This window comes from Pseudomonas sp. SYWMCR5 (genome assembly GCF_057197165.1).
Genome location: NZ_JBXUNH010000001.1, coordinates 390498 through 502992, shown reverse-complemented (window position 1 = coordinate 502992; position 112495 = coordinate 390498). Strand labels below are relative to the sequence as shown.

Genomic DNA, 112495 nt, shown 5'->3' with positions numbered 1-112495 from the left:
GGCGCACCGGCGCTTCAAGTCTCGGCCCGAAGGGGCGCCGCGGCTGTACGACAAGAAGAAGCGCTGATCCGGGGTAATGGCTGCAGGCCCTTTCGCGCCCCGCCTTGCCCGCGAAGGGGCCGATCCTGACAAAACCGACAAACCAGGAAGGAACCGATGGCCCCACCCCCGACTACTGGCCTGATCCTCTCCGGCGGCGGCGCCCGCGCTGCCTACCAGGTCGGCGTGCTCGCCGGCATCGCCGAGCTGCTGCCAGCTGGCGCGCCCAACCCCTTCCCGGTCATCGTCGGCACCTCCGCCGGGGCCATCAACGCCGTGACCCTGGCCAGCGGTGCCACCCGCTTTGGCGATTCGGTGCAGCGCCTGACCCGCTTCTGGCAGAACTTTCGCAGCCACCTTGTGCTGCGCAGCGACTGGCCCGGGGTTGTGCGTCAGGCCAGCCGTTTCGTCAGCCATAGCCTGCTGGGTCTGGGTCGGCAGATGCCGGTGGCGCTGCTCGACAGCAGCCCGTTGCGAGCGCTGCTCAAGGCGCATCTGGACCTGGACGGCATCCACCATGCCCTGGCCAGCGAGCAACTGCGCGCGGTGGCCGTAACCGCCTTTGGCTACGAGTCCGGCCAGGCGGTGACCTTCTATCAAGGCGGCGAAGCGATCGAGCCCTGGCTGCGGCACCGGCGTATCGGTGTGCCCACCGCGCTGAGCGTCGAGCACCTGCTGGCCAGCTCGGCCATCCCGTTGCTGTTCGCCCCGGTGCGCCTGGGTGACGAGTACTTCGGTGACGGCGCGGTGCGTCAGTCTGCGCCGATCAGCCCGGCGTTGCACCTGGGTGCCAGCCGCGTACTTGTGGTGGGGGTCAGCGGTAACCCGCAGCGCCCCGCGCCGCCGATGCACAGTGCGCGGGTGTTCAGCGGGCAGCAGCCGAGCCTGGCGCAGATTGGTGGGCACATGCTCAACAGTACCTTCATCGACAGCCTCGAGGACGATATCGAGTTGTTGCAGCGCCTGAATCACCTGAGCCACCTGATGCCTGCACATCTGGACGCCCGCCGTCTGGGCCTGGCGCCGATCGAAGTCCTGGTGGTGGCGCCCAGCCAGCCGCTGGACGAGATCGCGGCACGTCATCGGCGCGAGTTGCCAGCGGCGTTGCGCCTGTTCCTGCGCGGGCCCGGAGCGACCAGGACCAGCGGGGCCGGTGTACTCAGCTACCTGTTGTTCGAGGCGAGCTACTGCAGTGAGCTGATCGAACTGGGGCGCAGCGATGCCCTGGCCAAGCGCCGGGAGTTGCAGCAGTTTCTAGGATTGGTGGGCTGAGGCCGCAGGGCGGCCCCGCCGCACTCACTCTGAAATCTGCAACTTGCGCGCCTGGGTATAGACGTAGCGCACCTTCTCGTACTCGAACGGCGAGTTGGTCTGGCCATAGCGGAAATTGGTGGTGTAGCGCCGGTCGATCGCGCGCAGCAGGAAGATTTCCGGGTGGTCGGTACTGACCTCGGCGACGTTGAGGAAATTCGCCTCGCGCTCGCCCACGTAGTCCACCACCAGGCCCGTGGTGTCGCGCAGGTTCGAGGGACCGAGGATCGGCAGCATGATGTACGGGCCTTCCGGAACGCCATAGAAGCCCAGGGTCTGGCCGAAATCCTCGCTCTGGCGTGGCAGCCCCATCTTGGTCGCCGGATCCCACAACCCACCCACGCCGATCAGGGTGTTGAACATCAGGCGCGCAGTGATCTCCGCCGAGCGTTTGACCTTGAGCTGCAACACACTGTTGAACAGGTTGGGCACATCCCCCAGGTTGTTGAAGAAGTTGCTCACCCCGGTGCGCACGAAGTGCGGGGTGATGTAGCGGTAGCCATCGACCGCCGGCAGGAACACCCATTGGTCGAAGCGATAGTTGAAGTGGTAGATGCGCCGGTTCATCGATTCCAGCGGGTCGTAGACGTTCAACGCGGCCAGGGTGGAGCGTTCGAACTCGCGCTGGTCGAGGCCTGGGTTGAATTTCAGCTCGCGCAGCGGGTCGAGGAAACCGTCCGACTCCACGCTCGGCGTGTCGACCACATCGGCTTCGATCACGCTGGTACGCGGTGCGGTTTCTGCTGCCAGGGCACTGGTGCTGACGAGCAGGGCGAGGGCAAGTACGAGTCTTTCAGCCACGGAAGAACTCCAGCATGGCGTCGGCATTGACGCGGTAGTTGAGGTTGCCGCAATGGCCGCCGTGTGGATAAAGGGTCAGCCGGTCGCCAAACACCTTGCGCAGGAAACCGATGTCGCCGGGGCCGAGGATCACGTCGTCGGCGTTGTGCATCACGGCGATCTTCGGGCTGTCGCGCAGGTAGTCGGCCAAGGCGTACAGGCTGACCTGGTCGATCAGTTGCAGCAGGCTGTTGCCATCGGTGCGCGCACGCCACATGGGGATCACCTGCTCGGTCAGGTAGCAGTCGAAGTCGCATTGCAGGGCACGTTTGAAGAACGGCGTGAGGCTGCTGCCTTCGGTGATCGGAAACTTCGGCGGGATGATCAGGCCGCGGCGGTTGATCAGGTCGGAGGTGAAGGCGATGTCGGCTGCCGAGAAGCGGAACGAGGTGCCGATCAGCATGGCCATCTGTTCGTTGGACAGGTGCTGGCGTGATTTCTGGAAGTCGTAGAGCAGGGCGTCATTGAGGTCGATGTAGCCCTTGTCCTGGAAGTAGCGAGTGAGTTTTTCCAGCATCAGTTCGTAGAACGTGGTGCTGCGGTCGATGCCCTTGACCTGGGTCTGCACCAGTTTGTCGAGGTTGTTGATCGAGGTGTACAGGTTCACCGGCGGGTTGAGCAGCAGCACGCGCTTGAAGTTGAAGCTGCGCCGGGTTTCGTCCAGGTGGCTGACGAACGCGGCATCCAGGGCGCCGAGGCTGTAGCCGGTGAGGTAGAACTCGCTGACCGGCAGGCGCGGGTGCTGGGCGCGTACGGCTTGCATGACCCGATACAGGTCTTCGGCATCCTCGCGGCTTACGCCCGGTGTGGCGAAGCGTGAGGCGGCGCTCATGAAGTCCCAGCTGGTGGGAGAAGACAGCTGCACCACGTGGTAGCCCGCCTGGTAGAACAGTTTTTTCAGGTATTCGGCGATGGTGCTGCTGTAGGGCGCGCCGGTGCCTGCGATGATGAACACCAGGGGCGCTTCGTGGTCCTGGCGTGCCAGGCGGTAGCGGAGTTTTTTCACCGGCCAGAAGTTGTCCGGCAGGGTGAATTCGCGCTCCGGGCGCAGGTTCAGGCTGTAGTCGGACTGGTTGATATCGTCGTCGCTGGGCAGCGTCGGGCGCTGGTCGGGCGGCGTAGTGGCAATGGTCGCCTCGAACGGATTGGTCAAGGGATAGCCATAGGTGGCGGGGTCTATGTCCCGCGCGGAAGCGGCCGCAGCCAGAAACAGGCCGCACAGCAGGCCGACGAGGCGCAACGGTCGAAGCATGGAGAGTCCCCCGGGAGAACGGCAAGGCAATGTGGAGCTAGGACCATCGCGCCCAAGGCAAAGTTGCCTTGTGCGCTGTCCTTTATTGTTGCGGATGTTGCCGCGAAGTTGGCCGCTGCGGCAATGACCGCTTTCTCGACATTAGCCGAACCGAGCCATTTTGCCTTGCGCGGCAAGCCTGGGGGATTATCCTGAGCGCCGGTTACATTTTCTGGAGCTGTACATGATTCGTTCGTGGCCTGTCGTTGCCTTGCTGCTGTTTTTGCCGTTGTGGCTGGCGGCCAGTTATGGCGTGCGTTTCGGCCTGATGGAAGACGGGCAGTGGGTAGGCCTGTGCGCGGTGCCTGGCGAGCACTGGCAGTGCCACGCGCGGTCGCTGCTGGGGTTGTGGATTCACTTCCAGGTGATCGGCTGGGTGGCGTTGGGGCTGGCCTTGCTGTGCCAGGTGCTGCCGGGACGGCTTGGTTGGTGGGGGGCGGTGCTGGCGCTGGTGGCCGGGGTGCCGGCGCTGGTGTTGTACACGGCCAGTCTGGCGGTGTTTGCGGTGGTTCTGGCGGGGTTGAGGTTGGTCAGGGTTTCCAGCTAGCAGGTTTTTGCGGGTGTTCTTTTCGCAGGCAAGCCCGCGGAAAGAACACCGCCGTCTCAAGCCCTGCGCAAACTGCGCCAAAGGGCAGCGACCATCAGCACACTGACCGCCAACCAGGCCCAGGCCTGATGGTTGTGCAGCCCTTCCTGATACAACTGCGGCGCAATCCCCGCGCCGATGATGAACGCCAGCAGCGCCACCTCGGCCCTGCGCGCCGCAACCGGCCGCAGCAGGTACACCAGGGCCGGCAGCAGCAGCGCTGCACTGGGGAAGCTGCGATAGCGCGGGTCGAAGACCATTGCCAGCATGCTCACCGCCGCTGCGAACCCCGCTGCCAGCAGCCACCAGCCTGCTCGAGCCTCGAGCCAGACGAACAACCGCTCGCGCCAGCCTTCGCGTCGGGCCAGGGCCAGCGCGGCATGGGCCAGTACCAGCAGGTTCAGGCCTGCCAGCCCTGCCGCCCACAGCCACTCGGCGGCAAAGCGTGCATTGGTGCGCATCAGCTCGCCCCACAGCCCCAGGCTGCCCGCGCCGACTGCCGCCAGCAGCGGCAGCAGCAATGCCGCACGGGCATGCGCCGGGCGCCCGGCCAGCCCCAGGGTCGCCAACACCAGCAAGGTGCTGACCAGCCACCACTGTGGCCACAGTGGCAGGTTGCTGACGGGCCCTTCGAGCACGCCTTTGTCCTGCCGATCAGCGTCGTACAGCCCCCAGTAACCGCCCACGGCGCCTTCGCTGGCGCGTTTCCAGGGCTGGTCGAACGCTTCGATCAGGTTGTAGCGCCAGCCGTTGGCCTCGGCCATCGCGACGAAGCCACGAATGAAGCGCGCCTCGTTGACCCGGCTTGGTTCTGCGGTCTCGCGTTGCCGGCCTTCGCTGGGCCAGCCGGTCTCGCCGATCATGACGTCCTTGGGCGCAAAGCGATTGCCGAAGACCTGGCGCACCTCGGCGACATGCGCGAGGGCGTCCTCGATCGCGCGTGGATCGTCCTCCCAGTAGGGCAGCAGGTGGATGGTCAGGAAGTCCACCGCCGGCGCCACTTCCGGGTGCTGGAGCCAGAACTCCCAGACATCGGCGTAAGTGACCGGGACCGTCACCTGGCGTTTCACCCGGGTGATCAGTTCGGCCAGGCGTTGGCCTGTGACTTCCTTGCGCAGCAGCGCTTCGTTGCCGACGATCACTGCGCTGACCACGTCCGGGTTGGCGTTGGCCGCCTCGATCAGCAGCGCGACCTCCTTGTCGGTATCCACCGGGTTGGCGTTGACCCAGGCACCGAGCATCACCTTCAGGCCATGCTTGCGCGCCAGCGCCGGAATCGCCTCCAGCCCGGTCATCGAATAGGTGCGGATGCACTGGAAACGCTCGGCCAGCAATGCCAGGTCGGCGTCCATGCGCGCAGGGCGCAGGCGAAACGGCTGGTCGAAGGGTGATTGGTCCTTGTCGAAGGGGGTGTAGGAAGCGCACTGCAACTTGTGCGTCGGGCTGGCCGCATCGGGCAGGTGCACCGGCTTGCCCAGTCCATACCAGAGTGCACCGAGACCGAGCACGGCGAACAGGCAGGTGATCAGGTAGAGGAGGGTGGTGCGGGGCGTGCTGGGCATCGAGCGGTCCATCGTCTGGCGCGGGTCATCGGTTCAGAGTCGCTGATAGTAGCCCGGCGCCAACAGTTTGGCATGCAAGGATCGCGCAGAACCCTGCGCGTGGATGACGCTAATGGCCAAGTGCTGTCGCTTATCGTTGGGTAAAGGTCGCTGACGGAGCAGGTCGCACTGTGTTGCAGGTTGATGATGCAATCTCCAAGACCTGACGAGGGGATGCTTTGATGGCGACTACTACAAGAATGCGACGTTTCCTGGGCGTGACTGGCGCCCTGGTCTTGACCATGGGTGCTGCACAGGCCATGGCCAAGGAAGTAAGCATCGGTTACGTGGACGGGTGGGCCGACAGTGTCGCGACCACCAACGTGGCCGCCGAAGTGATCAAGCAGAAACTTGGCTACGACGTGAAGCTGCAGGCGGTGGCCACCGGTATCATGTGGCAGGGGGTGGCGACCGGCAAGCTCGACGCCATGCTCTCGGCCTGGCTGCCGGTGACCCACGGCGAGTACTGGAGCAAGAACAAGGATAACGTGGTCGACTTCGGCCCGAACTTCAAGGATGCCAAGATCGGCCTGATCGTGCCTGAGTACGTCAAGGCCAACAGCATTGCCGATCTCAAGACCGATAGCAGCTTCAAGCAGAAGATCGTGGGTATCGACGCAGGCTCCGGGGTGATGCTCAAGACCGAGCAGGCGATCAAGGACTATGACCTCACCGGCTACAAGCTGACGGCAAGTTCGGGCGCAGCGATGACGGCGGAACTTGGCCGCTCCTATGCCAAGCAGCAGTCGATCGCGGTGACCGGCTGGGTGCCGCACTGGATGTTCGCCAAATGGAAGCTCAAGTTCCTCGAAGATCCGAAAGGCGTCTATGGCGCGGCGGAAACCGTCAACAGTATTGGCAGCAAGGAGTTGGCGAGCAAGGCGCCGGAAGTGGCCGAGTTCCTCAAGAAGTTCCAGTGGCAGTCCAAGGACGAGATTGGCGAGGTGATGCTGGCCATTCAGGAGGGCGCCAAGCCTGAAGCGGCGGCCAAGGACTGGGTGGCCAAGCATCCGGAGCGGGTCAAGGAGTGGACGGGTAAATAACCGATAGGGTCTTTATGAAAAGCCTTGAGACGAAGGTCAGGCAAGGCGAAAACAGCCGAGGAAGCGGAGTTTACGGGTTGTAAATGAGCATTCCGAGGCTGTTTTCAACGCAGCATCACCGAGTATCAAGGTTTTTCATACAGAGCCTAGGGCCAGTGGGTACTTTTCGCGGGTAAACCCGCTCCCACAAAGTGCGCATTGGCCCTGACTTTGTTACCCAAACGGTAAAAGACTGTTGCATCTAAGACTAAGGTCGTCTGGTTGGCGTCCACCGGCAGCATAAAGTTAAGGCGGGTTCTCCCCTTACTGTGTTGCTGCTAGGACAAAAACAATGAACGACAGCATCTACCGATCGATACAAGAAAGTCCGCGCTTCAAGGAGCTGGTCACCAAACGTGAACGTTTCGCCTGGCTCCTTTCGGCGATCATGCTCGGCCTCTACTGCGGCTTCATCCTGCTCATCGCCTATGGCCCGCAGATTCTCGGCGCCAAGCTCAGCCCCGGCTCGTCCATCACCTGGGGCATTCCCCTGGGGGTAGGCCTGATCCTCTCGGCCTTCGTCCTCACCGCCATCTACGTGCGTCGTGCCAACGGTGAATTCGATGAGCTGAACAAGGCGATCCTGAAGGAGGCGCAGCAATGATTCGTCACGCCAAAACCCTGGCCGTACTGGCCTGCGGTGCCTTTGCACCCGCCGTGTGGGCTGCCGATGCAATCAGCGGCGCGGTGCAGAAACAGCCGTTGAACATGTCGGCGATCATCATGTTCCTGGCCTTTGTCTGCTTCACCCTGGGGATCACCTACTGGGCCTCCAAGCGCAACAAGTCGGCGTCGGATTACTACGCGGCGGGCGGGCGCATCACCGGTTTCCAGAACGGCCTGGCAATTGCCGGTGACTACATGTCGGCGGCCTCTTTCCTGGGGATTTCCGCCCTGGTGTTCACCTCCGGCTACGATGGCCTGATCTACTCGATCGGTTTCCTTGTCGGCTGGCCGATCATCCTGTTCCTGATCGCCGAGCGCCTGCGCAACCTGGGCAAGTACACCTTCGCCGACGTCGCCTCCTATCGCCTCGGTCAGAAAGAGATCCGCACCCTGTCGGCCTCGGGCTCGCTGGTGGTGGTGGCCTTCTACCTGATCGCGCAGATGGTCGGTGCCGGCAAGTTGATCGAGCTGCTGTTCGGCCTGGACTATCACGTCGCGGTGATCCTGGTCGGCATCCTGATGTGCCTGTACGTGCTGTTCGGTGGCATGCTGGCCACGACTTGGGTGCAGATCATCAAGGCCGTGCTGCTGCTCTCCGGTGCCAGCTTCATGGCGCTGATGGTGATGAAGCACGTGGGCTTCGACTTCAACACCCTGTTCTCCGAGGCCATCAAGGTACATGCCAAGGGCGAAGCGATCATGAGCCCGGGCGGCCTGGTCAAGGACCCGATCTCGGCCTTCTCGCTGGGCCTGGCGCTGATGTTCGGCACCGCGGGCCTGCCGCACATCCTGATGCGCTTCTTCACCGTCAGCGACGCCAAGGAAGCGCGCAAGAGCGTGCTGTATGCCACCGGTTTCATCGGTTACTTCTACATCCTGACCTTCATCATCGGCTTCGGCGCCATCCTGCTGGTCAGCACCAACCCCGACTTCAAGGACGCCGCTGGCGCCCTGCTGGGCGGTAACAACATGGCGGCGGTGCACCTGGCCGATGCCGTGGGTGGCAGTATCTTCCTCGGCTTCATCTCGGCGGTGGCCTTCGCCACCATCCTCGCCGTGGTGGCCGGCCTCACCCTGGCAGGCGCTTCGGCGGTTTCCCACGACCTGTACGCCAGCGTCTGGCGCAAGGGCAAGGCCAACGACAAGGACGAGATCCGCGTGTCGAAGATCACCACCGTCGCCCTGGGCGTCCTGGCGATCGGCCTGGGTATCTTGTTCGAGAAGCAGAACATCGCCTTCATGGTTGGCCTGGCCTTCTCCATCGCCGCAAGCTGCAACTTCCCGGTACTGCTGCTCTCGATGTACTGGAAGAAGCTGACCACCCGCGGCGCCATGATCGGCGGCTGGATGGGCCTGATCAGCGCGGTTGGCCTGATGATCCTCGGCCCGACCATCTGGGTGCAGATCCTCGGTCACGAAAAAGCCATCTATCCGTACGAGTACCCGGCGCTGTTCTCCATGATCATCGCCTTCGCGGGTATCTGGTTCTTCTCGGTCACCGACAAGTCCAAGGCTGCCGATGACGAACGTGCACTGTTCTACCCGCAGTTCGTTCGCTCGCAGACCGGCCTGGGTGCCAGTGGTGCGGTTTCCCACTGATCGTTGATGCCGAGTACGACGCCCCGCCTGCCGGGGCGTCGTCGTTTCTGGCTGATGGCATTTTCCTATCCCTGGGAAATTTCCCAAGCTCGCTGGGAAGGGTCTGAGTTAATGCGTCGATTACTCCGCGAATAATGGGCCAGGTGACGCAGTCAAGCGTTATTCCGCCTCATTACTTCAAGGAGATTTCCTCATGAAACGTCTGTTCATGACCCTGCCCCTCGCGCTGTTCACCGCCGCATCGGCATATGCCGTCGACCCTATCGAAAAGCAGGTCCAGGTCACCGCGCAGGTGCCTACCGATGCCTTCTTCGTCGAGCCGGTGGGCGGCAACTGGATGAACGACCCGCAGGAACTGGCCTGGAACTCGTTCCGCAGCGAACTGCAGCCGATCCGCAAGCAGTTGCAGGTCAAGAGCACCGTCGGCCCGATCACCGCCTACCTGGTGTCGCCGGCGGCGGTCAGCGACGGGGTGAACAGCATCGGCCTGGATGTGTCGGTGGCCGGCACCACGCTCAGCACCACCTCCACCGAAGTCATCAGCGCAGCCCAGGCGGCGCCGGGTGCGGTGGTCGGTTTCGAGATCGCGGCTCAAGCCGCGCCAGCCGGCGGCTATGTGCCCGGCAGCTACCAGGGGCTGGTGAGCATGATGTTCGAAACCGCCATCCCCTGATTCGCCCACTCCCTGCTTTCCATTGCCCGTTGCCGCCTCTGTCTGCTGCTTGTCAGGGCCGGGCGGGCATTGCCTGCCATGATGCCTATGTCAATCTTTCAGCCTATCCCTGTCGCGCTCCGCCATTGCCTGCTCGTGGGCGCCTGCATCGCCTTGATGCCCCGGGTCGGCCTTGCTGCCACTGCGACCCTGGGGCGGGTCGAGGGTTTGCCCCGCGAGTTCGAGGGGCATTTCTTCGATGTGCCGCTGGCGGTGCGGGTGGACCTGGACGGCCGCTACCTGGGTGACGCCCTGGTGGTACTGGGGCGTGACGAGCAGGTGCAACTGCTCGAGTTCACCGAGACCGACGAGAGCCGCGAGCCCGAAAGCCTGCGCCAGCGCTGGCAGGAGCGTCTGGCACGACCGCGACCGCTGGGCGATTGTCTGCAGGATTGTCCCGACGGGCTTCAGGCCGTGCACTACAGCCTGGTCAACTCGCAGTTGTCTTTGCTCACCCTGCAGGCCGAAAGCGCCGGGCAGGCACCTCGCTTTCATCGACCGCCAGAGCAGGGAAGTACAGGCCTGCTGCTGCGCAATCAGCTCAATCTGGTCGGTGATGGACGCGGCGGCACGGGGCGCTTTGCATTACAAGGCCAGGGCAGCATCGGCCACTGGACCGCCCTGGCCGACGGACAACTCGACCGTGGCAGCGAGGCCGACGCCTCGACCCGCTATCACGTCGAGCAGCTGTATGCCGAACGCCTGGTCGAAGATCACTTCTACCGGCTCGGCTACTTCACCCCCAGCGCCCAGGGCCTGACGCGCCAGCCAAGGCTGAACGGGGCCAGCGCCGACACCACGCTGGGGGTGATGTTCGGCAGCAGCGATGGGTTGATCCTGGACACCGGCATGCCCAGCGCCACCCCGATCTACGTCACCCCTGACCGGCCGGCGATCGTCGAGATCTACCGCAACGGTGTGCTGATCAACAGCCAGCCTGTGCAGCCTGGCTTGCAGACCCTGGACACTCGTGTGCTGCCCGGTGGCATCTACGAGGTCGAGGTGCGTCTGGTCGAGGATGGCCAGGTCACCTCGCGCGACCAGGCATTCATCTACAAACCCAGCAACTGGAGCAGCCGCGGCGGACGTTGGCGCTACAACGTCTACCTGGGACGACAGAGCAGCGTGCTGAGCAACTGGTCACGCGAGCATGACGACAGCCTCAGTGGCGGCGTCCTGGCCAACTACCTCTTGCATCCACGCGCAGTGGTGGGGGTTTCCGTGCAGCAGATCGATGAGCAGCAGCAGTTCGGCACCTCGCTGGACTGGGATGTGCACGAGCGCTTCAAGCTGTATGGCAACCTCTATCAGGCCCGGGGCTATGGCAACGGCTACGACCTGCAGGCCGTCGGCAACTTCGAGCGCACCTCCCTGGTGGCCAGCCACAGCCGCTCCTGGCTCGCCCCCGAGACGACCATCCAGCGCCCTCATGCGGCGCAGTCGACCCGGCAGACCTCGGTGTCGCTGAGCCAGCGCCTGGACCCGCGCCACACTGCCAACCTGCGGCTGTCGCACAGCCGCGGAGGCAGCGAGGGCGTGGGCTTGGACCTGGGGTGGTCGTACTACGGGCGGCTGTTCGGTTCCGATGCCAACTGGCGGCTGTCGGTGTTCGACCGTCCCGGTACGCTGGCCACCGGTGAGTCACGCAGCCGCGGGGTCAACCTGGCCTTGAGCATGAGCCTGGGAGGCGGCAAGGGGCGGCGTTTGTCGGCGACCGTCGGCACCCGCACGTCTCGCGACGGCGGGCGCGACGTCAACACCTCGCTGGCCTACCAGCAAGACCTCGAGCTCGGGCCGCTGCGCAGTGTCGGTGCAACGATGAGCGCCGACCGCTATGGCGTGGGGCTTGGCGGCGATACCCAGTTCGAAAGTGAGGTGATGCATGGCGATGCCTACGTGCAGCAATCCTCCTACAACGGCGAGTTCAGTGGTGGGGTGAACCTGGAGAGCCTGCTCGCGCTTGGGGGCGGCAAAGTCGCCCTGAGCGGCCAGTACCTGCCGCATCAGGCGGGCCTGATCGTCGACGTCGACAGTGACTTGCCCGACCTGAAACTGCACGCCGACGACCCCAATGGCACCACGTCACTCCTGCGCCCCGGGCGTAACGTCATACCGGTCGCGGCCTACAAGCCTGGCAGCGTGCAGTTCGATTTCGACGGTGTCGACGCGACGGCGGCGCTGATCCAGCCCGCCAGCCTGGATTACCACCTCAACCGAGGGGGTATCGCTTATCGCCAGTTGCGGGTGATGCGCACGGTCATGGTGCTGGGGCGGTTGTTCGACGGCAAGGGCCAGCCTCTGCGTGGCGCGCAGGTGATCAATGACGCCAGCCGCAGTGTCACCGAAGTCGATGGTTTCTTCGCTGTGGAAATGAGCGAGTCGACACCGACCCTCGAAGTGCGTCTCAAGGGGGCCGCGGTCTGTCTGCTGGCGCTGGACACCTCGCGGCTGGTACGTGAAGGCGACGTATTGCTGGCTGGCGACCAGCAGTGCCGGCGTGGCGAGCTGGCAGGCGAGAGCAGGGCGGGCATGGATACAGGCAGTTGAAGGGAAGAGCAGTTTTTCCTGCTTTTTGTAGGAGGTTTCTCATCACGTTTTGGGAAGTGTCGTTCGCATCGCTGCATGGCCACGTGATCGACGCCCCCCTAATATCCTATTGAATATATGGAGATTTATCGCATGGGTATCCGTAGCCTGATGGCCCTGCTGCTGGCGCTGCCGTTGTCACTTCACGCGGCCCCCGAACTGAATATCGGTGGCCTCTACGACTACCTCGAAGGTGATCGCAGCACCCTGCTGAAACGGGTGCGCAATGGTGGCGATACCACCGCCTTCGTCAAGATCAGCGTTGTGGAGCTGGTGTACGACGCCGACGGTCAAGCCCGTGAAGTCGCGACCGATGGATTGGCGCTCGACCAGCGAGGGCTGGTGGTCAGCCCCGCGCGGCTGATCGTGCCGGCTGGTGGAATGCAGGCTGTGCGCCTGCTCTATCGCGGCCCGCGAGACCAGGAGCGCTATTACCGCCTGCGCTTTTTACCGGTGCTGCCTGAGCGCGGCGATGACTTTGCCGTCGATGAACAACAGGCGCGCAGCTACCGTGAGCACTTGCAGGCCGGGGTCAACCTGCTGGCCGGTTACGGCTCGCTGCTGTTCGTACGTCCGCAGCAGCCACGCTTCGATACCCGGATCCGCCGCCAGGGTGGTCAACTGGAGGTGACCAACGCCGGCAACGCCAGTGTGGTCCTGGATCGTTTCCGTCAATGCCACGCGTCGGCGCAGACCTGTGACGCGGCCACGAAGCATCACTTGTTGCCGGGGCGTAGCCGACAATTCAATGGCCATGTGGAAAAGGAACATCGCTTCGACCTGCATGAAGGGGCCGAACGCCGCGATGTCGTGGTGGAAGGATGAGCCGCCTTGCAGGACGCGGTCGCCTTGCGCATGTCGGTGGCACCTGGCTATGGCTCATGCTGCTCGTCGCACCGGTGGTCCCTGCCCTGGAGGTGACCTTGACTGCAAAATACCAGGGCGGTGGGTCGGGACGGTTCGAGAATACTACGCCGCCTGGAGGGCTCTGCCAGAGCTGGGGTTCGACTTGCCGTAACCAGATGACCGTCACCCTGCCTATCACCTATACCAAGACCACGATCCGGACAGCTTCGGATGTGCGCGATACCTTTTTCGTCAAGGTTCCTGCTCGACGGGAGATCGAGGTGCGCTCGGACGACGGGCTCGAATCCCGGCGCATGGTGTTCGAATGGACCGCGCTCAGCCAGCGCGTGCTCGGCGCGAATCTCAATCGACATACGCTTTATCAGGCCACGCCGGAGGGCGGCTGCAGCAGTATCGGCAGCGTATCGCAGTTCCGTCCGGCCCTCGTCTCCTACCTCTGGCGCATCGGCGATCCGATCTCGCCGGGTGCCTGCACTGCAGATGGTGGTTACGCTGCTGCGGGCTTCAGCCAGAACCTCGACGTACAGGAAACCAGCGTCGCCTTCCAACTCGACCTGCCACCGCCTTACCGCCTGCGTTCTGGCACCTATCGAGGCTCCACCACCTACCGCATCGGCCCGGGCATGGACTTCGACTTCGGAAATGGGGTGTCGGCGCTCAGCGGCGATACCCTGACCGTCAATTTCGAACTGGATGTGCAGCATGCCTTCGTGTTCGAGTTTCCCCCAGGCTCCGACCGTGCCGTGCTCGAGCCCCGGGGCGGCTGGCAGGCATGGCTGGGCGGTGGTCGGGTTCCACAGCGGCTTTATCGCGACCTGCCTTTTCGGGTGTGGTCGACCGGCCCGTTCAAGGTCTACAAGCTGTGTCAGTACGACAGTGGTACGCAGTGCGCGATCCGAGATGCCGCCAGCCATCAGGCCGACCTGGGAGTGGCACTCAGCCTGCCTGGCGGGATCCAGCATGGGGGCGGCGCGGTGCAGCGACTGCCGCTACCCACGGGGCGCGCCATGGCAGTGCAGTTCGAATCGGTACAGCCGGTGGCGAACCGCCCCGGGCAGTTGCACTTCGCCATCGAATCCGATCAGGTACGCGGCATGCTGGCCAATGCCGGAAGCACCTACACTGGCCTGGTTACCGTCGTTTTCGATGCCGAGTTGTAGTCCATGGACATGACGAGCGAGGAACGAGCATGAGCAGGGTACTGGTGGTCGACGACCACCCTTTCATCCGCTCGACCGTGTGCATGCTGTTGCGCCAGGAACGGCTGGAGGTCGTCGGGCAGGCGGACAATGGTATCGATGCACTGCGGTTGATGCGTCAGGAACCGGTGGACCTGGTGATCCTGGACATCACCATGCCGGGCCTGGATGGCCTGGAGGTGATCGCCCGGATGCGCAGCCTGGAGCACCCGGCCAAGTCGCTGATCCTCACCTCGCAACTGGCCGAGGCCTATTCGCTGCGTTGCATGCAGGCCGGCGCTGCGGGCTACGTGTCCAAGACCGATGATCTTGGCGAACTGAACAAGGCGGTGCGCGCGGTGCTTTCCGGTTACACCTACTTTCCGCAGGTGACGCTCAGCTCGGTGCACCGGCAGGATCTCAAGGCCAGCGAGGCACAGTGCATCGCCAGCCTCACCGACCGTGAACTGATGGTTCTGCAGCAGTTGGCCAGGGGCTTGAGCAACAAGGCAATTGGCGATGCGATGTTGCTGAGCAACAAGACCATCAGCACCTACAAGAGCCGGCTGCTGGAAAAGCTGCGGGTCCGTTCGCTCATCGATCTCGCGGATTTCGCCCGCCGCAACCTGCTGATCTAGAGCTGTCCAGTGCTCGGGCGAGCCCTGTCGCTGGCGCTGCTGTTGTGCCTGATCGCCCCGCCGGTGGCGGCTGCCACCCAGTTGCATTCGTGGGTTGTCCTGGAGGGGCCGACCATCGAGCCGACGCAAGACGCCCTGCGCTGGTTGTGGGAGCGAGGTCGGTTGCGCCTGGGTATCGTCGAACGACACGATCCCCCTTTCGACCTGCTGGGCACTGGCCAGACCTATGAGGGCATCACTGCCGACTACGCCAGCCTGGTGGCGGCGCGTTTGCGCCTGCCGGTCGAGGTGCAGGTGTTTGCCTCGCAGGATGAAGCCTTTGCAGCGTTGCGTGATGCACGCGTCGACCTGGTCGGCTCGGTGACTGCGCGCCAGGCCCAGGATGCGGGGCTGCGCTTGTCGCACCCCTATGCCGAGGATCGGCCCATGCTGATGGCGGCTCGGCCGACCAGCGTACCTGGTCCAGGGCCTGAGCCCGGTATGCGCCTGGCCATGGTTGAAGGTTATCGCCCACTGGAGCAGGTTCTGGCGGTCTACCCGCTGGCGCAGGTCCAGTGGCATGCCTCGCCGTTCAGTGCCATGGCCGCGCTGGTACTGGGCCAGGCCGATGTGTACATCGGGGATGGCCTCAAAGGGCGCTACCTGCTGGGGCGCAGTCAGCTGTTCGGGGTCGAGGCGGTCGGTCACGCAGACCTGGATTCACAAGCGATCGGTTTTGCCATGCTCGACTCGACCGGACCGCTGGCGGCCCTGGTCGATGACGCCCTCGCCAGCCTTGGCGAGCCCCAGCATGAGCAGATCCGCCGACGCTGGAGCCCTTTGGTAATGGCGGCCTACGATCCTGCGGCCTTGCAGTTGAGCACTTCCGAGCAGCGCTGGATCGCTGACAATCCTGTGGTCAAGGTGGTGCTGGACGAACAGTTGCTACCCCTGAGCTATCGCGATGCCAAGACGGGGCTGCAGGGGCTTAGCCTGGACATCCTGCAATGGGTCAGCCAGCGCACCGGGTTGCGTTTCGAGGTGCAGGGCACAGGCACTATCGAGCAGATGATCGAGTGGGTACGTCAAGGGCGTGCGCAAGTGATTGCCGGTTTGGCCTACAGCCCGCAACGGGCCCGCGAGCTGAGTTTCAGTCGGGCTTACCTGAGTGCGTCAAGGGTGCTGGTGACACGTGAAGACGCCCCCGGCCCCGCGAGCCTGGCCGGGCTGGAGGGGCACCGACTTGGCGTGATCCTGGGCAGTGCCGTGCCGGACCTCCTGGCCCAGCGCTACCCGCGTATCCGCTTGCAAGCCTATGACGGGGCGCTGGAGGCCCTGCACGCGGTCGCACGCGGCCAGGTGAGCGCGGCGGTGCTGACCTACGACGATGCGCGGCCGATGATCGCTCGATGGTACCCGGGGCGGGTGAAGATCGCGGCCAGCGTATCCTTGCCACCGGCTCACTTTGCGTTGGCCACGGCGCGCGGCGAGCAGGAGTTGCAGAGCATCCTGAACAAGGCTCTGCTCAGCCTCTCCCCACAGGAAACCGATGCCCTGGTGCGCCGCTGGCGCAACCCGCTGATCGTGGGGGACGGGGTCTGGTCACGCTATCGTGGCAAGATCCTGGGAGGCTTCGCGGCGGCCTTGAGCCTGCTGTTGCTGGCGCTGGTATGGATCCGTTACCTGCGCCGTCTGCAGCGAGAGGCGGCACGGGCGCGCCGCGAGGCTGAGGCGGCGAACCAGGCCAAGACGGATTTTCTCACCACCATGAGCCATGAAATCCGCACCCCGCTGCACGCCGTGCTGGGCATGCTTGAACTGGCCCAGCGCAAGGCGGGCCAAGGTGTCCTAGACCGCATGGCCATCGAGGTGGCCACCGATGCCGCACGCGGCCTGCTTGAGCTGGTCGGTGACATTCTCGATGTCAGCCGGATCGAAGCCGGACGTTTGCAACTGGCGCCGCAGCGGGTCGTGCTGGGTGAGCAGGTGGCCAGCGTGGTTCAGTTGTTCGAAGAGCAGGCGCGGGCCAAGGGGCTGGTGTTGGAGCTGGACATGCGCGGTGCACAGGCGTGCGAGGTCATGCTCGACCCTCTGCGCTTCAAGCAGATCCTCGCCAACGTCCTGAGCAATGCGATCAAGTTCACTGGGGAGGGCCATGTCCGGGTTGATTTGCAGGCGCGTGCGCAGGGGGCCAGGCTGACGGTCGAGCTGGTCGTGGAGGATACCGGGATCGGCATTGCCGCCGATGAATTGGCAGTTCTTGGCCAGCTCTTTCGCCAGGCCAGCAACCAGCGGCAATCGCCACGGCAGAGCGCCGGGCTGGGTCTGGCCATCAGTCGCAGCCTGTGCCAGATGATGGGGGGGCACCTGAGGCTGGACAGTGTGCTGGGGCAGGGAACACGCGTGTGCATCCACCTTGAGTTGCCCTTGCTGACCGCGCAGGAAGCCCGTGAGGGGCCGACCGTGCCCACAGCCATGGCGCACTTCGCCAGATTGCGGGTGCTGGTGGTCGATGACTATCCGGCCAACCGTCTGCTGCTGGCGCAGCAGCTCGATTACCTCGGCCATCAGGCCCGCGTCGCCGAAGATGGCACGCAGGCCTTGCGCTTGTGGCTCAAGGAGCATTTCGATGTGGTGATCAGCGATTGCAGCATGCCACGCCTCGGTGGGCAGGCGCTGGCGCGGGCAATCCGCGAACATGAGCGGCGCAGCGAGCGTCCGCGCTGCCGGGTCATCGGGCTCACGGCCAGCGCCCTGGCCGATGAGCGAAACCGCTGCCGGGCGGCGGGCATGGACGCTTGCCTGTTCAAACCGCTGGGGCTGCAAGACCTGGAGCGGGTGCTGACGGCCTGTCGTCCACCCTCGCGAGCGACCGCATGCGGGCAACCGATCCTGGACATGGCCCATTTGACGCGTCTGGTGGGCAAGGACCAGGCTGCGCTCAATGCCTTGCTGGCCGATTTGCGCAGCAGCAATCGCAGCGACCTCGAGCGTCTGCAGGCGTTCAGGCACCAGCCGCGGGCGCTTGCGCAACTGGCCCACCGGGTCAAGGGCGCTGCGCGCATCGTGCGCGCCCGCACCTTGGTGACGTTGTGCGAACGTCTCGAACGGACCTGCGCCGAGCCGTCCCCTGCACCGGTGAAATTGGGCGCAGATGTGCGCGCCTTGCGCACAGCGATGCAGCAACTGGATCGCCAGCTCGAGCGCCACGCCGCCGCTGGCGGCATGGCGGTGGCGTCATATCATCCCGAGCAACAACAGCACCAGCAGCACCACCAGTACAGCGCCGACGATGCCGGACGGGCCATAGCCCCAACTGCGCGAATGGGGGAAGACCGGTAAGCCACCGATCAGCAGCAGGATCAGAATGATGATGAGGATCGTGGTCATGGGCGAAGTCCTTGCGTGATTGAGGGGCAAGGGCCTGGAACTGCTGGCCTCTTGTAGATTCGGACTGGTGCCGCTTGGGAAAGATTCCATTGGTGTGCGGCTTCTTCGCAGGATCGATACTGACCAATGGGTCATGCCCATCCATTCACTATCCTGATGGACCCTGCCTGGCTGGCCGACGTTGATTAGACTCGGTTGCAATTCAGTCGGCACAAGGCCCGTCACCATGCAAAACCGCATCATGATCACAGGCGCAGGTTCCGGCCTGGGACGCGAGATCGCCCTGCGCTGGGCTCGAGAGGGTTGGCGCCTGGCGCTGGCCGATGTCAGCGATGCAGGCCTGCGCGAAACCCTGGAGCTGGTACGTGCCGCAGGCGGCAGTGGTTTCGTGCAGCGTTGCGACGTGCGTGACTACAGCCAGCTCACCGCCCTGGCCCAAGCCTGCGAGGAGCAATTCGGCGGCATCGATGTGATCGTCAATAACGCAGGCGTCGCCTCGGGCGGGTTTTTCGCCGAGCTGTCGCTCGAGGATTGGGACTGGCAGATCGCAGTCAACCTGATGGGCGTGGTCAAGGGCTGCAAGGCGTTTCTGCCACTGCTCGAGCGCAGCAAGGGGCGCATCATCAACATCGCCTCGATGGCGGCGTTGATGCAAGGGCCGGGGATGAGCAACTACAACGTCGCCAAGGCCGGAGTGCTGGCGCTGTCGGAAAGCCTGCTGGTGGAGTTGCGCCAGCTAGAGGTGGGGGTGCATGTGGTGTGCCCGTCGTTCTTCCAGACCAATCTGCTCGACTCCTTCCGCGGGCCGAATCCTGCGATGAAGGCGCAGGTCGGCAAGCTGCTGGAGGGCTCGCCGATCACCGCTGCCGACATCGCCGACTACATCCATGCCCAGGTCGATGCCGGTGAGTTCCTGATCCTGCCGCACGAGGCCGGGCGCGACGCCTGGCGCCTGAAGTGCGAAGCCCCGCAGGTGTTGTATGACGAAATGGCCGCCATGGCGGTGAAGATGCGAGCCAAGGCGCGCTCGGGTCACTAGGTTTTTGTGGTGTCGGTCTGTAGGCGTTTTTACCTTGCTAGGTAGGTCCGGTCTTTTTCATGGGTGAATGATTGAATAGGCCGGAACCCCAGCGCAGGCTCGGGTTTTCCCTCGATCTGGAGGATCGGAGCATGCTGGTAATCGGACGCGAAATCGGCGAGGTCATCACCATCGGCGAGAACATCCGCATCAAGGTGATGGCCGTAGAAGGCGGGGTAGTGCGCTTCGGGATCAGTGCACCGCGTGAGGTGGTGGTGCACCGCTCGGAGATTCACAAGCGTATCAAGGAGCAGGAGCTGGAGCGCAGCACTTCGGCTTAGGGGCTGTCTGAAATGTGTCTGCGCGAAGGTCAGACAAGGCGAAACGGGGGGAGGAACGCCCGGGGTCGCGCACGACTGTACTGGAGTACATGAGCGTTCCGAGCCCCGTTTCAACGCAGTATGGGCGAGTGCAGATACATTTCAGGCAGACCCTAGTCCAGAAGCTCCCGTGGCACATCATGCTTGGCCAGTAACTGGCACTGCTGGCTTTCCAGATCGAAGAGAATGAACGCCTGGCCCTTGGCCAAGGCCTGGCGCACGCGCAGCACGCGGGTTTCCAGTGGGGTGTCGTCGCCGTTGTCGGTGCCGTCGCGGGTGACGAAGTCTTCGATCAGGCGGGTGAGGGTGTCGGCTTCGAGTTGGTCGTAGGGGATCAGCATGATGGCTATCGGGTTGGGCAGGTTGGGCTGCATGCTACTTGAAAGTGGGGCAGGGACGTTAATCGTCGGCGACGTCTGAGCGGGTTCACCCCGCGTAGACGCCGCCGCCAGGTTCAGCTCTTGTTGCCCACCAGGCTATCCACCGCTGGCACCCGGGTATCGCTCTCCATTTGCGCATCATGCTCCAGTTGATGACTGAAACGCTCCAGAGAAGTATTGGCCGGTTGCGAGTCGCTGGCGAACACGGGCGGGCTGAGCAGGTACGCCGACAACAGGCGACTCAGTGCAGCCAGGCTGTCGATGTGGGTGCGCTCGTAACCGTGAGTGGCGTCGCAACCGAACGCCACCAGCGCAGTGCGGATATCGTGCCCGGCCGTGACCGCCGAGTGGGCGTCGCTGAAGTAGTAGCGGAACAGGTCGCGGCGTACCGGCAACTCCTGGTCGCTCGCGAGCTTGAGCAGATGGCGGGACAGGTGGTAGTCGTACGGCCCTGAAGAGTCCTGCATCGCCACGCTTACCGCATGCTCGCTGGACGCCTGCCCCGGCGCCACCGGGGCGATGTCGATGCCGACGAACTCGCTGACATCCCAAGGCAGCGCGCCTGCGGCCCCGGACCCGGTTTCCTCGGTGATGGTGAACAGCGGATGGCAGTCGATCAGCGGTTGGCGACCACTTTCCACCACAGCCTTGAGGGCTGCGAGCAATGCCGCCACGCCGGCTTTGTCGTCCAGGTGACGGGCGCTGATATGGCCGCTGTCGGTGAATTCCGGTAGCGGGTCGAAGGCGACGAAGTCACCGATGCCGATGCCCAGCGCCTCGCAATCGGCGCGGGTAGCGCAGTAGGCGTCCAGGCGCACCTCAACGTGTTCCCAACTGATCGGCATCTGGTCGATGGCGGTGTTGAAAGCGTGCCCGCTGGCCATCAACGGCAGCACGCTGCCGCGAAACACGCCGGTGTCGGTGAACACGCTGACCCGGCTGCCTTCGGCGAAGCGGCTGGACCAGTGCCCCACCGCCGACAGGGCCAGGCGGCCGTTGTCCTGCAACTGCCGCACGCTGGCGCCGATGGTGTCCAGGTGTGCCGAGACGGCGCGATCGGGCGAACTCTGACGGCCCTTGAGCGTGGCGCGGATGGTGCCACGGCGGGTCAGCTCGAAGGGGATGCCCAGTTCGTCCAGGCGCTCGGCTACGTAGCGCACGATGGTATCGGTGAAGCCGGTGGGGCTGGGGATGGCAAGCATCTCCAGGAGGACGCGCTTGAGGTAGTCCAGGTCGGGTTCGGGGAGTCGTTCGGACATGGGTACTCCTTGGGGTCTTTGCTGGCTTTTTCGCGGGCAAGCCCATTCCACAAGGGCTTGCCCGCGAAAAGGCCTGCAGCGATTCAGGCCAGGGGCTGGCTATGCGGGAACAGCAGATCCACGAACCGCTCCGCAGTCGGCTGCGGTTCATGGTTGGCCAGCCCGGCCCGTTCGTTGGCTTCGATGATCACGTAGTCTGGCTGCTGCGCATCGCGCACCATCAGGTCCAGGCCCACCACCGGAATCTCCAGCGCCCGCGCAGCCCTCACCGCCGCATCGGCGAGCACCGGGTGCAACTGTTCGGTGACATCTTCCAGGGTGCCGCCCGTGTGCAGGTTTGCCGTGCGCCGCACCGCCAGGCGCTGGCCTGCCGGTAATACGTCTTCAAAGCCCAGCCCGCAGGCGCGCAGGGTGCGCTCGGTTTCCTCATCCATCGGGATGCGGCTTTCACCCCCGGTTGCGGCCTGGCGACGGCGGCTCTGGGCCTCGATCAGCGCCTTTATGGTGTGCTTGCCGTCGCCGATCACCTCGGCCGGATGGCGAATGGCGGCGGCCACCACCTCGAAGCCGATCACCAGGATGCGCAGGTCGAAACCGGCGTGGAAGCTCTCGAGCAGCACGCGGCTGTCGAAACGCCGGGCGTGCTCCACAGCCTGGCTGATCTCGTCGTATTCGGTGAGGTTGACCGCGACACCCTGGCCTTGCTCGCCATCCACCGGCTTGACCACCACGGCGCCATGCTCTTCGAGAAAGGCCAGGTTGTCGTCGGCGTTGCCCGCCAACTGCTGGGCAGGCACTTGCAGGCCGGCATCGTGCAGCACCTTGCGGGTCAGGCGCTTGTCCTGGCACAGGGTCATGGTCACGGCGCTGGTCAAGTCACTCAGTGATTCGCGACAGCGAATCCTGCGCCCGCCCAGGCTCAGGGTGAACAGCCCGGCGCTGGCGTCGTCCACCTGGACTTCGATACCACGGCGCAGGGCTTCGTTGACGATGATCCGCGCGTAGGGATTGAGCCCGGCTTCAGGGCCAGGGCCGAGGAACAGTTCCTGGTTGATGCCATTCCTGCGCTTGACGGCGAAGGTGGGCAGGTTGCGAAAGCCCAGCTTCTGGTAAAGCCGCTTGGCCTGGCGGTTGTCGTGCATCACCGACAGGTCGAGGTAAGCCAGGCCGCGGCTCATGAAGTGCTCCACCAGATGGCGCACCAGCACTTCGCCGACACCCGGACGGCTGCACTGCGGGGAGACGGCCAGGCACCACAGGCTGCTGCCGTGCTCGGGGTCGTCGAAAGCCTTGCTGTGGTTCAGCCCCATGACGCTGCCGATCACCGCGCCGGTGTCTTCGTCCTCGGCCATCCAGTACACCGGGCCACCCAGGTGGCGCGGGGTGAGCAGCTCGGGATTGACCGGCATCATGCCGCGCGCCTGGTACAGCGTGTTGATTGCTTGCCAGTCGCCTTCGGCCTGCGCGCGGCGGATGCGAAAGCCCCGGAACACGCGCTGCGCCGGGCGGTAGTCGGTGAACCACAGGCGCAGGGTGTCGGAGGGGTCGAGAAACAGCTGTTGCGGCGCCTGGGCCAGCAACTGCTGGGGGGCCGCCACGTACAGGGCGATGTCACGTTCGCCAGGCTGTTCGTCGAGCATGGCCTCGGCAAGTTGTGCAGGGTCAGGGTAGGTGTGGCCGATCAGCAACCGCCCCCAGCCGCAGTGCACCGCACGCGGTTGGTCGTGCGGGTCGCTGCCGTCGCCCGCCAGGCGGGCCTGCAGGCGTTCGTAGGAGGGCGCCTGGCCGCGCAGCAGGCGCTGGCCATAGGCACTATGGGCTTTCATCGGTCAGATTCCTTGTTCGCTGAGCCACAGGTTCAGGGCCGCCAATTGCCACAGCTTGGAGCCGCGCAGCGGGGTCAGTTGGCCATGCGGGTTGCTCAGCAGGCGGTCGAGCATCGCCGGGTTGAACAGGCCGCGGTCCTGGCTCGGGTCGGTCAGCAGTTCGCGTACCCAGCCAAGGGTCGCGCCCTCCAGGTGCTTGAGGCCGGGTACGGGGAAGTAGCCCTTCTTGCGGTCGATGACTTCATGGGGAATGACCCGTCGCGCCGCCTGCTTGAGCACCTGCTTGCCACCGTCGGGCAGCTTGAAGCGCGCCGGGATACGGGCAGAAAGTTCGACCAGGCGATAGTCGAGGAACGGCGTACGTGCCTCCAGCCCCCAGGCCATGGTCATGTTGTCGACACGCTTGACCGGGTCGTCGACCAGCATCACCGTGCTGTCCAGGCGCAGGGCCTTGTCCACCGCATGGGTTGCACCGGGGCGGGCGAAGTGCTCGCGGACGAAATCGCCAGCGGCATCGTTGTCCAGCAACCAGGGGGCCTGCACGGTGTCGCGGTATTCGTCGTGGCTACGGTCGAAGAACGCCTTGCGATAGGCGCTGAAGGCATCCTCGGCGCCATCGACCTGCGGATACCAGTGGTAACCGGCGAACAATTCGTCGGCGCCCTGGCCGCTCTGCACGCCCTTGCAGTGCTTGGCGACTTCACGCGAGAGCAGATAGAAGGCGATGCAGTCGTGGCTGACCATCGGCTCGCTCATGGCGCGGAAGGCGGCCGGCAATTGCTCGATGATCTCGTGTTCGGCGATGCGCAGCTGGTGGTGGCGGGTGCCGTAGTGCTTGGCGATCAGGTCCGAGTACTGGAACTCGTCGCCACGTTCGCCGCCGGCATCCTCGAAACCGATGGAGAACGTCGACAGGTCGTCCACACCGACCTCGCGCAGGAGGCCGACCAGCAGACTGGAGTCGACACCGCCTGACAGCAGCACGCCGACATCCACAGCCGCGCGCTGGCGGATCGCCACGGCATCGCGGGTGGCATCGAGCACGCGGGTGGTCCAGCCTTCGAGATCGAGGTCCTGCTCGTCCTGGTGCGGGCCGTAATGCAGCTGCCACCAGGTCTGGCGCTCGACTTCACCGTGGCGGTCGATGCGCATCCAGGTGCCGGGCTCGAGCTTCTGCACGTTGGCCAGCATCGTGCGCGGGGCGGGCACCACGGCGTGGAAGTTGAGGTAGTGGTTGAGCGCCACCGGATCGATCATCGGGTCGATGTCGCCGCCCTTGAGCAGCGCCGGCAGGGTCGAGGCGAAGCGCAGGCGCTCGCCGTTGCGCGACAGGTACAGCGGCTTGACGCCGAGGCGGTCGCGGGCCAGGAACAGGCGCTGGTTGTCGCGTTCCCAGATGGCTAGGGCAAACATGCCGTTGAGCTTGGGCAGCAGCGCGGCGCCCCAGGCGTGGTAGCCCTTGAGCAGCACTTCGGTGTCGCCGTCGGACCAGAACCTGTAACCCAGGTCCTGCAGTTCCTGGCGCAGCTCCGGGAAGTTGTAGATGGCGCCGTTGAACGCCAGGGACAGGCCGAGGGTGTTATCGACCATCGGCTGCGCCGAGCCGTCGGACAGGTCCATGATCTTCAGGCGCCGATGGCCGAGGGCGATCGGCCCCTGGCTATGGAAGCCCCAGGCATCAGGGCCGCGTGGCGCCAGATGGTGGGTGATGCGCTCCACCGCGGCGAGATCCGCCGGGCGGGGGGCTTGGTCGATGGGGGTGAAACGTAACTCTCCTGCTAATCCGCACATAAGTCCTTACCGGTTTTGCCGTTGGGGAAAGAGTGCCCCCACATGGGGCACCTTAAGGAACTGACCCAGGGGATTTGCGGGAGTTTTAGATCAATCTGTTATATGCGACGAGTGGTGCACCGTTTCATTTGCCGCGAATCAACTTGCGCAGCGTGAACCGGTTTGGATGACAGGCCTCGGCCACAGCCCGAGGCACCGGCAGTGGTTCGCCACTGGCCCAGGCAGCGATCAGCTCGCCGCTCAGAGGCGCAGTGATCAGGCCGCGTGAGCCATGGCCGCTGTTGACGTACAGGCCTTCCAGCCAGGGGCAGTCGATGGCCGGGACCTGTCGGGCATCCTTGGCCAGCATTGAATAGGTCGTGCTGAACGCAGCAGGGTCGGCCAGCGGCCCGACGATCGGCAGGTAATCCGGGCTGGTGCAACGGAACGCTGCACGCCCCTGCAGTTGCGCCGGATCCAGTGCGCTCGTATCGAGGCGCTGCGCCAGGTCGGCAGAAATCGCCTCCAGCAGGCCAAGATTGCTTGCGTGCTCGCCGGCAGTGGGGGCGAGGTCGAGGCTATGGAAGTCGAAACTGGCGCCGAGGGTATGCTCGCCGTCGCGCGCCGGTGCGACGTAGCCGTCGGCGCAGACCACGGTGCCCAGCGCCTGGCTGCGCTCGGTCAGTGGCAGGCGGGTGATCTGTCCGCGGATACGCTTGAGCGGCAGCTCGGCGCATGCCTCGAAGTTGCATATCTCAGCGGCGCCGGCCAGTACCACCAGCGGCGCACTGGCCAGTAATTGTTCGCCGTCCCAGGCCTGCCACAGACCGTCGATGCGGCGCAGTTCGATCACCTGGTGATGGTTGAGCAGGCGGATGCGTGGATGTTGCAGTTGCGCGTGGCACAGTGCGGGCGGGTGTACCCAGCCACCCTCGGGGTAGAACAGCCCACCGCTGGCCAGGGCGACCCCGGCGACCGCTTCGGCCTGCTCGCGATCCAGGCACTGCAGCAGGCTGCTGTCAAAGGCGCTGGCCAGCTTGGACTGGCGCTCGGCTTCCTTGGTGTCGAAGGCCATTTGCAGCACGCCGCAGTCGTCCCAGTCACGGCCACGCTGCAGGCGTTCGAGCCAACGGCGGGTGTAGCCGAACCCGGCGAGAATCATCTGCGACAAGGCAGTGCCATGCGCCGAGAGCTTGAGGTACAGCACGCCCTGGGGGTTGCCGGAAGCCTCTCGGGCCGGGGCGTCGTGGCGCTCCAGCACCTCGACCTGCCAACCGCGTGCGGCCAGGCTGGCGGCGCTGGCGCAACCGGCCAGCCCGGCGCCGATGACCAGTGCGCGACGGGGGCCGTTCACGGGGGCGGGGCGTGCATACCAGGGGGTGGGTTGCGGCGGTGTCGGCAGGTCTTCAGGCCAGCCGACGAATTCTCCCCCCATCACTTCCCACTTCTTGCCCAGCCCCGGCACTTTCTTGATCGCAAAACCGGCGGCCGCCAGGCCACGGCGTACCCAGCCGGTGGTGGTAAAAGTCCCCAGCGTGGTGCCGGGGCGTGACAGCCGCGCCAGTTGCGCGAACAGTTCCGGCGTCCACATGTCCGGGTTCTTCGCCGGAGCGAAACCGTCCAGAAACCAGGCGTCGATGGGCGCGTCGAGCTGAGGCAACTGTTCCAGCACGTCACCGACCAGCAGGGTGAGGGTGATCCGGCCCTGTTCGAAGCTGAATTGCTGGAAGCCCGGGTGCACTGCCACGTACTGCGCCAGCAAGGGTTCGCTGTAGGGCGCAAGCTCCGGCCACAGCGCTGCAGCGCGGGCCAGGTCGGCGCGGCTCAGCGGGTACTTCTCGACACTGACGAAGTGCAGCCGCGCCTCGGGGTGGGCTTTTTCTGCGAACAGTTGCCAGGCACAGAAGAAGTTCATGCCGGTACCAAAACCGGTCTCGCCGATCACCAGGCAGGCGTGTGGCGCAAGCTCGGCGAAGCGCCGGGCCAGGTGGTTGCGTTCGAGGAAGACGTATACCGTTTCGTGCACGCCCTCGTTCTTCGAGAAATAGACGTCGTCGTATTGCCGCGAGTGAGGGCGGCCCTGGTCGTCCCAGTCGATCTGGGCGTGCTGGGGGAGTGGGGTATCAGGCATGGTCTGTTCGGCTGGCAGTGAGGCGGAGATTTTATGCCATCTGCGTCGCCGACGCTGTATCCGCCGTGGTGAAGAGGGCGCAAGACTGGCGTGCAATCCGCTACTCTTGCTTATCCATCGAAGGAGTGAGTCATGTTCGAATCTGCGGAGATCGGTCACAGCATCGACAAGGATACCTACGAGGCCGAGGTGCCGGCCCTGCGCGAGGCGTTGCTGGAGGCCCAGTTCGAGCTCAAGCAGCAGGCGCGCTTTCCGGTCATCGTGCTGATCAACGGCATTGAGGGCGCCGGCAAGGGCGAGACGGTGAAGCTGCTCAACGAGTGGATGGACCCGCGGATGATCGAAGTGCTGACCTTCGACCAGCAGACCGATGAGGAGCTGGCTCGTCCGCCGGCGTGGCGCTACTGGCGCGCCCTGCCGCCCAAGGGGCGCATGGGCGTGTTCTTCGGTAATTGGTACAGCCAGATGATTCAGGGGCGGGTGCATGGCCGCTTCAAGGATGCGGTGCTGGACCAGGCCATTACTGGCGCCGAGCGCCTTGAGCAGATGCTTTGTGACGAAGGCGCGCTGATCATCAAGTTCTGGTTCCATCTCTCCAAGAAGCAGATGAAGACCCGGCTTAAGGCCCTGCGCGACGACCCGTTGCACAGCTGGCGGATCAGCCCGCTGGACTGGCAGCAGTCGCAGACCTACGACCGCTTCGTGCGCTTTGGCGAGCGGGTGCTGCGCCGCACCAGCCGCGACTACGCGCCTTGGCATGTGATCGAAGGTGTCGATCCGTACTACCGGGCGCTGGCGGTGGGGCGCATTCTGCTTGAAAGTCTGCAGTCGGCGCTGGCCAACGCGCCGAAGGGCAAGCACCAGGGCAATGTCGCGCCATTTGGGCGCAGTATCGATCAATTGAGCCTGCTCGGTGCCCTGGATCTCACCCAGCGCCTCGACAAGCACGACTACCAGAAGCAGCTGGTCGCCGAGCAGGCGCGCCTGGCCGGGCTGCTGCGGCACAAGCGCATGCGTGAGCATGCCCTCATCGCGGTGTTCGAAGGCAACGATGCAGCAGGTAAAGGAGGAGCGATCCGCCGGGTGGCTGCTGCGCTGGACCCACGCCAGTACCGCATCGTGCCGATCGCCGCACCCACCGAGGAGGAGCGCGCCCAGCCTTATTTGTGGCGCTTTTGGCGACATGTGCCGGCGCGCGGCAAGTTCACCATCTTCGACCGCTCCTGGTATGGCAGGGTACTGGTCGAGCGGGTCGAAGGGTTCTGCACCCCGGCCGACTGGATGCGCGCCTATGGCGAGATCAATGATTTCGAGGAGCAGTTGAGCAACGCGGGCATCGTAGTCGTGAAGTTCTGGCTGGCAATCGACCAAGAGACACAGTTGCAGCGTTTCGAGGAACGTGAAGAGATCCCGTTCAAGCGCTACAAGATCACCGAGGAAGACTGGCGCAACCGCGACAAGTGGGATGTGTACGCCGAGGCTGTGGGCGACATGGTCGATCGTACCAGCACCGAGATAGCCCCCTGGACACTGGTGGAGGCCAACGACAAGCGCTGGGCGCGGGTCAAGGTGCTGCGCACCATCAACGATGCACTGGAGGCGGCGTTCGCCAAGCACAAGAAGTAACGCCCCTCACGCCGCGGGGCAGCCATGCCCCGCAGGAATGACCCGATGAATTCTTTTCCCGCCACTTTCTGCCAGCCCCACCTTTGCAGCCCTTAGACTTCAGTCACCCCACTCAGGGCATTGATCGAGGACGCTATGCACATTTCTTCCGGACGCTGGGTCCATGGGCTGTTCCTGGCACTGCTGACCGCGCTGTTGTGGGGCATTCTGCCGATCAAGCTCAAGCAGGTACTGCAGGTGATGGACCCGATCACGGTCACCTGGTATCGGCTGCTGGTCTCCGGCGGCCTGTTGTTCGCCTGGCTGGCCGCGAACCGGCGCCTGCCGCCGTTCCAGCGCCTGGGGCGCAAGGGCTTTGGCCTGGTAGCGGTGGCCGTGTGTGGGCTGATGGGCAATTATGTGCTGTACCTGGTCGGTCTCAAACTGCTCAGCCCGGGCACCGCGCAACTGGTGGTGCAACTGGGGCCGGTGCTGTTGCTGGTGGCCAGTGTGTTCGTGTTCAAGGAGCGTTTCAGCTTGGGCCAGGGTATCGGGTTGCTGGTGCTGCTGGCCGGTTTCGGGCTGTTCTTCAACCAGCGCCTGGACGAACTGCTGACATCACTTGGGGCCTACACCACCGGTGTACTGACGATCATCCTGGCCACCAGCATCTGGGTGTTCTATGCCCTGAGCCAGAAGCAACTGCTGTCGGTCTGGCACTCGCAGCAGGTGATGATGGTGATCTACCTGTGCTGTGCGGCGCTGCTGACGCCCTGGGTGCATCCGCTGGAGGCGCTGCAACTGACGGCTGTACAAGGCTGGTTGCTACTGGCGTGCTGCCTGAACACCCTGGTCGCCTATGGCGCATTTGCCGAGGCCTTGGCGCATTGGGAAGCATCGCGGGTGAGTGCGACCTTGGCACTGACGCCACTGGTCACCTTTGTTGCGGTGGCACTGTCGGCCTGGGTGTGGCCTGAGTACGTGCATGCCGAACAGATCAATGCGCTGGGCTATGCCGGGGCGGTGACGGTGGTGGCAGGGTCGGCACTGGTGGCGCTGGGGCCTTCGCTGGTGGCGGGGTGGCGGGCGCGGCGGGCCAGGGTGGCAGAGGTTCGCTGATAATCGGCGGTGGCCTCTTCGCGGGCAAGCCCGCTCCCACAAGGCCTGTGTAGCCCTTGTGGAGCGGGCTTGCCCGCGAAGGACTATCGGCCCAGGATCAGCCTTTGGCCCCAGGTGCCAGCATGTTTTCCGGGCGCACCCACTGATCGAACTGCTCGTTGGTCAGGTACTTGAGCTCCAGCGCTGCCTCGCGCAGGGTCTTGCCCTCGCTGTAGGCCTTCTTGGCGATTTCCGCCGCCTTGTCGTAGCCGATGTGCGGGTTCAGCGCCGTCACCAGCATCAGCCCGCGCTCCAGGTGGGCGGCCATCTGCTCGGCGTCCGGCTCGATGCCGGCCACGCAGTGCTCCTGGAAGTTGCGACAGCCATCGGCCAGCAGTTCGATCGACTGCAGCAGGTTGTGGATGATCACCGGCTTGAACACGTTCAACTGCAAGTGCCCCTGGCTGGCCGCGAAGCCGATCGCCGCATCGTTGCCCAGTACCTGGCAGGCCAGCATCGACAGCGCTTCGCATTGAGTAGGGTTGACCTTGCCCGGCATGATCGAGCTGCCTGGCTCGTTGGCCGGCAGGCGCACTTCGGCAAGCCCTGCACGCGGGCCGGAACCCAGCAGACGCAGGTCGTTGGCGATCTTCATCAGAGCCACGGCCAGGGTCTTGAGCGCGCCCGCCAGGCTGGTCAGCGGCTCATGGCCGGCGAGGGCGGCGAATTTGTTCGGTGCGGTGACGAACGGCAGGCCGGACAGCGCTGCCAGCTCCGCGGCGATGGCTTCGGCAAAACCGTGCGGGGCGTTGAGGCCGGTGCCCACGGCAGTGCCGCCCTGGGCCAGCTCGCAGACTGCCGGAAGGGTGGCGCGGATTGCCCGCTGGGCGTAGTCGAGCTGTGCAACGAAGGCCGAGACTTCCTGGCCGAAGGTGATGGGCGTAGCGTCCATCATGTGCGTGCGGCCAGTCTTGACCAGGTTCGAGTGGCGCGCCGACAGTTCTGCCAAGCCCGACGAGAGCTCGGCGATGGCCGGCAGCAACTTGCCATGCACGGCCTGGGCGGCGGCGATGCTCATGGCCGTGGGGAAGCAGTCGTTGGAGCTCTGCGAGCGGTTGACGTGATCGTTCGGGTGTACAGGCAGTTTGCCGCCACGGCCCTTGCCGGCCAGTTCGTTGGCGCGGCCGGCGATCACCTCGTTGACGTTCATGTTGCTCTGGGTGCCGCTACCGGTCTGCCAGACCACCAGCGGGAACTGATCGTCGTGTTTGCCGTCGAGCACTTCGTCGGCGGCCTGTTCGATCAGTCGGGCAATGTCGGCTGGCAGGTCGCCGTTGCGGTCGTTGACCCGCGCCGCAGCTTTCTTGACCAGCGCCAGGGCGTGCAGGACAGCCAGGGGCATGCGCTCCTTGCCGATGGCGAAGTTGATCAGCGAACGCTGGGTCTGTGCGCCCCAGTAAGCGTCCTCTGGAACTTCGACCGGGCCCAGGCTGTCTGTCTCGATACGGCTCATGCTGCGCTCACTCCTTTGTTCAGTCAGAAATCGCAGTTTAGGCCCTGATCCACCCGGGCGGTCAATCGCTCGTCTTGTCACTTGAGCACAGTGCCCTCTGCGGCGCAGAATGCTCTACTCTGAGGTATCCGCCTCACCCTCTCATGAAGGAATTGCAATGACCCGCCTCCGTGTCCTTTTTGCCGCTGTCGCCCTGGCCTGTGCCAGCGGCCAGGTCCTCGCTGCCACCCCGAGCCACAACGCCGCCGCCGAGAAATTCCTGACCCTGGCCAATGCCGACAAGCTGGGCACCCCGGTGTACATGCAGGTCCAGCAGATGTTCGCCCAGCGCTTCGAGCAGACCAAGGCCCCGGCCGCGAAGAAATCCGTGCTCGACAGCTATCAGGCCAAGGCCAACGCGGCCCTGGACAATGCCATCGGCTGGAAGAAGCTCAAGCCGCAGATGGTCAACCTGTACACCGCGACCTTCACCGAGCAGGAGCTCAACGATCTGGTCAAGTTCTACGAGTCGCCGCTGGGCAAGAAAGTCCTGCGCGAAATGCCCAAGGTCACCCAGCAGTCGGCCCAGCTGACCCAGCAGAGCCTGGAGCCTGCAGTGCCGGTGGTGAACAAGCTGCTGGACGACATGACCAAAGAGCTGGACCCGAACGCTGGCAAGGCCGCGGCCCCGGCGAAGAAGTGAGCCTGAATCGATGAGCATGCAGCAACGCATCGAGCAGCAACTGGCACCGCTTGGCGATCAGCACCTGCAGGTGCTGAACGAAAGCCACATGCACAGTCGCGGGCAGGAGACGCATTACAAGGCGGTGCTGGTCAGCGAGCAGTTCGCCGGCCTGAACAGCGTCAAGCGTCACCAGAAGGTCTACGCCACCATGGGCGAGCTGATGGGCGAGATTCATGCCCTGGCCATTCATACCTACACGCCTGAAGAATGGGCGCAGGTAGGGGCGGCGCCTGCTTCGCCGGTGTGTGCCGGCGGCGGGCACTGAAACCTTTCCGTCGTTCTGGTAGAATCCGCGTCATCCGGGGGCCGCTTTTGCGGCCCCCTCGCTTTTCGTCAAACCCGGTCCGCCCCTTACGAGGGCAACCACCAGGAGATTCTGTTTCATGTCCCAACCGATCGTCGTGGCGGCGCTCTACAAGTTCGTCACCCTCGAAGACTACCTCGACCTGCGCGAGCCATTGCTCAAGACCCTGCTGGAAAACGACGTCAAAGGCACGTTGCTGCTGGCCCTCGAGGGCATCAACGGCACGGTCTCCGGTACCCGCGAAGGTATCGACGGCCTGCTGGCCTGGCTGCGCAACGACCCGCGCCTGGCGGATGTCGACCATAAAGAATCGTACTGCGACCAGCAGCCGTTCTACCGCACCAAGGTCAAGCTCAAGAAAGAGATCGTCACCCTCGGTGTGCCGGGCGTCGATCCCAACAAGCAGGTCGGCACCTACGTCGAGCCCAAGGACTGGAACGCGCTGATCAGCGACCCCGAAGTGCTGCTGATCGACACCCGCAATGACTATGAAGTGGCGATCGGCACCTTCAAGGGCGCCATCGATCCGAAGACCGAGACCTTCCGCGAGTTCCCCGACTACATCAAGGCCAACTTCGACCCGAGCAAGCACAAGAAGGTCGCGATGTTCTGCACCGGCGGCATTCGCTGTGAAAAAGCGTCCAGCTACATGCTCGGTGAAGGCTTCGAGGAGGTCTATCATCTTAAGGGCGGGGTCCTGAAATACTTCGAGGAAGTGGCTCAGGAAGAGAGCCTCTGGGACGGCGACTGCTTCGTCTTCGACAACCGGGTCACCGTGCGTCACGACCTGTCCGAGGGCGATTACGACCAGTGCCATGCCTGCCGCCATCCGATCAACGCGGATGACCGTGCGTCCGAGCACTATTCGCCCGGGGTGAGCTGCCCGCACTGCTGGGACACTCTTAGCGAAAAGACCCGGCGCAGCGCCATCGACCGGCAGAAGCAGATCGAGCTGGCCAAGGCGCGCAACTTGCCGCACCCGATCGGTTACAACTACAAAGCCGAGGCCTGATGCATGACTGCACGCCTGCTCTATGTGATGGACCCGATGTGTTCCTGGTGCTGGGGCTTCGCTCCCGTGGCCGAGGCGTTGATCGCCCAGGCGCGGGAAGCCGGTGTGCCGACGCGCCTGGTGGTGGGTGGCCTGCGCAGCGGTAGCAGCGCGCTGGATGCCTCGACGCGCAAGTACATCCTCGAGCATTGGCAGGCGGTCGCCGAAGCCACTGGTCAGACGTTTCGCTTCGAAGGCGCCATGCCTGACGGCTTCGTCTATGACACCGAGCCGGCCTGCCGCGCCTTGGTCACGGCGCGTGAACTCGATGCCGGGCGCGGTTGGGCGCTGCTCAAGCTGATCCAGGGCGCGTTCTACGAACAGGGCCTGGATGTCACCCGCGCCCCGCAGTTGGTGGATCTGGCCGAGCAGGCAGGCTTCGACCGCGAGCGGTTTTCTGCGACGTTCGCAAGCGTCGAGACCCGCACGACCACGACAGCCGACTTTGCCTGGGTTCAGGACCTGGGTATCGCCGGCTTCCCGACCCTGCTGGCTGAGCGCGATGGTCAACTGGCCTTGCTGACCAACGGCTATCAGTCGCTCGATCGCCTGCAGCCGTTGCTGGGCCGCTGGCTGCAGCAGGCCGCCTGTGCTTGATCTGCCAGGGTCTAGCGACCCTGTGCCGGGGAAGCCTGCCGTTGCGCACGATCGTCTGAGCTGGGCGGAAATTCGCCGCCTGGCCCTGCACCACAAGAAGGCCTTGTGGACCGCCAACCTGGTTGCCGTGCTCGCTGCCCTCTGCAGCGTGCCGATTCCCTTGCTGCTGCCCTTGCTGGTCGATGAAGTGCTGCTGGGTCATGGCGATGCCGCCTTGAAATGGATGAACCAGTTCCTGCCGACCGATTGGCAGGTGGCGGCCGGTTACATCGGCTTGATGCTGGTTGCGACCCTCAGCCTGCGCCTGGCCTCGCTGGCCTTCGGCGTGATCCAGGCCAGGCAGTTCGCCGGATTGGCCAAGGATATCGTGTACCGCCTGCGAATCCGCCTGATCGAGCGGCTCAAGCGGATCTCGCTCAAGGAGTATGAAAGCCTGGGTAGTGGCACGGTGACTACGCATCTGGTCACCGACCTGGATACCCTGGACAAGTTCGTCGGCGAAACCCTCAGCCGCTTCCTGGTGGCCATGCTGACGCTTACCGGCACTGCGGCGATCCTGATCTGGATGCACTGGAAGCTGGCGCTGCTGATCCTGCTGTTCAACCCGCTGGTGATCTATTTCACCGTGCAGCTGGGCAAGCGGGTCAAGCACCTGAAGAAGCTCGAGAACGACAGCACCGGGCGTTTCACCCAGGCGCTGAGCGAAACCCTCGACGCCATCCAGGAAATCCGCGCCGGTAACCGCCAGGGCTATTTTCTCGGGCGCCTGGGAGTACGTGCCCGGGAAGTGCGCGACTATGCAGTGGCCTCGCAGTGGAAGAGCGACGCCAGTGGTCGGGCCAGCGGCCTGCTGTTCCAGTTCGGCATCGACATTTTCCGTGCCGCGGCGATGCTCACCGTGCTGTTCTCCGACCTGTCGATCGGGCAGATGCTGGCCGTGTTCAGCTACCTGTGGTTCATGATCGGCCCGGTGGAGCAGCTGCTCAACCTGCAGTACGCCTACTACGCGGCCGGTGGTGCGCTGAGTCGGCTCAACGAATTGCTGTCGCGAGAGGACGAGCCGCAGTATCCGGCCGCCTGTGATCCGTTCGCTGGGCACGCGACAGTGGGTATCGAGGTGCGCGACCTGCGCTTCGCCTATGCCGATGAGCCGGTGCTCGAGCACCTGGACCTGTCCATCGCACCGGGCGAGAAGGTGGCCATCGTTGGAGCCAGCGGCGGTGGCAAGAGCACGCTGGTACAGCTGCTGCTGGGGTTGTACAGCGCCCAGGCCGGAACCATCCGTTTTGGCGGTGCCAGCCTCCAGGAGATCGGGCTGGAGACCCTGCGTGAGCATGTCGCGGTGGTGCTGCAGCATCCCTCGTTGTTCAACGACAGTGTGCGCGCCAACCTGACCATGGGCCGCGAGTGCAGTGACGACGCCTGCTGGCAGGCGCTGCGCATTGCCCAGCTCGATGCCACCATCGCCGCGCTGCCTCAGGGGCTGGACAGTGTGGTCGGGCGTTCGGGGGTGCGGCTGTCCGGCGGTCAGCGTCAACGTTTGGCGATTGCCCGCATGGTCCTGGCCGAGCCGAAGGTGGTGATCCTCGACGAGGCCACCTCGGCCCTCGATGCGGCCACCGAATACAACCTGCACCAGGCCTTGGCGCGTTTCCTCAGTGGCCGTACCACCTTGATCATTGCCCATCGCCTGTCGGCGGTGAAACAGGCCGATCGGGTGCTGGTGTTCGACGGTGGGCATGTGGCCGAAGACGGCGGCCACCAGCAGTTGATCGCCGAAGGCGGCTTGTACGCCAAGCTGTACGGGCATCTGCAGCAGTCCTGATCGCGCGGCGCGCCAACAGGCGCACTGGCTGCGACAAAAAGCTCCGCGCAATTATGGCAAATGGCCTACGCTGTGCTTGTCTGGGTCGATTCGTGCCATATCCGCTCTGAGACAGGGACTACATGAAGGGAAATCGGACTCTCGAGGCGCCAAGGTTGCTGGGAATCATCTGGCCCTTCGTCGCAGTGGTGGTTTTCCAGGTGCTGCTGGGCAGCCTCAGTCTTTATTCGCTTTCGGCCATGCGTGCGTACGTGGCCGGCGAAAGCCTGTGGTCAAAGGCACAGAAAGACGCCATCTATTACCTCAATCTGTATGCCGAAAGCCAGGACGAACGCATCTTCCAGCGCTATCGCCAGGCCATTGCCATACCCCAGGGCGACCGTGAGCTACGGGTGGCCCTCGACCAGCCTGTGCCGGACCTTGAGGCCGCACGGCGCGGGATCCTGCAGGGCGGTAACCATCCGGACGACGTCAATCGGATCATCTGGTTCTACCGCAACTTCCGTCAGATCAGTTACATGCAGAATGCCATCGGCTACTGGAACACGGGTGACGAATACCTGCGGCAACTGGATGTCCTGGCGCAGCAGATGCGTGAGGCCTTCGTCCGGGGGCTGGCCAGTGAGCGTGAGGTGGCGGACTGGAAAGCGCGTATCGTCTCGATCAACGAGGGCGTGACGCCGGCCGCCAAGGCATTCAGCGATGCACTGGGCGAAGGCTCGCGGGTGCTGCTGCGGGTGTTGATGGTCACCAACCTGCTCACGGCGTTGGTTCTCATCGCCCTGGCCTGGCGCCGTTCTGCAAGGTTGCTGTCCCAGCGCCAGGCGTTTGCCAGCGCTTTGCAGGTAGAGCGTGAGCGGGCACAGACCACCCTGGAGTCGATCGGCGATGCGGTGATCACCACCGATGTCGAGGGGTGCATCGTCTACATGAACCCTGCCGCGGAGCAGTTGACCCACTGGCAGGCTTCCCAGGCCCATGGCTTGCCGCTGGCGGCGCTGTTCAGCCTGCTCGATGAAAATGCCGAGCGGGACAGCTTGACTCTGGTCGAGCAGGTGCTCAGCGGCAGCCTCAAGGGCGGGGCCGAGCATGCCCGGCTGATCCAGCGCCTGGATGGCAGTACGGTGTCGGTCAACCTGGTGGGGTCGCCCATCCACACCGACGGTCAGATCAGCGGCATCGTCCTCGCCCTGCATGACATGACCCAGGAGCGGCAGTACATCGCCAACCTGTCATGGCAGGCGACCCACGATGCCCTGACGGGCCTTGCCAACCGCCGTGAGTTCGAGTATCGCCTGGAGCAGGCGCTCAACACCTTGGCCCGTCAGTCGGGACGCCACTCCCTGATGTTCCTGGACCTCGACCAGTTCAAGCTGGTCAACGATACCTGCGGGCATGCCGCGGGCGATGAGTTGCTGCGCCATATCTGCGCTGTGCTGCAGGCAGGCCTGCGTGAAGGTGACACCCTGGCCCGGCTGGGCGGTGACGAATTCGGCGTATTGCTGGAAAACTGTCCGCCCGACCAGGCTGAGCGGATTGCCGAGCACTTGCGCCAGACCGTGCAGAGCCTGCATTTCGTCTGGAAGGGACGGCCCTTCGTCACCACCGTGAGTATTGGCCTGGTACACATTGCCCATTCGCCCGGCACGCTTGAGACCTCGCTGCGCGCTGCCGACATGGCCTGCTACATGGCCAAGGAGAAGGGGCGCAACCGTGTGCAGGTCTACCATGCCGACGACAGCGAGTTGTCGATGCGCTTTGGCGAGATGGCCTGGATCCAGCGCCTGCACGTTGCGCTCGAGGAAAACCGCTTCTGCCTGTATGCCCAGGAAATCGCCCCCCTCAAACCAGACATGGGCGCCGGACACCTCGAGATTCTCCTGCGCCTGCATGACGAGAGCGGTCGGACCATCCTGCCTGACAGCTTCATCCCAGCCGCCGAGCGCTATGGCCTGATGACCGCGCTCGATCGCTGGGTGGTACGCAATGTGTTCCTGGTGATTCGCCAGGCGCTGGATGAAGGTCGCAGCCGACCGCTGGCGATGTGCGCGATCAATCTGTCGGGTACGAGTATTGGCGATGACAAGTTCCTGGAGTACCTGCAGAGGTTGTTTGCCGAGTTCCAGATCCCCCCGCACATGATTTGTTTCGAAATAACCGAGACCAGCGCAATCGCCAATTTGGGAAGTGCTATTCGCTTCATCAACGAATTGAAAAGCTTGGGTTGCAAGTTCTCCCTCGACGATTTCTGCGCCGGGATGTCGTCATTCGCCTATTTGAAGCATTTACCAGTAGACTTCCTGAAGATCGACGGAAGTTTCGTCAAGGATATGCTCGACGATCCCATTAACAGGGCTATGGTGGAGGTGATCAACCATATCGGCCATGTCATGGGTAAGCGCACCATCGCCGAGTTTGTCGAAACACCGTTGATCGAGCAGGCGCTGCAGGAGATCGGCGTGGACTTCGCCCAGGGTTATCTGATCGAGCGGCCGCAGGTGTTCACCTGTGACAGCCTCCAGCGACAACGGATTGCAGTAAGGCCCTTGTTGCACCGGGCGCCAGGGTCCTTCCGCTGACAGTAGTAGTCGTCCGGAAAATCACAAGGAATCAAGGAGCTGACAGTGATTGACGCATTCGTACGGATCGGTCCATTGATGGACCCCAAGAGCTACCCCGACTGGGCGCAGAAAATGATCTCGGATTGTGCCGAGAGCAAGCGAAGGGTGGTGGAGCATGAGATCTACCAGCGCTTGAGCGACGGCAAACTGAGCAAGAAAACCATCCGTCAGTACTTGGTCGGTGGTTGGCCGGTGGTCGAACAGTTTTCGTTGTACATGGCCCAAAACCTCACCAAGACCCGCTACGGCCGCAGCCAGGGCGAGGATATGGCGCGGCGCTGGTTGATACGCAATATCCGCGTTGAGCTCAACCATGCCGACCATTGGGTCAAATGGTGCAAGGCGCACGACATTAGCTTGAAGGACTTGCAGGCCCAGGATGTCCCCCCTGAGCTGAACGGCTTGAACGATTGGTGCTGGCGTGTCTGTGCGACCGAGTCGCTGGCCATTGCGATGGCCGCGACCAACTACGCGATCGAAGGGGCGACGGGCGAGTGGTCGGCAAAGGTCTATCCCGAGACGGGCTACGCGCGGTCTTTCATCCAGCAGGGTGACAAGGAATCCAAGGCGGCCATGAGGTGGCTGGACCTGCACGCCGAGTACGACGATGCGCACCCGTGGGAGGCGCTGGAGATCATTTGTACGCTGGTGGGCGAGAGCCCTTCCGAGGAATTGCAGGCGCAACTGCGCAAGGCCATCTGCAAGAGCTACGACTGCATGTACCTGTTCCTGGAGCGTTGCCTGAGATCCGAGAGTGAGCATGAGCAGCCTGTGCTCAAGCCGGTGGAGCAGGTGGAACTGAACAAGCCTGTAAAGCAGCGTGAGCAGCCTGTGAAAAAACGGGCTAATGCTCGTGCGCTAGCGGGATAAGATGGAGTCGTAGCGGGTAAGGGACACTTCCAGGCTGTTCAGCGCTGCGAAGTGTCCCTGTGATTTTACTGCGCGTTGAACGCCTGTCCATTCACGCCGCTGCTGTCTGGGCCCATCAGGTACAGGTACACCGGCATGATGTCTTCGGGCAGCGGATTGTCCTGCGGGTTCTCGCTGGGATAGGCCAGCGCCCGCATCGCCGTGCGCGTGGCGCCCGGGTTGATGCTGTTGGCACGCACCGGCGCCACGCCTTCCAGCTCGTCAGCCAGGGTCTGCATCAGGCCTTCGGTGGCGAATTTCGACACGCCATAGGCGCCCCAGTAGGCCCGGCCCTTGCGCCCGACGCTCGACGAGGTGAACACCACCGAGGCGTCCTCGGACAACTTCAGCAGCGGCAGCAGTGTGCTGGTCAGCATGAATGTCGCGTTGACGTTGATGTGCATCACGCGCATGAAGTTGTCGCCCGACAACTGCTCCAGCGGCGTACGTGGGCCGATGATCGACGCGTTGTTGAGCAGGCCGTCGAGGCGCCCGAACTGCTCTTCGATCATCACCGCCAGTTCGTCGTACTGATGGGGCAGGGCGGTTTCCAGGTTGAATGGAATCACCACCGGTTGTGGGTGGCCGGCAGCTTCGATCTGGTCGTAGACCTCGTTGAGGTGGGCCTCGGTCTTGCCAAGCAGCAGCACGGTGGCCCCAAGTGCTGCGTAAGCCTTGGCGGCAGCCGCGCCGATGCCGCGCCCGGCGCCGGTGACAAGAATGACCCGACCCTTGAGCAGGTCGGGGCGGGCGGTGTAGTCGAACATTGAAATTTCCCTGTTTTTTATCCCTGTGTGTGCCGCCAGCTCTTACAACTCAGCAGCCGCACAACGCACTGTCGATCACCTTGCGCAGGTCCAGCGGGTGGTCCACCACCACGTCGGCACCCCAGTTGTTGGGGTTGTCCTCTGGATGAATATAACCGTAGCGCACGGCGGCGGTGCGGGTGCCGGCATCGCGACCGGATTCGATGTCACGCAGATCGTCGCCGACGAACAGTACGCTGGCCGGATCCAGGTCAAGCGTCTTGCAGGCGAGGATCAGCGGCTCGGGGTCGGGTTTGCTGTTCTTCACGTGATCGGGGCAGATCAGCAGCGCCGAACGCTCGGCCAGGCCAAGCTGCTGCATGATCGGCTCGGCGAAGCGCACCGGCTTGTTGGTGACCACACCCCACAGCAGGTTGCCTTTCTCGATGTCGTCCAGCAGTTCGGCCATGCCCTCGAACAGCTTGCTGTGGACCGCGCAATCGCGTTGGTAACGTTCGAGAAATTCCAGGCGCAGGGCCTCGAAGCCTTCGGCGTCCGGGTCCATGGCGAAAGTGGCGGCGACCATCGCCCGCGCGCCGCCCGAGATCACGCCGCGAATCAACTGGTCGTCCACGGCCGGCAGGCCGCGCTCGGCGAGCATGGCCTGGCAGATGGCGATGAAGTCCGGCGCGGTGTCCAGCAGGGTGCCGTCCATGTCGAAGAGTACTGCTCGCAGGCGCATGCTCATTCCTCGCGCAGGGTCTGGATCATGTAGTTGACATCGACGTCGCTGGCCAGCTTGTAGTGCTTGGTCAGCGGGTTGTAGGTGAGGCCGATGATGTCCTTCACTTCGAGGCCGGCCACACGGCTCCAGGCGCCGAGCTCGGAGGGCCGGATGAATTTCTTGAAGTCGTGGGTGCCGCGCGGCAGCATCTTGAGGATGTACTCGGCGCCGATGATCGCCAGCAGATAGGCCTTGGGGTTGCGGTTGATGGTGGAGAAGAACACCTGGCCGCCGGGCTTGACCAGGCGATGGCAGGCGCGGATCACCGAGGAAGGATCGGGCACGTGTTCGAGCATTTCCAGGCAGGTGACCACGTCGAACTGGCCAGGCAGCTCTTCTGCCAGCGCTTCGGCGGTGATCTGCCGGTACTCGACCTCGACTCCCGACTCCAGTTGGTGCAGGCGCGCCACAGCCAGTGGCGCCTCGCCCATGTCGATGCCGGTCACGGTAGCACCGCGCTGGGCCATCGCCTCGCTGAGGATGCCGCCGCCGCAGCCGACGTCCAGCACCTTCTTGCCGGCGAGGCTGGCGCGCTCGTCTATCCAGTTGACCCGCAGCGGGTTGATCTCGTGCAGGGGCTTGAACTCGCTCTCGCGATCCCACCAGCGGTGGGCCAAGGCCTCGAACTTGGCGATTTCGGCGCGGTCGACGTTGCTCATTGAACAGATCCTCTGAAAACTTCGATAAAAGGTGTCTCAAGCGGCAGCCGCAGCTGCCGGCCGGTCATTCTTTGCCAGCGCGAATGCGCGCTCCCCAGGTGCGGGCGGTGTCGATCAGCGCGGCTTCGTCCATTTGGGTCAGGCGCCCGTCGTCGAGCAGGTGGTGGCCCGCGACCCAGACGTGGCGCACGCAGTCGCGGCCGGTGGCGTAGATCAGTTGCGAAACCGGGTCATGCACCGGTTGCTGGGCCAGGCCCGAGAGGTCGAAGGCGGTGATGTCCGCAGCCTTGCCCGCCTCCAGCGAGCCAATGCTGGCCTCCAGCCCCAGGGCGCGTGCGCCGTTGAGCGTGGCCATGCGCAGGGCGCGGTGGGCGTCCAGGGCCGTGGCCGAACCTGCGACGGCCTTGGCCAGCAATGCGGCGGTCCGGGTTTCGCCAAGCAGGTCGAGGTCGTTGTTGCTGGCGGCGCCATCGGTGCCTACGGCGACGTTGACCCCGGCCTGCCACAGGCGTTCGACCGGGCAGAAGCCGCTGGCCAGCTTGAGGTTGGACTCCGGGCAGTGCACCACGCTGGTGTTGCTTTCTACCAGCAGGGCCAGGTCGTCGTCGCTGATCTGGGTCATGTGGACCGCCTGCAGGCGCGGGCCCAGCAGGCCGAGGCGTGCCAGGCGCGCCAGCGGGCGTTCGCCGTGCTCGGCCACCGCCCGCTCGACCTCTGCGGCGGTTTCGTGGATGTGCATGTGCAGCGGCGCGTCGAGCTGGTCGGCGATGACCCGGATCTTCTCCAGGTTCTGGTCATTGACCGTATACGGCGCATGGGGCCCGAGGGCGACGCTGATGCGCGGGTGATGGCGCAGGTCGCCGAACAGCTCGATGGCCAGGTGCAGGGCCTCGTCGGGGCTGCGCGCACCGGGGATGGGGAAGTCCAGCAACGGCACGGCCACCTGGGCGCGGATGCCGCTGCGGTGCACACGGTCACAGGCCTCGCGGGGGAAAAAGTACATGTCGGCGAAGCAGGTGATGCCGCCCTTGAGCTGCTCGGCGATCGCCAGGTCGGTGCCGTCGCGCACGAAGGCTTCGTCGACCCAGCGCCCTTCGGCCGGCCAGATGTGCTCCTGCAGCCAGGTCATCAGCGGCAGGTCGTCGGCCAGGCCGCGGAACAGGGTCATGGCGGCGTGCCCGTGGGCGTTGACCAGCCCTGGGGTGAGCACGCAGTCGGGCAGCTCGCGCACCTCCAGTGCCTGCGGCGCCCGCTCGCGGGGGCCGATCCAGGCAATCAGCCCGTCCCGGATGCCCAGGGCATGCCCTTCGAGCACTACGCCGGCCGGCTCCACGGGCACCAGCCAGCGGGGTGCGAGCAGCAGGTCGAGCGGCGAAGAGACTGAAGGCATAGGCAGGCTACCGGGTTCCGTTAAATGGAACGCGCAGTATACCCGAGCGCCTGCGCCCGAGGCTCGCTATAATCGTCCGCTTTTGATCAGTGAATTGCGGGGAGAGGCGATGCGCGAGCGACTTTTGGCGGCGGAGAAGGTGACCAGCATCCAGTGGCGTGATGGCACCCTGCATCTGCTCGACCAGCGTCTGCTGCCGACCCGCGAGCACTGGCTGGCCTGCGCCGATGTGGCCTCCGTGGTTCAGGCGATCCGCGGCATGGCGGTGCGCGGTGCGGCAGCCATCGGCATCAGTGCTGCCTATGGGCTGGTGCTTGCGTTGCGTCAACGCCTGGCCGAGGACGATGACTGGGAGCAGGCGCTGGAAGAGGACTTCCTCGAGCTGGCCGAGGCGCGCCCGACAGCTGCCAACCTGTTCTGGGCGCTCAATCGCATGCGCGAGCGCCTGCAGCGGCTGCGCCCCGACGAGGATGTGCTCGCAGTCATGGAAGCCGAAGCCGTGGCGATCCACGACAGCGATCGCGAAGCCAACCTGACCATGGCGCAAAACGGTATCGAGCAGATCCGTCGCCACCAGGGCAGCGAGCAGACCTTGCTGACCTACGGCAATGCTGGTGCCTTGGCCAGCGGTGGTTTCGGGACGGCGTTGGGGGTGATCCATGCCGCTTATCTGGAAGGGATGGTCGAGCGCATCTATGCCGCCGAAACCCGTCCCTGGTTGCACGGATCGCGCCTGACGGCCTGGGAGCTGTCCCATGAGGGGATACCGGTCACGCTGTGTGCGGACTCGGCGCTGGCGCACCTGATGAAGACCAAAGGCATCACCTGGGTTGTGGTCGGTGCCGACTGCATCGCGGCCAATGGTGACGTGGCGAGCAAGATCGGCACATACCAGTTGGCAGTCTCGGCCATGCACCATGGCGTACGTTTCATGGTGGTGGCATCGAGCACCAGCATTGACCTCAACCTCGCCAGCGGTGATGACATCCCTCTTGAAGAACGTGAGGCGGACGAGCTGCTGGAAGTGGCTGGGAAGCGAGTCGGTGCAGATGTCGAGGTGTTCAATACCGTTTTCGATGTGACTCCTGCGGATCTGATCGACGTGATCGTGACCGAGAAGGGTATTGTCGAGCGACCGGATGCCGCCAAAATCGCCCAGTTGATGTGCCGCAAGCGCTTGCATTGAGTGTTTTCGCGGGGGCGATGGCGGTCTGGACTTTCCGCTTCAGCGGCATCCTGCCCTATCTCCCACCCGCCAACCCTTTGTGATACCATTCGACAGTTTCCAAGGCCGCTCTTTTCCGCGGTCTTCATTGCGCAGATCCTGGGCACAACTCATTGATTTGTCGTATGTCGTCGCACTGTCGAACGCTGCGGCGACGAGCTTCGTTCGTCCACCGATGGATATGGCGAAGTTTCACCAGAAAAAGGAATCAGGCTTCTCATGGGCGAACTGGCCAAAGAAATCCTCCCGGTCAATATCGAAGACGAACTGAGACAGTCCTACCTCGACTACGCGATGAGCGTGATTGTCGGGCGAGCGCTGCCCGATGCGCGTGACGGCTTGAAGCCCGTGCATCGCCGCGTCCTGTACGCGATGAGCGAACTGGGCAACGACTGGAACAAGCCGTACAAGAAGTCCGCCCGTGTGGTCGGTGACGTCATCGGTAAATACCACCCGCACGGCGACACTGCCGTGTACGACACCATCGTGCGCATGGCGCAGCCGTTCTCGCTGCGCTACCTGCTGGTCGACGGTCAGGGCAACTTCGGTTCGGTGGACGGCGACAACGCTGCGGCCATGCGATACACCGAAGTGCGCATGACCAAGCTGGCTCACGAGCTGCTGGCCGACCTGCACAAGGAAACGGTCGACTGGGTGCCCAACTACGACGGCACCGAGCAGATCCCGGCGGTCATGCCGACCAGGATCCCCAACCTGCTGGTCAACGGTTCCAGCGGCATCGCCGTGGGCATGGCCACCAACATCCCGCCGCACAACCTGGGCGAAGTCATCGATGGTTGCCTGGCGCTGATCGACAACCCCGAGGTCACCGTCGATGAGCTGATGCAGTTCATCCCTGGCCCGGACTTCCCGACCGCCGGCATCATCAACGGCCGGCAGGGCATCATCGAGGCCTACCGCACCGGCCGCGGCCGCATCTATATGCGCGCCCGCTCCGAGGTCGAGGACATCGACAAGGTGGGTGGTCGTCAGCAGATCGTCGTGACCGAGCTGCCGTATCAGCTGAACAAGGCGCGTCTGATCGAGAAGATCGCCGAGCTGGTCAAAGAGAAGAAGATCGAAGGCATCACCGAGCTGCGTGACGAGTCCGACAAGGACGGCATGCGCATCGTCATCGAGCTGCGTCGCGGCGAGGTGCCTGAAGTGGTGCTCAACAACCTCTATCAGCAGACCCAGCTGCAGAGCGTGTTCGGCATCAACGTTGTCGCATTGATCGACGGTCGTCCGCGGTTGCTGAACCTGAAAGACCTGCTCGAGGCCTTCGTTCGTCACCGCCGCGAAGTGGTCACCCGTCGCACCGTGTTCGAGCTGCGCAAGGCGCGCGAGCGTGGGCACATTCTTGAAGGCCAGGCTGTTGCGCTGTCCAACATCGATCCGGTCATTGCCCTGATCAAGGCCTCGCCAACGCCGTCGGAAGCCAAGGAAGCCCTGGTCGGTACGCCGTGGGAGTCCAGTGCAGTGCAGGTCATGGTCGAGCGCGCTGGCGCCGACTCGTGCCGTCCGGAAGACCTGCCGGAGCAGTATGGCCTGCGTGATGGCAAGTACTGGCTGTCGCCTGAACAGGCCCAGGCCATCCTCGACCTGCGTCTGCACCGCCTGACCGGCCTGGAGCATGAGAAGCTGCTGGCCGAGTACCAGGAGATCCTCGAGCAGATCGGCGAGCTGATCCGCATCCTCAACAGTGCCCAGCGCCTGATGGAAGTGATCCGCGAAGAGCTTGAAGCGATTCGCGCCGAGTACGGCGATGCCCGTCGTACCCAGATCCTCGATGCCCGTCACGACCTCAACTACGGCGACATGATCCCGGAAGAAGAGCGTGTGGTGACCATTTCCCATGGTGGTTATGCCAAGACTCAGCCATTGTCCGCTTACCAGGCCCAGCGCCGCGGCGGCAAGGGCAAGTCGGCGACCGGCGTGAAGGATGAGGACTACATCGAGCACCTGCTGGTTGCCAACAGCCACGCTACGCTGCTGCTGTTCTCCAGCAAGGGCAAGGTTTACTGGCTCAAGACCTACGACATCCCTGAAGCCTCCCGCGCCGCGCGTGGTCGCCCGATGGTCAACCTGCTGCCGCTGGAAGACGGCGAGCGCATCACTGCGATGCTGCAGATCGACCTCGAGGCCCTGCAGCAGAGCGCCGACCTCGACGAAGAAATCGACGAGGTGGAAGACGCGGTGCTCGAGGGTGAGGTGATCGAGCCGGAAGAAGTCGACGAAGAAGACGGCGACACTCCAGAGCTGGTTGCAGAGCCAACCGGTGCCTACATCTTCATGGCTACCGCTTCCGGTACCGTCAAGAAGACCCCGTTGGTGCAGTTCGCGCGTCCGCGCTCCAATGGCCTGATCGCGGTCAAGCTGAAGGAAGGTGACACCTTGATCGCCGCAGCCATCACCGATGGCGCGAAGGAAGTCATGATGTTCTCCAGCGCTGGCAAGGTGATTCGCTTCGCCGAGAGCGTGGTTCGCGAGATGGGCCGTACCGCGCGCGGTGTGCGTGGCATGAAGCTGGGCAAGGGGCAGGAAGTGATTTCCATGCTGATCCCCGAGTCGGGCGCGCAGATCCTCACCGCTTCCGAGCGTGGCTTCGGCAAGCGCACTCCGCTGTCCAAGTTCCCGCGTCGTGGTCGTGGCGGGCAGGGTGTGATTGCCATGGGCACAAAAGGGCGCAACGGCTTGCTGATCGGTGCCATCCAGGTTCAGGAAGGCGAGGAGATCATGCTGATTTCCGACCAGGGTACGCTGGTGCGTACACGGGTCGGTGAGGTCTCCAGCCTGAGCCGTAACACCCAGGGCGTTACGCTGATCAAGCTGGCCAGCGACGAGACGCTGGTAGGCCTGGAGCGTATCCAGGAGCCGTCCGAGGACGAGCTCGACGATATCGTCGAGACGGACGAGGAGGGCGTCGAAGCTGATGCGCCAGATGACGAAGCTGCAGGCGCCGAAGAGGCTCCGCAGGAATAAGCAAGCGTAAACCCGAGCGGGGCGACCAAGGTCGCCCCGTTTGACTGATTAGCGACGGCAACGTCTGGTTTCTGTGGGAGCGGGCTTGCCCGCGAAGCAGGCGGTGCGATGTATGGCACCGGCTTCGCCGGTGTTCGCGGCTCCCACAGGATTACCGCTGAACCAGCTGGTTAGATTTTGTTCTATTAGAGCGAGAGTGGATGTGAGCAAACGAGCCTTTAACTTCTGCGCAGGCCCTGCCGCGCTTCCCGACGCTGTCCTGCAGCGTGCCCAGGCCGAAATGCTGGACTGGCGCGGCAAGGGCTTGTCAGTGATGGAGATGAGCCACCGCAGCGATGACTACGTGGCGATCGCCGAAAAGGCCGAGCAAGACCTGCGTGACCTGCTGAGCATTCCCTCGAACTACAAGGTGCTGTTCCTGCAGGGTGGTGCCAGCCAGCAGTTCGCCGAGATCCCGCTGAACCTGCTGCCCGAAGGCGCCACGGCCGACTACATCGAGACCGGCATCTGGTCGAAGAAGGCTATCGAGGAAGGGCGCCGTTTCGGCAATATCAACGTCGCTGCCAGCGCCAAGCCTTATGATTACCTGGCCATTCCTGGCCAGAACGAGTGGAAGCTGACCCCAGAGGCTGCATACGTTCACTACGCCTCCAACGAAACCATCGGCGGCCTGCAGTTCGACTGGGTGCCTGAAACCGGTGATGTTCCGCTGGTGGTCGACATGTCGTCCGACATCCTCTCGCGCCCGATCGACGTGTCGCAGTACGGCCTGATCTACGCCGGTGCGCAAAAGAACATCGGCCCGAGCGGCCTGGTGGTGGTCATTGTGCGCGAAGACCTGCTCGGTCGCGCGCGCAGCACCTGCCCGACCATGCTCGACTACAAGATCTCGGCCGATAATGGTTCGATGTACAACACCCCGGCCACCTACTCCTGGTATCTGTCGGGCCTGGTGTTCGAGTGGCTCAAGGAGCAGGGCGGCGTCGAGGCCATGGAGCAGCGCAACCGTGCGAAGAAAGACCGTCTGTACGGTTTCATCGACGCCAGCGAGTTCTACACCAACCCGATCAGCCACAATGCCCGCTCTTGGATGAACGTGCCGTTCCGTCTCGCCGACGAGCGCCTGGACAAGGCATTCCTCGCCGGTGCCGACGCCCGTGGCCTGCTCAATCTCAAGGGTCATCGTTCGGTCGGTGGCATGCGTGCCTCGATCTACAACGCGCTGGGGCTGGATGCGGTGGAAGCTCTGGTGGCCTACATGGCCGAATTCGAGAAGGAGCACGGCTGATGTCCGAACAGGAACTCAAGGCCCTGCGCGTTCGCATTGACAGCCTAGACGAGAAAATCCTCGAGCTGATCAGCGATCGCGCTCGCTGCGCCGAAGAAGTGGCGCGGGTCAAGACCGCGTCGCTCGCCGAAGGCGAAAAGCCGGTGTTCTACCGCCCCGAGCGTGAGGCCGCGGTGCTCAAGCGCGTCATGGAGCGCAACAAGGGGCCGCTGGGCAACGAAGAGATGGCGCGTCTGTTCCGCGAAATCATGTCGTCGTGCCTGGCCCTGGAAGAGCCGTTGAAGATTGCCTACCTCGGCCCCGAGGGCACCTTCACCCAGGCTGCGGCCATGAAGCATTTCGGTCATGCGGTGATCAGCCGTCCGATGGCGGCCATCGATGAAGTTTTCCGCGAAGTGGCGGCCGGTGCTGTCAACTTCGGCGTGGTGCCGGTGGAAAACTCCACCGAAGGCGCGGTCAGTCACACGCTGGATAGCTTCCTCGAGCACGACATGGTGATCTGTGGTGAGGTCGAGCTGCGCATCCACCACCACCTGTTGGTGGGCGAGAACACCAAGACCGACAGCATCACCCGTATCTACTCGCACGCCCAGTCGCTGGCCCAGTGCCGCAAATGGCTGGACGCGCACTACCCGAACGTCGAGCGCGTGGCGGTCTCGAGCAATGCTGAGGCGGCCAAGCGGGTCAAGGGCGAGTGGAATTCGGCGGCGATCGCCGGTGACATGGCAGCCAATCTGTATGGTTTGACCCGTCTGGCCGAGAAGATCGAAGACCGTCCGGACAACTCCACGCGGTTCCTGATGATCGGTAACCAGGAAGTGCCGCCGACCGGCGACGACAAGACCTCGATCATCGTTTCGATGAGCAACAAGCCAGGCGCGCTGCATGAGCTGCTGGTGCCATTCCACGATAACGGCATCGACCTGACCCGCATCGAGACCCGCCCGTCGCGCAGCGGCAAGTGGACCTACGTGTTCTTCATCGACTTCGTCGGCCACCACCGCGATCCGCTGATCAAGGCGGTGCTGGAGAAGATCAGCCAGGAGGCCGTGGCGTTGAAGGTGCTGGGGTCTTATCCGAAGGCGGTGCTCTGAATTTATTGTTGCCCGTGAGTGGGAGCGCTTTGCGCTCCATCGCGGGACCAGCCCGCTCCCACAGGTTTCACGCTGCCCGTGAGAGTGGCGTCGGACCTATAGTTCGGGTTCGTCCTGCCCATCTGTAGGCTGTAATTTGGCACATGTTGCTGTTCTGAACAGGGTTCGCACTCGTGGTTAATGCTGTAAACAAACCCGCACCGCTCATCAATCGCCTGGTCGTCGTCGGCCTGGGTCTGATCGGTGGTTCCTTCGCCAAAGGCCTGCGTGAAAGCGGGCTGTGCCGTGAAGTGGTCGGTGTCGACCTGGATGCCCAGTCGCGCAAGCAGGCTGTCGCTCTTGGTGTGGTCGATCGCTGCGAAGAGGATCTGGCCGTTGCCTGTGTCGGTGCTGACGTGATCCAGCTGGCGGTGCCGATCCTGGCCATGGAAAAGGTTCTGGCTCGCCTGGCGTCGCTCGACCTGGGGGCTGCGGTGATCACCGATGTCGGCAGTGCCAAGGGCAATGTGGTGCGTGCTGCGCGGGCCGTGTTCGGCGAGCGTCTGGCGCGTTTCGTGCCTGGTCATCCGATCGCGGGTTCCGAGCAGAGCGGGGTGGAAGCTTCCAATGCCGCGCTGTTCCGTCGTCACAAGGTGATCCTCACGCCGCTCGCCGAGACCGACCCGGCAGCCCTGGCCCTGGTCGATCGCCTGTGGCGCGCGCTGGAGGCCGACGTCGAGCACATGCCGGTCGAGCGTCATGACGAAGTCCTGGCGGCCACCAGCCACCTTCCGCATCTGCTGGCGTTCGGCCTGGTGGATTCGCTGGCCAAACGCAATGAAAACCTCGACATCTTCCGGTACGCTGCGGGAGGGTTCCGCGATTTCACGAGAATCGCCGGCAGCGACCCGATCATGTGGCATGACATCTTCCTCGCCAACCGCGACGCTGTCCTGCGCACGCTGGATACATTTCGCAGCGATCTCGACGCCTTGCGCGACGCGGTCGATGCAGGGGACGGGCACCAGTTGCTGGGTGTATTCACCCGCGCTCGAGTCGCCCGCGAGCATTTCAGTAAAATCCTGGCCCGCCGGGCCTATGTGGACGCTATGAACGCCAACGACCTGATCTTCCTGGCCCAACCTGGTGGCCGCGTGTCCGGACGGATTCGCGTACCGGGCGACAAATCGATTTCCCACCGCTCGATCATGCTCGGCTCGCTGGCCGAGGGCACCACTGAAGTCGAAGGCTTCCTCGAGGGCGAAGATGCCCTGGCGACCTTGCAAGCCTTCCGCGACATGGGTGTGGTCATCGAGGGGCCGCACCACGGCCGCGTCACCATCCATGGTGTCGGCCTGCACGGCCTGAAGCCGCCACCTGGCCCGATCTACCTGGGTAACTCCGGGACCTCGATGCGCCTGCTGTCGGGCCTGCTGGCCGCACAGCCGTTCGATGTGACCATGACCGGTGACGCTTCGCTGTCCAAGCGCCCGATGAACCGCGTGGCCAATCCGTTGCGCGAAATGGGAGCCGTGGTCGAGACCGGCCCCGAGGGGCGTCCTCCGCTGACCATTCGCGGTGGCCAGAAGCTCAAGGCGCTGAATTACACCCTGCCGATGGCCAGTGCCCAGGTTAAGTCCTGCCTGCTGCTGGCCGGCCTGTACGCCGAAGGCACTACCACCGTCACCGAGCCGGCGCCGACCCGCGATCACACCGAGCGCATGCTGCGTGGCTTCGGTTACAGCGTGCAGAGCAATGGCCCTGTCGCTTCGCTGCAGTCCGGCGGCAAGCTGACCGCTACTCGGATCGAAGTGCCGGCCGATATCTCGTCCTCGGCCTTCTTCCTGGTCGCAGCGTCCATCGCCGAAGGTTCGGAGCTGGTGCTGGAGCACGTCGGCATCAACCCGACCCGCACCGGCGTGATCGACATCCTGCGTCTGATGGGCGGCGACATCACCCTGGAGAACCAGCGTGAAGTCGGCGGCGAGCCTGTTGCCGACCTGCGCGTGCGTGGGGCGAAGCTCAAGGGTATCGAGATTCCGGAAGACCTGGTGCCGCTGGCCATCGACGAATTCCCGGTGCTGTTCGTCGCGGCCGCCTGCGCCGAGGGGCGTACCGTGCTGCGTGGTGCCGAGGAGTTGCGGGTCAAGGAGTCGGACCGTATCCAGGTCATGGCCGATGGCCTGATCGCCCTGGGCGTCAAGTGCGAGCCGACCCCGGACGGCATCATCATCGATGGCGGCCAGATCGGCGGCGGTGAGGTCCATGGTCACGGTGATCACCGTATCTCCATGGCGTTCAGCATTGCCTCGCTGCGTGCCAGTGCGCCGATCCGCATTCACGACTGCGCCAACGTCGCCACCTCCTTCCCCAACTTCCTGGCGCTTTGCGCCGAAGTCGGCATTCGCGTGGCGCAAGAGGGCAAGTCGTGAATTCGCAGGCGCCGGTCATCACCATCGACGGGCCAAGCGGCTCGGGCAAGGGCACGGTCGCTGGCCTGCTGGCACGCGAGCTTGGCTGGCGGCTGCTGGATTCCGGAGCGCTGTATCGCCTGCTGGCGTTCAACGCCTCGAACCATGGTGTCGACCTGACCAACGAAGAGTTGCTCAAGGCGCTTGCCGCTCATCTGGACGTGCAGTTCATCGCTGCCGAGCCGGGCAAGCTGCAGCAGATCATTCTCGAGGGCGAGGATGTCAGCAATGTCATCCGTACCGAAACGGTAGGGGCGGGCGCCTCGATGGTCGCTTCTCTGCCAGCGGTGCGCGAGGCACTGCTGCAGCGTCAGCGTGCCTTCCGTGAGGCGCCGGGGCTGATCGCCGACGGTCGCGACATGGGGACCGTGGTATTTCCCGATGCGCCACTGAAGGTGTTTCTCACCGCCAGTGCCGAGGAACGCGCCCGCCGCCGTTACCTGCAGTTGAAGGGCAAAGGCGAAGATGTTAGTCTGTCGAGTCTGCTAGATGAGATTCGTGCGCGCGATGAGCGCGACACCCAGCGCGCAGTGGCCCCGCTCAAGCCGGCGGCCGATGCAATCCAGCTGGACTCTACCGAGTTGTCCATCGAGCAGGTGCTGCAACGGATCAGAAGCGAGCTCGCATTGCGCGACCTGCTCTGATCGCCAGGAAAGCAGGCAGGGGCACCAGTCAACGTCCTGCCCGCTTTCCTTTACTTAAACGAAACCCACATTGTCTGGAATGTGGCGATGGGCGTCTGTCTCGCCCGAATTTACAGGAATTAAAATGAGCGAAAGCTTTGCAGAACTCTTTGAAGAAAGCCTGAAAACCCTCAATCTTCAGCCGGGCGCAATCATCACCGGTATCGTTGTCGACATCGACGGCGACTGGGTTACCGTTCACGCTGGTCTGAAGTCCGAGGGCGTCATCCCGCTCGAGCAGTTCTACAACGAAGCTGGCGAGCTGACCATCAAGGTCGGTGACGAAGTTCACGTTGCGCTGGACGCGGTCGAAGACGGCTTTGGCGAAACCAAGCTGTCCCGTGAAAAAGCCAAGCGCGCCGAGTGCTGGATTGTTCTGGAAGCTGCTTTCGCTGCCGAAGAAGTGGTCAAGGGCGTTATCAACGGTAAGGTTAAGGGCGGCTTCACTGTCGACGTTAACGGCATCCGTGCGTTCCTGCCGGGCTCCCTGGTTGATGTCCGCCCAGTGCGCGACACCACCCACCTGGAAGGCAAAGAGCTGGAATTCAAGGTCATCAAGCTGGACCAGAAGCGCAACAACGTTGTCGTTTCCCGTCGCAGCGTGCTGGAAGCCGAGAACAGCGCCGAGCGCGAAGCCCTGCTGGAAACCCTGCAGGAAGGCCAACAGGTCAAAGGTATCGTCAAGAACCTCACCGACTACGGCGCCTTCGTGGACCTGGGCGGCATCGACGGCCTGCTGCACATCACCGACATGGCCTGGAAGCGCATCAAGCACCCGTCGGAAATCGTCAACGTTGGTGACGAAGTCGACGTTCGCGTTCTGAAGTTCGACCGTGAGCGCAACCGCGTTTCGCTGGGTCTGAAGCAGATGGGCGAAGATCCGTGGGTTGCTATCACTTCCCGCTACCCAGAAGGTACTCGTGTTACCGCTCGCGTCACCAACCTGACCGACTACGGCTGCTTCGCCGAGCTGGAAGAGGGTGTCGAAGGCCTGGTACACGTTTCCGAAATGGACTGGACCAACAAGAACATCCACCCGTCGAAAGTCGTTCAGGTTGGCGACGAAGTGGAAGTCATGGTTCTGGACATCGACGAAGAGCGTCGTCGTATCTCCCTGGGTATCAAGCAGTGCAAATCCAACCCATGGGAAGACTTCTCCGGCCAGTTCAACAAGGGTGACAAGATCACCGGTACCATCAAGTCGATCACCGACTTCGGTATCTTCATCGGCCTGGACGGCGGCATCGACGGTCTGGTTCACCTGTCCGACATTTCCTGGAACGAAACCGGCGAAGAAGCCGTACGTCGTTTCAAGAAGGGCGACGAGCTGGAAACCGTCATCCTGTCGGTTGACCCAGAGCGCGAGCGCATCTCCCTGGGCATCAAGCAGCTGGAAGACGATCCGTTCTCCAACTTCGTTGCTGTCAACGACAAGGGTGCAATCGTCAAGGGCATCGTGAAGGAAGTTGACGCCAAGGGCGCCATCGTCACTCTGGCCGACGACATCGAAGCTACTCTGAAAGCTTCCGAAATCAGCCGTGACCGCGTTGAAGATGCGCGTAACGTCCTGAAGGAAGGCGAAGAGATCGAAGCCAAGATCATCAGCGTTGACCGCAAGTCCCGCGTCATCAGCCTGTCCATCAAGTCGAAGGACGATGCTGAAGAGCGCGAAGCTATCCAGAGCCTGAAAAACACCGCTCCGGAAGCTGCTGCCGACACCACCATGGCTGCGCTGCTGCGCGAAGCAATGGCCAAGCAGAACTGAGTTCTGTTTGATCGGTAAAAAAGGGCGACCCTCGGGTCGCCCTTTTTTTTGTCCCAAATTTTCCTGGTATGCCCGTGGGGGCAGGCTTGCCCAGCGATTGCGACGCAAGGTCTTTGAGCGGTTGGAAGCGTGCGCTGCGAATGTTTAGTTCTTGAATTTTTTTATCAAGTCAAGAAGCACCCTGTTCAAATCCTTCCAAGCGTGCTACAAACTGGTTAAGCAATGATCTAGCTGCTTGATAACGAAGGGAAAAATATGACGAAGTCGGAGCTGATCGAACGTATTGTCACCCATCAGGGGTTGCTCTCATCCAAGGATGTAGAGTTGGCCATCAAGACCATGCTTGAACAGATGTCCCAATGCCTGGCGACCGGAGATCGCATCGAGATCCGTGGCTTTGGCAGTTTTTCCCTGCATTATCGTGCGCCTCGGGTTGGGCGTAATCCCAAGACTGGACAGTCGGTGAGTCTTGAAGGTAAGTATGTGCCGCATTTCAAGCCTGGGAAGGAGTTGCGAGACAGGGTGAATGAGGAGGAGGGGGATGCGTAACATCGCGCGGATCGTGACGGCGTTAGTGGTTGTCTTGCTGGGAGCCTTGGTGCTGTTTTTTGTTCTGGAAAACCAGCAAGTCATCTCGTTGACAATGTTTGGACAGTCCCTGCCTGGGTTGCCAATTTCAGTCTTGGTGATAGCGACAATGGTCGCCGGAATGGTGTTGGGGGCGCTTCCTGGGGTATATGGCACTTACAGGTTGAGGCGCAAATTGCGCAGTCGCTGAGCCGCGGAAGTTTTTCGCACTGAACAGCGAGCTTTCTAATAGCTCAATGTCCTCGTTGGTGTGTAGAGTGATTGTGGGATAGCGGGCTATGAACCGGTGTCTTCAGTGTTCATGCGCAATGCGTGAATGCTGCCAATTGACTGATTTGTCGTTGTGCTCCCAGGTTTGCGTTGTGCCATGCGTTTGCGCGCCAAGAGGTTGGTGGAATTTAACTGACGTGCGCGTGGGAGGCTGGAAACCCGCTATGCTGAAGTGCGTGGCCGCGTGCGCTTTCTGAGCGGCCTGAGAGGTGACAGGTTTTCGGTTGATCTGGTCCAGGAAAATTAAAATAAATGTATAGCGAACCCGAGCGCCGTGATGGCAGTGATGATGTCGATGTATTGAGTCTGGTGCTGTCGGTCTGGAGGCAGAAATTTTTAATCTTGTTTTTCTTGATTCTGTCAGTAATTTCCGCGGTTGTTTATATATGGGTAGTCAAGCCGGTCTATGAGGCCAGATTATATGTGGCACCTCCCAGTGTCAGTGATATTGGTGATTTGAACTACGGTAGAACCAAAGCTTCTGAATTGACACCGTTTACCGTCAAGCAGGTATTTGACGGTTTCATGCAGCATTTGCGCAGTGGTGCCGGGGCGCGCCAGTTTTACGAAGAAGTTGTGCTGTCAGCGCGAGCGCCTTATCCGGATGCTGCGATGGAGCGTGCCGAGTACGCTGCCTATCTTGCTTCTATCGAGATTGTACAGCTTCCCGATAATCCCGGGCCACGCGCTTATGTGGTCGTGCGGCAAGGGGATCCGGAGCAGGCGGCGGTGTGGGCGCAGGCTTTTGTGGAGAAAGCGGGGCGCTCCGCGCTGAAGGAGCTGGAAGAAGGAGCGGTCAAGGAAGCCCGTATCAAGTCTGACGCGTTGCGCCGGCAGATCGAAGAGTTGCGCGGTATGGGTGTTCAACTGCGTAACGACAAGATCGCACGCTTGAACGAGGCTCTGAAGGTTGCGGGTGCTATCGGGCTGGAGGTGCCGGGGCGGGAAGGACGATTGACATTGGGCGAGCCATCCGGCGATTTTGCCCGAGAAATGTCCTATGTGGATGGGGCAAAGGTGCTGAGTGCTGAAATCAGCAACCTCGAGCGGCGTGGCTCTGAAGATCCCTTTATCGAAAATCTTCGGGATTTGCAGGTCAGGCAGCGACTGTACGACGATATTGTCGAGCGCCAGAAAGATATTGAGGTATATAAGGTTGATGGCGTGGTCGAGGTTTCCAGTGGTCCGGTGAAGCCGCGGCGTTTACGGGTCATTGGTTTGGCATTAGTGCTGGGCCTTGGCGTGGGATTGTTCGTTGCGCTCGTGCGCCACGTGATTCGGCAGTCAGGAGCGCGTGCGCGCAGTGCCGGCTGAGATTGGCGTCCGAACGGGGGGGGGGGGGGGCGTGGCCTGCCTCGCTTCCTGGTTCGGTCGATTTAGCTCCATTCGCTGCAACGGCGGTGGAAATCCCCTCTGTATGGTGTTGTAATTCCTGCCTCGAATACGATCCGGTCGATGTAAATCAAACGCTTACCTCGTCTGGTCGGTCAGATGCCTGGCCTGGATGCCGCGCAGGGTGCTCTCGCCAATGTTTTTCCCTCCTCAACAGGGCTTAAGATGAAGCTTATTCAAACGAACATTTCTGAAGTGGTTATTGTTGAATCGACTGTCTTCAGGGATGATCGTGGATGGTTCATGGAAACCTTCAATGAACCCAAGTTCCAGCGCCATTTGAAAGAACTCGGCCTCCCTCCCTCCCGCCCGTTCGTACAGGATAACCACTCACTTTCCCACAAGGGCGTGCTGCGAGGTCTGCACTTCCAGAACTTCCCATCTGCACAGGGCAAGCTGGTGCGTGTGACGCACGGCGCAGCTTTTGATGTTGCCGTGGATATCCGCCCGGATTCGCCTACCTGCGGCCAGTGGGTCGGCGTGGAGCTGACTGCTGAGAATGGCAGGATGTTGTGGGTTCCAGAGGGCTTCGCCCATGGTTTTCTTGCCCTCCAAGACGATACTCACTTCCTTTATAAAACAACGGATGTGTACAACAAGGATGCCGAAGGCTGTATCCGCTGGGATGACCCAGATCTGGCTATCGATTGGCCGGATCTTGTCGAGCTCAATATCAACGAAAAGGACCGAAAAGCTCCGGCGTTTCGCGACTATTTGTCTTCACGCTCCAAGAGCGAGAGCGTTGCTCCGGCGCCGGTTGAGATGTTCAAGGTAATGGGGGATGAGCGCGGTTCGCTGGTCGCGTTGCAGGGGAACGACAACGTGCCGTTTTCTATCGCGCGTACTTACTACCTGACCGCGACCCAGCCGGGAGTATCGCGAGGTTTTCATGCCCATCGCGAACTCAAGCAAATGGCGGTCTGCGTTTCGGGTCGTTGCCGGATGGTCATGGATGATGGTCATTCGCGTTCTGAATGCTGGCTGGACGCGTCGAACAAGGGGATTTATATCCCTCCCATGGTCTGGCATGAAATGCATGATTTCAGCGTCGACTGCGTACTGTTGGTTGTCGCGGACGCGCATTACGATGAGGCCGATTATATTCGCGATTATGCGAATTTCATCGACTGCGTCAAAACAGCTTGAGTTGCTGGTGGCGCGACACCATAGACAGTCAGCGCGCCCCTTTTAAGCTTTTGCGCGCCCTTTAAGCAGTGCTCTACGCTCATGCCGAGCGTGCCGAGATGCCCAAGGCGCCCTAATAACTATCAGAGTAATGGATTCGCATGGTTAAGTTTCTGGATCTTCAAGGCATCAATGCCCAATATCGCAAAGCGCTGGTCAAGGCGTGCACCGAGGTCATCGACTCGGGGTGGTACATCATGGGTGAGCAACTCAAGCAGTTTGAAGCTGAATTTGCCGCGTACTGCGGTGTTGAGCACTGCATCGGGGTTGCCAATGGTCTGGATGCCTTGACATTGACGCTGCGCGCCTGGAAGTTGATGGGGCGTTTGAAGGACGGTGATGAAGTATTGGTGCCGGCCAACACTTACATTGCGACGATTCTGGCAGTTACCGAAAACAAACTGGTACCTGTTTTCGTCGAGCCGCATGAGCAAAGCTTCAATCTTGATCGAGCGGGTCTACAAGCTGCGATGACTGGTAAGACCAGGGCAATTCTGCCCGTGCATCTCTATGGACGGCTGGCCGATATGCCTGCGGTAATGGATTTTGCCAAAGATCACGGCTTGCTTGTTCTGGAAGACTCGGCGCAATCCCATGGAGCGATGCTCGAAGGCAGGAAGTCCGGCGCCTGGGGAGACGCCTCGGGTTTCAGTTTCTACCCGGGCAAGAATCTGGGGGCATTGGGCGATGCGGGGGCTGTAACGACCTCCGATCTCGAGCTTGCGGACACGCTCAGGTCGTTGCGTAATTACGGCTCGCAGGTTAAATACAAGAACATGTACCAAGGCGTGAACAGTCGTCTGGATGAAATCCAGGCAGCGATGCTGCGAGTAAAATTGCAATTTCTCGATGCAGAAACCCGTTCACGTCAGGTCGTCGCCCAAAGCTATCTGCAAGGCATACAAAACTCGGCTATCGAGTTGCCAGATGCTGGGAAACCGGGTCAGCATGCCTGGCATCTGTTCGTCGTTCGCTGCCAGCAGCGTTCTGCACTCCAGCAACACCTATCGGACAAAGGCGTCCAGACCCTCGTTCATTATCCGATTGCTCCGCACAAGCAACAGGCGTACTCGCAATTCAACGACCTGTCTCTGCCGTTGACCGAGCGGATGCATGAGGAGGTTCTCAGCCTGCCGATGGATCCGACCATGAGTGAGGTTAGCGTCCAGCAGGTCATTGATGCCTGCAACAGCTTCAAGGGAATCTGAGTACCCCTCATGACGTTAATCAAGACCAGTTTGCTCAACGCCATTGCGGTCGTCGTGAAAATGGCGACACTTCTCGGGTTGAACAAAGTGCTTGCCCTTTATGTCGGGCCAGCCGGTTATGCCGCGATCGGGCAGTTGCAGAACATGATCACCATGTTTTCCACCCTGGCCAGCGGTGCGGTGAGTACGGGAGTCACCAAATACACCGCGGAATACGGTGACGCTCCGGACGCGCAGCGCCGTGTCTGGCAAACGGCCGGTGTTCTGTCGCTGTCGATATCGCTTTTGCTGGCGGTGGTTATCATCGTCTTGCAACGTCAATTGGCGCAGTGGTTCTTCAACGACGAGTCCTTGTCGCCGGTCTTGTTGTGGTTTGCCGCTACCTTGGTATTTTTCGCATTCAATTCGCTACTGCTGGGTGTGCTGAACGGCAAGAAGGATGTCAGGCGCTATGTGCTCGCCAGCATCTGTGGAAGCATTGTGTCCTTGCTGGTTACCGCTGCGCTGGCCATCGCCATGGGGCTCTATGGTGCCTTGGTCGCGCTGGCCGTCTATCAATCCTTGAGCTTTCTGGCGACACTCCTGATCTGCTGTCGCTGCGACTGGTTCAAGTTCACCAATTTCATTGGGCGGCTTGATCCTGACGCAGTGTCGAAGCTCTCGCGCTTTGCTCTGATGGCGGTGGTCACCGCCTGTGCATTGCCGATTTGCCATGTGTTTATCCGTGATCATCTCGGTGACACGTTTGGCTGGGAAAGTGCCGGCTATTGGGAAGCCATGTGGCGGTTGAGTTCTGCCTATCTGATGCTGATCACGACGACGCTTGCGGTTTACTACCTGCCCAGGCTTTCCGAGCTCAAGGATGCGCAGGGACTGCGTCAGGAAATTATCCAGGGTTACAAGATCATCTTGCCGCTGACCATGTGTGCCGGGCTGACGATCTACCTTCTGCGGGATTTCATCATTCACGTGTTGTTTTCCGCCGATTTCCTCCCGATGCGCAGCTTGTTTGCCTGGCAAATGGTGGGTGATACCTTGAAAATCGCCAGTTGGCTCATGGCCTATCTCATGTTGAGCAAGGCCTTGACCCGCCTGTATCTGGTGACAGAAATCTGTTTCACTGTCTTGCTATACGGGCTGACGCTCTGGGTGACCCACGAGTGGGGTTACCAGCAAGTCACTTTGGCGTACGCCATCAATTATCTGTTCTATGCGATTGCCATGTATTTTCTAATTTATAGGCGTTTATCGGCTATCGTGGCCGTTTCCGGATCTTCAGCATGAGGCGGGTGATAGAAGCCCTGCACGCCAGGATACTGGATGCTGAAGCTGACGAGGCTCTGTCGTTGGCTCAGGTCTACGGTGGGCTGCTTTGGGCTGTCGACATCGGTATTTACGAGGCCGGATCGCTGGAGCGACATCTGGTCGAGCAATGTCGACCCCATGTTGTCTTGCCTGACCTCGCGGTGCAGACGGAGGACATTCTGCATGTGATCAGTGAGCCCTATCTCCATGGTGGACATACTCGCTTGATGGAGCGTCTGGTGCGAATGCACGATGCACCGGTGGACCTGTTCGTGTCGCGCGCGATCGAGCCGCCCGTGAGGGAGCGTCTGGCCGGGTACTTTAGAACTATTAGTCTGGTACAGGGCTCCGGGGCTCTGGAACGGTTGCAGTCAGTTCTGTTAACGCTGCAGCGTTATCGGAAGGTGATCCTGCACTTGCATCCCGATGACATCCTGACCATCGTCGCTTGTGGTTTACTGAAGGAGTTGTTCGGTCAGCGTTTTACCGTATTTTTTGTGAACCATGCTGACCACGTTTTCAGTTTTTCTGCTTCAGTGGCTGACTATTTCTTTGAAATCAGTGCCTATGGCCACGCGTTGGACAAGAAGCGGAATCTGATCGCACGTAAAAGTTTTCTGGGGATACCTGTTGCCGATAAATCGTATGAAGGTCTGAAACCGTTAAAGGATTCGGGTTGCCTGAAAGTGTTCACTGCGGCATCGGCCTTCAAATTTAAGCCTCGCGCTGGCCTGGATATCCGACCTTCGATCAGGGCGTTGCTTTCGAGGTACCCAAACGCCCAGTTTTGGATCATCGGGGCCAACCCGCTCACTAACACCTGGTGGTGGTTCCTGAAAATCCGGTATCCAATGCGACTTTTCATTCGTAGGCAGCTTCCTTACTTGACGTATTTGGAGTTTGTCAAGCAGGCCGACTTTTACATGGACAGTTATCCGTTACCCGGCGGAACCGCGTTTGCGGAACAGTTACTTAGCGGGCAGCGGTGCATTGGTCTCTCAACTCCATTCACGGGATACTCACCGGCTGAACGTCTGAAGGTCGCTACGATCGACGACCTGATCGACTCGATTGAGCACCCGCGGGATTCGCAGGTAGCTGCCGTGGTTGCTGAGGTGTTGAGGGTAAACGGTGAGCACGCTGTCCGCGCTCGGTATTTGGACTGCATCGAGCGGGGGGTGTGCAGTGAGAATGAGTTGTTCGACGCGGGTTCGTTTGTTGGGGATATTGAATTTCTGCAGGAAACAGGCAAGATTTCCTGCATGGTCCCTGTGGAAGTTTTGGATGCGCTTTACCGTCATGATCCACTGTTGGCGTTTAGGGTGTGGCGTAGTTATGCCATATGGCCTGGCCTGAAATTGGCCCTGAAGTGGTTGATTTTCAAGAGCAAGAGATTACGGAAGACAACGTGCTAAAAGTGACGTTCGGAGTCATCATCACACTCCTCTTCCTCAGCGATTACACAGTGCTCAATCTTGGGCTCAGTAGTTTATTTGGTGGGTGGCGGGAGTACATTGTCCTATCGCTGGTTTTCTGGCTAGGCTTGCGGGCACTCCTCAGTATGGCTGCGCAGGGTGTCATTCGTAGGGACGTGTGGAATGCGCTCATCCTCGTAACATTCTTCGCTGCGCTGTACCTGGCCTTTGGAGACTTCAGTGAGGGCTCTGTGCGCATGTTCAGAGCGTTAGCCGTGCCGGTATTGTTAGGCGCTTCTATGAGCTTATGGTTCCAGGCGGTCTCTACAGAGCAGAAATTAAGAGAGATTGTCTGGCTGATACTGGGAATGAGTTTACTGACCGGGATCTATGCTCTCTATCAGTACTTCACGATCACTCGAGCTGATCAATTTTGGTATTGGTATCTTCTCAAGGCCAAGGGGTTCGACGTACAGCCCTTTAATTCGATGCGCGGTGGCCTTCCGCGGATTTCTGGTTTCTTTACGGGTACGCTTGAGTTCAACGCAGTGATCCTTAGTGCTGCAGCAATGGTCCTGGCAGCATTGCTCAATCCTCGCCGCCTGTCTGTGCGTGGTCGAGGCTTATTAGTGGTGTTGTTATCACTCTTTATCAGCTTGATTTTAATCGGTTCGGTGAGGACGGCGATAATTGGAATGATCTGCGTATTCGTCATGCTAATGCTCGCGCGCGTCCTGAGCAGTGTCCACGCAATAGCGACTATCGGCTATCTGCAGTTTATCGCATTGACGGTCACTATTTTTGTCTATCTGGTATCTGGTTATACAGATGATCTGTCAGCATTGGATAGGATCAGGCAGTGGCGGGTTATACTTCTGGAGCTTGTGAGTCGGCCAATGGGCTATGGCTTCGGTGCTGTTGGACCGGGGCAGAGCCACTGGTTTGACTCGTTCTGGCTCAACCTTTTGGCTACGTGCGGCGTCGTCGGTGGTCTCATCATGCTCTGGATGATCTTTGGTTATTACAAGCTGGTGAAGCGTGTCGTCCGCGATCGTGATCGCGCGGGTCCTTGGCAAAGGGCGATGGGAAACTTTTTAATTTCCCTGTATCCGTTTTATTTAAGTTCATTTTTCTTTCAGTCCTACACAAACAGCATAGCGCTATATATTTTTGCGATTGTGTTTATGGTGGTAATCAGTGAAGCAGCAACAAAATATTACACTGCTGGCAGTGCTAGTCGTTCTCTATCAGAAGGCCACTGAGGACTCGATCGCCTTGCAGTCACTGCTCAAGCAAGTCGAACGGCTGCATCAAGCAGGCATTCAGTTGAGAATCCACGTCTGGAATAATTCGCCAGGCGTTGCCCGTCAGTGTTCCGGGGTGCGGTGGCACGAGGGGAAGAATGTGAGCTTGTCATTAATCTACAACCAGATTGCAGCAGAGGCATTTTCTGAAAATGCACAGTTATTCATGATTTCCGATGATGACACTGACTATACGAAGGTGAGTATGGTGGATTGTTGCAGGCAGGTCGAATTTGCGCTGAATAGTCCTGAAGGTCAACAGTGTGGCGTTTTCCTACCTCGCCTAGTCAGTCATGGTCAACTGATCAGTCCGGGCCGGCGTTGGCATTTTTTGGGCCGTTTGCTAACCGAGTTTCCTGCGGGGTTCACCGCTGCTAAAAATCTGTTGGCAGTCAATAGTGGTGTGATGTTCAGTCGTGATTGTTGGGAGCGTATGCAGCCTTTTTACGATGAGCGTTTGCGTTTTTACGTGACTGATACCGATTTTTTCATTCGTTATGAGAAGATATTTCCGATAGCGTATGTCTTAGATGTGCAAATTGATCACGATTTGTCGGAGCTTAGCGACGATAGCTTGGCGCGAGCGCTGTTCCGTTTCGAGGAGATGGTCTGGGGCTTACGTATCAGCTTCTCCACCCACAGTTTGGGAGTGCGTGGATTTCTTGAGTTATACTTGGGGTATGCTGCGCTGCGCAAGGGCTGGTCGTACAGGTCCTGGAAGTTTATTACAACATTGATTTCCAAAGAGCGATAAGCGAAATGATTCATTCCATTCTCGAAAAGATGATTCTGCTGATCAGGCGTCGATCATTTACATTGGATCGAAGGATCTCATCGTTATACCTTATTGCGATGGTTTCTTCCAAGGCTGTTATGGTGTTGAGAGGTATTCTCAGGCTGCGGCGCTTTAAAATAGTGTTCATTGGCGGCGGCGTCATACTCAAGGGTAAAGGCAGTTTTAACTTCGGTTCTGGTCTGATAGTTGATCGGGGGGCGTATATTGATGCGTTGTCGATCGAGGGAGTTCGTTTCGGTGCAGGCGTCTCCGTTCAGAAGAATGTGGTCATCGAGTGTACCGGCAGCCTGACCAATATCGGCAAAGGTCTGGTCGTCGGAGATAATGTGGGTATTGGTTCGGGTAGTTTTCTTGGTTGCGCGGGCGGTATTGAAATCGGCGCTGATACCATTATTGGGAATTTTGTCAGTTTTCACTCGGAAAATCACAACTTTGCAGATGATTCGGTACCTATTCGCCTGCAGGGTGTGAATCGCACGGGAATCAGTATCGGCTGCAATTGCTGGATTGGGGCAAAGGTAACTGTTTTGGATGGTGCCGTCATTGAGGACGGTTGCGTAATTGCCGCTGGTGCTGTGGTGGCGGCAGGACGATACCGGAAGGACTGTATATACGCAGGGGTTCCCGCCAAATTGATCAGGTCTCGGGTAACTGGCATGAGGGACGTATGAGCAAGATTATTTTCGTTCATCTGTTCAATGACTTCAGCGGCAGCCCGCGGGTGCTCTCACAGGTGATTGCTGCAATGCAGGCACAAGGTGCCGAATGTGAGTTATACGTAGGCAGCAGGGGGCAGGGGATCCTTGATGAAGTGGAAGTGCCGACCCATCGGTTCACCTACGCACGATTCAATAATCGCTGGTTGACATTGCTGTCCTATCTTTGGTCTCAGGTCGTAGTTTTTTTCTTGCTGTTGCGTCGATGTGATCGTACGACGACACTCTATGTCAATACGATGCTGCCGTTTGGTGCGGCACTTGCAGGCAAGGCACGCGGTGCCAAGGTGATCTATCACATCCATGAAAGCCTGCTCAGGCCCGCGTTACTGAAACGCTTTCTTCGACTGGTTATCTCTCGCTGTGCCAGCGGCGTGATCTACGTCTCTCATTACTTGCAGCAAGAAGAGCGAGTGGCGGGCGTGGCTGGACGAATGGTATACAATGGGCTGAGCGAGCGTTTTCAGAAAACTGCCCTGCAATCTGGCTATCGCCCCGCGCAACATGGGTCATTTAATGTTTTGATGCTTGCTTCTCTGAAGTCCTACAAGGGAATTGATGAGTTTATTGCTTTGGCTACACATTTCGAATCTCGTTCGGATATATCCTTTACTCTTGTACTCAATGCCAGTCAGGCAGAAGGTAAGGCTTATTTCGCGGTGAAACCGCTGCCCGCAAATGTGCTGCTTCACTTCGCTTGTTCGGATGTCAGCGTCTTCTATGCCCAAGCCAGCTTGGTAATTAATCTTTCACATGTGGATGGCTGGGTCGAGACCTTTGGTCTGACCATTCTCGAAGCGATGGCCTACGGTATTCCCGTGGTCGTGCCGCCTGTGGGGGGGCCTGTCGAGCTGGTATCCGAAGGGGTAGAGGGTTATCAGGTTGACTCTCGAGATCAGCAGCGACTCGTGGCAGTGGTTGAAAAACTGGTCGCCGATTCTCAGTTGTGCCTGACGCATTCGGCACGGGCGCGCGAAAAAGCCAACGAATTTTCTGCGGCTAACTTCCGGATCAATATTTCCAAGGTGTTTGATGAGTTATAAGGTCGCTGTGATTGGTACTGTTGGGCTTCCTGCTCAATACGGGGGGTGGGAAACCTTGACCGAGCAATTGGTCCGCAATATGCGAGGGTCGACGGAAATCACGGTGTATTGCAGTGGCAAGCATTATGCCGAGCGGCCAGGATTCTTCGAGCGCGCCAAACTGGTGTACCTGAACCTGAAAGCCAACGGGATTCAGAGCATCCCCTATGATGTGCTCAGCATGTTGCATGCCTACCGCTCTCACGATGTGATGCTGGTGCTCGGGGTGTCGGGCTGTGTGGCGCTGCCCTTTATCCGGCTGCTGACCCGTAAGCCTATTGTGGTCAACATCGACGGCTACGAGTGGAAGCGTGCCAAGTGGTCGCCACTGGCGAGAAAGTTTCTTAAATTGTCCGAGCACGTGGCGGTAAGGTTCGCTGATGCCATCGTGACTGATAACAAGGTCCTGCAGGATTATGTGCAGGCCGAATACGGCGTCGACAGCACCTTGATTGCCTATGGCGGTGATCAGGCGAGGCGGGGAGAGCTGACCGATGCGGTGGTGGCACGCTACCCTTTCCTGAGTGCGCCCTATGCATTCTCGGTGTGCAGGATCGAGCCTGAAAACAACATTCATGTCATTCTCGAGGCGTTCGCAGACACCGATCATCCGTTGGTCATCGTTGGCAACTGGAAACAGAGCGAATATGGTGTGCAGTTGCAGCAACGCTACGCGTCGTCAGGCAATCTGCACTTGCTCGACCCTATCTACGATCCCGAGCAACTGAGCCCTTTGCGCAGCAACGCCACGGTATATCTTCATGGCCACAGTGCTGGCGGCACCAACCCCTCGCTGGTCGAAGCCATGTGGTTGGGGCTGCCAATCGTTGCTTTCGATGTTTCGTTCAATCGGGCCACCACTGAAGAGAAGTCGCTGTACTTCGCCAGTGCAGACTCGCTGCGTACGGCAGTAGGGCAGTTGTTTGCCGATGACGAAGGCAGGGCCTCAATCGGTGAGCAGATGCATGAAGTAGCGATTCGCCGTTACCGCTGGTCGGTAGTAGCAGAACAATACGATATGCTGTGCGAGCGCTTGCTCGGTCGGCATTGATCAAGGTTTTACCGGGCGCAGCCCTGAAAAGAGACGCGTTTCGACGCGTCTCTTTATTTAAAAGGTAAAACTCTATTTCCTGAAAGGCGGCCTTGCATGAAGTCCAGCACCCTCGAGGCATCGTTAGCGGGCCACGAAAATAACTTCAATCTGATCAGATTGCTGGCAGCGCTTTGCGTTCTCGTGTCGCATGCGTATCCGCTCTCCCTGGGCGTGCAGGAAAAGGAGCCTTTGCTGGAGACGTTTGGATTCACGCTGGGCGGGCTGGGCGTGATCACGTTTTTCAGTATTTCCGGATACTTCATCAGCGCCAGCTATTCACGCTCTACCAGTGTGATCGACTTTGTGCTGGCACGGCTGTTGCGAATTTTTCCCGGCTTGATTGTCGTCTTGTTGATTGCGGCACTGGCGGTGGGCCCGATCTTCACCACCTTGAGCCAGCAAGAGTACTGGAGTAATCCGGGGGTCTATCAGTACATCTGGCATGGTGTCGGTCTCAAGAACCTGCTGTATCAGTTGCCGGGGGTTTTCGAGACCAACCCTTATCCTGGGATTAACGGGTCTATCTGGACATTGTACTACGAGGTGCTGCTTTACGGCGTTGTCCTGGTGCTTGGCAGCCTGGCGCTGCTCAAGGGGCCCCGCATGCTCGCAGTGCTGGTTGTGTACGGGGGGATCTACGCGGCTTTCAAGCTGATGCCTGCTGAGACGGTTTCCAGCATGCCGAAGACCCAGGCATTCTTCATCTGGAGTGTGCCGTTCATGGTTGGGGTGATGTTCCATTGCTATCGACAATACCTGCGTATTTCGCTCGGCACAGTGATTGCTCTGCTCGTGGCCAGCGCATTGAGCCATGGTACTTCATGGTTTCTGGAGTGCTTCATGGTGGCCTGGTCTGCACTGGTGTTCTATGTAGGGGGCTATCGGAACCGCCAGCTGCTTCAGTACAACCGCCTGGGTGACTATTCCTACGGGTTCTATATCTATGCATTCCTGATCCAGGAAATCATCGCACACTGCTGGGTGGGCAGTAGGCCCTGGCAGTCCATCCTGCTCGCTACGCCCTTGGCATTTTTCATGGGTGTGGTGTCTTGGTACTGCGTGGAAAAGCCCGCGATGCGTAGCCGCCTCTGGCTATCTCGGCTCATCGAAGGCTGGCTGGAAAAAAGTCCTCTTCCGGTGCTGCCTCGCCTCGCGCGCCGACCGTTGCCTCCGGCCGCCTCGAAGGCTGGGAGGTGACACCGCCATGAAGAATTCAGAAAATACGCCACGGAAGGTGGTTTGTACCGATGTTAAATGGGACAATCGTCCGGTAGTCGTCTGAAGATAGGGATTATCTTGCGCTGTTTGTCAGCATTGGTGGTCTGCTTGCTTGGGACGAGTCCTTCCTTAAAGACGCATGATCCCCATGACGAATCTATCTCAGCTCCATAATCCCCCTTCTTACAGTGATATCGATCTCTACGGCGTTTTCGAGTCCATCTGGCAACAGAAGAGGCTGGTGATAGCCATCACCCTGTTGGCAGGCGCTGTCGCCGCAGGGAAAGCCTACATGGTCCATCCAGAGTACAAGGTGGATACCGTCCTTCGGGTGCCTGCCATCAATGAACTCGATGCGCTGAATCGCTCGGATGTCTATTCACTGCCGCCCAGGGAAGCCTTGATCAGGGTGGGTTCGGCGTTGGACTCGTATGATGTGCGGCGCGGATATTTCCAACAACACCCGGACTTCATCAAGTCCTACGGTGGTATCGGGGTCAGTTCCGAGCAGGCATTCGCCGATTTCAACCAGACAGCGATCGATGTCGTCCAGCCCGGCGAAACGCAAAGCGCCGTGGGCGCGCCGGTGATTGTCAGAATGCGTTACCCGGCAGGGGTCAAGGGTGATGAGATATTGAATGGCTTCGTCCAGTATGCGATCGACTTCGAACGCAAGCAGATTGCCACGGACCTCAAGGTCATCATCGATAACCGAATGAACGAGATCGACGTCAAGCTTGCCGCTGCCCATGCCGGATATGACTCAGGCAAGGCACGTGATATCGCCACGCTTCTGGAGGCGGACAACCAGCGTCGTGGTGAGTTGCAGGATGAACTGAAGGCTTTGCGTGTACAGATGAAGGAGGGGCGTCAGGCCCGCATCGCTCAACTCGACGAAGCCATCAACATCGCCCGCTCGTTAGGTTTGAAGAAGCCATCGACACCTTCCTCCATGAATGCGGGTTCCGTAGACGGGACCACAGTCGTGCGTACTGAGGTCAACAATCAGCAGCTACCGCTGTACTTCATGGGTACCGATGCCCTTGAAGCCGAGCGTCGGGTATTGAGCCAGCGCACCAGTGATGATTTTGCCAATCCGCGAATCGCCGAGATTGGCAAGGAGCTGGCACTGTTGAGCAAGAACCGACGGGTCGAGATCTTGAGTCAGCGTCAGAATGAGGAGGTCTTTCTGAGGGATGTGGAACCGCTGCGTGCAGAAAGAACCCGCTTGTCAAAGATCAATATCAATGTGGAAAATCTGCGTCTTGTCAGTGTTGACCAGCAGGCTTTCCAACCCCTTCATCCGCTGGGTCCCCGCAAGGCTATGGTTATTGCTGTTGGCCTCCTGGTCGGCGCTGCCATGGGTGTCATTGTGGCTGTGTTGCGCGGGATATGGCTTCGTGGACGACAGTCGCGTACGGGGCATGTGAAGGTCGGGTAGCTGCAATGCATGTTCGCTCAGCTCGTCACTTGTCCTAGCCAAACCTTGCGTTAGCCGCATGGGTTCAGGTTTTCTCTCTGGTTGAAGTAGTCATGAATGTCTTTCTTACTGGTGCCACAGGTTTTGTAGGCGGTGCCATTGCGCAGCGTTTGGTCGAGACGCAGCACCGCGTACGTGCTGCTGTCAGACGACCAAGCCCTGACCTTGATCCAATGATCGACCAGGTGGTTTTCGGCGACCTGGCTACACAGGACTGGTCGTCCCAGCTCCAGGGGCAGGAGTTGGTGATACACAGTGCCGCCAGAGTTCATGTCATGAACGAGCAGGCACCCGACCCCTTGGGAGAGTTCCGCCGCGTGAATGTCGAAGGCACGCTGCAGCTTGCCAGACAGGCAGCGCAGTGTGGTGTGAAGAGGTTTATCTTCATCAGCTCGATCAAGGTCAATGGTGAAGCCACTTCGCTGAACAAACCCTACCGCGCTGAAGATGCGCCATCGCCGCGGGACCCGTACGGTGTTTCCAAGCATGAGGCCGAGCAGCAATTGCTGGCACTTGCTGCCGAATCGTCGATGGAAGTCGTGATTGTTCGTCCGGTCCTGGTTTACGGACCAGGCGTCAAAGCCAATTTCCGCAGCATGATGAGCGTCTTGTCAAAGGGAGTGCCCTTGCCTCTGGGGGCGATTCACAACAAGCGCAGTATGGTGGCGCTGGATAATCTGGTCGACCTGATCATGATGTGCGCAGAGCACCCACGGGCAGCGAATCAGATTTTTCTGGCCAGTGATGGAGAAGATCTCTCCAGTACCGAGCTTCTGCGTCGTACTGCCAAGGCTCTCGGCAGGCCCGCCCGCTTGATTCCTGTGCCTGCTGCGTTGCTTGTCGGTGCTGCTCGTCTGCTAGGTCGTCCGGGTATCGCGCAGCGTCTGTGTGGCAGTTTGCAGGTGGATATTGAAAAAAACCGTGTCCTGCTCGGCTGGACACCCCCCGTCAGCGTTGATCGAGCATTGATGAAGACGGCCCGTCATTTTCTGGAGCATCATTGATGTATTCGTTGTGGTTGCCGTTGGTTGCCTGTATTGCTTTGCTGCTGACCTGGGTGTTGCGTCGGTACGCCCTCGCGCGCAGCCTGATGGATGTTCCAAATGCGCGAAGCTCGCACTCGGTTCCTACTCCAAGAGGAGGAGGAGTTGCCATCGTGCTCACCTTCCTCGCGGCGCTCCCGCTGATGTCGATGGCGGGTTACGCAGAGTGGTCCTTGACCTGGTGCATGCTCGGAGCTGGCGGCGGTGTAGCGGTGCTGGGCTTTCTTGACGACCATGGACATGTTGCTGCTCGCTGGCGCCTGGCGGGTCATTTTGCAGGCGCGGTATGGGCATTGTTCTGGTTGGGCGGCTTGCCGCCGGTGGCACTGTTTGGATGGGTAGTTGATCTGGGGCTTTTCGGCAACCTGATTGCAGCGATCTATCTGGTATGGCTGTTGAACCTCTACAACTTCATGGATGGGATTGATGGAATCGCCAGTCTTCAGGCTATTTTCGTGTGTCTGGGCGGTGCATTGCTTTACGCGCTGGCGGGCGGTTCCGCGCTAGCTTGCGCAAGCCTGGTACTGGCTGCGGCAGTCGCTGGGTTCCTGTACTGGAACTTCCCCCCGGCCCGTATTTTCATGGGCGATGCCGGAAGCGGCTTTCTGGGGATCGCCTTGGGAGTCCTATCGCTGCAGGCAGCCTGGTTCGAGCCGAAGCTATTGTGGGGATGGATCATCCTGCTGGGTGTTTTCGTCGTCGATGCGACCTTTACCTTGCTGCGTCGCCTGCTGCGAGGTGACAAGGTTTACGTAGCGCACCGCAGTCATGCCTATCAATTTGCGTCCCGTAGATATGGTCGCCACCTGCCCGTGACGCTTGGCGTGCTGTTCATCAATCTCATCTGGTTGCTGCCGCTTGCGGCGGGTGTTGCTGCCGGGGTGCTGGAGGGGGTGTGGGGTGTGATCATCGCCTACGCACCATTGCTCGTGCTGGCTGTCAAATTCCGCGCAGGCGAATTGGAAGTACGCTGACCATTACAGTGTCCGGCAGCTGTAAAATAAGCGCTGGATTGTCAGATCAGCGATTGTGGCGGGATATCCGTGTTTGGCCGATGAGCGCCTGTCGGTCGTTTTCAAGCTGGATTACGAGGGAAATTTGTGGGTATGGACAGGTTGAGATCGCACATGCTGGAGCTTCCGCGTCGGTATAAGCGTGGGCTTCAAGTGATCACCGATATAGGCTTGGTGTGGCTCGCTCTCTGGCTTGCGTTTGTGGTGCGCCTGGGCTTCGACGAGATGGTCAACCCGGTCGCTGCCCATCTATGGCTGTTTGCTTCAGCGCCGCTGGTCGCGATTCCGATCTTCATCCGCTTTGGCATGTACCGTGCCGTCATGCGTTATTTTGGCAACGATGCACTGATAGCCATTATCAAGGCCGTGAGTCTTTCCTCGCTGATTTTGGCATTGGTGGTGTATTGGTACAGCAACCATGAGGTTGTCGTTCCGCGATCCATCATTTTCAACTACTGGTGGCTCAGCCTGATCATGATTGGCGGATTGCGTCTGATCATGCGTCAGTACTTCCTGGGGGACTGGTTTGCCGCAGCCCAGCATGTGCCCTTTGCTTCCCGCGACAACGGACTGCCCAAAGTAGCCATTTATGGCGCTGGGGCAGCCGGTAACCAGTTGGTGGCTGCTTTGCGGCTCGGTCGAGTGATGCGCCCGGTGGCGTTCATCGATGACGATGAGGGCGTTGCCGACCGCGTGATTGCCGGGCTCCAAGTCTTTCGGGGGCGCGATATCCAGAAAATGATCGATATCACGGGTGCCGAGGAGATTCTGCTGGCGATTCCGTCCAGCAGTCGGGCCCGTCGTCGTGAAATCCTCGGCGACCTCGAGAAGTTTCCTCTGCACGTGCGCAGTGTTCCCGGCTTCATGGATCTGGCCAGTGGACGGGTCAAGGTGGACGATATCCAGGAAGTGGACATCGCCGACCTGCTGGGGCGCGATGCAGTGCCCGCTCAGCGTGACCTGCTTGCGCACTGCATCACTGGGCACGTGGTGATGGTAACCGGCGCAGGCGGTTCGATCGGTTCAGAGTTGTGCCGCCAGATTCTGGCTCTGAGGCCCACCACCCTCATACTGTTCGATCACAGCGAATTCAATCTCTACAGCATTCTGAGCGAACTGGAACAGCGTGTCGCTCGGGAGTCGCTGCCGGTGCGGCTGTTACCGTTCCTGGGGTCGGTGCGCAATCAAAGGCACCTGATGGACACCATGAGCATGTGGGGAGTCGATACTGTCTATCACGCAGCCGCCTACAAGCATGTGCCGATGGTCGAGCACAATATGTCAGAGGGTCTGCTCAACAACGTGTTGGGTACGCTGTATACCGCCCAGGCGGCGTTGCAGGCTAACGTGGCCAACTTCGTACTGATTTCCACCGACAAAGCAGTCAGGCCCACGAACGTCATGGGCAGCACAAAAAGGCTGGCTGAGATGGTGTTGCAGGCGTTGAGCCGTGAGCTGGCTCCTGTACTGTTCGGCGATTCGGCGAACGTCGCGAGGGTCAACAAGACACGTTTCACCATGGTACGCTTTGGTAACGTGCTCGGATCATCCGGGTCGGTAATCCCTTTGTTCCACAAACAGATCAAGGAAGGCGGCCCGGTTACCGTGACCCATCCGAAGATCACCCGTTATTTCATGACCATCCCGGAAGCGGCGCAGCTCGTGATTCAGGCGGGGTCGATGGGGCAGGGCGGAGATGTCTTCGTGCTCGATATGGGCGAGCCCGTGCGTATCGCTGAACTGGCGGAAAAGATGATTCATCTTTCCGGCTTGAGTGTGCGTAGCGAGCGCAACCCCCATGGTGATATTGCCATTGAATTTACTGGGCTGCGGCCGGGCGAGAAGCTCTACGAAGAGTTGCTGATTGGCGATAATGTCGTGTCGACGCGGCACCCCATGATCATGAGTGCCAACGAGGACTATCTTAATTGGGAAATGCTCAAGGAGCGTTTGTCGGATCTGGTGGCCGCGGTCAACGTGGACGATTTCCCGACCGTTCGACTACTGCTTCGTGAAACGGTGAGTGGCTATTCGCCTGAAGGTGAGATTGTTGACTGGGTTTACCAGCAGCGCCGTTCAGAGCACTAGGGGCGTTTGAAAAGCTCACCGTAATGCTCGCCGGCAACGCCGGCGAACTTGATTAAATAACTGATAAAGAATCGACAATGACTATTTTAGTAACGGGTGGTGCAGGGTTCATCGGTGCGAATTTTGTGCTGGACTGGATTGCCCAGTCGGATGAGCCGGTCATTAACCTCGACAAGCTCACTTACGCAGGGAATCTGGATACCTTGCGCAGCGTGCAAGGCGATCACCGGCATATTTTCGTGCAAGGCGACATTGCTGATTCTGATCTGGTCAAGCAGTTGCTTGTGGAGCATCGACCGCGGGCAGTGGTGAACTTCGCCGCCGAATCTCATGTCGACCGCTCGATTCACGGTCCTGAAGACTTCATCCAGACCAATATTGTCGGTACCTTCCGCCTGCTGGAAGAAGTGCGCAGCTACTGGAAGGCGCTGACGGATGCAGAAAAGGCCGCCTTCCGCTTCCTGCACGTTTCCACGGATGAAGTCTACGGCTCGCTCGAACCTGATGCTCCGGCGTTCACCGAATCGCATCGCTATGAACCCAATAGCCCATACTCTGCGAGCAAGGCTGCGAGCGATCACCTGGTTCGCTCGTATCACCACACTTATGGCCTGCCGGTACTGACTACCAACTGCTCCAACAACTACGGTCCGTACCACTTCCCGGAGAAGCTGATCCCGTTGATGATCGTCAACGCGTTAGCGGGCAAGCCGCTGCCTATCTATGGTGACGGTCAGCAGATCCGTGACTGGTTGTATGTGAAAGACCACTGCAGCGCCATTCGCCGCGTCCTTGAGGACGGTGCTTTGGGTGAGGTCTACAACGTAGGTGGCTGGAACGAAAAACCCAACCTGGAGATCGTTCAACGCATCTGCGGCTTGCTCGATGAGTTGCGTCCTCGTGCCGATGGCGAGTCTTATGCCAGGCAGATCGCCTATGTTACCGACCGTCCTGGTCATGACCGCCGCTACGCGATCGACGCGCGCAAGCTTGAGCGAGACCTGGGTTGGAAGCCTGCTGAAACCTTCGAAACAGGGATTCGCAAGACCGTACAGTGGTATCTCGACAATCAAGCCTGGGTCGAGAATGTGCAGTCGGGCAACTACCGGGAATGGGTCGAGAAAAACTATAGCGACCGCAACGCATGAAGCTGCTTCTGCTAGGAAGGGACGGCCAGGTGGGGTGGGAGTTGCAACGCAGTCTCGCTCACTTGGGAGAGGTGCTGGCGCTTAACTCGCGCAGCGAGCCTTATTGTGGTGATCTTGCCGACCTGGATGGTCTTCGCGAGACGGTGGAGCGTTTTGCTCCCGATGTGATCGTCAACGCTGCGGCTTATACCGCAGTGGATCGCGCCGAGTCGGACGTCGAGGCGGCATTCACGGTCAATGCCCATGCGGTTGAAGTGTTGGCGCAGGCCGCTGCCAGATCTGGCGCGTTGCTGGTGCACTACTCGACCGATTATGTCTTCCCGGGTAACGGCCAGGTACCATGGCGTGAGAACGATGCTGTAGGCCCGCTCAACGTGTATGGGCAAAGCAAGCTCGACGGCGAGTTGGCGATTGGCCGCAGTGGTTGCCGACATCTGATCTTCCGTACAAGTTGGGTGTATGCCATGCGTGGCAGCAACTTCGCCCGGACCATGCTGCGCCTGGCAGGTGAGCGTGACAGTCTGGGTGTGATCAATGACCAGTACGGTGCGCCGACAGGCGCGGAACTGATCGCTGACGTCACCGCCCATGCGATCGTTGCCGTATCGCGTACACCTTCGCTTGTGGGCTTGTATCATCTGGCGGCGGCAGGTCAAACGACCTGGTTCGAGTATGCTCGTTTCGTACTGCAGCACGCTGCAGGCGCCGGTGTTGCGCTCAAGGTCGCGGCCTCGGCAGTAACCCCACTGGGCACTGATGCCTATCCGACCCCCGCCAGGCGGCCCGCAAATTCACGGCTCGATATCAGCAAACTTGAAAGTGCGTTCGGCTTGAAACTCCCGCAGTGGCAACAGGGAGTAGCACGGATGTTGACAGAATTGAACGAGAAATAATCATGAAACGCAAAGGCATCATTCTCGCAGGCGGCTCCGGCACTCGGCTGCATCCCGCGACGCTGGCTATTTCCAAGCAACTGCTACCGGTTTATGACAAACCAATGATCTACTACCCGCTGACCACCTTGATGTTGGCGGGTATCAGGGACATTTTGATCATCTCGACACCTCAAGACACCCCACGCTTCGAGCAGTTGCTTGGTGATGGTGCCCAGTGGGGTGTGAGCATCTCCTATGCTGTCCAGGCTTCACCGGATGGATTGGCGCAAGCGTTCCTGATCGGCGAAGAATTTATCGGTAACGACCTGTCTGCATTGGTGCTGGGCGACAATATCTTCTACGGACATGACTTCCAGGGGCTGCTGGGCAATGCCATGCAGCGCACCGACGGAGCCAGCGTGTTCGCCTATCACGTGCATGACCCTGAGCGTTACGGGGTTGTCGAGTTCGACCAGGTCGGCAAGGCGATCAGCCTGGAGGAAAAACCCGTTCAGCCGAAGTCGAGCTATGCGGTTACAGGGCTTTATTTCTACGATCAGGACGTGGTGGAGATTGCCAAGAGCATCAAGCCATCTGTGCGAGGTGAGTTGGAGATTACCGATCTCAACCGGATATACCTGGAGCGCAATCAGTTGTCCGTTGAAATCATGGGGAGGGGATACGCCTGGTTGGATACCGGTACCCATGACTCTCTGCTGGAGGCCAGTCAGTACATCGCAACCATCGAACGTCGTCAGGGTTTGAAAGTCGCCTGCCCGGAAGAAATTGCATTTCGGCAGAAGTGGATCAGCGATGCTCAACTAGAATCGCTTGCAGCCCCGTTGTCCAAGAATGGTTATGGTCAGTACTTGACTCGCCTGCTGCGAGAGAAGGTTTATTGATCGCCTCTGTGTGATAAGTGTTGTGCAGGGACTGATACTTTTGATGGGTCGGTGGCGCGCGTACGACTGATCATTTCCCAATTGGTAGTGCGCTGGCCAAGGAGTCCGACGTATGAAACTAGATTCAAAAACGATCTCGCTGAGACTGATAGAGTGTAATGATGCAGAGTTTGTTGTCTCTCTTCGAGTGGATGAAAAATATAATAAATTTCTCTCCCCGGTCAGTGCTGACGTTGAGGCCCAGAGGGAATGGATCGCAAATTATAAGCAAGACGAACAAGCGGGTCGGCAATATTACTTTATTATAGAAAGGACTGACGGTGTCAGGTGTGGAACGGTCAGGGTTTACGATCTCCGGGAAGATTCGTTCTCTTGGGGGAGCTGGATTTTGAATGAGGAAAAACCGCGGTACGCTGCTCTTGAAACTGCCTTTCTTGTTTATCGATTTGGCTTCGAAACACTTCGCTTTCCAAAGTGTCATTTCGAGGTGATTAAGCAAAATCAGAAGGTCACCTCTTTTCACGAGAAAATGGGTGCGGTAAGGGTGTCCGAAGATGATGCTAATTACTATTACGAAATGACAGCAGAGACTGTCAAGGAGGCGTATGTGCGTTTCTCGAAATTTATTTCAGCCTAATCGCCATACTTTTCGTGGGTGTTTGACGAGCAGAGTGGACTGTTCTGACTAGTAACTCCCTCGTCAGAAATGAAGGTGGTAACTTTTGAATACTGCTGCTGGCCTCTGTGCGAAATCACCGGAAAAGCCAGTGGCCATTCCTCGTGCGTAGAGATTTTGAAGAGCCCTCGCCATATCTGGGAAGTAATCTGTGATGGCAAGGCGTTACGAACTCTGGGACGAGGCCCGGGAAGCGCTGTCCGTAACTCATAGTCGAAGATGACCGCGTCTTAAGCTCTTTGTTCATAGTCTGAGACGCTGGTCAGGTAAGGCAAACACCCTAGAAGGCTGGGTTTGCTGAAGTAAATGAGCATTCTGAGACTATTTCAACGCAGCATGATTGGGTATCAAGGCTTTTGGTGCATATGCACAGGGCTTAAGGTGATGCTGCGAACCTGGTCAGAGTGCCCCTCTACAACCTGTAAACTCGAGCACGACCGAGGCTGCTCTTCGGCCGATTTCGCTTCTTTTTGCGTTAGTTTAGACACGTTTCAGACAGGCTCTAGTAACGATGCTGATAACACCAATCCCAGGCGGATGACATGCCGTCGACCAGTCCTGGGCACTGTAGTACACTCGCGCTCTGCGGTGTTATGAAGCGATCTTGCGGAGTAACGAACAAGCAAGGAAAGTCCGTGTAGCATTTCCTTGTGCAGACTTTGTGCTGCGGGGGGTGCGTATTCGCGATGGACTGGCTTCGATAATTCAAGATTTATATGCAGGGCGCGCTGAACTGATAGTAGGTTAGCGGCGGGGGTTGAACTGAGTGAAGTTGGAGTGCTTGCACTGATTTTCTGGGGTGAATAAAAATGAGTAAAGATGTTTCTGGTCGAATAGATTTTCTCGACTATATGAGGATATTTGCATTTGCAAGCGTTCTGTTGGGGCACCTATTTCACCAAGAGCTGCGCGCGGCGTCTGCTGATCCGAGTATTTCTCTGGCGTTCCAGCAGTTGGCAGGGATTATCTATGATGTATGTTATGCGGGAGCTGTTGGGGTTATAGTTTTCTTCCTGGTTTCTGGGTATATAATAACTCATGTTGTTCGCGTCGAACATGTATTTGATTTTTTTGTGCGTCGAATATTTCGTATTTATCCCCTTTTTGTGTCTGCAGTACTTCTGCAGATCGTGGTCGATAAGTTTGTGGGAGGGGTCGCACTGCCAGAACTGAAGGATATCATTCCAAGGCTTCTTCTGGTGGGCGATTTTTTTGGCGTTCCGTACTCATTGGGGGGCGTTGAATGGACCCTCAGGGTCGAGGTGATTTTTTATCTGTTCATGATGTTGATGAAGGTCTCAGGCCTTTTTAATATGCCAAGATTTGTCCCTCTATTTTTTGTCGGCCTGAGTTTTGCCCTATGCTTCATCGCCCCATTTCCTAAATGGGCAGGATGGACAGATGGTTACTTAAATCTGTTCTTCCCATTCCTGTTGTCGGGTGTAGTATTTTATTTGTACGAAAAAAAGCTCGCGGGAATGTGGTGTTGTATTTTTGCGGTTGCTACCATGCTTTCCTTGTCGTTGTGGCAGCTCCCAAAACTTCACCCTGTCCTTGCGCGCAGTAACTTTGAAGTCATCGCTTTGGCTATTTTTCTCGTGGTGTGGATTTTTAGAGACAGGATAAGAGGAAACGTCTATACATCTGGCTTATCTGACATGACCTATGCTATCTATCTCACGCACCTCTGGCTGTGGCCATATCTTGATATTTGGGTTCGGGCGTATGGTTTGTCGTATATCAGTGCCGATGTGCAGCGACTTGTCGTTCTTTTTGTGATGTGCTATGTCATGAGCAAGACCATCGAAAAGTTTGGTGTGTCTGCTGGTAGGGCGGTTGTGAAAAAGTTGAGAGCCGCCAGGTCTTCAGAAAGTTTAGGTGCTGCGGCGCCATGAAATCACTGTCTTGGTCTTTTTCAGCCCATTTGCACGATTTAGAAATATATCATTAGGGTTGCACTGTTTAACTCGCGGTGAATTCGCGCTAAGTTTCGAGGGCAGCCAAGGAAATGCTGCCTCTGAAAACGAGCCTTAGGAGTATGACCATGCGCAACACCTTCCTGTCTTCCCTGCTCTTGCCTATACTTGCATGCGCGTCCCTCTCGATCGCTGCTGAGCCTAGCACCACCAACACGTCAGTATCAGCGCCCGTCAGCGCTGTGCAGAAGGTGTCAGGCGATAATTTGTCACAACGCTTGGATCTTAATCGAGCGGATGCTTTGGCCTTGCAACAAGGACTGTCCGGCATTGGTCAGGCCAAGGCTGAGGCCATTATTGCATACCGGAATGCTAACGGGCCTTTTGCCTCGGTTGACGAACTGCTGGAAATCAAAGGGATCGGCAGCACACTGCTGGAGCGTAATCGCGAAAAGTTGACGGTGGACTGACGGTGGACTAACACCACAGCAAGAGCCGGCCGGCAATGCGCTGGCCGGCCTCTGGCGGAACATATATTTACTTATTATTTATCCTGCGCTTCCTTGGCGTCCATCTCCGCATTCCTCTCATGAACCTTCCTCAACTGCTCCTCGGTCAAGGGCAGTTTCTTCGCCGTATCGCGCAACATCATCAATCCACCGACGATCGAGCCGAGGGCTATGATGAGTATCAGCCAGGCATACCAGGGCATTGTCGTTCTCCTGTGATCGTTAATGTGCCGCGTGTCATTTCATTCGACCGACAACCCAGTCTGTACGTTCAATTATAGCCTTCGGCCATCGCCTGCCCAGCCAGTGGATCTGCGGCCCCCAAACCGTGCCCCACTTCGTTTACAATGCGCGCCGTTTACGACTTGCCAAGAGACCTGACCATGTCCGCCTGCCAGACGCCCCTGATCGTCGCCCTCGATTTCCCTACCCGTGAGGCCGCCCTGAAGCTGGCTGACCAGCTCGATCCGGCGCTGTGCCGGGTCAAGGTCGGCAAGGAGCTGTTCACCAGCAGCGCCTCGGGCATCGTCGAGACCCTCTGCGCCAAGGGCTTCGAAGTCTTCCTCGACCTGAAATTCCACGACATCCCCAACACCACGGCAATGGCGGTCAAGGCTGCCGCCGAGATGGGTGTGTGGATGGTCAACGTGCACTGCTCCGGCGGCCTGCGCATGATGTCGGCCTGCCGTGAAGAGCTGGCCAAGCGCAGCGGGCCGCAGCCGCTGCTGATCGGCGTCACCGTGCTGACCAGCATGGAGCGCGAGGACCTGGCAGGTATCGGCCTGGATATCGATCCACAGGAGCAGGTGTTGCGTCTGGCGGCGTTGGCGCAGAAGGCCGGTATGGATGGCCTGGTGTGCTCGGCGCTGGAAGCGCCGGCATTGAAAGCTGCGCATCCGGCGCTGCAATTGGTGACTCCGGGTATTCGGCCGGCGGGCAGCGCCCAGGATGACCAGCGCCGTATCCTTACGCCGCGCCAGGCGCTGGATGCTGGCTCCGACTACCTGGTAATCGGCCGCCCGATCAGCCAAGCGGCGGATCCGGCAAAGGCGCTGGCGTCGGTGGTGGCCGAGATTCGCGGTTGATTCGATCCAGGGGCTGCCATGCAGCCCATCGCGGTACAAGGCCGCTCCCGCACGGAGCGGCTAGCTGTATCCGTTTTAGACTTTCAGCACCAGCTTGCCGAAGTTTTCCCCGCTGAACAGCTTGAGCAGCGTTTCCGGGAAGGTTTCCAGCCCGTCCACAACATCCTCCTTGCTCTTGACCTTGCCACTGGCCAGCCAGCCAGCCATTTCCTGCGCAGCCTTGCCGTACTCCTTGACGTGGTCCATCACCACGAAGCCTTCCATGCGCGCGCGGTTCACCAGCAGCGACAGGTAGTTGGCTGGTCCTTTCACCGCCTCCTTGTTGTTGTACTGGCTGATGGCGCCGCAGATCACCACCCGGGCCTTGAAATTCAGGCGGCTCAACACCGCGTCGAGGATGTCGCCACCGACGTTGTCGAAATACACATCCACGCCTTTGGGGCATTCGCGCTTGAGGCCGGCGAGCACGTCTTCGGCCTTGTAGTCGATGACACCATCGAAGCCCAGTTCATCCTTGAGGTACTGGCATTTCTGCGTGCCGCCGGCGATCCCCACGACGTGGCAGCCCTTGAGCTTGGCAATCTGCCCGGCGATGCTGCCAACCGCGCCGGCAGCGCCGGAAATGACAACGGTTTCGCCGGCCTTGGGCTGGCCGACGTCGAGCAGGGCGAAGTAGGCGGTCATGCCGGTCATGCCCAGCGCAGACAAATAGCGGGGCAGGGGTGCCAGGCGCGGGTCGATCTTGTGCAGGCCCTGGGGCGTGCCGGTGAAGTAGTCCTGTACGCCAAGGGCGCCGCTGACATGGTCGCCGGGCTTGTAGTCCGGATGTTTGGAGGCGACGACTTCGCCGACGCCCAGCGCGCGCATCACCTCACCCAGGCCCACCGGCGGGATGTAGGACTTGCCTTCGTTCATCCAGCCACGCATGGCAGGGTCCAGCGACAGGTAGAGGTTGCGCACCTGGATCTGGCCGTCTGTGGGTTCGGCGGCGGGGCCCTGCTGGTAGTCGAAATCTTCGCGGCGCACGGCACCGACGGGGCGTTTGGCGAGCAGGAAGCGGCGGTTGGTCTGGGTCATGGTATCTCTCCCTGTAGATGGCAAAGCCTGTTGATAGACCGTCGAGCCTGGCCAGGCAAGGTTGACCGGGTTGGCGAATGCCCGGTAATCCACCTCGATGATCTGGCCGACAGCGCACAATCACTGCAAACGATGGTAGTCCAACCGTGCTCCTGATGATGCTGCCCAGCCGGGCGGTGCTCTGACTAGACTCGGTCTCTACTCGATCTCTGTGAAACAGGAGCCTGTGATGAGCATGACTTTTTCTGGCCAGGTCGCCCTGGTCACCGGCGGTGCGGCAGGTATCGGCCGAGCCACGGCCCAGGCGTTCGCCGCCGAAGGGCTGAAGGTGGTGGTGGCAGACCTCGACGTGGCCGGTGGCGAGGCAACCGTCGCACTGATTCGCGAAGCCGGTGGTGACGCGCTGTTCGTGACCTGCGATGTGACCCGCGACAGCGATGTGCGCCAGTTGCACGAGACGATCATCGACGTCTATGGCCGCCTGGACTACGCGTACAACAACGCCGGAATCGAGATCGAGAAGGGGCGTCTGGCCGAGGGCAGCGAAGCCGAGTTCGACGCGATCATGGGCGTCAACGTCAAAGGCGTCTGGTTGTGCATGAAATACCAGTTGCCGCTGCTGCTTGCCCAGGGCGGTGGCGCGATCGTCAACACCGCGTCGGTGGCCGGGCTGGGCGCAGCACCCAAGATGAGCATCTATGCTGCGTCCAAGCACGCGGTGATCGGCCTGACCAAGTCGGCGGCCATCGAGTATGCGAAGAAGGGGATTCGGGTCAATGCGGTGTGCCCGGCAGTGATCGACACCGACATGTTCCGCCGCGCCTACGAGGCCGACCCGCGCAAGGCCGAGTTCGCCGCAGCGATGCACCCGGTCGGGCGCATCGGCAAGGTCGAGGAGATCGCCAGCGCGGTGCTTTATCTGTGCAGCGATGGGGCGAAGTTCACCACCGGCCATAGCCTGGTAGTGGATGGTGGTGCGCTCGCGATCTGAGAATGCGCTACCAGCGCGCCTGCAATTTGCCGCTGTGGAAGATGTCGCGCCGTTCCAGTCGGCCGACATCCTGATGCTTGGCAATGGCGTAGATACGGTCGAATAGGTCGCGCTGAACGTTGGTGAAGTAGCGTTTCAAGGCATCTTCCACCAGCGCGTCGTACTCGGTCTCGGTGATAAAACGATAGACCTGGCGGTAATAGAAAAAGCCGATCTGGAACGCTAGCACTTCAGTGAAGTGGTTCGTTGGCGTGACAAAGCAGTTTTCCAGATCGACTGCCTGTGCGGGTTGGTTGCCTTTAACAGGCAGCATCAGGTTTCCAGCCCAAAGATCCATGTGGCTCACGCCGCGGCCATGCAGCGAGTGCAGCAGCTCGAAGGCGGTTTCTATCAGCTCGTTCACTCGCTGAGGCTGTTGCATCACCCAGTTGTACCCATCGATGTGGTCTTCCAGGTGTTCGATCAGCAAATAGAAGTGCTCAGGCAGGCCAAGGGCACCATGGCTGTAGCCGTAGCCCTTCAGCTTGGGGACCCGAGCGCCCCGCAAATTAGCCTCTCGGGTATTGATCAGTTCTTCCAGGCTCCAGTCGAACAGGCCGTTGCGCTTGCGAACGCCACGCTGGATTCGCCATTTCTTGCGCAGTGAATCCAAGCGCTCGCGTTTGACGAACAACCTGCTGTGCAAGCATTCCAATGGCTTGCTGACACGCTTGGCTATGGAAGCTTGGCCAATCACTTGCGCGAGCGCTTCACGCGTGGGTGTCGGAAGTGCTGCCTGAAGGTGCAACGTGGTCCGGCAGTGGTCAAAGGTGTGGGGGAAAAAACGCGAGCGAACCCAATCAAAACGCTTCACAAACATCCTTGTTGGTATCAAAAAGCCATCGTCATATTTTTGTAATGTTACACTTTTTTAATCTTTTTGACATTTCTTCATTTCTCTTGCGCTGACCACTGCAGACATTTAATTCTTTAGCGTCTGGCGACTTGCTCTGCATGTACGCTTGCCAGGGGAGTAGAGGGCTTTCGCAACAGCAACGCAGGCCACTGACAGGGCCATCCCGAACAATACCAGCGCCATGCGCGAGCCGAGGCGATCACTGAGCAGCCCGGTGAAGATCACCGGTAGGCTGAAACCCAGATAGGCGAGCAGGAAGAACCCGGCGCTGGCGCGGGTCTTCTCGTTGCCGGCGAGGGTGTTTACCGCCGCCAGCCCGCCATGGTAGATGAAGCCATAACAGGCGCTGCTGGCGGCCACTGCGCCTGCCAGTACCGCTGCCAGCCTGCCGTTTTCGGCACCCCAGGCCAACAGGGCGTAGCTCAGTGGCAGGATCGCCAGGCCGAGCAGCGTGGCGCGCACGCTTGCCAGGCGCCGAGCCAGCGGCTGGAACAGCAGGCCGCAACTGATTACGCAGAAGGTGGAAAAGCCCGACCACTCGCTCAGCCCGTGCTGGCGCAGTACACCTGGCAGCAGCGCGATGACCAGCCCGGTGCAGGCCCAGGCCAGCAGGATCGCCAGGCCGAAAGGCAGGCTGCCGGGTGGATAGCAGGGCAGGCGCAGCATGGCGCCGTGTTGTGTCGGACGACGGTCAGGCAGGCGCCACACCAGCAATAGGGCGACGGCGGCCAGCAGCAGTTGCAGGTAGAAGCTACCCGGGCTCAGGCTCGGGCCACGCAACAGGAACAGACTGGTCAGTGCCGCACCCAGCCCGAAGCCCAACGAGGTGCTGGCGGTTACCCAGTTGGCAGCCCGGGTACTGTCAGCGCCGCCCAGCAGTTCTCCCATGTAGGCGGTCGCGGTGGTCGTCGCCAAGGCCGTACCGACGCCCATCAGCAGGCGGGTCATGGCGAGGGTTTCGAGGCCGGGTGCGAGCAGGACGAGGGTTGTGGCCAGCATCGACAGTAGCAATGCGGCCATGATCAGGGGGCGGCGGCCGACCCGGTCCGCCAAGCCGCCGAAGGCCAGCAGCACGGGAAGCACACCCAGTACATAGCTGGAGAATGCCAGGGCAGTGGCAGCGGCGCCGTATCCGGACAGGTCGGCGTAGCTGGTGTAGAGCGGTGCCTGCAGATTCACGGCGAGGGTGATCAGGCACAGGGCGAAGGCCAGGCGGGCGGGCATGGAGAGTCCATAGGCAAGAGGGTGGTGCAGCCACATTGGCGTGATCACGATGCAGCGACAAGGCACACATTTACGCGATTTATGCTTAACTGTTCCCTTGAAAACAACAAACACTTCACCATGCACATTCCTCTGGATCGCCTCAGCCGCACACCTCTGGTGCAACAACTTACCGAGCATCTGCAAGCCTGGATCGAGACACAGCGCCTGCGCCCCGGTGCGCGGCTGCCGTCGATTCGCACCTTGGCCAGCACTCTAGACGTCAGCCAATCCTGTGTGATCGACGCTTATGACCGTCTGGTGGCCATTGGCTGGCTCGAGGCGCGCCATGGTGCCGGCTTTTTCGTCGCCGAGCGCAAGCCGGGGGTGGCCCAGGAGGATGCCATGGCCTGGGGCGATGCCATCGATGGCAGTTGGCGGCAGTTCAGCGACGGCCACGATGCCATGCTCAAGCTCGGTTGTGGCTGGCTGCCCACCGCCTGGCATGCGCGTGAGGCCCTGGCCCAGGCTATACGTCTGGTCAGCCGTGGCGACCCCGAAGACCTGTTCCGCTATTGCTCGCCGCTGGGGTTGGCCAGCCTGCGCCAGCAGTTGCACAAGCGCCTGTCGCAGCTGGATATCCCCACCGCTCCTGAACGCATTCTCACCACGCAAGGCGGCAGCCATGGCCTTGACCTGCTGGTGCGGACCCTGCTCAAGCCCGGCGATACGGTGGTGGTCGAAAGCCCCGGCTACTACAACCTGTTCACCCTGCTGCGTCAGCATCAAGTGCACATGCTGCCGTTGCCGCGCACGCCTTCGGGCCCTGATGTGCAGGCGCTCGAGCGGCTGCTGGTCGAGCATCGCCCGCGTTGCCTGTTCGTCAACAGTCTGTACCAGAACCCGACTGGCACCAGCCTCAGCCCCAAGACCGCCTACCGCTTGCTGGAGCTGGCGCGCGAGCATGACCTGCGGATCGTCGAGGATGACATCTACGCAGACTTCCAGGACGGCCCGGCCACGCGGCTGGCGACGCTGGACAGCGAACAACGGGTGATCTACCTGGGCAGCTTTTCCAAGACCCTGAGCAGTGCCCTGCGGGTCGGCTACATCGCCGCCGACGCCGAGCTGATCGGCCAACTGGCGCAGTTGAAGATGGTGACCGGCATCGGGACTTCACGCTTCGTCGAGCAAGTGGTCGGGCAGATGCTAGCCAACGGCAGCTACCGCAAGAGCGTGCAGCGTTTGCGGCTGCGCCTGGCCCAGCACATGGCCAAGTTGCTGGGGCAACTGGAAGCGTTCGGGTGGGAGGTGTTCTGCGAGCCCTATGGCGGCATGTTCGTCTGGGCGCGGGTGCCGGGCCGGGATTTCGCCTGGCTCGATCGCCTGGCGCTGGAGCATTCGGTGCTGCTGACCCCGGGCAGCGCTTTCGATCATCTGGGAGCCGACAGCGACTGGCTGCGCATCAATGTCGCGTACGGGCAGGACATCCGCGCCCAGGCCTTCTTCTCACATGCAGGGCGACCTGCAGATAGCTGAAAACGACAGGGGCATAGCTATTTGACACCATTCTGACGTCAAGCCCTTGTGAGCCGGCCGGCACGGTTGTCACTCTTGGTATTCGGGAACACCTGAATGGGCAAGGGGGAGCGGCGATGGGGGCGACCAAGCGCGGTAGTCTGTCCAATCTGGGCATGGCACGTAAACTCGGCCTGGGCTTCGCCCTGGTGCTGCTGTTGACCCTGGCGGTGGCGGCCATCGGAGTGTACGCCTTGAACAATGTCGGCCAGCGCTTCGATGGGCTGCGGCAGATGGGCGAGGTCAATACCGACCTGCTGCGCCTGCGCCAGCATGAGCAGGCCTTCGCCCTGCGTTCCGACATCAAGGAGGCCGAGGCGCTGCGTGCGGGCTTGCAGACGTTGCTCGAGCGCGTACGTGGCCTGCCGGCACTGGCCGCGAGCGAGGCGGATCTCAATGCCTATGGCCAGGCCTTCGATGCCTTTGTCGAGGCCGTGCAGGCCAAGGAGCTGGCGCTGGATACGGCTGGCTGGTCGGTTTCCAGCGTCGCCAACAATCTCGATGTGCTGCAGGCCGGGCTGGCGGACGATGGCGCCTACACCCTCAAGCAGTCTCAGGGCCAGCAGGGCAGCGAGTTTCTCGATCAGGCCGCGCAGGTGGCCCAGGTCTCGCGCCTGATGCTGCAGGCGATGGACGAGGCGCGGGTGCGTCTGGAGCAGGGGCGCAAGGGCGAAGAGGCGGTGTCCGCCGGGCGCATCGCACAGACGGTCGAGGCGGCGAATCTGGTCGATCAGCTCAAGACCTCCGTCACCGATTCCGGTTACCAGAGCGTGCTGGGTGAAGTGGCCGGGCATATCGCCACCTTCTCCGACAAACTCAACGAATACACCGATGAACTGGCCAAGGAGCAGGGCACCAAGACCCAGTTGCAGGCCAGCGCCGAACAGGTCACCAGCCGGGTTGACCAGGCCTATGCGGCGCAGCAGGAAGCCATGCGCCAGGAGCTGCTGCACAACGCGCTGGCCATCGCCATCGCCACGGCCCTGGCGTTGCTGGTGGGCATCGTTGCCGCCTGGCTGATCACGCGCGCCGTGGTAGGGCCGCTCAAACGGGTGATCGACAGCGCCCAGCGCATCGCGGCCGGCGATCTGGTGGTCGAGGCGCAAGTGGCGGGGCGCGATGAGGTGGGGCAACTCACCCTGGCCATGCAGCAGATGGCCGCGGGGCTGTCAGGTATCGTCAGCGGATTGCAGCAGGGCATCGAACAATTGGCCGGCAACGCCCAGGCGCTGTCGGCGGTGACCGAGCAGACCAACCGCGAGGTGGGCAGCCAGAAGGAGGAGACCGAACAGGTCGCCACCGCGATGCAGCAGATGACCGCGACCGTGCACGATGTGGCGCGCAATGCCGAGGAGGCAGCGCAGGCGGCACAGGATGCCGACGACAAGGTCGAGTCCGGTCAGCAGGTGGTGCGCCAGAGCATGCAGCGCATCGAACAGCTGGCCGAGGCTGCGGAAACCGCCAGCGCCGGCATCGACAGCCTGAGTGCCGAGATCCACACCATCGGCGATGTACTGGAAGTGATCAAGAGCGTCGCCGAGCAGACCAACCTGCTGGCGCTCAACGCGGCGATCGAGGCCGCGCGCGCCGGTGAGCAGGGCCGTGGTTTTGCTGTGGTGGCTGATGAAGTGCGGGCCTTGGCGCGGCGTACCCGGCAGTCGACCGAGGAGATCGAGCGCCTGGTGGCCAGCCTGCGCGGCAATGCCCAGCAGTCGGTGGCGCAGATTCGTGGCAGTACCGAGCTGGTGCGCATGGCCGTGGCCGATGCGCTGCATACCGAAAGCGCCCTGGGCAGCATCGCCTCGGCGGTGTCGCTGATCCAGCAGATGAACCAGCAGATCGCTGCGGCAGCGGAGCAGCAGAGCTCGGTGGCCGAGGAGATCAGCCGCAGTGTCACACAGATTCGCGGCAGTGCGGATCAGGCGGCGTTGGCGATGCAGGACAATGCGCGGTCGAGTGTGGAGCTGGCGCAGTTGGGGGATGAGTTGAAGGGGATGGTGGGGCATTTCCGCTTGGGATGAGGCTGGCCTCTTCGCGGGCAAGTCGCAGCGGCGAACCGCCGCTCCCACAGTTACGGCGCAGCCTTCAATACTGCTGGACCTCTGTAGGAGCGGCGGTTCGCCGCTGCGACTTGCCCGCGAAGAGGTCGGTACAGGCAACCAATAACCTTTACCCCTTGCGCGGACTCAGTATCAGCAAGGTAATCACCCCCGCCACGATCCCCCAGAACGCCGAGCCGATCGAGAACAGCGTCAGCCCCGAGGCCGTCACCATGAAGGTGATCAGCGCCGCCTCACGCTCCCGTGCCTCGCTCATCGCCACGGTCAACCCGTTCATGATCGAGCCGAACAGCGCCAGCGCCGCGATCGACAGCACCAGCTCCTTTGGCAGCGCCGCGAACAGCGCCGCCAAGGTCGCGCCGAACACCCCGGCGATGCCATAGAAGATTCCACACCAGAGCGCCGCGGTATAGCGCTTGGCCGGGTCTTCATGGGCATGCGGGCCGGTGCAGATCGCCGCGCTGATGGCTGCCAGGTTGACCCCGTGCGAACCGAAGGGTGCCAGCAGCAGCGAGGCGAAACCGGTCGCCGAGATCAGCGGCGAGGCCGGCACCTGGTAGCCGTCGGCGCGCAGCACGGCAACGCCGGGCATGTTCTGCGAGGTCATCGCCACCACGAACAGCGGGATGCCGATGCTGATGGTCGCTGCCAACGAGAAGCTCGGCGTGGTCCAGACCGGTTTTGCCACCTCCAGATTGAAGTGGCTGAAGTCCAGCAGCCCCAGCATGCCGGACAGCGTCGTGCCGACCACCAGCGCGGCCAGCACGCAATAGCGCGGCGACAGGCGCTTGACCAGCAGGTAGCTGAAGAACATGCCCAGTACCAGCAGAGTGCGATGCTGGGCGGCGACGAAGATTTCGCTGCCGATCTTGAACAGGATCCCAGCCAGCAAGGCCGACGCCAGCGACGCCGGAATACGCCGCACCAGGCGCTCGAAACTGCCGGTCAAGCCGCAGACCAGCACCAGCACGGCGCAGGTGATGTAAGCGCCGATGGCTTCGCCATAGCTGACACCGCCAAGGCTGGTGATCAGCAACGCTGCGCCCGGCGTCGACCAGGCCACGGTGATCGGGGTGCGGTAGCGCAGTGACAGGCCGATGCTGCACACCGCCATGCCGATCGACAGGGCCCATATCCACGAGGAAATCTGCGCGGTGGTCAACCCGGCGGCCTGGCCAGCCTGGAACATCAGCACAAGGGAGCTGGTATAGCCGGTCAGCATGGCGATGAAACCGGCGACCACCGCCGATGGGGCGCTGTCCGCCAGTGGGCGCAGACGCGTGGAAGTGGCGTCGGTCATGGGGCATTCCTTGTTCATGTAAGCAGTTTTTTCAGATTAACGCGGGCGAATCGGAAGCTTGCCATACAGCAGTCATTGCTTTTAGCCGTACAGTCCCCAACTATTGGGCGCTGACCTGCAACTGCACAGGAGGGGAGGGGCGATGTACAAGGTTTATGGGGATTACCAGTCGGGCAACTGCTACAAGATCAAGTTGATGCTGAATCTTCTGGGGCGCCCATATGAGTGGCACTCGGTGGACATTCTCAAAGGCGAAACCGAGACCCCCGAGTTTCTGGCCAGAAACCCCAATGGCAAGGTACCGGTGCTGGAGCTCGAAGACGGTACTTGCCTGTGGGAATCCAACGCGATCCTCAACTTCCTCGCCGATGGCAGCGAGTTCCTGCCGGCCGAGCCGCGCTTGCGCACCCAGGTGCTGCAATGGCAGTTCTTCGAGCAGTACAGCCATGAGCCTTACATCGCCGTGGCGCGTTTCATCCAGTTCTACCTGGGGTTGCCGGACGAGCGCCTCGAGGAATATCGCAAGTTGCACAAGGGTGGCTACAAGGCCCTCAAGGTGATGGAGCGTCAGTTGCAGATGACGCCGTACCTGGTGGGCGAGCACTATTCGATCGCTGATGTCGCGTTGTATGCCTACACCCACGTGGCGCAGCAGGGTGGGTTCGACCTGGCCGAGTATCCGGGGGTGAGGGCCTGGCTGGAGCGGGTGGCCAGCCATCCGCGGCATGTGCCGATGGTGGATTGATCGGCCTGGCAGCGGCGCAGCCCTTGTGGCGGCCGCTGCAGGCCAGGGTCAGACCGACCCGAAGCGCTTTTCCAGATAGCCGATGATGTCCTTGGATTCATACATCCAGGTCACCTTGCCGTCCTCTTCGATACGCAGGCACGGCACCTTTACCCGGCCGCCGCCTTCCTGCAGCGCCTGGCGGTGTTGCGGGTCGTTCTTCGCATCGCGCAGTGCCACCGGCACGTTGAGGCGGTGCAGGGCACGGCGGGTCTTGACGCAGAACGGGCAGGCGTGGAACTGGTACAGCGCCAGCCCCATGGCTTGTTGCTCGACCTGGACCTGGGCGGCGGCGTCGCGCTTGCGCTTGGCCGGGCGGCTGATCCAGTCGCCGAACACGATGAGCTGGCCGAGGCCGACTCGCAGGGCTTTGACGATCATGGGCAACTCCTGATCTGTGGTGCACAACGGAAAATAAAAAGCCGACCCCGAGGGGTCGGCTTCGCGCAGAGTCCGATCACTTGATCAGGCTGAGGAATTCACTGCGGGTGGCGGCGTTCTCGCGGAACTCGCCAAGCATCACCGAAGTGATCATGCTCGAGTTCTGTTTCTCGACGCCGCGCATCATCATGCACATGTGCTTGGCTTCGATGACCACCGCAACGCCTGCGGCGCCGGTAACCTTCTCCACGGCCTCGGCGATCTGGCGGCTGAGGTTTTCCTGGATCTGCAGGCGACGTGCGTACATGTCGACGATCCGTGCCACCTTGGACAGCCCCAGCACCTTGCCCTTGGGCAGGTAGGCCACATGGGCCTTGCCGATGAACGGCAGCATGTGGTGTTCGCACATCGAATAGAGCTCGATGTCCCGGACCAGCACCATCTCGCTGTTGTCCGAAGTGAACAGCGCACCGTTGGTGACTTCTTCCAGGGTTTGTTCATAACCGCGGCAAAGGTACTTCATGGCCTTTGCGGCCCGCTTGGGCGTGTCGAGCAGGCCCTCACGGGAGACGTCCTCGCCGATCTGGCTGAGGATCTCGGTGTAGTTCTGTTCCAGGGACATGGATCTACCTGTGGGAAAAAACGCAAAAACGAAGGTTACGGCGGCAAACGCGGCGCTGCAAGCGTGATGTCATTCGTCGCGACCGTCGAGCATGGTCCGCTTGAGCATCACGTACAAGGCGCCGGTGCCGCCATGACGGGCCTGGCAAGAGACGAAACCGAGCACCTGCGGGTGCTGGCGCAGCCAGGTGTTGACGTGGCTCTTGATCATCGGGCGCTTGCCGTCGATACGCGCAGCCTTGCCATGGGTGACCCGCACGCAGCGCACTTCCAGCTTGGTGGCTTCGGCGATGAAGTCCCACAGCGTTTCGCGCGCGCGTTCAACGGTCATGCCGTGCAGGTCGAGGCTGCCCTCGAAGGCGATCTGGCCGAGCTTGAGCTTGCGGATCTGGCTTTCCTGCACGCCGTCGCGGCGCCACATCAGCTCGTCTTCGGCGCCAACGTCGATGACGAACTGGTCCGACATGCCATCGACTACCAGCGGCTGGTCGCTGCGCACGGTCGCGGCCTGGCGCAGGCCGGCCAATTGCTTGCGGTCAGCCTTGGGCTTGCCGACTTCGGCGCGGTCGTGCGCGATGGGCTTGACGCCCCGCACCTCGCTGCGGAAGAGGGAAAAGTCGTCGTCTTGCATGTGTGCCTCCACGTGGGCGGCGTATTCTACGCGATCGGCCCCGCGTCGTCAGTACCGCTGCGGTCAACGCTCAATCATGCTTTTTCATCAGGTGCGGCGACAGGTTCAGCTCCCGTCCACGGCGCAGGCGAATGCGGCTGCGCCGCCAGAAGCGCACACCCAGGTACAGCATCAGCAGCCCGACCACAGCGAGGATGGCCGACAAGGGACGGTTGGCGTTGAGTTCGGCCAGGGCCTGGTAGTTGCCCAGCAGCCCGGCGATACCGGCCATGGCCAGGAGAATGCCCAAGGTGGCGAGCAGGGCGGACAGGCCGGCAGCCAGGCGCGCGCCCCAGTTGCCCGGCTCGTGCGGGCGCAGGCGCCTGGCATCGAAACTGCCTTTGAGCTTCATTCCGTGTTCCTCTGTAGGTATCCGGAATCAGACCTGTGCTCGCCCTTCGGGTTCCGCCCGGCTGCCGGGCGGTTGCGCAGTCAGATCAGGCTGGCGGTCGGGGCGACACAGGCAAAGTTGTCGGCCATCACGGCCATCTCGCACTGGTGGATCTGCGCGGCCGGGATGACCGTATCCTTGAGCGCCAGGTCACGGGTGGCCGAGGCGTCTTCCACCAGGGTGCAGCGATAACCATAGTCCTTGGCGCGGCGCACCGTGGTACTGACGCTGGAGTGGCTCATGAAACCGCAGACGATCAGGTCCAGGTGGCCGAGCTCCTGCAGCGTCTCGTGCAGCTTGGTGTTCTTGAAGGCGTTGGGCATGCGCTTCTCGATGACGATTTCATCGCCTTGCGGCTCGAGGCCCGGAATGAATTCGCCGGCCGGCCCCTGTGGGTCGAAGCGGCCACCGACGGTGCCGAGGTGGCGGACATGGATGATCGGGCGGCCGGCCTTGCGGGCAGCCTCGAGCAACTTGGCAATGTTCGCCACGGCCTCGTCCATGCCCGACAGCGCCAGTGGACCGCTCAGGTACTCCTTTTGCGCGTCGATGACGATCAGGCTGGCTTGGCTCAGCCTGGCCGGCGGGTAGTCGCGGCCGGTGAGGCGGAACATCGTGGTTGGAACGGACATCAAGGGCTCCTTGGAAGGGCTTTTATCCCTCTATTCTCCCTTGCCTCGGCGCCAATGTGAATGGTTGACAACGCAGACGGCATGATTACTGGCCTGTGGCTATCCGAACGGGAACCGGTGGAACATTTCAGCCGGGGGACTGTTAGACTTTCGCACAGTCTGAAAAGGAGTACTCCGTGATCACATCCCGCCTGCGCACCCTGCGCGACCACATCCGCTGGGCGGTCAGCCGCTTCCATGAGCACGAGCTGTTCTTCGGCCATGGCGCCGACAACGCCTGGGACGAGGCCCGCCTGCTGGTGCTCGGTGCCGTGCACTTGCCCTGGGAGGTGGCCGACAGCTACCTGGACTGCCAGCTGGAGGATGACGAGCGGGTGCGCCTGCAGCACTTGCTCAAGCGACGCATCGAGGAGCGGGTGCCGACCGCCTACCTGCTGGGCGAGGCGTGGTTCTGTGGCATGTCGTTCATCGTCGACGAACGCGTACTGATACCGCGCTCCCCGATCGGCGAATTGATCGAGAAGCGCTTCGAGCCTTGGCTGGCCAGCGAGCCGGCGCGGATCCTCGACCTGTGCACCGGCTCCGGCTGCATCGGTATCGTTGCCGCCGATGTGTTCCAGGAGGCCGAGGTGGTACTGGCCGACCTGTCCTTCGACGCACTCGAAGTGGCCAATCAGAATATCGAGCGCCACGGCCTCGACCAGCGGGTGTTCACCGTGCAGGGCGATGGTTTCGCCGGGCTGCCTGGGCAGCGTTTCGACCTGATCCTGTCCAATCCGCCTTATGTCGACGCCGAGGATTTCGCCGACATGCCCACCGAATACCACCACGAGCCGGAGCTTGGCCTGGCCTGTGGCAACGACGGTCTGGACCTGGTGCGACGCATGCTTGCCGAAGCCGCTGATCACCTGACCGAGAAGGGCTTGTTGATCGTCGAGGTGGGCAACAGCCAGGTGCATGTCGAAGCACTCTACCCGGAGGTGGACTTCGCCTGGCTGGAGTTCGAGCGCGGTGGCCACGGCGTGTTCATGCTCACGGCGCAACAGTGCCGGGACCACCAGGAGCTGTTTGCTTCGCGAGTATGAGGCTTCGGTCGCGGGGCAGCCCCCCGCGATACGGCGTCAGCGGGTGGCGATCCAGATCAGCAGGCCGGCCTGGAACACCGCAAAGGCCACCAGGCAGGTGATGGTGAAGCGCAGGCCGCTGTCCTCGCGGCGGTACTTGGCCACACGCTCGTCACGCTCGCGCAGTTGCGCTTCCTTCTCCTGCAGTTTCTGCTCGGCCTGCTGCAGCATGGTCGCCGCTTCGAGCATGTCGACGCGCTGCACCTTCTCGCTGCTCCAGAGGCTCTTGAGCTGGCCAACCGGGGTTTCGACGGTTCGGGCCTTGAGCATCTGGCCGTCGGCATATTCCACTTCCAGCCCTACGCTGCGCAGCACATGGTCGCGGCGCAGGCGCGAGTCTTCGTTGAGGGCATCCTTGCTCGGCAGGGCCATGCCCTCGACCTGATAGTGCGACCACTTGCGCTGCAGCCATTGTACGGCCTGGGCCAGCAAGTAACGGCCCAGCCCACGGTTGAGCGGTTCCAGTTGCAGGCCGGCTTCGTCGCCGATGCGCACCACACGGTGTTCATGGTCGACCCGCACGTCGAGGCGGTTCTGCTCCTTGCGTACCTTCTGGCCTGGCAGCAGGATTTCCATGCGCAGCAGGCTGTTGGCCTTGTCGTGGCGCTCGGCGTAGCCGAATTGCACGAAGCGCAGCGGTCGCGCGCCGCTGTTGCGATCGGTGGGCAGCGGCGCCAGGCGCAGCAGCTGAAAGTGTTCAGCGGCCAGGTCGGCCCAGGGCAGCGGTGCGCTCTCTGGGGGTTGTTCTTCGGTCGCCTCGGCGGCGGGTGCATCGGTCATCAGGGCAATCCTCAAGTGCACGGGCCGGGTGATGCCAGGCGCGGGCGCGCAACGGTCGCTGCGCGATAAGGCTCTTTGGCATCACCGCCTCTTGCCATGCGTTATCGGCAGCGCCGGGCAAGACCTGAGGGGTAAAAGTGTCAGGCGGACTGCAAGCGGTGGATGAAGGCGACGATCCGCTCGCCCAGCTCATGGGCCAGGGGCAGGTCAGGATTGCTGTAACTGTCGCGCTGCTCGCTCATCGCCCGCGGGCTGATGCGCAGCATATGGTTCATCCCGTCGATCAGCACCAGTTCCGCGTCCGGCTTGGCGGCTTTCAGGCGCTCGGCGTCGTCGACCTCGACCTGTACGTCATTGCGGCCCTGGACGATCAGCGCCGGCACCTGCAGGCGCGAGAAGGCCGTGGCCGGGTCCTGGCGGAACAGTGAGATCAGGTAGGGCTGCACCGTAGGTCGAAATACCTCGCGCAAGGGCGTGGGCACATCCAGGCTGGTCTGGCCGGCCTGCAGGCGGTCGAGCAGGCTGTTGCCGCGGGCCAGTTGCGCCGCAGACAGGCGCTGGGCCAGTTGTTCACGCAGCACGTCGGCGATGGGGCGGCCGCTGCCGGCCAGGGTGATCACCGCGCTGGCGCCGGCCTCATTGGCGGCGAGGCTGGCGATCAGCGCGCCTTCGCTGTGGCCGATCAGGATCACCGGGCCGAAGCGTGGGTCGGCTTGCAGCTTGTGCGCCCAGGCCACGACATCGGCGACATAGCCTTCGACGCTCAGGTCGCGTTCGTCGGGCGCTGCGGGCTGGCTGGCGGCGACCCCGCGCTTGTCGTAGCGCACGCTGGCGATGTGCTCGTTGGCGAGCAGTTGGGCCAGGCGCTTTAGGTTGTCGATGCGCCCGGATGCCGGGTTGTTGCCATCGCGGTCGGTCGGGCCGGAGCCGGCGATGATCAGCGCCACCGGCGGCGGGGTATCCTGCAGCGGCAGCAGCAGGCTGCCGTGCAGCACGCCATGACCAGTGTCCAGGTCGATGGGATGCTTGAGCACGGTAGGGGCGGCGGCCTGGGCCAGGCTTGCGCAGAACAGCAAGAGCAGGGCGACGATGCGCATCTTCGGATACTGCATGGGGAGATGTTGGGTTGGACCTGGAGCGCGAACGAAGGTTCTCGCGATTTTTTTCGCAAAGCTGCGGCTTTCCGTATACTGGCGGCCTCTTTCAAGTTCAGGCTGATTTTCGCGGAGCGTCCATGTCCGGCAATACCTACGGCAAGCTGTTCACCGTCACCACCGCAGGCGAAAGCCATGGTCCCGCGCTGGTCGCCATCGTCGACGGCTGCCCGCCGGGCCTGGAAATCTCGCTGGCCGACCTGCAGCACGACCTGGATCGTCGCAAGCCCGGTACCAGCCGGCACACCACCCAGCGCCAGGAAGCCGACGAAGTCGAAATCCTCTCCGGGGTGTTCGAAGGTCGCACCACCGGTTGCTCGATCGGTCTGCTGATCCGCAACACCGACCAGAAGTCCAAGGACTACTCGGCGATCAAGGACCTGTTCCGCCCGGCCCACGCCGACTACACCTACCACCACAAGTACGGCATCCGCGATTACCGTGGCGGTGGCCGCAGCTCGGCGCGGGAAACCGCCATGCGCGTGGCCGCCGGTGCCATCGCCAAGAAGTTCCTGGCCACCCAGGGCATTCGCGTGCGCGGCTACATGAGCCAGTTGGGCCCGATCGAAATCCCCTTCAAGACCTGGGACAGCGTCGAGCAGAACGCCTTCTTCAGCCCCGACCCGGACAAGGTCCCTGAGCTTGAGGCGTACATGGACCAACTGCGCCGCGACCAGGATTCTGTCGGCGCGAAAATCACCGTGGTCGCCGAGGGCGTGATGCCGGGCCTGGGCGAGCCGATCTTCGACCGCCTCGACGCCGAACTGGCCCACGCGCTGATGAGCATCAACGCGGTCAAGGGCGTGGAGATCGGCGCAGGGTTCGCCAGCATCGCCCAGCGCGGCAGCGAGCACCGCGACGAGCTCACCCCGGAAGGCTTCCTCAGCAATAACGCCGGCGGCATCCTCGGCGGTATTTCGTCGGGTCAGCCGATCGTTGCCCATCTGGCGCTCAAGCCCACTTCGAGCATTACCGTGCCGGGCCGCTCGATCGACGTCGATGGCAATCCGGTCGACGTCGTCACCAAGGGCCGTCATGACCCGTGCGTGGGCATTCGCGCCACGCCGATCGCCGAGGCGATGATGGCCATCGTGCTGATGGACCACCTGCTGCGCCAGCGTGCGCAGAATGCCGATGTGAAGGTCGACACCCCGGTGCTGGGCCAGCTCTGATTCAGCCAGACCCGGCCTCTTCGCGGACGTGCCCGCGAAGAGGCCGGTAAAGGTCCCCACAAGGCCCACCCATGCACCCCATCCCCTACTGGCGTCTGTCCAGCTTCTACCTCTGCTACTTCGCCTTGCTCGGTGCCACCGCACCTTTCCTGGCCCTGTACTTCGATCACCTGGGTTTTCCCCCGGCACGCATCGGCGAGCTGGTGGCGATCCCCATGCTCATGCGTTGCATCGCTCCCAACCTGTGGGGCTGGTTGGGTGATCGCAGCGGGCGGCGCCTGCTGATCGTGCGCCTGGGAGCGTTGTGCACGCTGGCGACCTTTTCCCTTATCTTCTTCGCCAAGAGCTACGCCTGGCTGGCGCTGGTCATGGCCCTGCACGCGTTCTTCTGGCATGCGGTGCTGCCGCAGTTCGAAGTGATCACCCTGGCGCACCTGCATGGACAGACCTCGCGCTACAGCCAGGTCCGGCTATGGGGTTCGATCGGCTTCATCCTCACTGTGGTCGGGTTGGGGCGGTTGTTCGAATGGTTGAGCCTGGACGTCTACCCGCTGGCGATGGTCAGCATCATGGCCGGCATCGTCATCGCCAGCCTGTGGGTGCCCAATGCCCAGCCGGTCGAGCATGCCGAACGGCGCGCGGCGGGGGGCTTTCTCAAGCAGTTGGCGGCACCGGGAGTGCTGGCGTTCTATATCTGCGTGGCGCTGATGCAGCTCAGCCACGGTCCGTACTACACCTTCCTGACACTGCACCTGGAACACCTGGGCTACAGCCGCGGCGCCATCGGCCTGCTGTGGGCGCTCGGGGTGGTCGCCGAGGTGCTGATGTTCATGCTGATGAGCCGGATCTTCGCGCGCTTCCCGGTGCGCAGTGTGCTGTTGGTGAGCTTCTTGCTGGCCTCGTTGCGCTGGCTGCTGCTGGGCAGCCTTGCCGATATCCCGGCAGTGCTGATCCTCGCCCAGTTGCTGCATGCAGCCACCTTCGGTTGCTTCCACGCCGCCTCCATCGCCTTCGTCCAGTCCAGCTTCGGCGCTCGCCAGCAGGGGCAGGGCCAGGCGCTGTATGCGGCGCTGTCCGGCACCGGTGGCGCGCTGGGCGCGCTCTATTCGGGCTACAGCTGGAAACTGCTCGGCCCGCAGTTCACCTTTGGTATGGCCAGCGTCGCAGCGCTGGCTGCAGCCGTTATCATTGCCCTTCGTTCGCAACAGACCAGGAACAGCCCCTGATGAGCATTCTCAGCGTTTTTCATTCCAGCAGCCCGCAGCTGGCGCACAAGGTGCTGACCCACCATGAAGACATTGCCGCTACCCTGGCCGAGCAGGGCGTGCAATTTGCACGACACGAGCACGGACTGCGTATTCGTCCGGGCAGCGCCGAGGCACAGGTGCGCGAAGAGGCTGCTGGCTTGATCGACACACTGATGGCCGCGCACGGTTGCAAGGGATTGATGCTGCTGAACCGCGACGGCGAGCAGTTGGCCGAGGTCGATCTGCGTGATGAGCACGCGCATGACGCCGTCGAGGTATTTGCCGTGGTGAGCGGGCGAGGCCAGATCAGCCTGCGCCTGGGTGAGCAGGTGTTTGCGCTGCTGTGCGAGAAGGGCGATGTGCTGGTGGTGCCTGCGCAGACCCGTCGCTGGATCGACCTGGGCGATACACCGTTCTGTCTGGCCTTGCGCCTGTTCGGCAACGAGCAGGGCATCACCCTGACTGGCGACGAGCAGGCACGACAGTTTGTGGGGATGAGCGAGCTGTAATAGATCGCGGGGCAATCCTCTTCCCACAGAATCCCTTCGTGGAAGGAGGATTGCCCCGCGAAACGGGCGGCACTGTCAACGATAGGTTGGCAGGGCGAAACGTTGCTGGCTCTGCAGCATGGAGATCACCGGCAGCTCGCTGGCCTGCTCGGCCAGGTCGCGGCGAATGGCGCTGATGGCCCAGGACAGCTGTTCGGCGCTGTGCAGTTGCGCATAGGACAGCACGCGGCGAGTCACGGTGCCGTCGGCGGCGCGCAGGGTCAGCAGGATGCCGCCGTCCGGACGGGACTTGGTGTCGACCTGATAGGCCGCGAAGACCGAGACGAATTTTTCCTGGATGAGGTCCATATCAACTCCTGACGTGTAGGTTTGCAGACGTGAGTTGATGGTTGCAGTGACCGTGCCAGGCCTTAAGTAAAAATAAAATCCTTTAAAAACAACAATTTAGGTTAATTCAAGGAGTCGCCTGCCGTGCATTGTGCATGGTCGTGCATTTTGCACAGTGCATTTTGCAAGGTCATAGAGCCTGCCTCTCGGTCCCATAGAATCTGAACCTTTGCCGCTCGACGATGGCCTGACACAAAATTGGGCCATCACACTTGCCAGGAGGTTCCAGATGTCCGACCAACAGCCCACCGCCATGACCGAAGAAGAATCCGCCGCCTTCGCCGAAGAAGTGTTCGAGCGCGCCCGTCGTGGCGATGCCACCATGCTCGAGCGTCTGCTGGACGGTGGCCTGCCGGCCAATCTGCGCAACCACAAGGGCGACACCTTGCTGATGCTGGCGAGCTACCACGGTCATCACGAGGCGGTGAAAGTGCTGCTGGCCCATGGCGCGGACCCCTTGATCGCCAACGACAATGGTCAGTTGCCGATAGCCGGTGCAGCCTTCAAGGGCGACCTGGCGATGATCCGGTTGTTCATCGAACACGGGGTGCCGGTGGACGCGGCGGCGGGCGATGGCCGTACGGCATTGATGCTGGCAGCGATGTTCAACCGCAGCGAAATCCTCGACTATCTCCTGGCCCAGGGCGCTGATCCGGCGCGCCAGGATGCACGTGGCGCCACCGCACTGGTCGCAGCGCAGACCATGGGTGCCAGCGAAGCAGCCGCTCGCCTGCAGGCGCTGGCAGGCTGACACCTCGGGGGGTATCCTTGGCGCCTTTTTCGCCATTCGCCAAGCAGGGCCCCCCATGAAAAACCAGTTGCTCGAATTCATCAGCCTCATCGGCGCCGGTTGCCTGCGCGAGGCTGACATCGAGCGTATCGCCGACGAGGCCGCCCAGGCCTACGCCGACCCTGCCGCTTTTCTTGCGGCCAATCCAGACATCAACTACGACGACAGTTTCCCGATCCCACTGGGCGAATGGGTAGTGCTCGGCAGTCTGCCGGACACCGTGGTGTTCCAGGCCGACAGCTACCAGGACCTGTTCCAGGCGATCACCGATTCGTTCGACAAGAGCGTGCCATTCACCCTCAAGCCCAAGCAACTGGCGCGCACCGAGCCGCTGACCGCGCTCAACCGCATCCAGGTGCAGATGGGTGCACTGAACAAGGAAGCGGGCGGCTATGTGCTGCTGAACTTCAGCCAGTTGCTCGATGACGAGCTGCAGATGGTGATGGTCGGTCAGCAGGACCTGGCGCGCGCGCTGGAGCTGGGCGCCGAGTTGGGCATCAAGGTGGAACCGGCGTTGGAGGCCTTGAAGGTCGCGGTGCACGTCTGACGCTGTGATTGTGTGTTGCAGGGGCGGCGAACGCCGCCCCCATGGGGCTCCTGTAGATCAGCCCAGCGCGGTGTCGAGGAACATCATCACCGCAAAGCCGCCCATCAGGCCCAGGGTTGCCGAGGTCTGGTGACCGTTGCGATGGGTTTCCGGAATCACCTCGTGCGACACCACGAAGATCATCGCGCCCGCTGCCAGGCCCATGCTGATCGGGTAGGCGAGGGCGAAGCCGGTGGAGATGCCCAGGCCTATCACTGCCCCTAGCGGCTCCATCAGGCCAGAGCCGATCGCCACCAGCGCGGCCTTGAAGTTCGACAGTCCTGTGGCGCGCAGGGCCATGGCCACGGCCAGGCCTTCGGGAATGTCCTGGATCGCGATGGCGCTGGTCAGCGGCAGGCCGATGCTCATGTCACCGTTGGTGAAACTCACGCCGATGGCCATGCCCTCGGGCAGGTTGTGCAGGGTGATGGCGAGCACGAACAGCCACACCCGGCTGATTCGTTCAGCGTCCGGCCCACAAGGGCCAGTGCTCTCGTGCTCGTGTGGGGTGAAGCGGTCCAGGCCGAGCATCAGCAGCACGCCCAGGCCCATGCCCAGCACGACGACGCCCGCAGCGGCGGGGCCGTTGCCGGTGATTTCCCGGGCGGCATCCAGACCCGGCAGGATCAGCGAGAACGAGCTGGCGGCGAGCATCATGCCGGCAGCGAAACCCAGCATCACATCCTGGCTGCGCGCACTGACATCGCGCAGCACCACGGCCAGCACCGCGCCCAGGGCCGTGGCGCCGAAGCCCGACAGCCCACCCAGCACCGCCAGGTGCAGGTTCTGCGAATGATCGCCGTTGACGGCATTCCACAGGCTGGCCAGCAGCAGGAAGACGATCGCCAGCAGGCTCAAGCCAAGGCCTGCACTGAGCCAGGGGGTACTCAGCGCTTGCTGGCGCCAGGCATGGATGAGTGAAGGAGGGGCGGCGCTGTGGCTGTGGGCGGGTGGCATGGGAACCTCGAAAGCGATGGATGACAGCAGTCTATCCAGTGACCTGCCAGCCCGGCCAAGGATTCCCTTCTATCGTGCCGATAGCGGACTATGCTCAGCCACAGGAACGTTCACGCAGGAGCTGCAGCATGGGATCTACCTTCAACGGCCTGGTCGGGCTGATCATTCTTGCCCTGGATATCTGGGCGATCATCAACGTGCTGAAAAGTGGCAGCGAGACAGGGATCAAGATCCTGTGGATTCTGCTCATCCTGCTGTTGCCGGTGCTGGGCCTGATCATCTGGGCAATTGCAGGGCCACGGGGTAACGTGCGCCTCTGACCGTTCATCGTGACAAAATTTTCACACGGCATTAACCAAACTCCGCGCCGCACATTTAATGTATAGGCCCTTGCCGGCGATTGTCCGGCACAGGACTGCGAGGCCGCGTCAGCGCCTTTCCCAACCCCGAAATCCTAGGATCTTCCCATTCATGGCTAACACGGATGCCTTGAAGCAACGGGCCGCGTCGGCACCGTTCTCGCCGACCCTCAAATCGCACCTCGCCTACACCTTGCTCAGCGGCCTGCTGATCATGCTGATGCTCAGCCTGGTGCGCCTGGCGCTGCTGGTCTACAACAGCGACATGATCGGCGACACCCCGTACTCCACGGTGGCCGAAGGCTTCCTCAACGGCCTGCGCTTCGACCTGCGGGTGGTGGTGTACCTGAGCATTCCGCTACTGCTGGCCCTTAACAGCCCCTGGGCCATGGCGCGGCGCGGCTTGTTCCGTTTCTGGTTGACCGTCAGCTCCAGCGTCGTGATGTTCCTTGGCCTGATGGAACTGGATTTCTACCGTGAATTTCACCAGCGCCTGAATGGCCTGGTCTTCCAGTACATCAAGGAAGACCCCAAGACCGTCATGAGCATGCTCTGGTACGGCTTCCCGGTGGTTCGCTACCTGCTGGCGTGGTTGTTCGGCACCTGGCTGCTGAGCCTGCTGTTCAAGGGTATCGACCGCCTGACCCGTGGTGGCCAGGGCAGCGGCCAGATCGTCGCTCAGCGCCGTGTCGCACCCTGGTACGCCCGCCTGGCGGTGTTCATGGTCATCCTGGTGGTGGCGGTGGTCGCCGCCCGCGGCACCCTGCGCCAGGGCCCACCCATGCGCTGGGGTGATGCCTTCACCACCGACTCCAACTTCGTCAACCAGCTGGGCCTGAATGGCACCTTGACGCTGATCGACGCCGCCAAGAGCCGCTTCGGTGAAGACCGCGCCAATATCTGGAAACCGGTACTGGAAACCGGAGTCGCCCAGCAAAGTGTGCGTGACCTGCTGCTGACCCCCAACGACACGCTGGTCGATGCCGACCAGGCGGCCATCCGCCGAGACTTCGTGCCGCCGGCCGGCAACACCCTGCCGATCAAGAACGTGGTGGTGATCCTCATGGAGAGCTTCGCCGGTCACTCGGTGGGCGCCCTGGGCAGCCCGAACAACATCACCCCGTACTTCGACAAGCTGGCCAAGGAGGGGCTGTTGTTCGACCGCTTCTTCTCCAACGGTACCCACACCCACCAGGGCATGTTCGCCACCATGGCGTGCTTCCCCAACCTGCCGGGCTTCGAGTACCTGATGCAGACCCCAGAGGGCGGACACAAGCTCTCGGGCCTGCCGGCACTGCTCAGCGCCCGCGACTACGATGATGTCTACGTCTACAACGGCGACTTCGCCTGGGACAACCAGTCCGGGTTCTTCGGCAACCAGGGCATGACCACCTTCATCGGCCGCAACGACTTCGTCAATCCGGTGTTCTCCGACCCGACCTGGGGTGTTTCGGACCAGGACATGTTCGACCGTGCCAATCAGGAGCTGGCCCACAACTACGGCAAGAAACCGTTCTACGCCTTGCTCCAGACCCTCTCCAACCACACCCCGTACGCCTTGCCCAAGGACCTGCCGGTGGAGAAGGTCACCGGCCAAGGCCGCCTGGATGAGCACCTGACCGCCATGCGTTACTCCGACTGGGCGTTGGGGCAGTTCTTCGAGAAGGCGCGCAAGGAGCCCTACTTCAAGGAGACCCTGTTCGTGATCGTCGGCGACCACGGTTTCGGTAACCACCAACAGGTCACCGAGCTGGATCTGGGCCGTTTCAACGTGCCGCTGCTGCTGATCGCCCCGGGTATCCAGGACAAGTTCGGTGCGGTCAACCATACCGTTGGCACCCAGGTCGATATCGTGCCGACCATCATGGGGCGCCTGGGTGGCGACACCCGTCACCAGTGCTGGGGCCGTGACCTGCTCAACCTGCCGGCCGGTGACCAGGGCGTAGGCATGATCAAGCCATCGGGCAGCGAGCAGATCGTTGGCCTGGTGCAGGGTGATCACATCCTCATCGAGTCCAAGGACATGACGCCACGGATGTATCGCTACCAGCTGGGGCGTGAGTTCAAGGCCGAACTGATCGAAAGTCCGGACCAGCCGGAAATGCTCAAGAAGCTCGAGGCCTATATCCAGACCGCGACCAAGAGTCTGCTGGACAACACCGCCGGTGTGGTTCACGGCAAGCCTGAGTAACGGCTACCCGTGTGCAGAAGCCCGCCGATGATGGCGGGCTTTTTCATTTGCGGCCTCTGTCATCGCTTGCTGAAGAAATCTTCATCTCCATCTCTCAGCCACTCTGAACATCAGCCTTTGTGTATGGTCAGCTAAGTACGGATATCACTGACCGTTGTGCTTCCAAGAGGGTCGATCAATGAAAGAGTGGGAAGTCATCTTTGCTGATCAGAAAGGTGTACCGCAGTCCCTGCTGCTCAAAAGCGAGCATCTGCCCAGTGAAGAGGATGCGGCGCGGGCCATCCGCTCCAAGCTGTTTCCGCTCATGGATGAACTGGACCTCAACGATTTCCAGGACCGAAAGCCTTCCCCTACCGCGCTGTGGCTCAAGGAGCAGAACGGCGTGATCATCACCACCATTCACGAAGCGCCCTGAACGGGGCACCTGGCAAGGTGCCGTCATCCGCACTACGCTGGACAGAGGCGTTGGTCTTCTGCGGGTCTACGCCGTTTTCATTCGCGTCTTGCATCAGCTCGAACTGCCAGGCCCCTTGCGGGCTCCCGGCAGGTGCGTAGTGCACGGAAAGTCTATCCCTTGGGTTTTTCAGGAGGACGTTTCATGAGCAGCCAGAACGAAGACATCAGCAGCAGCGTGCTTCGCCAGATGAAAGCGGGTGGTTTCGACTTCACCCAGATCCATCCCATCGAGTTCTATGCCACTTTTCCAGACGAAGTCGGGGCACGCCGGGCCGCGGGGCAATTCCGCGGGGAGTCGATCAATGCCCAGGTACGCGAGCGCGATGACGGCGCCTGGCACCTGGAACTGAGCAAGGTCATGTACGCCACCTACCGAGGGATCGGGGCTTTCGAGGAGGCCTTCGAGGCGGTGATCTCACCGCTGGGAGGAGAGGTCGAGGGTTGGGGCGTCAAACAGGAAAGACCCATCGCCTGACGCGTTCGGGGCTGCATTGCGGCCCCGCGCATTCCTCTCAAGGTCGCCGCTTGGCCATGTGCCCGAGGTAGGCGATCAACGCATCGAGCTCCTGCTCGCTCAACACATCCTTCGAGAACCCCGGCATGCGTGCCTGCGGCCACTGCCTGAGGCTCTGCGGGTCGCGAATGTACTGGCGCAGGTAACCCGGCTGGAAGTACTCGGTGGGATTGTGCGGCAGGTTCAGGTCTGGTCCGAACTGGGCATCCCCTGCACCGTTGAGGCGATGACAGGCCAGGCAGTTCTGCTGGAACAGGGCAAAACCCTGGCGTATCGGGTCCTGCGCGGGGAGTTCGGGTGCAGGCAGCAGGGCAGGGAAGCGCTCGGCGACCGGCGCCAGGCGGCGGATGCTGGCGATCTGGTAGGGCCATTGCTCGGGACGGATGCCGCTGGCTTGCGGGTTGGTCCAGACCAGGTAGAACGGGCCGGCACCGGGTTTGTCCTGGGCCAGCGCTGGCCACGGCTGGCGCGGATCTTCCACCGCCACCCAGGCCCGTGCCGGACCTTCCTGCAGCAACTGCGCAGCGGGCATCTCCGCGGCAAAGCCATCCAGTGCCACCGCTTGCAGGTGATCGCCCGGCTTCACTCCTTCGAGCAGGGTGGCCAGTGGCACGGCGCGGTAATGCATGGGGCGTTTGTAGGCGACATCCTGGGGGATGTCGATAGCACGCGCCTGCGGGTGTTCGAGCAATTGCTCGGATTGCCATTGGCGTTGACCGTTGCCCAGCTCCAGCGTCAATTGCGCGGCTGCCAGCGGCAGGCTGACCAGCAGCAACAGCAAACTCAGGCAATGACGCATGAACGATCTCCAACCCTGAAAGGTCGGCAGATTACTCCTGCGCAGCCTGTGAATGCCACCGCTGCCGTCAGCCGAACAAGCGTGTCAGGTTCGGCAGGATCAGCAGCAACGTGGTGGCGAAGAGTATGAGTCCGGCTTGGCGTACTTTCGATTGTCTGAACATGGCGGACCGCCTTCTTGTTGTTATTCCTGAATAGCCTTTGGCTTCCTTGTCTTGCGTCGGGTCGATCACTGTGGCGTATGAAACGCAGGCCTTGCATGCCTCTTGCGTAGATATCTACACCCAACAGTAGGGCGAACACCGGGCCTGTTTGAGAACCCTTTGTTCTAAGCGTGACAGCAGGCATTTCCGAACGTTATGAGGCCACTGGCCATTTAGCTGGCATGCTCTGACTAGACACATCGTGGAGGCTGTGCGAGCAGGGCCTGCAAGGTGACCGTTCGTCAGTGCACACCTCTTGCTTGTACGTGTCTTTCGCGTCAGTCTCTACATCAGATTCCACCACATGTCGTTCAGGACTATCCCTATGTCGTTACGCATCTGCATCCTTGAAACCGATGTCCTGCGACCGGAGTTGACCGCGCAGTACCAGGGCTACGGAAGGATGTTCGAGCAGCTGTTCTCGCGTCAGCCGATCGCCGCCGAGTTTCGCGTCTACAACGTGATGAACGGCGAGTACCCACCCGAAGGTGAAACCTTCGATGCCTACCTTGTGACCGGCAGCAAGGCCGACTCGTTCGGTTCCGATCCCTGGATTAAGACCCTCAAGGCCTACCTGCTCAAGCTCTATGAGCGGGGCGAGAAGCTGCTGGGTGTCTGTTTTGGTCACCAGTTGCTGGCGTTGGTGTTGGGTGGCAAGGCCGAGCGCGCCGACCGCGGTTGGGGGCTGGGTATCCACCGCTACAGCCTGGCGGCCCATGCGCCGTGGATGGATCCTGAAGTGACCGAGCTGACCCTGCTGATCAGCCACCAGGACCAGGTGACCGCGTTGCCTGAAGGCGCGACCCTGATCGCCTCCAGCGATTTCTGCCCGAATGCGGCCTATCACGTGGGTGACCAGGTGCTGTGCTTCCAGGGGCATCCGGAGTTTGTCCACGACTATTCCCGTGCGCTGCTCGATGCGCGCCAGGACGTTCTGGGGGATGAGGTGTATCACAAGGCGGTGGCGAGCCTTGCCACCGAGCACCAGGGCGATCTGGTGGGCGAGTGGATGATGCGGTTCGTCAAGCAACCGCGCAAGGGCAAGCAGAGCGCTGCCTGAGCCTGCCACTGCATCGTTCTTTTCGCGGGGTTGTCGGGGCACCGAACCGCCGCGAAAAGAACGACCCGGTACTCAGCCGGTTACAACCATCCCGAGCGCTTGAAGCTCGCGTACAGCCCCGCACATCCCGCCCCGATCACCCCCAGCACCGCAAAATAGCCGTAGTGCCAGCCCAGCTCCGGCATGTTCTGGAAGTTCATCCCGTAGATCCCGGCAATGGCCGTGGGGAAGGCGAGTATCGCCGCCCAGGCAGCGAACTTGCGCTGCACGATGCTCTGGCGTGACGACTCCAGCAGCATGCCGATCTCGATGGTCTGGCTGGCGATGTCGCGTATGCCGACAAGGTCTTCCATCTGCCGTGTGACGTGGATCTGCACGTCGCGAAAGTACGGGCGCATGTTCTTGTCGATGAAAGGGAAGCTCAGGCGCTGCAGTTCTTCGCCGATCTCCACCATCGGCGCCACGTAGCGGCGCAGCCGCAGGATGTCGCGACGCAAGCTGTGCAGGCGGCGGATGTCCTGCTCTTGCAGCGAGCCGCTGAGCACGCTTTGCTCCAGCTCCTCGATCTCGCCATGGATCGCCTCGCTGACGGGCTGGTAGTTTTCGGTGACGAAGTCGAGCAGGGCGTAGAGCACGAAGTCCTCGCCGTGCTCGAGCAGCAGCGGCCGCGCTTCACAGCGTTGGCGCACCAGGGCGTAGGATTTCGAATGACCGTTGCGGCAGGTGATGATGTAGCCGTTGCCCGCAAAAATGTGGGTCTCGATGAACTCCAGCTTGCCCTCATGGCGCACCGGCGAATAGGTGACGATGAACAGTGCATCGCCGAAGGTTTCGAGCTTGGGGCGGCTGTGTTTCTCGAGGGCGTCCTCGATGGCCAGTTCGTGCAGGCCGAACTGGCGTTGCAGGTTGGCCAGTTCCTGGGCGTTGGGCTCTTCCAGGCCGATCCAGACGAAATGCCCGGGCTTGCGTGCCCATTCGCTGCCTTCATCCAGGCTGATGTTGGTGACCTTTCTCCCGGCGCTGTACACCGCCGCTGCGACGACTCGACCCATGGTTGCCTGCTTCTTCGGTTGGACACCTCGACAGCTTGGGCCGTGCTGCGGCGCAGAGCAAGCTGGCGGCTCAGGCGTGCGGCAATTCCCGCTCCATGCGGTCGATGCACTGCTGCATCTGCAGGCGGCATTGCTCCATCAGCGCGGGCACGTCCTGCTGGCCCAGGCCATGGGTGGCGATCGGCGGCAACGAGCGGACGATCACCGTGCGCCGTCGCCAGCTGTTGAGGCTCAGGCGCCTGGAGTAGCGGCTGACGCACACCGGCACGATCGGCACGCCGGCCTCGACTGCCATGTGGAACGCACCTTTCTTGAACGCCAGCAGCTGTTCCGCCGGGTTGCGCGTGCCTTCGGGGAAGATCCAGATCGAGGTGTCATCGCGCAGGATCCGTGTGGTCAGTTGCATCGCCTTGCGCGCCTGGTAGGCATTCTTGCGGTCCACCAGCACGTTGCCGCCGAGCCAGAACAATTGGCCGAACAACGGAATCCAGCCCAGGCTCTTCTTGCCGATGGCGACCGTACGCCGTGGAACCACCTGGCCGAGGATGAACAGGTCGTAGTTGGATTGATGATTGGCAACGATCACGCAGCCGGGCGGCTGGTCCCACAAGGGGCCGACTTCGGCCTTGACCCGGATGCGCATGAACCAGGCTGCCGGCACGCTGTAGAGGCGGGCGAACAGGCGGCTGTTGTCGGGGTTGAAGGGGCGGCACAGGCCGATGACCAGGCCGACGGCGCCGACCAGCAGGAAGTGCAGCGCCAGAAGGAGCATGCGAAGCATATAGAGCATGATACGGCTCACACCAGACAGTCGCGGCGCAGTGTACGACCGTGCACTGGTCAGGGCAAACCGGCGAACAGAGCCCGGTCGCGTCATGGCTTGCTGGAGCGGCGCGCGGCGGCTCCAGCAAGCCTGGTTTCAGCCCATGTGGCCCTTGTCGGCCTCGATCGCCTTGTCGAGCGTCTCCAGCAGCGCCTTGCGCACTTTGCGCTTGGTGTTCTTGTGCGCCAGCATGTTCAGTTTCTTCAGCTCCCGCGCCGCGCTCAGCGCCGTTTCCTGCAGTTGCTCGGCCGGCACCACCTTGTCGAGGAACCCGGCCACCACCGCCCCGTGCGGGTCGAACACTTCGGCATTGTTCACCGAGCGCTGGAAGGTCGAGCGGGTCAGGCGGTCGCGGGCCAGTTCGATTCCGGCATGGTGCATGGTCATGCCGATCTGGACCTCGTTCAGGCAGATCTTGTAAGGGCCTTCGACACCGATGCGGTAGTCGGCCGACAGCAGCAGGAACGCGCCTTTGGCCACGGCATTGCCGGGGCAGGCGACGATCACCGGGAAAGGGTGCGAGAGCAGGCGGCGGGCCAGGGTGGAGCCGGCGGTGACCAGGTCGATAGCCTCTTTGGGGCCGGCGGTCATCACCTTGAGATCGTAGCCGCCGGAAAGAATGCCTGGCTGGCCGGTGATGATCACCACGGCGCGCTCTTCCTCGGCGCGGTCCAGTGCTGCGTTGAACGCGGTGATGACGTCCGGCGAGATCGCGTTGACCTTGCCGTTGTTCAGGGTCAGGGTGGCGATGCCGTCTTCGGCGTGGTAGGTAATCAACTCGCTCATGACAGAGTCCTTTGGGTGGCGTGGCGATGACGTTACCCAGCGGCGCAGGCCAGGTAAAGCGCCAAGGCTGACTGGCCAGTCAGCCTGCGTCACCGACCCCGTGTGGCGCCGGGGCAGGCGCCAGGAATGCGGAAAAAGCGCAGGCCAGATTGGCAGCATCGCCCTGGCTGGCCGGGTTTTTCCGGGGTGAGGCTTAAGCGCATGAAAATTCTGAAAAAAATGCTTGCCAAAGAAAGGGTCTTCTACTAAATTAGCGCGCCTCGACAGGCTGAATAGCTTGAAGAGATCCGGTGAAGTGTCCGAGTGGTCGAAGGAGCACGCCTGGAAAGTGTGTATACGAGAAATCGTATCAAGGGTTCAAATCCCTTCTTCACCGCCACATTCCACGAGAAACCCCTGAATCGAAAGGTTCAGGGGTTTTTTGTTTGCGTGAAATCCGGCTTGGCTGGCTCGCCCGCGAATACCGACTCAACCGGTGCTCGCAGGCGGGCGATATCTTCAGAAACTGACCGAAGCCGACAGTCGTGCCGTGCGCGGTGCCCCCTGGAACAGATAGTTGTCCCCCAGATAGTCCCCCACGTCACGCCAGTAGCGCTTGTCGAAGACGTTGTCGACCGTCAGGCGCAGCACGGTGTCGTAGTCACCGATGCGGGTGCGGTAGCGGCTGCCGATATCGAATAACGTGTAGCCACCCACCTCGACGTTACCCGCTTGGCTTGCGTACTTGCTGGCGCTGTAGCGTGCACCGCCGAGCAGTGCCAGGCCCGGCACCGGGAGGTTGTATTCGGCCTGCAGCGCCGCGCGCAGGCGGGGCACGTTGATCGCCTGGTGGCCCTCGTAGACGTCGGTGCCGCTGTTCTGCACCCGGGCGCGGATCGCGGCGGCGCTGGCGTGCAGTTGCAGGTTGGACGTCACCCAGCCGCTGGCGCCCAGCTCCAGGCCGGTGTTCTTCTGTTGGCCTTGCTGCACATAGATCGGGGCCGTGCCGTCCTGTGGGCGGGCGTACTGGTAGGCCTGGCGGATCTGGAACAGCGCGGCGCTCAGGCTCATGCCTTTCCAGTCGCGCTTGATGCCCACTTCGAGTTGGCGCGACAGGGTCGGTGCGAGGATTTCGGCAGCGTTGCTGGCGAACCAGGGCGCGGTACCGCCTGCCGACAGGCCTTTGGACCAGCTGGCGTACAGCGTGGTGTCCGCTTGCGGTTTGTAGATCAGGGCGGCGTTGGGCAGCAACTGGTACTGGCGGGTATGGCGATCCGGTGTACCGGTTTCGTCCCAGGTCTTTTCGTCCAGGCGCACTTCGCGGGCGCCGAGCACGGTCTGCCATTGCTCGTTGAAGCTGATGCGGTCGCTGACGAACAGGCCGTACTGGCGGCTGTCCAGGCGGCGTTCGCTGTGGCCGATCGGTTTGTCGGACGGATCCAGCGCTGGTGCACCGGTGTAGATATTTCCGCTGCCCAACCATTCGTTGTAGTACGGACGCTGATCGAGGGTCCGACGCTGCGCGCTGCTGCCGACCGTCAGCTCGTGCTGCAGGCCCAAGGCTTGGAAACGGCCTTCGAGGGTGGCCTGGAGTTCGTCGGTGCGCCGGGTGTCGTCGGGGCTGCGGAAGTCGTAGATGCCGTAGTCGCCGTTGCCGGAGAAGAACGCGTCGTCGCCGGAGCCCCAGGCGAACGCACTGTAGTCGTCGATCACCACCTGGCTGCGCGAAGCGCTGAGGGCGCCGGTCCAGGCCTCGTTGAAGCGGTACTCGAAGCGCCCGCCCAGGTTCAGCGAGTCGTTCGTCACAGGCTTGGCCCAATGCTGGTAGGCCAGGCGGTCGTCCGGGTCGATGCCGTGGGGCACCTGGGTGCCGCCCAGCAGCTGGTAGCCGGGCACCGAGCGCTGTTCGCGGTGCTGGTACTCGGCATCGAGTTGCAGGGTGGCATCGGGGTTGATCTGCCAGTCGAATGCCAGCGAGGCGAAGTCCCGCTTGCCGTCGGCGTGGTCGACGTAGGAACGGATGTCTTCATGCGCGAGGTTGGCGCGCAGGCCGAACTGCTTCTCGCTGCCGAACCAGCCGCCGAGGTCGGTGGCCAGGTAGCGTTCGCCCTGCTCGTTGGTCGAGACAGTGACACTGCGTACGTCCTCGGCGCGCTTGGTCACATAGTTGACCAGCCCGCCGGGCTCCGATACGCCGCTCTGCAACCCCGACAGCCCCTTGAGCAATTCGACCTGC

101 protein-coding genes, 1 tRNA gene and 3 pseudogenes (2 of these 105 only partly in view) are annotated in these 112495 nt (G+C 61.5%); 72 read left to right on the top strand and 33 right to left on the bottom strand.

The window, feature by feature from the left end:
* Together AC2CGW_RS02265 and AC2CGW_RS02260 are read left to right on the top strand one after the other, a co-directional pair.
* Nucleotides 1-67, top strand: partial view of a lipid A biosynthesis lauroyl acyltransferase gene (locus AC2CGW_RS02265; protein WP_186667042.1) — the final stretch only. It extends 869 nt beyond the left edge of the window; 67 of the gene's 936 nt are visible here — the last part of the coding sequence; its start codon lies off the left edge, out of view; it ends in the stop codon at nucleotides 65-67.
* 89 nt (nucleotides 68-156) lie between these two features.
* On the top strand, nucleotides 157-1311 hold the full coding sequence (locus AC2CGW_RS02260; protein ID WP_186710173.1) for a patatin-like phospholipase family protein: 1155 nt from the start codon (nucleotides 157-159) through the stop codon (nucleotides 1309-1311).
* A 24-nt stretch (nucleotides 1312-1335) separates the two neighbouring features.
* Here AC2CGW_RS02260 and AC2CGW_RS02255 read toward each other — a convergent pair whose 3' ends face one another.
* Complete coding sequence (locus AC2CGW_RS02255; RefSeq protein WP_484573457.1) at nucleotides 1336-2178, bottom strand: MlaA family lipoprotein; 843 nt, start codon at nucleotides 2176-2178, stop codon at nucleotides 1336-1338.
* On the bottom strand, nucleotides 2144-3442 hold the full coding sequence (locus AC2CGW_RS02250; RefSeq protein ID WP_186710170.1) for an alpha/beta fold hydrolase family protein: 1299 nt from the start codon (nucleotides 3440-3442) through the stop codon (nucleotides 2144-2146). Before AC2CGW_RS02250 ends, AC2CGW_RS02255 begins: the two co-directional genes overlap by 35 nt.
* A gap of 223 nt (nucleotides 3443-3665) precedes the next feature.
* On the opposite strand from AC2CGW_RS02250, the gene AC2CGW_RS02245 reads away from it, so the two are divergent.
* Nucleotides 3666-4028, top strand: coding sequence for a hypothetical protein (locus AC2CGW_RS02245; protein WP_186667034.1), 363 nt, complete (start codon nucleotides 3666-3668; stop codon nucleotides 4026-4028).
* Nucleotides 4029-4084: 56 nt separating this feature from the next.
* On the opposite strand, the gene AC2CGW_RS02240 is transcribed toward AC2CGW_RS02245, so the two are convergent.
* Nucleotides 4085-5641, bottom strand: coding sequence for a glycoside hydrolase family 17 protein (locus AC2CGW_RS02240; protein WP_186710167.1), 1557 nt, complete (start codon nucleotides 5639-5641; stop codon nucleotides 4085-4087).
* Nucleotides 5642-5850: 209 nt separating this feature from the next.
* On the opposite strand from AC2CGW_RS02240, the gene AC2CGW_RS02235 reads away from it, so the two are divergent.
* From AC2CGW_RS02235 to AC2CGW_RS02195, 9 genes and pseudogenes are all read left to right on the top strand, one after another.
* On the top strand, nucleotides 5851-6711 hold the full coding sequence (locus AC2CGW_RS02235) for a glycine betaine ABC transporter substrate-binding protein (protein WP_186667030.1): 861 nt from the start codon (nucleotides 5851-5853) through the stop codon (nucleotides 6709-6711).
* 331 nt (nucleotides 6712-7042) lie between these two features.
* On the top strand, nucleotides 7043-7354 hold the full coding sequence (locus AC2CGW_RS02230; RefSeq protein ID WP_186667029.1) for a DUF485 domain-containing protein: 312 nt from the start codon (nucleotides 7043-7045) through the stop codon (nucleotides 7352-7354).
* A complete protein-coding gene (locus AC2CGW_RS02225; protein ID WP_054893849.1) occupies nucleotides 7351-9015 on the top strand; it encodes a cation acetate symporter in 1665 nt (554 codons plus the stop codon). The genes AC2CGW_RS02230 and AC2CGW_RS02225 overlap by 4 nt, the downstream gene beginning before the upstream one ends.
* Before the next feature lie 193 nt (nucleotides 9016-9208).
* On the top strand, nucleotides 9209-9688 hold the full coding sequence (locus AC2CGW_RS02220) for a CS1 type fimbrial major subunit (RefSeq protein WP_186667025.1): 480 nt from the start codon (nucleotides 9209-9211) through the stop codon (nucleotides 9686-9688).
* A gap of 87 nt (nucleotides 9689-9775) precedes the next feature.
* On the top strand, nucleotides 9776-12274 hold the full coding sequence (locus AC2CGW_RS02215; protein WP_484573456.1) for a TcfC E-set like domain-containing protein: 2499 nt from the start codon (nucleotides 9776-9778) through the stop codon (nucleotides 12272-12274).
* Nucleotides 12275-12391: 117 nt separating this feature from the next.
* Entirely contained in the window at nucleotides 12392-13138 is a 747-nt protein-coding gene (locus AC2CGW_RS02210) for a fimbrial biogenesis chaperone (RefSeq protein ID WP_484573455.1), read from the top strand.
* Nucleotides 13139-13335: 197 nt separating this feature from the next.
* Nucleotides 13336-14340: a hypothetical protein gene (locus AC2CGW_RS02205; protein WP_238348361.1), complete on the top strand. Its 1005-nt coding sequence runs from the start codon at nucleotides 13336-13338 to the stop codon at nucleotides 14338-14340.
* A 29-nt stretch (nucleotides 14341-14369) separates the two neighbouring features.
* A complete protein-coding gene (locus AC2CGW_RS02200) occupies nucleotides 14370-14996 on the top strand; it encodes a response regulator transcription factor (protein WP_186667018.1) in 627 nt (208 codons plus the stop codon).
* A 9-nt stretch (nucleotides 14997-15005) separates the two neighbouring features.
* Nucleotides 15006-18110 (top strand): annotated as a pseudogene (locus tag AC2CGW_RS02195) (transporter substrate-binding domain-containing protein); the annotation flags it as partial.
* Nucleotides 18111-18212: 102 nt separating this feature from the next.
* On the opposite strand, the gene AC2CGW_RS02190 reads toward AC2CGW_RS02195, so the two are convergent.
* On the bottom strand, nucleotides 18213-18365 hold the full coding sequence (locus AC2CGW_RS02190; RefSeq protein ID WP_065862157.1) for a DUF3309 family protein: 153 nt from the start codon (nucleotides 18363-18365) through the stop codon (nucleotides 18213-18215).
* 226 nt (nucleotides 18366-18591) lie between these two features.
* Between AC2CGW_RS02190 and AC2CGW_RS02185 the strand changes: the two genes are divergently transcribed.
* Together AC2CGW_RS02185 and csrA are read left to right on the top strand one after the other, a co-directional pair.
* Nucleotides 18592-19404, top strand: coding sequence for an SDR family oxidoreductase (locus AC2CGW_RS02185; RefSeq protein WP_186667015.1), 813 nt, complete (start codon nucleotides 18592-18594; stop codon nucleotides 19402-19404).
* Between the two features lie 131 nt (nucleotides 19405-19535).
* A complete protein-coding gene (gene csrA / locus AC2CGW_RS02180; protein ID WP_186710158.1) occupies nucleotides 19536-19724 on the top strand; it encodes a carbon storage regulator CsrA in 189 nt (62 codons plus the stop codon).
* A gap of 152 nt (nucleotides 19725-19876) precedes the next feature.
* Here csrA and AC2CGW_RS02175 read toward each other — a convergent pair whose 3' ends face one another.
* The 5 genes from AC2CGW_RS02175 to mnmC all read right to left on the bottom strand — a co-directional run bounded on the left by AC2CGW_RS02175 (nucleotide 19877) and on the right by mnmC (nucleotide 27129).
* Nucleotides 19877-20104, bottom strand: a complete 228-nt coding sequence (locus AC2CGW_RS02175; protein WP_054893888.1) for a YheU family protein — start codon at nucleotides 20102-20104, stop codon at nucleotides 19877-19879.
* Nucleotides 20105-20217: 113 nt separating this feature from the next.
* On the bottom strand, nucleotides 20218-21402 hold the full coding sequence (locus tag AC2CGW_RS02170; RefSeq protein ID WP_186667013.1) for an osmoprotectant NAGGN system M42 family peptidase: 1185 nt from the start codon (nucleotides 21400-21402) through the stop codon (nucleotides 20218-20220).
* A gap of 83 nt (nucleotides 21403-21485) precedes the next feature.
* Nucleotides 21486-23228 (bottom strand): N-acetylglutaminylglutamine synthetase, encoded by a 1743-nt coding sequence (ngg, locus tag AC2CGW_RS02165; protein WP_484573454.1) that lies wholly within the window; start codon nucleotides 23226-23228, stop codon nucleotides 21486-21488.
* Nucleotides 23229-23231: 3 nt separating this feature from the next.
* Nucleotides 23232-25019, bottom strand: coding sequence for an N-acetylglutaminylglutamine amidotransferase (locus AC2CGW_RS02160; protein WP_484573453.1), 1788 nt, complete (start codon nucleotides 25017-25019; stop codon nucleotides 23232-23234).
* 124 nt (nucleotides 25020-25143) lie between these two features.
* Nucleotides 25144-27129 (bottom strand): bifunctional tRNA (5-methylaminomethyl-2-thiouridine)(34)-methyltransferase MnmC2/FAD-dependent 5-carboxymethylaminomethyl-2-thiouridine(34) oxidoreductase MnmC1, encoded by a 1986-nt coding sequence (mnmC, locus tag AC2CGW_RS02155; protein ID WP_484573452.1) that lies wholly within the window; start codon nucleotides 27127-27129, stop codon nucleotides 25144-25146.
* Nucleotides 27130-27261: 132 nt separating this feature from the next.
* On the opposite strand from mnmC, the gene pap reads away from it, so the two are divergent.
* Both pap and AC2CGW_RS02145 read left to right on the top strand, forming a co-directional pair.
* Nucleotides 27262-28755 carry a polyphosphate:AMP phosphotransferase gene (gene pap / locus AC2CGW_RS02150; protein ID WP_186666661.1) on the top strand — a complete coding sequence of 498 codons (1494 nt, stop codon included), beginning with the start codon at nucleotides 27262-27264 and terminating at the stop codon, nucleotides 28753-28755.
* A 135-nt stretch (nucleotides 28756-28890) separates the two neighbouring features.
* Nucleotides 28891-29853, top strand: coding sequence for a DMT family transporter (locus tag AC2CGW_RS02145; RefSeq protein ID WP_186711771.1), 963 nt, complete (start codon nucleotides 28891-28893; stop codon nucleotides 29851-29853).
* Nucleotides 29854-29950: 97 nt separating this feature from the next.
* On the opposite strand, the gene AC2CGW_RS02140 is transcribed toward AC2CGW_RS02145, so the two are convergent.
* Entirely contained in the window at nucleotides 29951-31345 is a 1395-nt protein-coding gene (locus AC2CGW_RS02140; RefSeq protein ID WP_186666659.1) for a class II fumarate hydratase, read from the bottom strand.
* 157 nt (nucleotides 31346-31502) lie between these two features.
* Here AC2CGW_RS02140 and AC2CGW_RS02135 point away from each other — a divergent pair, with 157 nt between their 5' ends.
* The 7 genes from AC2CGW_RS02135 to AC2CGW_RS02105 all read left to right on the top strand — a co-directional run bounded on the left by AC2CGW_RS02135 (nucleotide 31503) and on the right by AC2CGW_RS02105 (nucleotide 39337).
* The gene (locus AC2CGW_RS02135) at nucleotides 31503-32027 is read left to right on the top strand and encodes a DUF2059 domain-containing protein (protein WP_151926280.1); all 525 of its coding nucleotides are present in this window, start codon (nucleotides 31503-31505) and stop codon (nucleotides 32025-32027) included.
* A gap of 10 nt (nucleotides 32028-32037) precedes the next feature.
* On the top strand, nucleotides 32038-32334 hold the full coding sequence (locus AC2CGW_RS02130; RefSeq protein WP_153772849.1) for a BolA family protein: 297 nt from the start codon (nucleotides 32038-32040) through the stop codon (nucleotides 32332-32334).
* 118 nt (nucleotides 32335-32452) lie between these two features.
* Entirely contained in the window at nucleotides 32453-33385 is a 933-nt protein-coding gene (gene trhO, locus AC2CGW_RS02125; protein ID WP_484573451.1) for an oxygen-dependent tRNA uridine(34) hydroxylase TrhO, read from the top strand.
* A 3-nt stretch (nucleotides 33386-33388) separates the two neighbouring features.
* On the top strand, nucleotides 33389-34021 hold the full coding sequence (locus tag AC2CGW_RS02120; protein WP_484573450.1) for a DsbA family protein: 633 nt from the start codon (nucleotides 33389-33391) through the stop codon (nucleotides 34019-34021).
* A complete protein-coding gene (locus tag AC2CGW_RS02115; RefSeq protein ID WP_426352874.1) occupies nucleotides 34014-35846 on the top strand; it encodes an ABC transporter ATP-binding protein in 1833 nt (610 codons plus the stop codon). Before AC2CGW_RS02120 ends, AC2CGW_RS02115 begins: the two co-directional genes overlap by 8 nt.
* A 122-nt stretch (nucleotides 35847-35968) precedes the next feature.
* Complete coding sequence (locus AC2CGW_RS02110) at nucleotides 35969-38425, top strand: EAL domain-containing protein (RefSeq protein WP_484573449.1); 2457 nt, start codon at nucleotides 35969-35971, stop codon at nucleotides 38423-38425.
* A 45-nt stretch (nucleotides 38426-38470) separates the two neighbouring features.
* Nucleotides 38471-39337, top strand: a complete 867-nt coding sequence (locus tag AC2CGW_RS02105) for an iron-containing redox enzyme family protein (protein WP_484573448.1) — start codon at nucleotides 38471-38473, stop codon at nucleotides 39335-39337.
* A gap of 65 nt (nucleotides 39338-39402) precedes the next feature.
* Here AC2CGW_RS02105 and AC2CGW_RS02100 read toward each other — a convergent pair whose 3' ends face one another.
* The 4 genes from AC2CGW_RS02100 to AC2CGW_RS02085 all read right to left on the bottom strand — a co-directional run bounded on the left by AC2CGW_RS02100 (nucleotide 39403) and on the right by AC2CGW_RS02085 (nucleotide 42955).
* Nucleotides 39403-40143 carry a YciK family oxidoreductase gene (locus AC2CGW_RS02100; RefSeq protein ID WP_484573447.1) on the bottom strand — a complete coding sequence of 247 codons (741 nt, stop codon included), beginning with the start codon at nucleotides 40141-40143 and terminating at the stop codon, nucleotides 39403-39405.
* 49 nt (nucleotides 40144-40192) lie between these two features.
* The gene (gene mupP, locus AC2CGW_RS02095; RefSeq protein WP_186711140.1) at nucleotides 40193-40864 is read right to left on the bottom strand and encodes an N-acetylmuramic acid 6-phosphate phosphatase MupP; all 672 of its coding nucleotides are present in this window, start codon (nucleotides 40862-40864) and stop codon (nucleotides 40193-40195) included.
* 2 nt (nucleotides 40865-40866) lie between these two features.
* Nucleotides 40867-41565 carry a bifunctional 2-polyprenyl-6-hydroxyphenol methylase/3-demethylubiquinol 3-O-methyltransferase UbiG gene (gene ubiG, locus AC2CGW_RS02090; protein WP_112898930.1) on the bottom strand — a complete coding sequence of 233 codons (699 nt, stop codon included), beginning with the start codon at nucleotides 41563-41565 and terminating at the stop codon, nucleotides 40867-40869.
* A gap of 64 nt (nucleotides 41566-41629) precedes the next feature.
* A complete protein-coding gene (locus AC2CGW_RS02085) occupies nucleotides 41630-42955 on the bottom strand; it encodes a TRZ/ATZ family hydrolase (RefSeq protein WP_186666648.1) in 1326 nt (441 codons plus the stop codon).
* Between the two features lie 109 nt (nucleotides 42956-43064).
* Between AC2CGW_RS02085 and mtnA the strand changes: the two genes are divergently transcribed.
* From mtnA to AC2CGW_RS01930, 31 genes and pseudogenes are all read left to right on the top strand, one after another.
* A complete protein-coding gene (gene mtnA / locus AC2CGW_RS02080; RefSeq protein ID WP_186711138.1) occupies nucleotides 43065-44141 on the top strand; it encodes an S-methyl-5-thioribose-1-phosphate isomerase in 1077 nt (358 codons plus the stop codon).
* A gap of 258 nt (nucleotides 44142-44399) precedes the next feature.
* Nucleotides 44400-47162, top strand: coding sequence for a DNA gyrase subunit A (gyrA, locus tag AC2CGW_RS02075; RefSeq protein ID WP_186711137.1), 2763 nt, complete (start codon nucleotides 44400-44402; stop codon nucleotides 47160-47162).
* A 202-nt stretch (nucleotides 47163-47364) separates the two neighbouring features.
* Nucleotides 47365-48450, top strand: coding sequence for a 3-phosphoserine/phosphohydroxythreonine transaminase (gene serC, locus AC2CGW_RS02070; RefSeq protein ID WP_484573446.1), 1086 nt, complete (start codon nucleotides 47365-47367; stop codon nucleotides 48448-48450).
* On the top strand, nucleotides 48450-49544 hold the full coding sequence (gene pheA, locus AC2CGW_RS02065; protein WP_054893877.1) for a prephenate dehydratase: 1095 nt from the start codon (nucleotides 48450-48452) through the stop codon (nucleotides 49542-49544). Before serC ends, pheA begins: the two co-directional genes overlap by 1 nt.
* A gap of 173 nt (nucleotides 49545-49717) precedes the next feature.
* A complete protein-coding gene (locus AC2CGW_RS02060; protein ID WP_186719037.1) occupies nucleotides 49718-51955 on the top strand; it encodes a bifunctional prephenate dehydrogenase/3-phosphoshikimate 1-carboxyvinyltransferase in 2238 nt (745 codons plus the stop codon).
* Nucleotides 51952-52638, top strand: coding sequence for a (d)CMP kinase (gene cmk, locus AC2CGW_RS02055; protein WP_054893879.1), 687 nt, complete (start codon nucleotides 51952-51954; stop codon nucleotides 52636-52638). The genes AC2CGW_RS02060 and cmk overlap by 4 nt, the downstream gene beginning before the upstream one ends.
* 124 nt (nucleotides 52639-52762) lie before the next feature.
* A complete protein-coding gene (gene rpsA, locus AC2CGW_RS02050; protein ID WP_054893880.1) occupies nucleotides 52763-54442 on the top strand; it encodes a 30S ribosomal protein S1 in 1680 nt (559 codons plus the stop codon).
* Between the two features lie 255 nt (nucleotides 54443-54697).
* Nucleotides 54698-54991, top strand: coding sequence for an integration host factor subunit beta (gene ihfB, locus AC2CGW_RS02045; protein ID WP_484573445.1), 294 nt, complete (start codon nucleotides 54698-54700; stop codon nucleotides 54989-54991).
* A complete protein-coding gene (locus AC2CGW_RS02040; protein ID WP_484573444.1) occupies nucleotides 54984-55220 on the top strand; it encodes a lipopolysaccharide assembly protein LapA domain-containing protein in 237 nt (78 codons plus the stop codon). The genes ihfB and AC2CGW_RS02040 overlap by 8 nt, the downstream gene beginning before the upstream one ends.
* 332 nt (nucleotides 55221-55552) lie before the next feature.
* Nucleotides 55553-56614, top strand: coding sequence for a Wzz/FepE/Etk N-terminal domain-containing protein (locus AC2CGW_RS02035; protein WP_484573443.1), 1062 nt, complete (start codon nucleotides 55553-55555; stop codon nucleotides 56612-56614).
* Between the two features lie 243 nt (nucleotides 56615-56857).
* A pseudogene (gene rfbC / locus AC2CGW_RS02030) lies at nucleotides 56858-57403 on the top strand (dTDP-4-dehydrorhamnose 3,5-epimerase); the annotation flags it as partial.
* Between the two features lie 51 nt (nucleotides 57404-57454).
* Nucleotides 57455-57838 carry a sugar 3,4-ketoisomerase gene (locus AC2CGW_RS02025; RefSeq protein WP_484573677.1) on the top strand — a complete coding sequence of 128 codons (384 nt, stop codon included), beginning with the start codon at nucleotides 57455-57457 and terminating at the stop codon, nucleotides 57836-57838.
* A gap of 140 nt (nucleotides 57839-57978) precedes the next feature.
* Nucleotides 57979-59085 carry a DegT/DnrJ/EryC1/StrS family aminotransferase gene (locus AC2CGW_RS02020; protein ID WP_484573442.1) on the top strand — a complete coding sequence of 369 codons (1107 nt, stop codon included), beginning with the start codon at nucleotides 57979-57981 and terminating at the stop codon, nucleotides 59083-59085.
* A 9-nt stretch (nucleotides 59086-59094) separates the two neighbouring features.
* Nucleotides 59095-60369 carry an O-antigen translocase gene (locus tag AC2CGW_RS02015; protein WP_484573441.1) on the top strand — a complete coding sequence of 425 codons (1275 nt, stop codon included), beginning with the start codon at nucleotides 59095-59097 and terminating at the stop codon, nucleotides 60367-60369.
* A complete protein-coding gene (locus AC2CGW_RS02010) occupies nucleotides 60366-61805 on the top strand; it encodes a hypothetical protein (RefSeq protein ID WP_484573440.1) in 1440 nt (479 codons plus the stop codon). Before AC2CGW_RS02015 ends, AC2CGW_RS02010 begins: the two co-directional genes overlap by 4 nt.
* Nucleotides 61733-63067 (top strand): hypothetical protein, encoded by a 1335-nt coding sequence (locus AC2CGW_RS02005; protein WP_484573439.1) that lies wholly within the window; start codon nucleotides 61733-61735, stop codon nucleotides 63065-63067. The genes AC2CGW_RS02010 and AC2CGW_RS02005 overlap by 73 nt, the downstream gene beginning before the upstream one ends.
* Nucleotides 63003-63863: a glycosyltransferase family protein gene (locus AC2CGW_RS02000; RefSeq protein WP_484573438.1), complete on the top strand. Its 861-nt coding sequence runs from the start codon at nucleotides 63003-63005 to the stop codon at nucleotides 63861-63863. The genes AC2CGW_RS02005 and AC2CGW_RS02000 overlap by 65 nt, the downstream gene beginning before the upstream one ends.
* Before the next feature lie 5 nt (nucleotides 63864-63868).
* Nucleotides 63869-64576 (top strand): acyltransferase, encoded by a 708-nt coding sequence (locus tag AC2CGW_RS01995; protein WP_484573437.1) that lies wholly within the window; start codon nucleotides 63869-63871, stop codon nucleotides 64574-64576.
* Complete coding sequence (locus AC2CGW_RS01990) at nucleotides 64573-65664, top strand: glycosyltransferase family 4 protein (RefSeq protein WP_484573436.1); 1092 nt, start codon at nucleotides 64573-64575, stop codon at nucleotides 65662-65664. Before AC2CGW_RS01995 ends, AC2CGW_RS01990 begins: the two co-directional genes overlap by 4 nt.
* Complete coding sequence (locus AC2CGW_RS01985; RefSeq protein WP_484573435.1) at nucleotides 65654-66754, top strand: DUF1972 domain-containing protein; 1101 nt, start codon at nucleotides 65654-65656, stop codon at nucleotides 66752-66754. The genes AC2CGW_RS01990 and AC2CGW_RS01985 overlap by 11 nt, the downstream gene beginning before the upstream one ends.
* Nucleotides 66755-66850: 96 nt before the next feature.
* Nucleotides 66851-67993 (top strand): acyltransferase family protein, encoded by a 1143-nt coding sequence (locus AC2CGW_RS01980; RefSeq protein ID WP_484573434.1) that lies wholly within the window; start codon nucleotides 66851-66853, stop codon nucleotides 67991-67993.
* Nucleotides 67994-68162: 169 nt separating this feature from the next.
* Nucleotides 68163-69455, top strand: a complete 1293-nt coding sequence (locus tag AC2CGW_RS01975) for a Wzz/FepE/Etk N-terminal domain-containing protein (RefSeq protein ID WP_484573433.1) — start codon at nucleotides 68163-68165, stop codon at nucleotides 69453-69455.
* 92 nt (nucleotides 69456-69547) lie between these two features.
* A complete protein-coding gene (locus AC2CGW_RS01970; RefSeq protein WP_484573432.1) occupies nucleotides 69548-70498 on the top strand; it encodes a UDP-glucose 4-epimerase family protein in 951 nt (316 codons plus the stop codon).
* Nucleotides 70498-71511: an MraY family glycosyltransferase gene (locus tag AC2CGW_RS01965; RefSeq protein WP_484573431.1), complete on the top strand. Its 1014-nt coding sequence runs from the start codon at nucleotides 70498-70500 to the stop codon at nucleotides 71509-71511. Before AC2CGW_RS01970 ends, AC2CGW_RS01965 begins: the two co-directional genes overlap by 1 nt.
* Nucleotides 71512-71643: 132 nt before the next feature.
* A complete protein-coding gene (locus AC2CGW_RS01960; protein ID WP_484573430.1) occupies nucleotides 71644-73638 on the top strand; it encodes a polysaccharide biosynthesis protein in 1995 nt (664 codons plus the stop codon).
* 77 nt (nucleotides 73639-73715) lie between these two features.
* On the top strand, nucleotides 73716-74786 hold the full coding sequence (gene rfbB, locus AC2CGW_RS01955) for a dTDP-glucose 4,6-dehydratase (protein ID WP_484573429.1): 1071 nt from the start codon (nucleotides 73716-73718) through the stop codon (nucleotides 74784-74786).
* Nucleotides 74783-75679, top strand: a complete 897-nt coding sequence (gene rfbD, locus AC2CGW_RS01950) for a dTDP-4-dehydrorhamnose reductase (RefSeq protein ID WP_484573428.1) — start codon at nucleotides 74783-74785, stop codon at nucleotides 75677-75679. The genes rfbB and rfbD overlap by 4 nt, the downstream gene beginning before the upstream one ends.
* A 2-nt stretch (nucleotides 75680-75681) precedes the next feature.
* Nucleotides 75682-76563 (top strand): glucose-1-phosphate thymidylyltransferase RfbA, encoded by an 882-nt coding sequence (rfbA, locus tag AC2CGW_RS01945; protein WP_484573427.1) that lies wholly within the window; start codon nucleotides 75682-75684, stop codon nucleotides 76561-76563.
* A 112-nt stretch (nucleotides 76564-76675) separates the two neighbouring features.
* A complete protein-coding gene (locus AC2CGW_RS01940; RefSeq protein WP_484573426.1) occupies nucleotides 76676-77200 on the top strand; it encodes a GNAT family N-acetyltransferase in 525 nt (174 codons plus the stop codon).
* 848 nt (nucleotides 77201-78048) lie between these two features.
* Nucleotides 78049-79134, top strand: coding sequence for an acyltransferase family protein (locus AC2CGW_RS01935; protein ID WP_484573425.1), 1086 nt, complete (start codon nucleotides 78049-78051; stop codon nucleotides 79132-79134).
* Nucleotides 79135-79283: 149 nt separating this feature from the next.
* A complete protein-coding gene (locus tag AC2CGW_RS01930) occupies nucleotides 79284-79625 on the top strand; it encodes a ComEA family DNA-binding protein (RefSeq protein ID WP_484573424.1) in 342 nt (113 codons plus the stop codon).
* A 74-nt stretch (nucleotides 79626-79699) separates the two neighbouring features.
* Here AC2CGW_RS01930 and AC2CGW_RS01925 read toward each other — a convergent pair whose 3' ends face one another.
* Complete coding sequence (locus tag AC2CGW_RS01925) at nucleotides 79700-79867, bottom strand: DUF2897 family protein (protein ID WP_186666580.1); 168 nt, start codon at nucleotides 79865-79867, stop codon at nucleotides 79700-79702.
* A gap of 180 nt (nucleotides 79868-80047) precedes the next feature.
* Here AC2CGW_RS01925 and pyrF point away from each other — a divergent pair, with 180 nt between their 5' ends.
* The gene (gene pyrF, locus AC2CGW_RS01920) at nucleotides 80048-80749 is read left to right on the top strand and encodes an orotidine-5'-phosphate decarboxylase (RefSeq protein ID WP_063545755.1); all 702 of its coding nucleotides are present in this window, start codon (nucleotides 80048-80050) and stop codon (nucleotides 80747-80749) included.
* Between the two features lie 75 nt (nucleotides 80750-80824).
* Here the strand turns inward: pyrF and AC2CGW_RS01915 are convergent, their stop codons facing one another.
* Nucleotides 80825-81826, bottom strand: coding sequence for an NADP-dependent oxidoreductase (locus tag AC2CGW_RS01915; protein WP_186666578.1), 1002 nt, complete (start codon nucleotides 81824-81826; stop codon nucleotides 80825-80827).
* A gap of 229 nt (nucleotides 81827-82055) precedes the next feature.
* Here AC2CGW_RS01915 and AC2CGW_RS01910 point away from each other — a divergent pair, with 229 nt between their 5' ends.
* Nucleotides 82056-82817: an SDR family oxidoreductase gene (locus tag AC2CGW_RS01910; protein WP_484573423.1), complete on the top strand. Its 762-nt coding sequence runs from the start codon at nucleotides 82056-82058 to the stop codon at nucleotides 82815-82817.
* Between the two features lie 7 nt (nucleotides 82818-82824).
* On the opposite strand, the gene AC2CGW_RS01905 is transcribed toward AC2CGW_RS01910, so the two are convergent.
* Nucleotides 82825-83676 carry a lipopolysaccharide kinase InaA family protein gene (locus tag AC2CGW_RS01905; RefSeq protein ID WP_186666576.1) on the bottom strand — a complete coding sequence of 284 codons (852 nt, stop codon included), beginning with the start codon at nucleotides 83674-83676 and terminating at the stop codon, nucleotides 82825-82827.
* Nucleotides 83677-83778: 102 nt separating this feature from the next.
* On the bottom strand, nucleotides 83779-84936 hold the full coding sequence (locus AC2CGW_RS01900) for an MFS transporter (RefSeq protein ID WP_484573422.1): 1158 nt from the start codon (nucleotides 84934-84936) through the stop codon (nucleotides 83779-83781).
* Nucleotides 84937-85056: 120 nt separating this feature from the next.
* Here AC2CGW_RS01900 and AC2CGW_RS01895 point away from each other — a divergent pair, with 120 nt between their 5' ends.
* The 3 genes and pseudogenes from AC2CGW_RS01895 to AC2CGW_RS01885 all read left to right on the top strand — a co-directional run bounded on the left by AC2CGW_RS01895 (nucleotide 85057) and on the right by AC2CGW_RS01885 (nucleotide 88514).
* A complete protein-coding gene (locus AC2CGW_RS01895) occupies nucleotides 85057-86454 on the top strand; it encodes an aminotransferase-like domain-containing protein (RefSeq protein WP_186666572.1) in 1398 nt (465 codons plus the stop codon).
* A gap of 116 nt (nucleotides 86455-86570) precedes the next feature.
* Nucleotides 86571-87602, top strand: a pseudogene (locus AC2CGW_RS01890) (methyl-accepting chemotaxis protein); the annotation flags it as partial.
* A gap of 36 nt (nucleotides 87603-87638) precedes the next feature.
* Nucleotides 87639-88514, top strand: a complete 876-nt coding sequence (locus AC2CGW_RS01885; protein ID WP_371264443.1) for a methyl-accepting chemotaxis protein — start codon at nucleotides 87639-87641, stop codon at nucleotides 88512-88514.
* Nucleotides 88515-88662: 148 nt separating this feature from the next.
* Here the strand turns inward: AC2CGW_RS01885 and AC2CGW_RS01880 are convergent, their stop codons facing one another.
* Nucleotides 88663-89853: a benzoate/H(+) symporter BenE family transporter gene (locus AC2CGW_RS01880; protein ID WP_186666568.1), complete on the bottom strand. Its 1191-nt coding sequence runs from the start codon at nucleotides 89851-89853 to the stop codon at nucleotides 88663-88665.
* Nucleotides 89854-89995: 142 nt separating this feature from the next.
* Here AC2CGW_RS01880 and AC2CGW_RS01875 point away from each other — a divergent pair, with 142 nt between their 5' ends.
* Nucleotides 89996-90598: a glutathione S-transferase family protein gene (locus tag AC2CGW_RS01875; RefSeq protein ID WP_186719063.1), complete on the top strand. Its 603-nt coding sequence runs from the start codon at nucleotides 89996-89998 to the stop codon at nucleotides 90596-90598.
* A gap of 48 nt (nucleotides 90599-90646) precedes the next feature.
* Here the strand turns inward: AC2CGW_RS01875 and AC2CGW_RS01870 are convergent, their stop codons facing one another.
* The 5 genes from AC2CGW_RS01870 to AC2CGW_RS01850 form a co-directional block, all read right to left on the bottom strand.
* On the bottom strand, nucleotides 90647-91018 hold the full coding sequence (locus AC2CGW_RS01870; RefSeq protein ID WP_484573421.1) for a glutaredoxin family protein: 372 nt from the start codon (nucleotides 91016-91018) through the stop codon (nucleotides 90647-90649).
* Between the two features lie 76 nt (nucleotides 91019-91094).
* Complete coding sequence (gene folE / locus AC2CGW_RS01865; protein ID WP_054891992.1) at nucleotides 91095-91640, bottom strand: GTP cyclohydrolase I FolE; 546 nt, start codon at nucleotides 91638-91640, stop codon at nucleotides 91095-91097.
* Nucleotides 91641-91709: 69 nt separating this feature from the next.
* A complete protein-coding gene (locus AC2CGW_RS01860; RefSeq protein WP_054891991.1) occupies nucleotides 91710-92270 on the bottom strand; it encodes a Smr/MutS family protein in 561 nt (186 codons plus the stop codon).
* A 70-nt stretch (nucleotides 92271-92340) separates the two neighbouring features.
* Nucleotides 92341-92661: a hypothetical protein gene (locus AC2CGW_RS01855; RefSeq protein ID WP_186666563.1), complete on the bottom strand. Its 321-nt coding sequence runs from the start codon at nucleotides 92659-92661 to the stop codon at nucleotides 92341-92343.
* A gap of 80 nt (nucleotides 92662-92741) precedes the next feature.
* On the bottom strand, nucleotides 92742-93332 hold the full coding sequence (locus AC2CGW_RS01850) for a cysteine hydrolase family protein (protein ID WP_125931680.1): 591 nt from the start codon (nucleotides 93330-93332) through the stop codon (nucleotides 92742-92744).
* A 176-nt stretch (nucleotides 93333-93508) separates the two neighbouring features.
* Between AC2CGW_RS01850 and prmB the strand changes: the two genes are divergently transcribed.
* Nucleotides 93509-94417, top strand: coding sequence for a 50S ribosomal protein L3 N(5)-glutamine methyltransferase (gene prmB / locus AC2CGW_RS01845; RefSeq protein WP_065862117.1), 909 nt, complete (start codon nucleotides 93509-93511; stop codon nucleotides 94415-94417).
* Between the two features lie 36 nt (nucleotides 94418-94453).
* Here the strand turns inward: prmB and AC2CGW_RS01840 are convergent, their stop codons facing one another.
* Both AC2CGW_RS01840 and AC2CGW_RS01835 read right to left on the bottom strand, forming a co-directional pair.
* Nucleotides 94454-95236, bottom strand: coding sequence for a hypothetical protein (locus tag AC2CGW_RS01840; RefSeq protein WP_186666562.1), 783 nt, complete (start codon nucleotides 95234-95236; stop codon nucleotides 94454-94456).
* A gap of 140 nt (nucleotides 95237-95376) precedes the next feature.
* Nucleotides 95377-96348 (bottom strand): alpha/beta hydrolase, encoded by a 972-nt coding sequence (locus AC2CGW_RS01835; protein WP_484573420.1) that lies wholly within the window; start codon nucleotides 96346-96348, stop codon nucleotides 95377-95379.
* 122 nt (nucleotides 96349-96470) lie between these two features.
* On the opposite strand from AC2CGW_RS01835, the gene aroC reads away from it, so the two are divergent.
* The 3 genes from aroC to AC2CGW_RS01820 all read left to right on the top strand — a co-directional run bounded on the left by aroC (nucleotide 96471) and on the right by AC2CGW_RS01820 (nucleotide 99318).
* On the top strand, nucleotides 96471-97562 hold the full coding sequence (gene aroC / locus AC2CGW_RS01830) for a chorismate synthase (RefSeq protein ID WP_288376179.1): 1092 nt from the start codon (nucleotides 96471-96473) through the stop codon (nucleotides 97560-97562).
* 71 nt (nucleotides 97563-97633) lie between these two features.
* Entirely contained in the window at nucleotides 97634-98788 is a 1155-nt protein-coding gene (locus tag AC2CGW_RS01825; RefSeq protein ID WP_186666560.1) for an MFS transporter, read from the top strand.
* Entirely contained in the window at nucleotides 98788-99318 is a 531-nt protein-coding gene (locus AC2CGW_RS01820) for an oxidase (RefSeq protein WP_484573419.1), read from the top strand. The genes AC2CGW_RS01825 and AC2CGW_RS01820 overlap by 1 nt, the downstream gene beginning before the upstream one ends.
* 75 nt (nucleotides 99319-99393) lie before the next feature.
* Here AC2CGW_RS01820 and AC2CGW_RS01815 read toward each other — a convergent pair whose 3' ends face one another.
* On the bottom strand, nucleotides 99394-99666 hold the full coding sequence (locus AC2CGW_RS01815; RefSeq protein WP_186666558.1) for a DUF3509 domain-containing protein: 273 nt from the start codon (nucleotides 99664-99666) through the stop codon (nucleotides 99394-99396).
* A gap of 268 nt (nucleotides 99667-99934) precedes the next feature.
* Between AC2CGW_RS01815 and AC2CGW_RS01810 the strand changes: the two genes are divergently transcribed.
* Nucleotides 99935-100456: an ankyrin repeat domain-containing protein gene (locus tag AC2CGW_RS01810; protein ID WP_288376176.1), complete on the top strand. Its 522-nt coding sequence runs from the start codon at nucleotides 99935-99937 to the stop codon at nucleotides 100454-100456.
* 55 nt (nucleotides 100457-100511) lie between these two features.
* Entirely contained in the window at nucleotides 100512-101042 is a 531-nt protein-coding gene (locus AC2CGW_RS01805; protein WP_186666553.1) for a hypothetical protein, read from the top strand.
* A 57-nt stretch (nucleotides 101043-101099) separates the two neighbouring features.
* Here AC2CGW_RS01805 and AC2CGW_RS01800 read toward each other — a convergent pair whose 3' ends face one another.
* Entirely contained in the window at nucleotides 101100-102038 is a 939-nt protein-coding gene (locus AC2CGW_RS01800) for a ZIP family metal transporter (RefSeq protein ID WP_186666551.1), read from the bottom strand.
* 128 nt (nucleotides 102039-102166) lie between these two features.
* On the opposite strand from AC2CGW_RS01800, the gene AC2CGW_RS01795 reads away from it, so the two are divergent.
* The 4 genes from AC2CGW_RS01795 to AC2CGW_RS01780 all read left to right on the top strand — a co-directional run bounded on the left by AC2CGW_RS01795 (nucleotide 102167) and on the right by AC2CGW_RS01780 (nucleotide 105519).
* The gene (locus tag AC2CGW_RS01795; RefSeq protein WP_186666549.1) at nucleotides 102167-102358 is read left to right on the top strand and encodes a PLDc N-terminal domain-containing protein; all 192 of its coding nucleotides are present in this window, start codon (nucleotides 102167-102169) and stop codon (nucleotides 102356-102358) included.
* A 151-nt stretch (nucleotides 102359-102509) separates the two neighbouring features.
* A complete protein-coding gene (locus AC2CGW_RS01790; RefSeq protein WP_288376173.1) occupies nucleotides 102510-104588 on the top strand; it encodes an LTA synthase family protein in 2079 nt (692 codons plus the stop codon).
* A gap of 178 nt (nucleotides 104589-104766) precedes the next feature.
* Complete coding sequence (locus AC2CGW_RS01785) at nucleotides 104767-105003, top strand: hypothetical protein (RefSeq protein ID WP_125931685.1); 237 nt, start codon at nucleotides 104767-104769, stop codon at nucleotides 105001-105003.
* Between the two features lie 183 nt (nucleotides 105004-105186).
* Nucleotides 105187-105519 (top strand): ribonuclease E inhibitor RraB, encoded by a 333-nt coding sequence (locus AC2CGW_RS01780; protein ID WP_186666546.1) that lies wholly within the window; start codon nucleotides 105187-105189, stop codon nucleotides 105517-105519.
* A gap of 37 nt (nucleotides 105520-105556) precedes the next feature.
* On the opposite strand, the gene AC2CGW_RS01775 is transcribed toward AC2CGW_RS01780, so the two are convergent.
* Nucleotides 105557-106357: a c-type cytochrome gene (locus AC2CGW_RS01775; RefSeq protein WP_288376171.1), complete on the bottom strand. Its 801-nt coding sequence runs from the start codon at nucleotides 106355-106357 to the stop codon at nucleotides 105557-105559.
* Between the two features lie 527 nt (nucleotides 106358-106884).
* Between AC2CGW_RS01775 and AC2CGW_RS01770 the strand changes: the two genes are divergently transcribed.
* Nucleotides 106885-107619, top strand: coding sequence for an amidotransferase (locus AC2CGW_RS01770; protein WP_484573418.1), 735 nt, complete (start codon nucleotides 106885-106887; stop codon nucleotides 107617-107619).
* Between the two features lie 80 nt (nucleotides 107620-107699).
* Here the strand turns inward: AC2CGW_RS01770 and AC2CGW_RS01765 are convergent, their stop codons facing one another.
* The 3 genes from AC2CGW_RS01765 to AC2CGW_RS01755 all read right to left on the bottom strand — a co-directional run bounded on the left by AC2CGW_RS01765 (nucleotide 107700) and on the right by AC2CGW_RS01755 (nucleotide 110280).
* The gene (locus AC2CGW_RS01765; RefSeq protein ID WP_054891973.1) at nucleotides 107700-108671 is read right to left on the bottom strand and encodes a magnesium and cobalt transport protein CorA; all 972 of its coding nucleotides are present in this window, start codon (nucleotides 108669-108671) and stop codon (nucleotides 107700-107702) included.
* 70 nt (nucleotides 108672-108741) lie between these two features.
* Nucleotides 108742-109461, bottom strand: a complete 720-nt coding sequence (locus tag AC2CGW_RS01760) for a lysophospholipid acyltransferase family protein (protein WP_186711228.1) — start codon at nucleotides 109459-109461, stop codon at nucleotides 108742-108744.
* A gap of 129 nt (nucleotides 109462-109590) precedes the next feature.
* Nucleotides 109591-110280: a crotonase/enoyl-CoA hydratase family protein gene (locus AC2CGW_RS01755; protein WP_054891971.1), complete on the bottom strand. Its 690-nt coding sequence runs from the start codon at nucleotides 110278-110280 to the stop codon at nucleotides 109591-109593.
* Nucleotides 110281-110569: 289 nt separating this feature from the next.
* On the opposite strand from AC2CGW_RS01755, the gene AC2CGW_RS01750 reads away from it, so the two are divergent.
* Nucleotides 110570-110659 (top strand) — tRNA-Ser (locus AC2CGW_RS01750).
* A gap of 119 nt (nucleotides 110660-110778) precedes the next feature.
* Here the strand turns inward: AC2CGW_RS01750 and AC2CGW_RS01745 are convergent.
* A protein-coding gene (locus AC2CGW_RS01745) for a TonB-dependent siderophore receptor (RefSeq protein ID WP_484573417.1) crosses the window boundary here: on the bottom strand, nucleotides 110779-112495 show its 3' portion. The gene runs 413 nt beyond the window's last position; only the last 1717 of its 2130 coding nucleotides appear in the window; its start codon lies beyond the right edge, outside the window — the gene reads right to left on this strand; its stop codon occupies nucleotides 110779-110781.

What these genes read in the sequence shown, in the direction of transcription:
- pyrF (WP_063545755.1), top strand. Translation starts at nt 80,048, where the DNA reads ATGTCCGCCTGCCAGACGCCCCTGATCGTCGCCCTCGATTTCCCTACC.
- AC2CGW_RS02035 (WP_484573443.1), top strand. Translation starts at nt 55,553, where the DNA reads ATGTATAGCGAACCCGAGCGCCGTGATGGCAGTGATGATGTCGATGTA.
- AC2CGW_RS01905 (WP_186666576.1), bottom strand. Translation starts at nt 83,676, where the DNA reads ATGTTTGTGAAGCGTTTTGATTGGGTTCGCTCGCGTTTTTTCCCCCAC.
- AC2CGW_RS02210 (WP_484573455.1), top strand. Translation starts at nt 12,392, where the DNA reads ATGGAGATTTATCGCATGGGTATCCGTAGCCTGATGGCCCTGCTGCTG.
- aroC (WP_288376179.1), top strand. Translation starts at nt 96,471, where the DNA reads ATGTCCGGCAATACCTACGGCAAGCTGTTCACCGTCACCACCGCAGGC.
- AC2CGW_RS02215 (WP_484573456.1), top strand. Translation starts at nt 9,776, where the DNA reads ATGTCAATCTTTCAGCCTATCCCTGTCGCGCTCCGCCATTGCCTGCTC.
- csrA (WP_186710158.1), top strand. Translation starts at nt 19,536, where the DNA reads ATGCTGGTAATCGGACGCGAAATCGGCGAGGTCATCACCATCGGCGAG.
- AC2CGW_RS02170 (WP_186667013.1), bottom strand. Translation starts at nt 21,402, where the DNA reads ATGTCCGAACGACTCCCCGAACCCGACCTGGACTACCTCAAGCGCGTC.
- AC2CGW_RS02145 (WP_186711771.1), top strand. Translation starts at nt 28,891, where the DNA reads ATGCACATTTCTTCCGGACGCTGGGTCCATGGGCTGTTCCTGGCACTG.
- folE (WP_054891992.1), bottom strand. Translation starts at nt 91,640, where the DNA reads ATGTCCCTGGAACAGAACTACACCGAGATCCTCAGCCAGATCGGCGAG.
- AC2CGW_RS01780 (WP_186666546.1), top strand. Translation starts at nt 105,187, where the DNA reads ATGAGCAGCCAGAACGAAGACATCAGCAGCAGCGTGCTTCGCCAGATG.
- AC2CGW_RS02100 (WP_484573447.1), bottom strand. Translation starts at nt 40,143, where the DNA reads ATGTTCGACTACACCGCCCGCCCCGACCTGCTCAAGGGTCGGGTCATT.
- AC2CGW_RS01775 (WP_288376171.1), bottom strand. Translation starts at nt 106,357, where the DNA reads ATGCGTCATTGCCTGAGTTTGCTGTTGCTGCTGGTCAGCCTGCCGCTG.
- AC2CGW_RS01925 (WP_186666580.1), bottom strand. Translation starts at nt 79,867, where the DNA reads ATGCCCTGGTATGCCTGGCTGATACTCATCATAGCCCTCGGCTCGATC.
- AC2CGW_RS02005 (WP_484573439.1), top strand. Translation starts at nt 61,733, where the DNA reads ATGGCCTGGCCTGAAATTGGCCCTGAAGTGGTTGATTTTCAAGAGCAA.
- AC2CGW_RS01935 (WP_484573425.1), top strand. Translation starts at nt 78,049, where the DNA reads ATGAGTAAAGATGTTTCTGGTCGAATAGATTTTCTCGACTATATGAGG.
- mupP (WP_186711140.1), bottom strand. Translation starts at nt 40,864, where the DNA reads ATGCGCCTGCGAGCAGTACTCTTCGACATGGACGGCACCCTGCTGGAC.
- AC2CGW_RS02200 (WP_186667018.1), top strand. Translation starts at nt 14,370, where the DNA reads ATGAGCAGGGTACTGGTGGTCGACGACCACCCTTTCATCCGCTCGACC.
- AC2CGW_RS02225 (WP_054893849.1), top strand. Translation starts at nt 7,351, where the DNA reads ATGATTCGTCACGCCAAAACCCTGGCCGTACTGGCCTGCGGTGCCTTT.
- AC2CGW_RS02140 (WP_186666659.1), bottom strand. Translation starts at nt 31,345, where the DNA reads ATGAGCCGTATCGAGACAGACAGCCTGGGCCCGGTCGAAGTTCCAGAG.
- ihfB (WP_484573445.1), top strand. Translation starts at nt 54,698, where the DNA reads ATGACGAAGTCGGAGCTGATCGAACGTATTGTCACCCATCAGGGGTTG.
- AC2CGW_RS02010 (WP_484573440.1), top strand. Translation starts at nt 60,366, where the DNA reads ATGAGGCGGGTGATAGAAGCCCTGCACGCCAGGATACTGGATGCTGAA.
- AC2CGW_RS01940 (WP_484573426.1), top strand. Translation starts at nt 76,676, where the DNA reads ATGAAACTAGATTCAAAAACGATCTCGCTGAGACTGATAGAGTGTAAT.
- AC2CGW_RS01785 (WP_125931685.1), top strand. Translation starts at nt 104,767, where the DNA reads ATGAAAGAGTGGGAAGTCATCTTTGCTGATCAGAAAGGTGTACCGCAG.
- AC2CGW_RS02135 (WP_151926280.1), top strand. Translation starts at nt 31,503, where the DNA reads ATGACCCGCCTCCGTGTCCTTTTTGCCGCTGTCGCCCTGGCCTGTGCC.
- AC2CGW_RS01835 (WP_484573420.1), bottom strand. Translation starts at nt 96,348, where the DNA reads ATGCAGTATCCGAAGATGCGCATCGTCGCCCTGCTCTTGCTGTTCTGC.
- AC2CGW_RS01800 (WP_186666551.1), bottom strand. Translation starts at nt 102,038, where the DNA reads ATGCCACCCGCCCACAGCCACAGCGCCGCCCCTCCTTCACTCATCCAT.
- ngg (WP_484573454.1), bottom strand. Translation starts at nt 23,228, where the DNA reads ATGAAAGCCCATAGTGCCTATGGCCAGCGCCTGCTGCGCGGCCAGGCG.
- AC2CGW_RS02235 (WP_186667030.1), top strand. Translation starts at nt 5,851, where the DNA reads ATGGCGACTACTACAAGAATGCGACGTTTCCTGGGCGTGACTGGCGCC.
- AC2CGW_RS02160 (WP_484573453.1), bottom strand. Translation starts at nt 25,019, where the DNA reads ATGTGCGGATTAGCAGGAGAGTTACGTTTCACCCCCATCGACCAAGCC.
- AC2CGW_RS01855 (WP_186666563.1), bottom strand. Translation starts at nt 92,661, where the DNA reads ATGAAGCTCAAAGGCAGTTTCGATGCCAGGCGCCTGCGCCCGCACGAG.
- AC2CGW_RS01930 (WP_484573424.1), top strand. Translation starts at nt 79,284, where the DNA reads ATGCGCAACACCTTCCTGTCTTCCCTGCTCTTGCCTATACTTGCATGC.
- rpsA (WP_054893880.1), top strand. Translation starts at nt 52,763, where the DNA reads ATGAGCGAAAGCTTTGCAGAACTCTTTGAAGAAAGCCTGAAAACCCTC.
- AC2CGW_RS01990 (WP_484573436.1), top strand. Translation starts at nt 64,573, where the DNA reads ATGAGCAAGATTATTTTCGTTCATCTGTTCAATGACTTCAGCGGCAGC.
- AC2CGW_RS02250 (WP_186710170.1), bottom strand. Translation starts at nt 3,442, where the DNA reads ATGCTTCGACCGTTGCGCCTCGTCGGCCTGCTGTGCGGCCTGTTTCTG.
- AC2CGW_RS01960 (WP_484573430.1), top strand. Translation starts at nt 71,644, where the DNA reads ATGGACAGGTTGAGATCGCACATGCTGGAGCTTCCGCGTCGGTATAAG.
- rfbA (WP_484573427.1), top strand. Translation starts at nt 75,682, where the DNA reads ATGAAACGCAAAGGCATCATTCTCGCAGGCGGCTCCGGCACTCGGCTG.
- AC2CGW_RS01765 (WP_054891973.1), bottom strand. Translation starts at nt 108,671, where the DNA reads ATGGGTCGAGTCGTCGCAGCGGCGGTGTACAGCGCCGGGAGAAAGGTC.
- gyrA (WP_186711137.1), top strand. Translation starts at nt 44,400, where the DNA reads ATGGGCGAACTGGCCAAAGAAATCCTCCCGGTCAATATCGAAGACGAA.
- AC2CGW_RS02220 (WP_186667025.1), top strand. Translation starts at nt 9,209, where the DNA reads ATGAAACGTCTGTTCATGACCCTGCCCCTCGCGCTGTTCACCGCCGCA.
- AC2CGW_RS01980 (WP_484573434.1), top strand. Translation starts at nt 66,851, where the DNA reads ATGAAGTCCAGCACCCTCGAGGCATCGTTAGCGGGCCACGAAAATAAC.
- AC2CGW_RS01810 (WP_288376176.1), top strand. Translation starts at nt 99,935, where the DNA reads ATGTCCGACCAACAGCCCACCGCCATGACCGAAGAAGAATCCGCCGCC.
- AC2CGW_RS02085 (WP_186666648.1), bottom strand. Translation starts at nt 42,955, where the DNA reads ATGCCTTCAGTCTCTTCGCCGCTCGACCTGCTGCTCGCACCCCGCTGG.
- AC2CGW_RS01760 (WP_186711228.1), bottom strand. Translation starts at nt 109,461, where the DNA reads ATGCTCTATATGCTTCGCATGCTCCTTCTGGCGCTGCACTTCCTGCTG.
- AC2CGW_RS02190 (WP_065862157.1), bottom strand. Translation starts at nt 18,365, where the DNA reads ATGACCACGATCCTCATCATCATTCTGATCCTGCTGCTGATCGGTGGC.
- AC2CGW_RS01825 (WP_186666560.1), top strand. Translation starts at nt 97,634, where the DNA reads ATGCACCCCATCCCCTACTGGCGTCTGTCCAGCTTCTACCTCTGCTAC.
- AC2CGW_RS01805 (WP_186666553.1), top strand. Translation starts at nt 100,512, where the DNA reads ATGAAAAACCAGTTGCTCGAATTCATCAGCCTCATCGGCGCCGGTTGC.
- AC2CGW_RS01970 (WP_484573432.1), top strand. Translation starts at nt 69,548, where the DNA reads ATGAATGTCTTTCTTACTGGTGCCACAGGTTTTGTAGGCGGTGCCATT.
- AC2CGW_RS02245 (WP_186667034.1), top strand. Translation starts at nt 3,666, where the DNA reads ATGATTCGTTCGTGGCCTGTCGTTGCCTTGCTGCTGTTTTTGCCGTTG.
- AC2CGW_RS02185 (WP_186667015.1), top strand. Translation starts at nt 18,592, where the DNA reads ATGCAAAACCGCATCATGATCACAGGCGCAGGTTCCGGCCTGGGACGC.
- AC2CGW_RS01850 (WP_125931680.1), bottom strand. Translation starts at nt 93,332, where the DNA reads ATGTCCGTTCCAACCACGATGTTCCGCCTCACCGGCCGCGACTACCCG.
- AC2CGW_RS02020 (WP_484573442.1), top strand. Translation starts at nt 57,979, where the DNA reads ATGGTTAAGTTTCTGGATCTTCAAGGCATCAATGCCCAATATCGCAAA.
- AC2CGW_RS01965 (WP_484573431.1), top strand. Translation starts at nt 70,498, where the DNA reads ATGTATTCGTTGTGGTTGCCGTTGGTTGCCTGTATTGCTTTGCTGCTG.
- AC2CGW_RS01770 (WP_484573418.1), top strand. Translation starts at nt 106,885, where the DNA reads ATGTCGTTACGCATCTGCATCCTTGAAACCGATGTCCTGCGACCGGAG.
- AC2CGW_RS02255 (WP_484573457.1), bottom strand. Translation starts at nt 2,178, where the DNA reads ATGCCGACGCCATGCTGGAGTTCTTCCGTGGCTGAAAGACTCGTACTT.
- AC2CGW_RS02110 (WP_484573449.1), top strand. Translation starts at nt 35,969, where the DNA reads ATGAAGGGAAATCGGACTCTCGAGGCGCCAAGGTTGCTGGGAATCATC.
- AC2CGW_RS01815 (WP_186666558.1), bottom strand. Translation starts at nt 99,666, where the DNA reads ATGGACCTCATCCAGGAAAAATTCGTCTCGGTCTTCGCGGCCTATCAG.
- AC2CGW_RS02240 (WP_186710167.1), bottom strand. Translation starts at nt 5,641, where the DNA reads ATGGACCGCTCGATGCCCAGCACGCCCCGCACCACCCTCCTCTACCTG.
- trhO (WP_484573451.1), top strand. Translation starts at nt 32,453, where the DNA reads ATGTCCCAACCGATCGTCGTGGCGGCGCTCTACAAGTTCGTCACCCTC.
- AC2CGW_RS02230 (WP_186667029.1), top strand. Translation starts at nt 7,043, where the DNA reads ATGAACGACAGCATCTACCGATCGATACAAGAAAGTCCGCGCTTCAAG.
- AC2CGW_RS01915 (WP_186666578.1), bottom strand. Translation starts at nt 81,826, where the DNA reads ATGACCCAGACCAACCGCCGCTTCCTGCTCGCCAAACGCCCCGTCGGT.
- AC2CGW_RS01885 (WP_371264443.1), top strand. Translation starts at nt 87,639, where the DNA reads ATGCAGCAGATGGCCGCGGGGCTGTCAGGTATCGTCAGCGGATTGCAG.
- pheA (WP_054893877.1), top strand. Translation starts at nt 48,450, where the DNA reads ATGTCCGAACAGGAACTCAAGGCCCTGCGCGTTCGCATTGACAGCCTA.
- AC2CGW_RS02025 (WP_484573677.1), top strand. Translation starts at nt 57,455, where the DNA reads ATGTTCAAGGTAATGGGGGATGAGCGCGGTTCGCTGGTCGCGTTGCAG.
- ubiG (WP_112898930.1), bottom strand. Translation starts at nt 41,565, where the DNA reads ATGAGCAACGTCGACCGCGCCGAAATCGCCAAGTTCGAGGCCTTGGCC.
- AC2CGW_RS01860 (WP_054891991.1), bottom strand. Translation starts at nt 92,270, where the DNA reads ATGCAAGACGACGACTTTTCCCTCTTCCGCAGCGAGGTGCGGGGCGTC.
- AC2CGW_RS02205 (WP_238348361.1), top strand. Translation starts at nt 13,336, where the DNA reads ATGACCGTCACCCTGCCTATCACCTATACCAAGACCACGATCCGGACA.
- rfbB (WP_484573429.1), top strand. Translation starts at nt 73,716, where the DNA reads ATGACTATTTTAGTAACGGGTGGTGCAGGGTTCATCGGTGCGAATTTT.
- AC2CGW_RS02015 (WP_484573441.1), top strand. Translation starts at nt 59,095, where the DNA reads ATGACGTTAATCAAGACCAGTTTGCTCAACGCCATTGCGGTCGTCGTG.
- AC2CGW_RS01790 (WP_288376173.1), top strand. Translation starts at nt 102,510, where the DNA reads ATGGCTAACACGGATGCCTTGAAGCAACGGGCCGCGTCGGCACCGTTC.
- AC2CGW_RS02130 (WP_153772849.1), top strand. Translation starts at nt 32,038, where the DNA reads ATGAGCATGCAGCAACGCATCGAGCAGCAACTGGCACCGCTTGGCGAT.
- AC2CGW_RS01910 (WP_484573423.1), top strand. Translation starts at nt 82,056, where the DNA reads ATGAGCATGACTTTTTCTGGCCAGGTCGCCCTGGTCACCGGCGGTGCG.
- AC2CGW_RS01975 (WP_484573433.1), top strand. Translation starts at nt 68,163, where the DNA reads ATGACGAATCTATCTCAGCTCCATAATCCCCCTTCTTACAGTGATATC.
- AC2CGW_RS02120 (WP_484573450.1), top strand. Translation starts at nt 33,389, where the DNA reads ATGACTGCACGCCTGCTCTATGTGATGGACCCGATGTGTTCCTGGTGC.
- AC2CGW_RS01795 (WP_186666549.1), top strand. Translation starts at nt 102,167, where the DNA reads ATGGGATCTACCTTCAACGGCCTGGTCGGGCTGATCATTCTTGCCCTG.
- AC2CGW_RS01840 (WP_186666562.1), bottom strand. Translation starts at nt 95,236, where the DNA reads ATGACCGATGCACCCGCCGCCGAGGCGACCGAAGAACAACCCCCAGAG.
- AC2CGW_RS02260 (WP_186710173.1), top strand. Translation starts at nt 157, where the DNA reads ATGGCCCCACCCCCGACTACTGGCCTGATCCTCTCCGGCGGCGGCGCC.
- AC2CGW_RS02040 (WP_484573444.1), top strand. Translation starts at nt 54,984, where the DNA reads ATGCGTAACATCGCGCGGATCGTGACGGCGTTAGTGGTTGTCTTGCTG.
- AC2CGW_RS01870 (WP_484573421.1), bottom strand. Translation starts at nt 91,018, where the DNA reads ATGATCGTCAAAGCCCTGCGAGTCGGCCTCGGCCAGCTCATCGTGTTC.
- AC2CGW_RS01900 (WP_484573422.1), bottom strand. Translation starts at nt 84,936, where the DNA reads ATGCCCGCCCGCCTGGCCTTCGCCCTGTGCCTGATCACCCTCGCCGTG.
- mnmC (WP_484573452.1), bottom strand. Translation starts at nt 27,129, where the DNA reads ATGCCTGATACCCCACTCCCCCAGCACGCCCAGATCGACTGGGACGAC.
- AC2CGW_RS01820 (WP_484573419.1), top strand. Translation starts at nt 98,788, where the DNA reads ATGAGCATTCTCAGCGTTTTTCATTCCAGCAGCCCGCAGCTGGCGCAC.
- AC2CGW_RS01880 (WP_186666568.1), bottom strand. Translation starts at nt 89,853, where the DNA reads ATGACCGACGCCACTTCCACGCGTCTGCGCCCACTGGCGGACAGCGCC.
- AC2CGW_RS02175 (WP_054893888.1), bottom strand. Translation starts at nt 20,104, where the DNA reads ATGCTGATCCCCTACGACCAACTCGAAGCCGACACCCTCACCCGCCTG.
- mtnA (WP_186711138.1), top strand. Translation starts at nt 43,065, where the DNA reads ATGCGCGAGCGACTTTTGGCGGCGGAGAAGGTGACCAGCATCCAGTGG.
- AC2CGW_RS01985 (WP_484573435.1), top strand. Translation starts at nt 65,654, where the DNA reads ATGAGTTATAAGGTCGCTGTGATTGGTACTGTTGGGCTTCCTGCTCAA.
- AC2CGW_RS01755 (WP_054891971.1), bottom strand. Translation starts at nt 110,280, where the DNA reads ATGAGCGAGTTGATTACCTACCACGCCGAAGACGGCATCGCCACCCTG.
- AC2CGW_RS01895 (WP_186666572.1), top strand. Translation starts at nt 85,057, where the DNA reads ATGCACATTCCTCTGGATCGCCTCAGCCGCACACCTCTGGTGCAACAA.
- AC2CGW_RS01875 (WP_186719063.1), top strand. Translation starts at nt 89,996, where the DNA reads ATGTACAAGGTTTATGGGGATTACCAGTCGGGCAACTGCTACAAGATC.
- pap (WP_186666661.1), top strand. Translation starts at nt 27,262, where the DNA reads ATGTTCGAATCTGCGGAGATCGGTCACAGCATCGACAAGGATACCTAC.
- AC2CGW_RS01995 (WP_484573437.1), top strand. Translation starts at nt 63,869, where the DNA reads ATGATTCATTCCATTCTCGAAAAGATGATTCTGCTGATCAGGCGTCGA.
- rfbD (WP_484573428.1), top strand. Translation starts at nt 74,783, where the DNA reads ATGAAGCTGCTTCTGCTAGGAAGGGACGGCCAGGTGGGGTGGGAGTTG.